The following is a 113,043-nucleotide window of genomic DNA, read 5'->3' on the forward strand; positions in this document are numbered from 1 at the left end:
CGGCCACCCCGAGGTGTACATCATCGCGCTGCCGTTCTTCGGCATCGTCTCCGAGGTCTTCCCGGTGTTCAGCCGCAAGCCGATCTTCGGCTACAAGGGCCTGGTGTACGCCACCATCGCGATCGCCGCGCTGTCCATGACGGTGTGGGCGCACCACATGTACGTCACCGGCGCGGTGTTTCTGCCGTTCTTTGCGTTCATGACCATGCTCATCGCGGTCCCCACGGGGGTGAAGTTCTTCAACTGGATCGGCACCATGTGGGGCGGGTCCCTGACGTTCGAAACCCCGATGCTGTGGAGCATGGGCTTCCTTGCCACGTTCCTCTTTGGCGGCCTGACCGGGATCATCCTGGCCTCGCCGCCCATGGACTTCCACGTCTCGGACTCCTACTTCGTGGTGGCGCACTTCCACTACGTGGTGTTCGGCACGGTGGTGTTCGCCATGTTCGCCGGGTTCTACTTCTGGTGGCCCAAGTTCACGGGCAAGATGCTCAACGAGCGCCTCGGCAAGATCCACTTCTGGATGCTCTTCCTGGGCTTCCATGCCACGTTCCTGATCCAGCACTGGCTCGGTGCCCTGGGCATGCCGCGCCGGTACGCGGACTACATGCCGGAGGACAACTTCACGGGCATGAACCAGTTCTCCACCATTGGGTCCTACCTGCTGGGCGCGTCCCTGATCCCGTTCCTCTGGAACGTCTACATCACCTGGCGCACGGGCCGGAAGGTTACCGTGGACGACCCCTGGGGCTTCGGCGCCTCCCTGGAGTGGGCCACGTCCTGCCCGCCGCCGCGGCACAATTTCACCTCGCTTCCGAGGATCCGGTCCGAACGTCCCGCCCTGGACCTGCACCACCCCGAGTTGAGCATCCGCGAACATCCGCCGGTCCACGGGGCTGCCGCCGGCGTCCTGGGCGCGGCGGACATCGGCGAGAAGGACGTCCGGTCCCCGAACCCCAACGAATAACAACGCAAGGTTCGACGGCGGCACTCACGCGGGTGCCGCCGTCGTCCTGTTCCCGCCGCTGCAAGCGCGGCAATTACGTCACGCAACGTTTTCGTAATTGATGTGAACCTCGTCACTTAAAGCGCTTTCCGGCTTTATGCTTAGGTTTGCCTACCCTACAGTTTCCTGACAGGGGCACCCTTCCGGGATGCCTCCCAGGACCTGTGGTCCACGCAGACTTTTCCCCACGAAAGCAGCCTCAATGAAGATCCGCAACAGCGCGCTGGCCGGCATCGCACTCGCCGCCTCCGCAGCACTCGGCCTGACCGCCTGCGGCGGCGGCACCCCCGGCGGCAGCTCCTCTGCAGCGTCCGGCGGCTCCTCCGCCGGTGAGATCACGGTGTACAACGCCCAGCACGAGAGCCTCACCAAGGAATGGGTAGACGCCTTCACCGCCGAAACCGGCATCAAGGTGACCCTCCGCCAGGGTGACGACACCGAGATGTCCAACCAGATCATCCAGGAAGGCCAGGCGTCCCCCGCCGACGTGTTCCTCACCGAGAACTCCCCCGCCATGACCCAGGTGGAGAACGCCGGCCTGTTCGCCGACGTGGACAAGGACACCCTGGCCCAGGTCCCGTCCGAGTTCTCGCCGTCCACCGGCAAGTGGACGGGCATCGCCGCCCGCTCCACCGTCCTGGTGTACAACAAGACCAAGCTCACCGAGGACCAGCTGCCCAAGTCCATGCTGGACCTGGCCAAGCCGGAGTGGAAGGGCCGCTGGGCCGCTTCCCCCACCGGCGCCGACTTCCAGGCCATCGTCTCCGCGCTGCTGGAACTCAAGGGCGAAGCCGCCACCGAGGAATGGCTCAAGGCCATGAAGGACAACTCCAAGGCGTACAAGGGCAACAGCACCGCCATGAAGGCAGTCAACGCCGGTGAAGTCGACGCCGCGCTGATCTACCACTACTACTACTACGGCGACCAGGCCAAGACCGGCGAGAACTCCAGCAACGTCACGCCGTACTACTTCAAGAACCAGGACCCGGGCGCGTTCCTGTCCGTCTCCGGCGGCGGCGTGCTGAAATCCTCCAAGAACGCAGCGGCCGCGCAGCAGTTCCTGAAGTTCATCACCGGCAAGAAGGGCCAGGAGGTCCTGAAGAACGGAACGTCCTTCGAGTACGCCATCGGCTCGGACGTTCCCGCCAACGACAAGCTGGTCCCCATCAAGGACCTGCAGGCCCCCAAGGTTGACGCCGCCAAGCTCAACTCCCAGAAGGTCAGCGACCTGATGACGCAGGCAGGACTCCTCTAAGTCAGTGACCACCGATCTATCGGCTCCGCCAAGGCAGGGCACGACGACGGCGGGCCGGGGCAAGCGCCCCCGCCCGCCTTTCGGCGTTTCCGCTGTGTCCATCCTGGCGGTGCTGATCGCCCTGTTCTCCCTCGTCCCGCTGGGGTACGTCGCCTACATGACGGCGGCAACCGGGTGGGACACCGCCGTCGCGCTCATCCTCCGGCCGCGCGTGGGCGAACTGCTGCTGAACACCCTGCTGCTGATGGCAGCCACCATCCCGCTGTGCCTGCTGCTTGGCGTGGCCGGGGCGTGGCTGGTGGAACGGACCAAACTGCGCGGCCACCGGATCTGGGCCGTGCTGCTGGCCGCGCCGCTGGCCATCCCGGCGTTCGTCAACAGCTACGCCTGGGTCTCGGCCATCCCGTCGCTGGGCGGCCTGGGCTCCGGCATCCTCATCTCCACGCTGTCCTACTTCCCGCTGGTCTACATCCCGGCGGCGGCCACGCTCAGCCGGCTGGACCCGGCGATCGAGCAGTCCGCCGCGGCCCTGGGCCTGGGCGCCTGGCGGTCGTTCTTCCGGGTGGTGCTCCCCCAGCTGAGGATCGCGATGACAGGCGGGGCGCTGCTGGTGGGGCTGCACCTGCTCGCCGAATACGGCGCCTTCGCGATGATCCGGTTCGATACCTTCACCACCGCGATCATGACCCAGTACCGGTCCACGTTCAACGGCGCGGCGGGCAACATGCTGGCCAGCGTGCTGGTGTTCTTCTGCCTCCTGCTGCTGATGGCCGAGGTGCGCAGCCGCGGCACCGCCCGGTACGCGCGGATCGGTTCCGGCGTCCAGGCCAGGGCGCTGCGGCTGCCGCTGCACGCCTACCAGGTCCCCGCCCAGCTCTTCCTCCTGGCCCTGACCGCCCTCGCGTTCGGGCTTCCCCTGTACTACGTGCTGCGCTGGACCGCGGCCGGCGGCGCGGATGCGTGGACGTCCGCGGAGTTCCTCCCCGCCCTCCTGGCCACGTTCTGGTACGGGCTCGCGGGCGCGGCAGCGACCATCGTGGTGGCCTTCCCGATGGCCTACCTCGCGGTGCGGCGTCCCGGCTGGTTCAGCAAGTCCCTGGAGCTGTCCAACTATGTCACCAGTTCCATGCCCGGCATCGTGGTGGCCCTGGCGTTCGTCACCGTCAGCATCCGCGTGGTTCCCGGGATCTACCAGACGGCGGGGGTCCTCGTGGCCGCGTACGTGCTGTTGTTCCTGCCCCGGGCCCTGGTCAATCTGCGCGCCGGCCTGGCCCAAGCCCCCAAGGAACTCGACGAGGCCGCCCAGGCGCTGGGCAAGCCGCCGCTGCTGGCGTTCATCCGGGTCACCCTGCGGCTCACCGCCCCCGCCGCCGCCGGAGGTGCGGCCCTGGTGTTCCTGGCCATCGCGAACGAGCTCACCGCCACCTTGCTGCTCTCCCCCAACGGCACCAGGACCCTGGCCACCGAATTCTGGATCAAGAGCAGCGAGATTGACTACGTGGGCGCCGCACCCTACGCGCTGCTGATGATCCTGCTCTCGGCCCCCATGACCTACCTCCTCTTCCAACAGTCCAAGAAAGTAGCCGGACAGTGACAGCACCATCCACGCGCAGGCTGCCCGAGCCGCGGGTCTCCCCCTCCGTGGCGGCAACCACCAACAGCCACCTGCAGATCACGGACGTCACCAAGAATTTCGGGCCCCAGGCGGTCCTGAAGGGCGTCAACCTGTCCGTGGCCAAGGGCGGCACTACCGCCATCGTGGGCCCGTCCGGCTCCGGCAAGACCACCCTCCTGCGCCTGATCGCCGGGTTCGAACACCCGGACAGCGGAACCATTTCGCTGAACGGAACCCTCGTGGCCGGTGACGGGGCATGGCTTCCGGCGCACAAGCGCCAGATCGGCTACGTCGCCCAGGATGGCGCCCTCTTCCCGCACCTCACGGTGGGCCAGAACGTTGCCTTCGGCCTGAACCCGGCCAGGCTCGACGGCGGCCGCCGTGCCGTCGCAGCGCGGGTGGCCGAGCTGCTCGAGATGGTCTCGCTGGACGCATCGATGGCCAAGCGCCGCCCGCACCAGCTCTCCGGCGGCCAGCAGCAGCGCGTGGCCCTGGCCCGGGCGCTGGCACGCGAACCGGAACTGATGCTGCTGGACGAACCGTTCTCCGCCCTGGACGCCGGGCTGCGCGTGGCCACCCGCCGGGCGGTGGCGAAGGTCCTGGCCGAGGCGGGCGTCACCACCATCCTGGTCACGCATGACCAGGCGGAGGCCCTCTCCTTCGCCGACCAGGTGGCCGTGATGCGCGGCGGCAGGCTGGCCCAGATCGGGAACCCGTTCGTGGTGTACACCCGCCCCGCGGACCGGGCCACCGCCGAATTCCTGGGCGACGCCGTCATCCTCGACGCCTGGCTTGAAGGCTCCCTGGCCACCTGCTCGCTGGGCGGTATCCCCGTCCGCCGGCCCCCGGCACAGGGCCGGGTACAGCTGATGCTGCGGCCCGAACAGATCCGCATCGCCGAGGAGGGACACATCCGCGGCGTGGTGGTGGACACCGACTACTTCGGCCCCGAAACCACGGTGCGGATCAAGCTGAACGTGCCCAAGGAAGTGGCCGAGCACGCCGACCACCGGTACCCCGGCGGCGGAGAAATCATCACCATCCGGCACTGGAACGCCTCCATCGCCCGGCCCGGAATGGAACTGTGCCTGCGCGTGGTGGGCGAGGGCGTGGCGTTCCCCGTCGAGGGCTGAGCACCCCCGCCGCCGACACAGAAAACTCACCACGCGGAAACACTCCGGCAACCTGTCCACGGCAAGCTGTGCATACGGGGATACAACAGCAGGAGGCAGCCCATTATGGAGGCACAAGGAATACTGACCGCCCAGCTTCGCATCGGGGACCAGATCGAAGCGTGGCACCGGGGCAAGCTCTTCCACCGCGGCCGGGTGACCGACGTCGTGCCGCACCTTGAACTGTTCTGGATCCTGGACGCCCGGACCGGCACGCGGAAGCTGCTGGACCCGGAGGCCCTGGAGATCCGCCACGTGCAGGACGCCGCCACGCCGCCGCTGGCCACCGCCTGACCCGCCGTACGCCGGGGGTTGCCGGGGACGGCTATGCGCGGCCCTGGTAAACGTCCGGGATGCCGTCGTGGTCGGCGTCGACCTTTTCCAGTTCCTCGGCCAGCCGGTACTGCCGGTTCCGGGTCCGCAACACCGTCGTCGCCAGCAGCGCGGCGATCAGCGATGCCGCCAGGATGCCCACCTTCGCGTGGTCGTCGTGCAGGCTGCCGTGGCCGAAGCTGAGCTCGGCCACGAGCAGTGACACCGTGAACCCGATGCCGGCCAGCAGGGCGACGCCAAACACGTCGATCCATTTGAACGAGCTGTCCAGGCTGGCCCTGGTGGCTTTGGTCAGCACCCAGGTGGTGCCCATGATGCCGATCGGCTTGCCCAGCACCAGGCCCAGGATGATGCCCAGCGCCACGGGATCTGCCAGCGCTGAGACCAGGCCGTCCCACCCGCCAACGGCCACGCCGGCTGAGAAGAACGCGAAGATGGGAACCGCCACGCCCGCCGAAATGGGCCGGAACCTGTGCTCGAAGATCTCGGCCAGCCCGGGGCCGGACTCAGGCCCGCCGGATGCCTGCGAACGGATCACGGGAACGGCGAAGCCGAGCAGGACACCGGCCACGGTGGCGTGGATGCCGGATGCATGGACCAGCGCCCAGGCCACGGCGCCGAGCGGGAGCAGGATCAGCCATGCCGCGGCGGCGTGCCGGCCAAAGAAGCGCCGGAACTTCTGCGCCAGGAAGGTGTAGACGGCCAGCGGAACAAGCGCCAGCAGCAGCGGTCCCACCTGGATGTCGGTGGAGTAGAAGAACGCGATGATGGTGATGGCGATCAGGTCGTCCACCACGGCCAGGGTCAGCAGGAAGATCCGCAGCGCGCTGGGCAGGTGCGATCCGATGATGGCCAGGACGGCGACGGCGAACGCAATGTCGGTGGCGGTAGGGATGGCCCAGCCGCGGAGCGTTTCCGGGCTGGTGGCGTTCACTACGGCGTAGATCACCGCCGGGACCGCCACGCCTCCCACGGCTGCCGCAACCGGCACGATCGACTTGCTGATCTGCCGCAGGTCCCCTGCCACGAATTCGCGTTTGAGTTCCAGCCCCACGAGGAAGAAGAAGATCGCCAGCAGCCCGTCCGCTGCCCAGGCGCCCAGGCTGAGTTCCAGGTGCCAGGGCTCATAGCCCACCGTGAAGTCGCGGAGGGCAAAGTAGCTTTCCGACGCCGGGGAATTGGCCCAGATGAGGGCGGCCACCGCTGCGATGACCAGGAGGGCGCCGCCCACGGTTTCCTTGCGGAGGATCTCCCCGATCCGCAGCGCCTCGGCGTAGCTGCCGCGCGAGAAGACGGTGGAGCCCAGGAACGTGCTGCGCTTGGGTGTTGGCGGGGTGGAGTTCATGGTGGCGTCCTTAAATCCGGGTTCGGCAAAGCAATGCCGACCAGACTTCCCGGCGCACCTTCCCCTATCCTACGGTGAAACGCCCCTGGCCCGCCCGGTGCCCGGCCACGCCGGCCGGCTGGCCGTGCTGCTGGATGGCCCGGACGGCCCGGTCCAGGTAGGTGCGCGACCCGGCGGAGTTGGCCAGCTGCACCAGTTCCGCAGCCACCACCACCAGCTTGACGTTCCGGTGGCTGCTGGTGCTGACCAGCATCTGGAAGGCCTCGTCCGAGCCCAGCTTCAGCTGGCCCATGAGGATCCCGCGGGCCTGGTCGATCATGGTCCGGGTGGAGGTGGCACCGGCCACGGCATCCCGCGCGGTCTTTTCGGTCTCGCGCTGCAGGGTGCGGGTCAGGTCCACGGCCACGCCCTCGACGACAACCGTCCCGTCGGGGGCCAGGATGGCTTCGCCTGAGGTGATAACCCGCCGGGTGCGCCCCCTGGCATCGACGATCCGGTGGTACATGCAGAAGAACCCGCCGGTCTGCGCCACCTGGCGCACGATCCCCTCGCAGCGGGCCCGGTCCTCGGGGTGCTTGTGGGCGAAGATGAGGTCCAGGCTGGGCACAACCTCGCCGCGCTGGTACCCGTGCAGGCGGAACATGCCATCGGACCAGTGGACTTTGCCGCCGCCGAGTTCGATACGGAAGGCGCCCGCGTCACACTCATCGCCGTCCAGGGCGCTTGAATACGTGTAGAGATCGCTCAGCTCCGCCACAGGTCCACCTCCCGTGCAAATACCGGCCCCCAGCGGGCCCGCACCGTGCGCGCTCCTTCAAGTATGGGCGCGTCCGGCCGGCGAAGGTAGGGGCGGGAGTCCCGAAAACGCGGTAGCCCCACCCTTGACGCATATACCCCTAGGGGGTATATTGGCGGTGTTGTCAGTGAAGTGGTATGTCCCGGCTGGTGCCCCGCACCGCCTTCACAGCCGTTCAACCCCAGCACCCATTGATCCTCTTCAAGGAATGGAACTGACGATGCAGGACCAGCACGGCATGCACCAGCATGGCATGCCTGACCATGACCACGCCGACAGGCAGACGCTGACCGAACCGCCGGCCTCCGCCGACGCACATGCCATGCATGGCGGAGACCACCGGCACGGCGGCCATCCCGACGATGACCACACCGTCCACACCCATGGCCAGCACGCCGGGCACAGCACCGCCATGTTCAAGAACAGGTTCTGGCTGACGCTGGCGCTGTCCGTACCGGTGGTGTACTTCAGCCCGATGGTGGGCCACCTCCTCGGCTACATGGCGCCGGAATTCCCCGGCGCCGCCTGGATCCCGCCCGTCCTGGGCACCGTGATCTTCCTCTATGGGGGCCAGCCGTTCCTCAAGGGCGGCCTGCAGGAGCTCAGGGACCGCACACCGGGCATGATGCTGCTGATCGGGATGGCCATCACCGTGGCCTTCGCCGCGTCCTGGGTCACCAGCCTGGGCATCGGCGGCTTCGACCTCGACTTCTGGTGGGAGCTCGCGCTGCTGGTGGCCATCATGCTGCTGGGCCACTGGATCGAAATGCGGGCCCTGGGCTCGGCGCAGGGCGCCCTGGACGCCCTGGCCGCCCTGCTTCCTGATGAGGCCGAGCGCATCACGGACAGCGGGACCGAAACCGTGCCCGTCTCCGAACTGAACCCCGGCGACCTGGTCCTGGTCCGTTCCGGAGCCCGGATGCCGGCGGACGGCACCGTGGCCCAGGGCCAGGCCGAGTTCGACGAATCCATGATCACCGGCGAATCCAAGACCGTGCCGCGCGGCCCCGGCGACGCCGTGGTGGCCGGAACCGTCGCCACCGACAGCAGCGTCCGGGTGCGGGTCACCGCCGTGGGCGACGACACCGCGCTGGCCGGCATCCAGCGGCTGGTGGCCGAAGCGCAGGAGTCCTCCTCCCGGGCGCAGGCGCTGGCGGACCGTGCCGCGGCGTTCCTGTTCTACTTCGCCGCCGGCGCCGGTGTCCTGACGTTCATCGCCTGGACGCTGATGGGCAGCATCCCCGAGGCCGTCACCCGCACCGTCACGGTGCTGGTGATCGCCTGCCCGCACGCCCTTGGGCTGGCCATCCCGCTGGTCATCGCCATCTCCACCGAGCAGGCCGCCCGCGCCGGCGTGCTGATCAAGAACCGGATGGCGCTGGAGCGGATGCGCACCATCGACGTTGTCCTGTTCGACAAGACCGGCACGCTGACCACCGGCGCCCCCGAGCTCATGGACGTGGCCGTGGCCGACGGCGGGGACCCGGACCGGCTGCTGGCCCTGGCCGCCGCCGTCGAATCCGACAGCGAGCACCCCGTGGCCCGGGCCATCGTCCGGGCCGCCCGCAGCCGCAACCTGGACATGCCCGCCGCCGCGGACTTCACCTCCCTCACCGGCCGGGGCGTGCAGGCCAGCGTGGACGGACGCACGCTGCACGTGGGCGGGCCGGCGCTCCTTCGCGAGCTGGGCGCCGTCGAGCCCCCCGCCGTTGCCACCGCCACGCGCGGCTGGATGGGCCGCGGGGCGGCAGTGCTGCACGTGCTCGACGGCGGCCGCGTCCTGGGTGCCGTCAGCCTGGAGGATTCGGTGCGGCCGGAGTCCCGGCAGGCCGTCACAGCGCTGCAGAGCCGCGGGGTCAAGGTGGCCATGGTCACCGGCGACGCGCGCCAGGTGGCGCAGGCGGTGGCGGCGGACCTGGGCATGGACGAGGTGTTCGCCGAGGTGCTGCCCGCAGACAAGGACAAGAAGGTGGCGGAACTGCAGGCCCGGGGCCTGAAGGTGGCCATGGTGGGCGACGGCGTCAACGACTCCCCCGCACTCGCCCGCGCCGAGGTGGGCATCGCCATCGGCGCCGGCACGGACGTGGCCATGGAGTCCGCCGGCGTGGTGCTGGCCGGCAACGATCCGCGGGCCGTGCTCTCCATGGTGGACCTCTCCCGTGCCAGCTACCGCAAGATGTGGCAGAACCTGGTCTGGGCCACCGGATACAACATCCTCTCCGTGCCGCTCGCCGCGGGCGTCCTGGCCTTCGCCGGCGTGGTGCTCTCGCCCGCCGCCGGAGCGGTGCTGATGTCCGCGTCCACGATCGTGGTGGCCCTGAACGCCCAGCTCCTGCGGCGCCTGAAACTGAACCCGGCCGAGGTACGTTAGAAACCGTGATGCCCCGCCACCCAGGCCGCGACAAGGACGGAAGGACCGCCATGACCGGGCTTGCCCGCGCCCTGGCGCCCCTGCTCCGTGCAGCCTGGCTGCTGGCGGCCACCCTTGCCCTGACCGCCGGGATCCTGGGCATGCACGTCCTGACGGCCGGCCACGCGTCACATGCTTCGGTTTCAAACGCCACGCACGGGGCCGGGCACACCGCCGTCGCGCATTCTGCCGGTGCTGGCCATGCCGGGCACGCGGCGCCCGCTGCTGACGCTCCGGAACCCGCCGCCGCCACATGCGGCGATACATGCCCCGGCGTGCATGAATCGGGGGCGCCCTGCGTACCCACCGCACCCGGCAACCCCGTCACGCTCTACCCGCCGGAGGCAGGGCCGGCCGCCCTGCCGGCACCGCCCGTCGCCGGCACACGGACGCCCGTCCATGGCTACCGGCCGCCCAGCCCCACGCCCTGCGAGTTGTCCATCAGCCGGACGTAAACCGGACTGCGCCCACACCCAGGCCCAGTTCCGATTAACCTCCCTGAAGGACAACCATGAACACGATTAAGACCCTGTCCATTGCTGCTGCCCTGGCGGCCTCGCTCGGCCTGGCCGGCTGCGCCCCGGGCCCAAGCTCCGGCAACTCCATGCCGATGGACCACGGCAGCTCCGGTCCCATGCCGGGCACGATGCCCAGCCCCGGCGCGTCGCCAGGCTCCAGCATGATGGCCAGCACCGGCGCGGACCACAACCAGGCCGACATCATGTTCGCCCAGATGATGATCCCGCACCACGCCCAGGCCGTGGAGATGAGTGGCATCATCCTGGCCAAGCCGGACATGCCCGCCGAAATCACCGCGCTTGCCACGAAGATCAAGGACGCCCAGGCGCCGGAGATCGAGCAGATGACGGGCTGGCTCCAGGACTGGAACGTGCCCACCATGATGAGCGACCATTCCGGGCACGGCATGTCCGGCATGGTGGACGATGCCGGAATCGACAAGCTCAGGGCAGCCACGGGCACGGACGCCCAGCGCCTGTTCCTGGAGCAGATGATCGGCCACCACGAAGGCGCCATCGACATGGCCCAGCAGGAAATCAGCGCCGGGAAGTTCCCCGGCGCGCTCCAGCTCAGCCACGCGATCGTGGACGCCCAGCAGGCGGAAATCACACAGATGAAGCAGCTGCTGGCAGCCCTCTGACCCGTCCATCACGCGGGCCCTCCCACCTTCCGCCACCAAGGCGGGAGGGCTCCGTGTTAAGTTGAAAGACACGGGCCGGACGGCCCGGGGCACCGGCTGGAAAGAGACAACCTCCCTTGGAAACATCCGCACCAGTAAGAATCCTGACCGTCTGCACCGGCAACATCTGCCGGTCCCCCGTGGCCGAGCGGCTGCTGCAGGCAGGGCTCAACCAGGCGGTGCCCGGCGGCTTCGAGGTGGCCAGCGCCGGCACCCGGGCGCTCGTGGGCGAGCCGATGCAACCCCTCTCGGCGGACATCGTGCGGACCTTCGGCGGGGACCCGGAAGGCTTTGCGGCGCGGCAGCTCACCCCGAAGATCCTGCGGGACGTGGACCTGGTCCTCACCATGACCGCAGGCCACCGCGGCGAGGTGCTGCAGCTCGATGCCTCCCTGCTGAAGCGCACCTTCACCATCCGCGAGTTCGCCCGCATGCTCGACGTCCTGGACGAGCGGGGCCAGGGTGGGCCCGCCACCGCACAGGACGCGTCCGACGACGGCGGCCGGCTGGCTGCCAACGCCGCGTTCTGGCGGGGCTTGCCGGCCCGGGCCGCCGGGGTACGCCACCTGGCGCTGCCCACGGATCCGGCCGACAACGACATCGTGGACCCGTACCGGCGGGCCCCGGAGGTCTACCGGCAGATGGAGGACCAGCTGGCCCCGGCGATCGTGTCCGTCCTCCGGCACGCCCGGCTCAACGCCCCGGGTCGCCGGAACGCGTCCACTTCGCCGTAACCGGCCTGTGCGGTCCGCAGGTTTCCGGCGATACGGGCGGCTAACACTGCGGACCACACTGCGGGTTTTCTGTGGGTTCCCCCGATGTAAGGCTTTTCCGCCGATGCTAATTTTCCGAAATGGGCATCCAGCTGAACCCTCCCCGCACCCACGCCGGCCGCGCACCAGAGCCAACCACGCGCCGTCGGCACCCCCTGCGGACCACCCTGCTGGTGCTCGCCGGCGTCGTGGTCCTGGTGGCCGCCATAGCCGGCTCCTACCTCTATAGCCTGGGGCAGGCCTTCGACTCGCAGGCCAAAATCATCGAAAACCCGTTCCCGCCCGAATCCAGCCGCCCGCAGCCCGGCTCCCAGCCGGCGGCAGGTGACGCGGCGGGAGGAGCGCCGGACGCTCCGGGCAGCGTGCCCGCCGCCGGAACCGCGGCGGAGGAGGCAGCCAAGCCGGCGGCCGGCGCCCTGAACATCCTGGTGATGGGCAGCGACAGCCGCGGTGCAACGGTGGATGAGGCGGTAGCCGGCGGCAGCTCCAACCAGCGCGCCGACACCCTCATGCTGGTGCACATCCCCGCGGACCGCTCCGGGATCTACGCGATCTCCCTCATGCGCGACCTGTGGGTGGACATTCCCGGGAACGGCCGCGCCAAGATCAACGCCGCGCTCGCCTACGGCGGCGTGCCGCTGATGGTGCAGACCGTGGAATCGATGTTCAACCAGCGCATCGACCACGTGGCCATGGTCGACTTCGAAGGCTTCGTTGGCCTCACCGACGCCCTGGGCGGGGTGGAAGTCACCATCAAGCAGCCCTTTGTCTCCGCGCATGACGGGTTCAATTTCAAGCAGGGGCCCAAGGTCCTGGACGGCAGGCACGCCCTCGAGTTCGTCCGCGAGCGTTATGCCTTCGCCGACGGCGACTACCAGCGGGTGCGGAACCAGCAGGCCTTCCTGAAGGCGCTGTTCGCCAAGAACCTCAGCCCGGAAACCCTCCTCAATCCGGTGAAGGTGCACAACGTGGTCAGCGCCATCGCACCGTTCATCAGCGTGGACAGCGGGCTCAACGCGGCGGCCCTGGCGGGACTGGCCGTGGACCTGCGCAACGTGCGGGCCGGGGACATTCAAATGTTCACCCTCCCCACGCTGGGCGTGGGCACGTCCGCCGACGGCCAGTCGATCGTCCTGCCGAACTACGCGGCGATCAGGGACATCGGCCAGGCGCTCGCAGGTGACAGTTTGGAAACGTATGTAGCCAGCAAGGGGTTGCCGGACGGACACTGATCGCACCTAACACGATGAGGTGGAGGCGTCATGAGCATCCCAGGCGGTCCTGATCCATCCGGCCCCGGCGGCCCGGCCAACCCGGGCACGCCCGCAGAGCATCACCGGCCGGCATGGATCGTTGCCCTGGGCCGGCGCCGCTGGATCGCCGCGCTGCTGGCCCTGGCCCTGGTCGCGGCTGCCGGGATCGCCGTCTTCAGCCTGAACCGTGCGGGCCAACAGGCGCAGCCTGCGGCAACGCAGACCCAGACAATGACGCCGTCGCCCACTGAAACAGCCACGCCCACCCCCTCCGAGACCCCGCCGCCGGCACCGGCAGCGCCGCCACCGCCGGCGCCCATCCCCGACCTGCCGGCAGCGCCGATGAACATCCTGATCATCGGCAGCGACATCCGCGGCACACCGGCGCGCGATGCCGCGGCCCACACCGCAGCCACGGGCGAGTCCGCGGACCAGCGCTCGGATGCGTTGATGGTGGTCCACGTTCCCGCCGACCGCCACACCCTCTACATCATCTCGATCATGCGCGACCTCTGGGTGGACGTCCCCGGCGTCGGCGGCTCCAAGATCAACGCGGCGCTCGAGTACGGCGGCATCGACCTGACCACCCAGACGGTGCAGCAGCTGCTGGGCATCACCATCGACCACACGCTGATGCTGGACTTCGGCGGGTTCAAGGCCATGGTGGACGGCCTGGGCGGCATCGACGTGAATGTGCCGTTCGAATTCCAATCCACCATCGAAACCGAACACTACTTCACGCAGGGCGTGAACCATCTGGACGGGCAGGCGGCCCTGGAGTTCAGCCGGGAACGCCACGCCTTCACCGACGGGGACTACCAGCGGGTGGTGAACCAGCGCACCATGGTCCGCGCCGTCCTGGCCCGGTTCACCAGCAGCGGCGCCCTCACCGACGTGAACGCGGTCCGGTCCCTGGTGGACTTCGCGTCCTGCTGCCTCACCGTGGACAAGGGCTTCGACCCCGTCCAGGCCGCCATCCTCGCCTACAGCCTGCGCAACCTGGATGTGAACGCGATCGGCACCATGACACTGCCCACCGCGGGGACGGGCATGGCGGCCGGCCAGTCGGTGGTCTTCCCCGATTACGGCGGCATTGCGGCGGTGGGCGCAGCGCTGCGGGACGGCAGGATCGCGGACTTCGCGGTGCCGTAGCGGCCCCGGCCGTGCCGGCCTGCGCTGGCGAGCCGTGCTCACTGCGCAGGGACTGCCCGTGCGCACTGAGCCTGGGTTTCGGTGCGCAGATCTGCTCATGTTCAATACCGGCTCGCCCCAGGTTCACCTTCCGGACAGAATCCGTGTGCCCGGCCGCGGAAACCTGAGGGCATGACCCTCAACTCCCCCGTTTCCCGCCGCACCCTCGTCAGAGGCTCCGTCCTGGCCGCAGCGCTGGCATCCGTCCCCGCCGCCGCCCAGGCACAGACAGCACCCGTGGCACTGGTCCGCAACCGCCTGACCCTGCCCAGCGGCATCGCCACCGGCGACGTCACCTCCGACTCCGCCGTCCTGTGGTCGCGTGCGTCGGGCGCGGGCAGGATGACGGCGGTGCTGCGGGCCGTGGACGACGGCGGCGGGATCCTGCGTGGGCGCGGCGCCTTCGAGCGGGTGCTCCGCGGGCCCCGGGCCACCCAGGCGTCCGACTTCACCGCCAAGATCCACGCCGGGAACCTGCCGGCCAACACCCGGTTCGCGCTGGAGATCAGCTTCGAGGACGACGGCGGTGCTGCCGGCGAGGTGGTCCGCGGCATCTTCCGCACGGCCCCCGATGCCGGCGCGGTCAACGGCAAGGGCCGCACCGGCGACACCAGCAACGGCGGCGACGTCCCGGCGTCGTACGCGCAAAGCTTCGTGTGGACCGGCGACACCGCCGGCCAGGGCTGGGGCATCAACGAGGACCTCGGCGGCATGCGCGGCTACCGGGCCATGCACCAGACCCGCCCGGACTTCTTCATCCACTCCGGGGACACCATCTACGCCGACGGCCCCATCGCCGAAACCGTCACCGAAAAGGACGGGCAGGTGTGGCGGAACCTGGTCACGGAGGAAGTGTCCAAGGTGGCCGAAACGCTCACCGAGTACCGCGGCCGGCACCGCTACAACTCCCTGGATGCCAACATGCGCGCCATGTTCGCGGACGTGCCCGTGATCGCCCAGTGGGACGACCACGAGACCCACAACAACTGGTACCCGGGCCAGATCCTGGACGATCCCCGGTACAGCGTCCGCGACGTCAACACCCTGGCCGCGCGCGGCCGGCAGGCGTGGCAGGAGAACATGCCCATCGCGGACAGCTCGGCCCTGTGGCGGCCAGGGACATTCGACGACGCAGGCCAGTACCAGCCCGCCCGCATCTACCGGAAGATCCCCCGCGGGCCCCAGCTGGATATCTTCTGCCTCGATATGCGCACCTACAAGTCCCCCAACACGGACGGCAAGGAACCTTACGCCACGAACATCCTGGGCCAGGAGCAGGTGGACTGGCTCATCCGGGAAGTGTCCGCCTCCAAGGCCACGTGGAAGGTGATCGCCGCGGACCTGCCACTGGGCATTGTGGTCCCGGACGGCCCCGTCAACCAGGAGAGCCTGTCCAACCGCGAGGCCGGGGCGCCGCTGGGCCGCGAGCTGGAGATCGCCGGGGTGCTCAGCGCCTTCAAGCGCAACGGCGTGAAGAACACGGTATGGCTCACCGCCGACGTGCACTACTGCGCCGCGCACCACTACTCCCCCGAGCGCGCCGCCTTCACCGACTTCAACCCGTTCTGGGAATTCGTGGCAGGCCCCATCGCCGCCGGGTCCTTCGGCCCCAACGCCATGGACGGCACGTTCGGCCCCGAGGTGGTGTTCTCCAAGGCGGGCCGTTTCGCCGGAGAATCCCCGCGCGACGGCGAGAACCAGTTCTTCGGGCACGTCCAGCTGGGCGAAGACAACAGTTTCACCGTCAGCCTCCGGAACGCGAACGGCGGCACGGTGTTTTCCCAGGTGTTGACCCCGGAACGGTAGCCCGGCCGTTATTTTTGCCGGCCCGCTGGGTACACCGCTGGTAGTGTTCCTGCATTCGGCACGGCAATCGACGGGGTGGTTTTTTGACCGGCAATTCCACGAACAGCAAAGCCTCCAACGAGGACGGCCTGACCGGGGCGGTCCAGGAGGCCGGGGCGGTGGAGCTGCTCCTGGTCCGCCATGGCGAGAGCGAAGGCAACGTGGCTGCCACCGAGGCCCGCGATGCCGGCGTGGAAGTGATCGAGGTTCCCGCCCGCGATGCCGACGTGGACCTGTCCGGCACGGGCAAGGAACAGGCCACGGCGCTGGGCAAGGCGCTGGCCCGCATCGCGGAGGAGTTCCGCCCGGACGCCGTCGTCTCCTCCCCGTACGCCCGCGCCAGGCAGACGGCGGAGATCGCCGTGGACACCGCTGGCTGGCCGCTGAAGGTGCGCACCGACGAGCGGCTCCGGGACCGTGAACTGGGCATCCTGGACCGGCTCACCCGGCTGGGGGTGGAAAACCGGTACCCCGGTGAAGCGGAGCGTCGGGACTGGCTGGGCAAGTTCTACTACCGGCCGCCGGGCGGGGAATCGTGGGCGGATGTGGCCCTGCGGCTGCGGTCCGTGCTGGCCGAGCTGAACAGCCTGGGCATGGGCCACCGGGTCCTGCTGGTGTGCCACGACGCCGTGATCATGCTGTTCCGGTACGTCCTGGAGGGCCTCAGCGAGCAGGAGCTGCTGGACCTGGCGGCCAGGGAGGCCATCCTGAACGCCTCCCTGACCCGGTTTGTCCGCCCGTCCGGCGCCGGCCCCTGGACGCTGGAGAGCTTCAATGTGGCGGACCACCTGACCGAGTTCGGCGTCACCGTGACCGAGCATGCCGGGGATACCCGTGTCCAGCCGCAAGGATGACATGGCCGCCGCCACGCTGGTGACGCCGTCGCTCCTGCGCGAATGGCCGCTTCCGGCGCCCGGCGAGGACAAGTACTCGCGCGGGTCGGTGCTGGTGGTGGGTGGTGCCCGAGCCACGCCCGGCGCTGCCATGCTGGCGGGCGCGGCCGCCCTCCGCGCGGGGGCCGGGAAGCTGACCCTGGCGGTGGCGGAATCGGTCGCCGTCCAGGTGGGTGTGGCGCTGCCCGAGTGCGGGGCGCTGGGCCTGCCGGAAACCGCGGAGGGTTCGGTCAAGCCGGAGCTGGACCGGATCGATTCCTACCTGGACCAGGCGGACACCATCCTGGTGGGGCCCGGGCTGGATGACCTGGACCTGGCCGGCGGGCTGCTGCGGGAACTGCTCACGCGGGAGGAAAGGGAAGGCGCCCGCCCGGGAGGTCCCGCCGTCGTGCTTGATGCCTACGCCCTGGGCGCACTCCCGGGGCTGGAGGACCGGCTGGACCCGTGGCGCGGCCGCCTGATCCTCACCCCCAACCCCACCGAGGCGGGGATCCTGCTGGGCCGTGACCCGGGTGACCTCGAAGCGGATGTGGCAGCCATCGCCCGCCGCTATGACGCGGTGGTCAGCTGCCAGGGGCTGATCGCCCGGCCTCCGGGGGCTGCGCCCGAGGAATCCGACCTGTGGAAGATCACCACCGGCTACGGCGGCCTGGGGACGTCCGGCAGCGGCGACGTCCTGGCGGGCGCCATCGCCGGGATCCGGGCCCGCGGCACATCCAACGCGCAGGCCGCCTGCTGGGGAACCCACCTGCACGCGGCGGCAGCGGACCGCCTGGCCAGCAGGCTGGGACCGCTGGGATTCCTGGCAAGGGAGCTCTCCGACGAACTGCCGGCCCTGATGCTCGAGCTCGGCTCCTGACACAAGGATGGCCTGAGACAGGGATGGCCTGGGACAGGGATGGCCCCCGGCCGAAGCCGGGGGCCACCGGGTCGGGAAGCTCAGGCCCTCGCTGCCGATGCGCTGTCTGGCGCTGTGGCGTGCACAGAATGGCGATCCGCCCCAAAAAGGCAGTCAACAGATCTACCCGCTTCCCGATTCTTTCCAGGAACTATGCGGCGATTTCCTGCTTGGCCCCCTTCGTTTCAATCTCGATCCTGCGCGGCTTCGCCTTTTCGGCGACGGGGATCCGCAACGTCAGGACGCCTGCGTCGTAGCTGGCCTTCACGTGCTCGGTATCCAGTGTGTCGCCGAGGATCAGCTGGCGGCTGAAGACGCCGCGCGGCCGCTCGGAGGCGATGAGTTCGGTGTCCTTGCCGACGGGGTCCGGGCGCTCCGCGCGCACCGTCAGCACGTTCCGTTCGATGTCCAGATCCACCGAGTCCACAGCGACGCCGGGCAAATCGAAGGCGACGACAAAGTCGTGGTCCTCACGCCACGCATCCATCGGCATGGCCGCCGGACGTGCCGCCGTGCCGAGGACCTGCTGGGCCAGCCTGTCCAACTCGCGGAACGGATCGGTTCGCATCAACATGGCTTCCCTCCTCGTAAGAGATGGTCCAACATGGTTTCCCACTCAGCCTGATCTGTATTGGCTGATATAGATTTTTTAGCACCGGAGAAAGAGGTCTTCAAGGGGTTGCGGACCGGATTTTTGGAACTTTTTCAGGGCTGCGCAGGGCACGGAAAAGGGGCTCCCCGCACCGCTGCCGCAGGCGCGGAAAGCCCCTTCTTCCAGTGTTACCGCGGGCCGTACGTCAGTCGCGGGTGGGGTCCGGCCGGAGCGGCGCGGGCCCGGGATCCGGGATGGGCAACGGCCCGGGCGGCTGCGGGGCGGGGAACGGATTCGGCGACGGCGGTCCCGGCTGGGTGGGATCCGGTGATGTGGGTTCGGGGCCGGGTTCGGGCGGGAACGGCTCAGGTTCGTGCACTGGCGGGATGGTCATGCAACTTCCCCTCTCACGCTGGGCGGATGTGCCTTGAAGGAAACAGGATACGCCTGCCGCCGTCCGGCAACTACCCTCCCGTTGCCCTATCAGCTTTGGTCGTTAAGGCGGCGGTTTGGGGGCCAAAAGTGATAGAGCATCACGGCTGTCAGTCCCGGACCGCGCCCACCAGCCGCAGCCAGGCGCGCAGCTGCACCGGATCCGCCTCCGCGCAGCGGAAGCCCACGTACCCGTCCGGCCGGACCGCCACGAGGCCCCGGCCCGGGTGGCTGGTGAGCCGGTGGATGTGGACGAGAGGGCCGCGTCCGGCCGCCACCGGCCCGGCGAGGTCGGGCAGGTCGGCAAGGTCGGCAAGGTCGGCACCCAGGGCGCCAGGGACGGCGTCGCGCTCCAGCAGGACGTGGACCCCGGGCACCGCGGTCAGCTCGTGCAGCTGGACGGAGCGTTCCGCCACACTGGCCGGTGCATCCGGCAGGCGGTCGCCGGGCCGCGGCCACCGGACACTGCGCGGCGTCTCGTCCAGGGACAGGGGGCTGTGCCGGTACCGCACAAACGGCTGCGCCAGCAGCCTGATCCCCAGGGCTGTGAGGCGCCGGCGGCGGAGCAGCACCGGCAGCAGCGGAGCCGAGGACGGCAGCAGGCCACGGACCAGGCGCGCGGCCGGATGCGGCGAGGCCTCGAAGAAGAAGATGAGATGGGTCAGGGCAAGCACCCGCCGCGCCGCCAGCTGCCGCTCCTGCCCGTAGGACCCGAGCAGTTCCGGAACGGCCCTGCCGGCGGTGGAGGCGAACCCGAGTTTCCAGCCGAGGTTCAGGGCATCCAGGATGCCGTTGTTCATTCCCTGGCCCCCGGCGGGTGAGTGGGCGTGCGCCGCATCCCCGGCGAGGAAGATGCGGCCGCCGCCGAAGGTGCCGGCCAGGCGGTGCTGGAGCGGGACCTGCGCCGACCAGCGCACGTCCCGGACAGTGGCTTCCAGGCCGGACCCGGCCAGCAGCCGGGCCACCTCCGCGGCGGGGACGGGCGGGCCCAGCTGGCCGAAGCGTGCGTCCGGCGCCGGTTCGGCGGGGCGGGTGGCCAGCAGGCGCCACGTGGCCCCCTCCCCGAGCGCGAACAGGAACGCCAGTCCGGAACGGCCGACGGCGGCGTGCAGCACGCCGGGGTCCAGGCCGCCGTCGAGCTCCAGGTCCGCCAACACGGCTTGAACCGGGTAGGGCCCGCCCCGCCACGGGGCCCCGAGGACCGTGCGGACGGTGCTGGACTGCCCGTCGCAGCCAGCCAGGAAATGGCAGCGGAACTGCTCCTGCCCGTGCCCATGAAGGGTGGCGGTGAGGCCGCCGGTTTCCGGTCGTTCAAGGCCGCGGAACTCCACACCCCAGTCCACGGGGATCCCCCGGGCCTGCAGTTCCTGCCAGAGAACGTCTTCGACGTCGGCCTGCCGGACCAGGGTCAGGTGCGGAAAGGCGGTGTCCGGCAGGTCGGCGTGGCCCAGCCGGGCCTGGACGACGCGCCGGCCGAGGTGGAGGCGCGCCTCCGGCCCAGTGTCGGCGCGGGCCAGCAGCGCACCGGTGACGCCCAGCGGGCGCAGGCCCTCCAGTGCCCGGGCGTGCAGCATCATGGCCCGGGAGGGGCGGAACCGCTCCGGCCGACGGTCCACCACGCGGACCGAGGCTCCGTGCGCATGGGCCTGCAGCGCTGTGGTGAGTCCCGCCGGCCCGGCGCCGACCACCAGGACGTCCGTGTCTGCCATCGGTTCTTCCCCGGCCGCCATGCCCCGTTGAGCAGCGCCGTTACGCAGGGCTGAGGAGCCGCCACCAGGCGTGGCCGGTTTCCTCCGCACCTTCCATGGTGGCCGGGTTTGCGAGGACCTCGTCGCGGCGCAATCCGGGCAGCACCTTGTAGCTGATGGACCCGGGAACGCTGACCAGTTCAAGGACACGCCACAGTGCGGCGGCGTAATCGCCCGCGCGCTGCGCGCCGTCCCACTCGTAGAGGCCGCGGTACGCGCCGAACGTGTCGTGGGCGCACCACAGCTTGGAGACGAACCCGGGGAAGCCGACGAACAGCGGAGTGTTCAGGATGCTTTCGGCCTCGAACAGCCGGTGGGCCCGGCCGCGCACCAGCCGGAGCCGGAACGACACAACCAGGACACAGGGCTCGCCGGGCGGTTGACGGCGGACGGCGGTCTCCCGGTAGACACGCGACGTGCTCCCGTCCGCGAAGCGCAGCACCATACCCACGCGCCCCTTCGGCAGGTGCACCTGGCCGCGGGCCAGCATGGCAGTGCTGGTTCCCACGCAGCGGGCAACCGCCCGCCATGCCCTGGCCCTGGGCGCCGGACCTGGTTCGGGTGACATGGCATCTCCTTCCTGCCCCCCTGCGACTCTTCTCCAGCCTGCCGCGACCGGCGGCAGGGCCCCAGAGTCTTTGGCCCTTTTTGAGGCCACGTTCTCCCCCGTCAGCGAACGTCCCGCCTGCTTGCCAGGGCCGGTCTATATATTGAATCCATGACCTCCACTCCCCTGCAGGACGCTGCCAACACCGCGATCCCGGCACCTCCGGTTGCCAAGCGGATCCCCACCGAACGCACCCACCACGGGGAGACGTACGTGGACAACTACGAATGGCTCCGGGACAAGGAATCCACCGAGGTCATTGAGCATCTGCGGGCCGAAAATTCCTACCAGGAGGCCGTCACCGCGCACCAGGAACCATTGCGCGAGGCGATCTTCCAGGAGATCAAGGGCCGCACCCAGGAAACCGACCTGTCCGTCCCGCACCGCAAGGACGGGTGGTGGTACTTCAGCCGCTCGGCCGAGGGCAAGGAGTACGGCATCCACTGCCGGGTCAAGGCGGAGGACACGGGCGACAAGGTGGCCGACTGGACCCCGCCCGCGGTGGAGGCCGGCGTCGAAATCCCCGGCGAGGAAGTCCTGCTGGACGGCAACGTCGAAGCCGAGGGCAAGCCCTTCTTTTCGGTGGGCGGCACGGCCGTGACCATCGACGGCCACCTCTACGCCTACGCCGTGGACAACTCCGGCGACGAACGCTTCACCCTCCGGATCAAGGACCTGCGCACCGGGGAACTGCTGCCGGACGTCATCGAGAACATCTTCTACGGGGTTGCGTTCTCGCCCGACGGCAGCCGGATCTTCTACACCGTGGTGGACGACTCCTGGCGGCCGTACCAGGTCAAAGCGCACGTGCTGGGCACGCCCGTGGCCGAGGACGTGGTGATCTACAAGGAAGACGACGCCGCCATGTGGCTGGGCTTCGAACTCTCGGCGGACCGGCGGCACCTGGTGCTGGGCATCGGCTGCTCGGAGTACAGCGAGACCCGTCTGCTGCGCTTCGACGACCCCGCCCAGGCCGTGACCACGGTCATCTCGCGCAACGAGCGGGTGCTCTACGAGGCCGAGCCCTTCCTGCTCGACGGGCAGGAACGCATCCTGCTCACGCACAACCGCGGCGCCATCAACTCCATGGTCTCCCTGGCGGACCCGGCCGAGCTGGAGAAGCCGCTGGCCGCGCAGGCCTGGCAGACCGTCGTCGAACATTCCGACGACGTCCGCGTCAACGGCGCGGGCGTCACCGCCACGCACCTGATTGTCTCCATCCGCAAGGACACGATCGAACGGGTGCAGGTGATGGGCCTGGCCGGGCTGGGCACGCCGGCGCAGGAGGCACCCGTGGAGCCGGCCTTCGACGAAGAGCTTTACACGGCCGGCGTGGGCGGCGCGGACTATGACGCGCCGGTCATCCGGCTCGGCTACACGTCCTACTTCACGCCGTCGCGCATCTACGATTTCGTGCTGCCCACCGCGGAGCACCCGGCCGGCGAACTGCTGCTGCGCAAGGAAAGTCCCGTGCTGGGCGGCTACGACGGCAGCGACTACGTTGCCACCCGCGAATGGGCGACGGCGGGCGACGGCACCCGCATTCCCCTTTCGGTGCTGCGCCACAAGGCCGTGCAACGGGACGCGACGGCGGCCGGGCTGGTCTACGGGTACGGCTCCTACGAGATGAGCATGGATCCCGGGTTCGGCATCGCCAGGCTCTCGCTGCTGGACCGGGGCATCGTGTTCGTGATCGCGCACATCCGCGGCGGCGGCGAACTGGGCCGGCACTGGTACGAGGACGGCAAGAAGCTCACGAAGAAGAACACCTTCACGGATTTCATTGACGCCACCGACTGGCTGGCGGGCTCGGGCTGGGTTGACCCGGCCCGGATCGCCGCCTTGGGCGGCTCCGCGGGCGGCCTGCTGATGGGCGCGGTGGCCAACATGGCGCCGGAGAAGTACGCGGCCATCGTGGCGCAGGTGCCGTTTGTGGACCCCCTGACCAGCATCCTCGATCCGGACCTGCCGCTGTCGGCGCTGGAGTGGGAGGAATGGGGCAACCCGATCACCGACCCGGCGGCCTACGCCTACATGAAGTCCTACTCCCCCTACGAGAACGTGCGGGAGGTCGCCTACCCGAAGATCGCCGCCGTGACGTCCTTCAACGACACCCGCGTCCTGTACGTGGAGCCGGCCAAGTGGGTGCAGGAGCTGCGGAACAAGACCACGGGCACCGAACCGATTGTCATGAAGATCGAGATGGACGGCGGGCACGGCGGCGCGTCCGGCCGGTACGTGCAATGGCGGGAGCGGGCCTGGGATTACGCGTTCATCGCCGATTCGCTGGGCGCCACCGAGCTCCTTCCCGGGGCGGGCCTCAAGGGGGCGGCTGCCGGATAGGGCTGGGTATTTCTCCAGTGTCTTTCCTATGACGCCGCATTTTGTTAGGTAAGGCTTAACTAATAACATCGTCGGATGACCACGCAGCTTGACCATGCGCGGGCCCCGTTCATTACCGGCCTTGCCGGGTATGGGGACAGCCCTGCCATCCACGCCGACGGGCTTACGCTGACCTACCGCGAGCTTGCCGGGCGCGTTGGAGACCTCGCCGGCAGGCTGGGCACCGAACGCCGGCTGGTCGCGCTGGCGGCGTCCAACGACGTCGATTCCCTGGTGGCCTACCTTGCCGCACTGGCCGGCGGACACCCGCTGATCCTGTTGCCGGAGGACAAGCCCGCCGCCTTGGCATCGCTCGTGGCCGCCTACGACCCCGACGTGGTCCTGCAGCCGGCCAACGGGACGCTCCGGCTGGACGAACGCCGCCCCGGGACCCGGCACGACCTGCATCCGGACCTGGCCCTGCTGCTGAGCACGTCCGGTTCCACGGGGTCGCCCAAGCTGGTGCGGCTCTCCCACGGGAACCTGCAGGCCAACGCCGAGTCAATTGCCACCTACCTCGGCATTACCGCCGCAGACCGCGCCGCCACCACCTTGCCCATGTCCTACTGCTACGGCCTCTCGGTGATCAACAGCCACCTGCTGCGCGGCGCCAGCCTGATCCTCACCGGGCTGTCCGTGGTGGACCCGTGCTTCTGGGAGCTGTTCCGGCGCCACGGGGCCACCTCCTTCGCGGCCGTGCCCTACACCTTCGAGCTGCTCGAACGCGTAGGGTTCGCCGGGATGGAACTGCCGGACCTGCGCTACGTCACCCAGGCCGGCGGGCGGCTCGAACCCGGCCGGGTCAGGCATTTCGCGGGCCTGGGGCGCCGAAAGGGCTGGGACCTGGTCGTCATGTACGGGCAGACGGAAGCCACGGCGCGGATGGCGTACCTGCCGCCGGACCTGGCCGCCGCGCACCCCGGCGCCATCGGCGTCCCGGTTCCCGGCGGGGCCTTCCGCATCGACCCCGTGGACGGCCTGGACGACGGCGAGCCGGCGCAGGGCGAACTGGTGTACACCGGGCCGAACGTCATGCTGGGCTACGCCGAGACCCCCGCGGACCTGGCCCTCGGCCGCACCGTGACGGAACTGCGCACCGGCGACCTTGCCCGGGTGAATGGCGCGGGCCTCTACGAACTGCTCGGCCGGCGCAGCCGGTTCGTGAAGATCGTGGGGCTCCGGGTCGACCTCGGCCAGGTGGAGCGCCTCCTGGCGGACATGGGCGTCAGGGCCGCGAGCACCGGCACCGACCGGGGCATCGTCGTCGCCGTGGAAGGCGGCCACGACACCGACCTGCTGGCCAAGGTGCTGGCGCAGGGCCTTGGCGTGCCGCGCGCCGCCGTCGGCCTCCATGCGGTGGACGAGCTGCCGCGCCTGGCGACAGGCAAGATCGACTACCCCGCCGTCGCGGCACTGTCCGACGCCGGCGGTACCCCTTCCGGTACCGGGCCCTCCGCCGTCCCGGCGGGGCCGGATACTGTCCGCCGAGTCTTCGAGGACACCCTGGAGCGGACGGACATCGCCGGCACGGACACCTTCGTGTCGCTCGGCGGCGACTCCCTCTCCTACGTGGCGGCCTCGGTACGGCTCGAGCAGGTGCTGGGCCATCTGCCGCCGGACTGGCACGTCACGGCCGTCCAGGACCTGGAACCGAAGCCGCAGGCCGTTCCGGACCCGATGCCCGGGAAGCGGCCCCTCCTGAACCGGCTCCTCGCGCCCGTGGACACCAGCATCCTCCTGCGCGCGGTGGGCATCGTCTTCATCGTCAGCACCCACATCGGCCTGTTCGAGTGGCAGGGCATGGCGCACGTGCTGATCGCGGCCGCGGGCTTCAACTTCGCCCGGTTCCAGCTGGCCGGCGGGAGGGTCGCGCGCCTGCGCCGCCAGCTCACCAGCGTGGCACGGATCGTGGTGCCCAGCATGGTGTTCATCGCCGCCGCCTACCTGGCCACCGACCGCTACAGCCCGCTGAACATCGTGCTGCTCAACGCCATGCTCGGTTCGGAGCAGGTGACAACCCAGTGGCATTTCTGGTTCATCGAGGTCATCGTCTACATCCTCCTCGCGATGACGGCCCTGCTCGCCATACCGTGGCTGCACCGGGGTGAACGCCGGTTCCCGTTCCTCTACCCCCTGGCACTGTTCGGCGCCGGACTGCTGACACGGTTCGAACTGGTGGATATCGACGTACCGCACACCGTGCCCGCATTCTGGCTGTTCGCACTCGGCTGGGCGGTAGCGCGCGCACGCAACGTCGCACAGCGCTGCCTGGTCTCGACGCTGGCGCTGCTCACCGTCCCGGGTTTCTTCGAGAATCCCCACCGGGACCTGACCGTGATCGCCGGCATCCTGCTGCTCACCTGGCTCCCGGCCCTCCCCGTGCCGCGGGTGCTGAGCCGCCCGACGGTGCTGCTGGCCAGCGCGTCGATGCACATCTACCTGGTGCACTGGCTGGTGTATCCCCCGCTGGCCGATGTAGGCCTGCCCCTGGCGGTGGGCGGGTCGCTGGCGGCAGGGATCGCGTACTGGGCCGCCTGTACCAAAGCCACGGCAGCGGTGCGCCGGTACCGCGCCCGCCTTGGCGTTCGACGGCGTCCTGCCGCCGTCGTGCGTTGAAGTGCCGCCCCATGACTTTGCTGGTTCCCCGTCCATGGGTGCCCACTCCCACGGGTCCGTCGCCGACCCGCTCCGACGAGGTGACCGAGGAATCGTAGACAGCGACATTGTCGAAGTCCGACAGGAAATCGAAGACCTCCTGCGGCGGCCGGGGAAGGACGACGCTTTCTTCTACAACAGGCACAGCGTTCTCCTTCGAAGGGCACCTGATGCCGGCCGGGCGTGGCCGGCTGGGACAGCATGGCCCTGGACACGGACGGTGTCAATGCCCGCCATCCCGCTGCAGGCAGGCCGGCCCTGCTGTCCGATCGGTAGCTGCCAAAACAAGGTCATCATGCTTACTATTGGCTTCCGGACGCCCGCCCGGGCGGTAACCGGGCCGCAGGACAGCTCACCCACCGCATCACCCACCAGAGGAGCCGGCAAGGTCATTGAGCAAGGGAACCCGCGTGGAGTGGAACACTTCCCAGGGCAAGACGCACGGGAAGATCGTGGAGAAGAAGACCAGTGATTTCGAGCTGGACGGCAACGCGCACCGCGCCAGCGAGGACGAACCGCAGTATGTGGTGGAGTCGGAGAAAACCGGCGCCCGGGCGGCGCACAAGGCATCGGCCCTGACCGAGAAAAAGTAGCGCCGTGGCTGCCCGGCATGAGGTCCTCATCATCGGCGGAGGCAACGCCGGCATCTCCCTGGCGGCCCGGCTTCACCGCTACGGGGTTGACGATGTGGCAGTGGTCGAGCCCAGGGACCACCACCTGTACCAGCCGCTGTTTTCGCACATCGCGGGCGGCCGTGCCCAGGCAAAGGAAGCGGTCAGGACCCAGGAATCCGTCACCCCCCAAGGCGTGACCTGGATCCACGAAGCCGCCGCAGGCATCGATCCGGAAGCCAACACCGTCACGCTCGGATCAGGCTCCACCGTCGGCTACGGCCAGCTGGTGGTGTGCCCGGGGCTGCAGTTTGACTGGGCGGCCGTGCCGGGGCTGGCCGAGGCGGTGCACTCGCCGTACGGGGCCTCGCATTACGTGTTCGACCTCGCCCCCAAAGCCTGGACGCTGCTGAGCAGCCTGCGGTCCGGCACCGCCGTTTTCAGCATGCCGGCCGGGCCCATCAAGTGCGGGGGTGCCAGCCAGAAGCCCATGTACCTGGCCTGCGACTACTGGCGGGAGCAGGGGGTCCTGGACAAGATCCGGGTGGTGATGGTCCAGCCCTACCCCACCGTGTTCGGCATCCCGGAAGTGGACCGGGAGCTGGACCGCAAGATCGCCGAGTACGGGATCGAACTGCGCACCAACAGCGAACTGGTAGCGGTGGACCCGGCCGGCCACAAGGCCACCATCCGCGACAACGACGCCAACACCACCGAGGACCTGGAGTATGACGTGCTCAACGCGGTCCCGCCGCAGTCGGCCCCGGACTGGCTGAAGGCCACCGTCCTGCCGGCCGCCGGGGACGCCGGCGGCTTCGTGGAGGTGGACCGGCAGACGCTGCGGCACCTGCGCTACCCCAACGTATGGTCCCTGGGCGATGCCGCCGGCACCACGAATTCCAAGTCGGGCGGCGCGCTGCGCAAGCAGACCAAGGTCCTGGCGAAGAACCTGGTGGCAGCCCGGAAGGGCAGGCCGTTGAAAGCCAAGTACAACGGGTACTCGGTGTGCCCGTTCACGGTTTCGCGGGACACGGTGGTGTTCGCCGAGTTCGACGACCGCTACCGGCCCATGCCCACCATCCCCCGGGTCCCCACCTGGAACGAGAGCAAACTGTCCTGGGTGGTGGACCGGGACCTGTTCCCGAAGCTGTACTGGAACCTGATCCTCAAGGGCCGGCTCTAGGCTGCCGGCGGCTCAACCACTGGGCTCTGGTCAGGTGCCGGCGCTCACGACGGCGGCCGTCGCCTCCGCGATGGCGCGCTCCTCGTCCGTGGGGACCACCAGGACGGGAATCGCGGACGACGCCGTGGAAACCATCCGGGGTTCCTTGGACCGCGCGGTGTTCAGGCCGGCGTCGAGCTCGATGCCCAGCGCGCCCAGCCGCTCGGCGACCAGCGCCCGGAACTGGTGCGAGTTTTCGCCGATGCCCGCGGTGAACACCAGCGCCTTGGCCCCGCCGACGGCCACGTGGTATCCGCCGATGTATTTGGCCAGCCGGTAGGAGGCCACCGCCAGCGCCACGGAAGCCCTGGGATCGCCGCTTTCCGAGGCTTCCACCACGGTGCGCATGTCGTTGTTGCCGGCCAGGCCCTTGAGCCCGGATTCGCGGTTCAGCATCGAATCGATGTCCTCCGGTGTCCAGCCCGCCCGGCCCAGGAACACCAGGATGGAGGGGTCCAGGTCGCCGGACCGCGTGCCCATGACCAGGCCCTCCAGCGGGGTGAAGCCCATGGAAGTGTCCACCGAATGGCCGCCCTTGATGGCCGTGACGGAGGCGCCGTTGCCCAGGTGGGCGATGACGCCGTCGAACTCCTCCACGGGGATGTCCAGCAAAGCCGCGGCCCGGCGCCCCACGTATTCGTGCGAGGTGCCGTGGAAGCCGTACCGGCGGATGCCGTGGTTGGTGTAGAGCTCGTCCGGGACGGCGTAGCGCCAGGCGTGCTCCGGGAGGGTCCGGTGGAAGGCGGTATCGAACACGGCCACCTGCGGCATCTGCGGCCACTTTTTGGTGATGGCCCGGATGCCGAGAACATTGGCGGGGTTGTGGAGCGGTGCCAGCGGGTTGAGCCGCTCGATGGCGCGGGTGATCTCGTTGTCGATCAGCACCGGCTCGGCGAACCGCTCCCCGCCGTGCACCACGCGGTGGCCCACGGCCGCCAGCTCCTGGTTGCCCAGTTCCCGGTGGATGGCGGCGTCCACCAATTCCAGCGCCTCGGCATGGTCCCGCGGGCCCTCGATCTCACCGTCGCCGCCACCGCCGTTGCCCATGCCGATCTTCTCGATCAGCCCCTCGGTCAGCACGGTCTCCTGCGCCACATCACGGACTTGGTACTTGAGCGAGGACGAGCCGGAGTTGATGACGAGCACGAGCATGACGGGCCTCCCGGGGCTGGCTTCTGCAGTTCCATCCAGCCTATAGGCGGCGCCCCGTCCGCGAGATGGCACGTCACGGCAGTGTCGGCCCCCGGGACTGCCGTGAAATGCCATCTCGCGGGGTCCTTGCGGATGAACGCCGCCTGTGCCTATGGTCGGCGGGACACGCTGGACCAGGCCGAGAGGAACATTTCCATGACGAACGAGCCCACTTCCATCGACGAGAACGACCCCAGCAACACGGGATCCAGCAGCACCGCACCGCTCAACGCGCAGCCGGACTCCGGTTCAAAAAAGCAGGACCCCACCGGCGTGGAGGGAGCCAACCCTGCGCTGGACGACACCGGCAACCTCAAGGCCGCCGAGACCGGCGAAGCCCCCGAGCCGCCGGAGAACCCGCAGGACCTTGACCTCACCCCGCAGGGGCTCTCCGACGAGCCCGCCAAGCAGGAAGACAAGGAAAGCCTGGCCAAGCCGGACAACAGCTAAGCCAACGCAGGCAACGGGCGACGGCGGCACCCACCGGGGTGCCGCCGTCGCCCGTTGCCGTTGTGCAGCTAGGCCCGCGCTTCCTGCCGCTGCCCGGCCAGGTAGCTGAACAGCTCCCGCAGGCCGAAGCTCCACGCCGGGAGCTCCTCGCATGGCCCCACCCGGTTGACCAGGGCACCGAGGTGGCGGCTGCGGATGGTCACCACGTCGCCGTGCTTGTGCGTGAAGCCCTGCCCCGGCACGTCCCGGTCCTGGGTGGGGGCGAACAGCGTCCCCGTGTACAGGGCGAACCCGTCCGGGTACTGGTGGTGCTTTCCGTGGGTTGCCGCCACCAGTTCCTCGAACGGCCGGCTGATCCGTGCCATGCTGTTCCGGCCCTCCAGCACGTACCCGTCCGGGCCTTCCACCCGCAGCAGGATCTCCTCGTCCCGCAGGGTGTCCAGGGTGAACGCGCCGTCGAAGAGCCGGATCAGTGGGCCGAGCGCGCTGGAGGCGTTGTTGTCCTTGGCCTTGCCCAGCAGCAGGGCGCTGCGGCCTTCGACATCGCGGAGGTTGACGTCGTTGCCGAGCGTCGCCCCCACCACTGCGCCCCGGGACGTGGCGATCAGCACCAGTTCCGGCTCGGGGTTGTTCCAGGAGGAGAACGCGGGGATGCCGATGTCGGCGCCCAGCCCCACCGAGGACAGGACCGGCGCCTTGGTGAACACCTCCGGGTCCGGGCCGATCCCCACCTCGAGGTACTGCGACCACAGGCCCTCGGCCATCAGGACCCGCTTGGCCTCGGCCGCCTGCGCCGAGCCGGGACGCAGGTCGGCGAGGCTGCCGCCCAGGGCGCGGCCCACGAGTTCGCGCACTTCCGCGGCCCGCGCCGCGTCACCGGCGCAGCGTTCCTCGATGACGCGCTCGATCATGCTGTCCACGAAGGTCACCCCGCAGGCCTTGATGACCTGCAGGTCGACGGGGGCCAGCAGGCGTGCGTTGCCGGCGTGCCCCGCTAAGGAGGCGCTGACGACGTCGGCCGTCGCCCAGCGCGGTTCGGCCAGGGCGGGATCCGCCAGGGCTGAGCGGACGGCGTCGGCCGGGTTGGGCAGTTCCAGCAGGTCCGCGACGGTCCCGGCCAGGCGGTGCAGATCGAAGACGGTGTCCCCGCTGACGGCGACGACGCGCGGGCCGCCGGTCTCCGGGTCCCAGACGCGGCCAATGAGCAGCGCCTGGCCGGCGTCCTGGGGAAGGACGGAGCGGACTGCTTCCGGGAGAGTCACTGCAGTGCCTCCTGTCCGGCCCCCGCAAGGGAGGCAGCCGGGCGCCGCCAGACGCCGTCGACCCGCTGGGGGACACCCCAGGGGTTGTCGTCACGCAGCGGCTCGGGCAGGCGCTGTGCCGGGAACTGCTGGAACGCCACGGGCCGCAGGAAACGGCGGATGGCCGCCGTTCCAACCGAGGTGGTGTTCGAGGTCGTGGCCGGGTACGGCCCGCCGTGGTGCTGCGCATAGCTGACCGTGACGCCCGTGGGCCAGCCGTTCCAGAGGACCCGGCCGCTGATGTCGGTGAGCCGGGCGGCCAGGGCGGCGACGTCGTCGTCCGCTTCCGCCTGCAGCGTGGTGGTGAGCTGCCCTTCCAGGCGTCCAGCCAGCGCCGGCAGCTCAGCCTCGTCCGTGTACTCCACCACCAGGCTGGCCGGGCCGAACATCTCCTGCCGGAGCAGCTCCGGGTTGCGGCGCACTGCTTCCGCCGTGGTGTGCAGGACCGTGGGCGCGGGTTCCTCGGCGAAATCGCCCTTCACCAGGACGCCCACCCCGCCGCTGCCGCGCAGCCTGGCGACGGCGTCCGCGTAGCCGGCGTGCAGGCGCGGGCTCAGCAGCCGGGCGGGCGTGAACCCGGCCAGCGCCTCTGCCAGCTCGCTGCGGATCCCCTCGGTCCCGCCGGCGGGGACGAACAGCAGCCCGGGCTTGGTGCAGAACTGGCCCATGCCCAGGGTGAAGGAGCCCGCGTAGCCGCTGAGGATTTCGGCACGCCGCACGGCCCATGCGCGGGGGGTTACGAAGACGGCGTTGATGCCGCCCAGCTCGCCGAAGAACGGAATCGGTTCGGGCCGCGCGGCGATGCGGTTCAGCAGGGCCCGGCCGCCCGCCGTCGAGCCGGTGAAGCCCACGGCCTTGACCAGCGGGTGGTCCACGAGCGCCTCGCCGGCCTGCCGGCCGGTCACCATCGAGAACAGGCCCGACGGCGCGCCGGCGCCTTCCAGCGCGCCGAGCACGGCACGTGCCGTGCGGGCAGCGAGCTCACGGTGGGCGTCGTGGGCTTTGTGCACCACGGCGCAGCCGGCAGCCAGCGCCGAGGCCGTGTCCCCGCCCATCACGCTGAAGGCGAAGGGGAAGTTGGAGGCGCCGAAGACCCCCACGACGCCCAGCGGCACGTTGCAGCGGCGCAGGTCGGGGCGCGGGCCCATCCCCCATTCCGGGTCCGCGTGGTCGATGGTGGCGTCGAAGTGCTCGCCGCTGCGGATCTCCTGCGCGAAGAGGCGCAGCTGGAAGACGGTACGCTTCAGCTCACCTTCCAGCCTGGCAGCTGCCAGGTGGGTCTCACGGACCGCCGTCTCCACGAGCCCCGGGGCGTCCTGCTCCAGCCCGGCAGCCACGGCCTCAAGCCAGGCGGCGCGGGTTCCAGGGTCCGCCAGGCGGCCCTGCTCAAAGGCAGCCTGGGCGGCTTCGACGGCCTCGTCCAGTTCTTCAGCGCTGGTCAGGTTGACGACGGCGGCCCCGGGCGCTGCGCTCATCGGCTGGCTCCGGCAGCGCTGAGGGACCCGCCGGTGACGGCGGCGCGGTTGCCCACTTCCTGCCAGCCCGCGCCGCCAGGGAACTCCCACCGGCTGCGCGAGGCGCTGAGCATCTCGGCCCCGGTGCCCGGCAGTTCCGGTGCGGCGTAGCGGCCATCGACGATCCGGACCGGTTCGGCGAAGTGCTCGTGCAGGTGGTCCACGAACTCGATCATCCTGTTCTCCTGGCTGCGGCCCACCACGGCGTAGTCGAAGAAGGAGAAGTGCTGGACCAGTTCGCACAGGCCCACGCCGCCGGCGTGCGGGCAGACCGGAACGCCGAACTTGGCGGCCAGGAGCAGGATGGCAATGTTCTCGTTGACCCCGGCCACGCGGGTGGAGTCAAGCTGCAGCACGTCGATGGAGCCGGCCTGGAGCAGCTGCTTGAAGATGATCCGGCTCTGCACGGCTTCGCCGGTGGCCACCCGGACCGGGCTGACGCCCTTGCGGATCTCGGCGTGGCCCAGGACGTCATCGGTGCTGGTGGGTTCTTCGATCCAGTACGGGTTGAACTCCGCCAGCTGGTTGACCCACTCCACGGCCTCGGACACCTCCCAGCGCTGGTTGGCATCAATGGCGATGGGGAGGGTGCCCACCGCTTCGCGGGCCAGGGCCATGCGGCGTCGGTCGTCATTGATGTCCCCGCCCACCTTGAGCTTGATCATGGAAAACCCGTCGGCTGCGGCTTCCTTGCTCAGGCGTACGAGCTTCTCGTCGCTGTACCCGAGCCAGCCCGGGGAGGTGGTGTAGGCGGGGAAGCCGTTGGCCTTGAGCTCGGCGATGCGCTGCTCCTTGCCGTCCTGGCCGGCGCGGAGGATCTCCAGCGCCTCCTCGGGGCTGAGGGCGTCACGGATGTGGGTGAAGTCCACCACGCTGACCAGTTCCTCGGGCGTCATCTCGCTAAGGAGGAGCCATAGGGGCTTGTTCTCCCGCCGGGCGCGGATGTCCCACAGGGCGCTGACCAGGGCACCGCAGGCCATCTGTGTAACGCCCTTTTCGGGTCCGAGCCAGCGGAGCTGGGAATCGTGGATGAGGAGGCGGGAGGCAGCACCGGGGTCGGAGATGAGTTCGTCGATGTCGCGGCCCAGCAGCAGGCGGGCATAAGCATCGATCGCCGCGGTCAGGATCTCGTTGCCGCGGCCGCAGCTGAAGACGAAACCGTGGCCTTCGTCGCCCGCGTCGGTGCGGATCACCACGTAGGCCGCGGAGTAGTCAGGGTCAACGTTGACCGCATCCGAGCCGTCGAGCTCCAGGGACGTGGGAAAGCGTACGTCCTGGGTCTTGATGGAGGTGATGGATGGCATGGGGTTCTTCTTTCCTGAAGGGTTGGACGTGGAAGATTCCTATATGAATTCCAATAATCATATAGGAACTGTGATGCACGTCAATCCGTCCAGGCACCCTGGAGTCGGATTGCACACGAAAAAGCCCCGCCGGCAGTGAACTGGCTGGTTCACTGCCGGCGGGGCCCGTGGCATGCGTGGCCACTTCAGGTGATGATGCGCCTGCGGGGCGGCCCGCTGTCCCCCAGCGGCTCCAGCTCACCCTGGAAGGCCTGGGCAAACCGGTCAAAGGAGTTGCGGATGTGGGTGGTCATGGCGGCTTCGGCACGCTCCGGATCGCAGGCCTCGATGGCTTCCCGGACGGCGGTGTGCTCGGCCACGGTGATGGCACCGTCCACGTCCGCCGGATACAGGCGGAACGTATGCAGGTGGCAGTGCGTCTGGGCGAACGCGTGCCGGACCACCGGGTTGCCGGAGGCGGCAAGGATGGTGTCATGGAAGCGGGTATCGTGCGCCACCAGGTCCTGGCGCAGGTCGCCGGCGGATTTCATGGCGTCCCGGAACCCGGCCAGTTCCTTCTCGAGTGCGGCCGCCGGGTTGGCCAGCCTGTCGACGGCGGCGGCGCGGGCCGCCCACGGTTCGACGAGGAGACGGAATTCGAACAGCGAGCGCAGCTCCGGCAGGTCGAGCAGCGGAGTGGTGCTGTAGCCGCGGCCTGGGTTGTAGACCACCAGGTTGTCGCCCTCGAGCCGCTGCAGCACTTCGCGCACGGGGGTCTGGGAAACCCCCAGGCTGCGCGCCACGCCGTCGATGTTGATGCGCGTTCCCGGCGCGATCTCGCCTTCCAGGATGGCCGCGCGCATGGAGGCGTAGACGTCTGCGGAGGCGGCCTTGCCTCGGGTGGTGTCGGACGATGGACGTGGGGGCACGCGCAGACCTCTGGGTTCTCAAAGTGGAAGGGACTTGCTGTGGGGAATCATAAGCCACCGCCGCGCCCGGGGCTGCCGGCAGCGCGGTTTTGGGCGGGGGCTTGATCCAGATCACAAAATCTATATGATTAACCAGATTCCTATATGATTCTGCGCCGCGTTCTTCGGCGTTCCTCCCCTCCCCGCCGGTGCCCCAGGCACCCAGAGCCATGTTTACGTCGAAGGAGACCGCATGACTGCGCTCGGCAACAACACCAATGCCGCCACCTCCACCGCACCGCCGCGACTGATGACCCGCAAACGCTGGATCATCATCTGGCTTGCCTTCATAGGCCTCAGCATCAATTACCTGGACCGCTCCAGCCTGAGCGTCGCCCTGCCGTTCATGGGCAAGGACTTCGAACTCAGCGCCACCCAGCAGGGCCTGATCTTCGCCGCGTTCTTCTGGGCGTACGATTTCTTCCAGCTCGCCGCCGGATGGTACGTGGACAAGGTCGGCCCGCGCCGGTCCTTCTCGCTGGCCGCTGTATGGTGGTCCGTGTTCACCATGGTGACCGCTGCGGCGTCGAGCTTCTGGACGCTCTTCGCCGCCCGCTTCCTGCTCGGCGTCGGCGAAAGCCCGGCCCCCAGCACCGCCGCCAAGGTGGTGGCCACGTGGTTCCCCGTCCGGGAACGCGCCTTCGCCACCAGCATCTGGGACTCCGGCTCCCGCGTCGGCGCCGTGATCGCCCTGCCCATCGTCACCCTCATCGTGGCGTTCACCTCCTGGCACGCCGTCTTCATCATCATTGGTGTCCTCGGAATCATCTGGGCCGCCGTGTGGTGGAAGTACTACCGCAGCCCGGAAGAGCACGCCGGGGCCAACGAGGCAGAGGTCAGCTACATCCAGGAAGGCGGCGCCCGCGGCGCCGCCAGCGATGACGAAGGCGCCGCCAAGCTCCCCTGGCGCGCACTGTTCAAGTACCGCACCATCCTCAGCATGATGTTCGGCTTCTTCTGCCTGAACAGCGCCATCTACTTCTTCATCACGTTCTTCCCCAGCTACCTGGTCAAGGAACGCGGTTTCGACCTGCTCAAGCTCGGCTTCTTCGGCGCCATCCCCGGCATCTGCGCCGTCCTGTTCGGCTGGCTCGGCGGCTACCTGGCAGACCGCGCCGTCCGCGCCGGCGCCCCGGTCAGCAAGGTCCGCAAGACCGCCATCGCCGGCGGCCTGGCCGGCGGCTCGGTGATCATGTTCGCCGCCCTCGTTCCGGAAGCCTGGATGGCCCTGGCGCTGTTGTCGGTCGCCTACTCCAGCCTGACCGTCGCCGCCACCGGCATCTGGTCGCTGCCGGCCGACGTCGCCCCCAGCTCCCGCCACGTCGGCTCCATCGGCGGCCTGCAGAACTTCGCCTCCAACCTGGCTGGCATCTTCACCCCCATCCTGATCGGCGTCCTAGTCGACCAGACCGGTTCCTTCGTGGCCCCGCTGGCCGTCATCGGCGCCGTCTCGCTCATCGGCGCGGCGAACTACCTGTTCGTCATCGGCAAGATCGAGCCGCTGAAGGTCAAGGCAGCCGCCTGACCCCCAAAGCACCCCCACCAAAAGGACGACGCCGGCACTTGCGAAAGTGCCGGCGTCGTCCTTTTCCGGGTGTACCTCACACGGCTGCCGGGGCCTGCGCCTGGATGGCGGTGATGGCCACCGTGTTCACGATGTCCTCCACCGTGCAGCCGCGCGAGAGGTCGTTCACCGGTTTCCGCAGCCCCTGGAGGACGGGCCCGACGGCCACCGCGCCCGAGCTCTGCTGGACCGCCTTGTAGGTGTTGTTGCCGGTGTTCAGGTCCGGGAAGATGAACACCGTGGCCTGACCGGCCACCGATGAGCCCGGCATCTTGGACGCCGCGATGGAGGCGTCCACGGCGGCGTCGTACTGGATGGGCCCCTCGACGGCGAGGTCCGGGCGGCGCTGGCGCACCAGCTCGGTGGCCTGCCGCACCTCGTCCACCGCCTCCCCCGCGCCGGAACCGCCCGTGGAGTAGGACAGCATGGCCACCCGCGGCTCCACCCCGAACTGCGCGGCGGTCTCGGCCGAGGCCAGCGCAATGTCCGCCAACTGTTCCACGTTCGGGTCCGGGTTCACGGCACAGTCGCCGTACACCAGCACCCGGTCCGGCATGAGCATCAGGAACACCGAGGACACGATCTTCACGCCGGGACGGGTCTTCACGAACTCCAGGGCCGGCCGAATGGTGTGGGCCGTGGTGTGCGCGGCGCCGGAGACCATGCCGTCCACCACGCCCAGCTGCACCATCATGGTGCCGAAGTAGCTCACGTCCTGCATGATCTCCAGCGACTTGGCCAGGTCCACGCCCTTGTGCGCGCGCAACTCGGCGTACTTTTCGGCGAACTTCTGCCGCAGGTCGGAGGTGGCCGGGTCAACGATCGTGATGCCCGTGAGGTCGATGCCGCTGGCCGCAGCGAGCTCGCGGACATCCGACTCGGGGCCCAGCACGGTGAGGTCGCAGACGTCGCGGCGGTGCAGGATTTCGGCCGCGCGCAGGATCCGGACGTCGGTCCCCTCCGGCAGCACCACGTGCCGGCGCTGCGCCCGGGCCCGCTCGATGAGGTCGTGCAGGAAGCGCAGCGGCGTCATCCTCTCGGCCCGGGGCAGGTGCAGGCGCTCCACCAGCTCGGTTTCGTCCACCCGGCGCGACCACAGGCCCAAGGCCGATGCAACCTTGCGCCGGTGCCCTGACCAGATCTCGCTGCGGACCTCGGAAACCCGCTTGGCGGTGGTGTAGGTGTCCTCCGTGGCGGCGAACACGGGGAACGGGGCCTGCGCCAGCAGCGGGTAGATGTTGGCGTCCGGGGCCAGGCCGCCGGTGAGGACCAGGGCGGAGGGAACCGGGAATTCCGGCGAGAACGACGACGCCAGGCAGGCCACCATCACGTCCGCCCGGTCCCCCGGCACGATCACCAGGGCGCCCTCGTCCAGCACGTTGAGGAAGTTGCCCACGTTCATGGCGGCCACCTTAATGTCCTTGACGTCGCGCTCCATGTCGGCCCGGCCCGCGATCTGCCGGACGCCCAGGGCAGCGGCCACTTCGCCGGTGGTGGGCCGGGCGATGTCCTCCAGCTCGGGGAAGATGTACACCGGCCGGTTCGAGGCGCCGGGCTTCAGCGCCGCGGCAATCGCGTCCAGCTCCTTCGGGTCGGCGCGGTTCACCATGATGGCCAGCAGGGCGCAGCGTTCGGCGGCCAGTTCCTTGCGGGCAACCTCGACGGCGGCCGCGGCCTCGGCGACAGTGCGGCCCTTGGCACCCACCACGGCCACCACGGGGGTGGCGAGGTTGTTGGCCAGGCGGGCGTTGAGGTCGAATTCGACGGCGGCGTCCTGCCCGGTCAGGTCCGTCCCCTCCACGATCACCACGTCGCAGCGCCGGGCGATCTCCGCGTAGATCTCCACGCAGCGGGCGTCGATTTCGGCGCGGTTGCCTTCGGCCAGCAAGGTCCGGACCTCCTCGAAGGTCAGGCCGCCGCGGCAGAGCCCGTCCTCGAGCGCGAACCGCGATTTCATCAGCGCCACCATGGGGTCATCGGAGGCGGTGCGGCCCGTGACCACCGGCTTGAAGAAGCCGATCCGGTCCGCGTGCCGGTGCAGGGTGTCCGCCAATCCCAAAGCGACCAGGGATTTGCCCGATCCGGGAGTGGTTGCGCTGACATAGATGCCCTTGGCCATGGTCCGCCCTTTGCGTGTGTGCTGGTGCCGGTTCCGTTCCATCCTTGCACTTCCCCCTGCGCGAGATGGCACTTCGCGGCAATGTCCACGGCCGGGACTGCGGTCAACTGCCACCTCGCGCGGGCCCCGGCCCTTGACACCGGGCCCCCACATGGGATTACCTAATGAACATTCGGTAAATAAAGCTGGAGGCAATGACGCATGGCTGAAGCAACACTTTCCGGGGCCACCCACCCCATCCTGGAAAACGACTACGCCTCCGAATGGATGGGCCTGGAGGTCCTTTCCCTCGGCGACGGGCACGCCACCATCCGCATGACCCTCCGGCAGGAAATGCTCAACGGCTTCGGCATGGCCCACGGCGGAATGATCTTCGCCTTCGCCGACTCGGCCTTCGCCCTGGCGTGCAACCCGGCCACCCCGGCGCCCGGCGAGGAAAACAACATCACCGTCGCCGCCGGCGTTGACATCAACTTCCTCAAGCCCGCCTACCGCGGCCAAATCATCACCGCCGTGGCCAACCGCCGCTCAACGGTGGGCCGCAGCGGCCTGTACGACATCCAGATCTTCGCCGCCGACCCCACCCAGCAGCCTGCCGCAGGTACCCCGGGCGAACTCATCGCCGAGTTCCGCGGACGCAGCCGCACCATCCCCAAGAAGTAGGAAAACCATGACCCTGCATGCCCCTGAAACCCCCGCCACCGCTGCATCCGCGTCCACGGACACCACGGACGCCGGCGCCCTGGACCGCGAGGAAACCATCTCCCGCGACGAACTCGAGGCGCTCCAGCTCAGCCGCCTGCAGCACACGGTCGCCTACGCCTACGAACGCGTCCCGCTGTACAAGCGCAAATTCGACGAAGCGGGCATCCACCCCAGCGACCTGCGCGAACTGGAGGACCTCGGCAACTTCCCCTTCACCACCAAGGACGACCTGCGCGCCGAATACCCGTTCGGCATGTTCGCCGTGCCGCAGAACGAAGTGGCCCGCATCCACGCCAGTTCCGGCACCACCGGCCGGCCTACCGTCGTCGGCTACACCAAGCAGGACCTGGCCGACTGGGCCAAGCTCGTGGCCCGCAGCTTCCGCGCCTCCGGCATCCGCCCCGGCATGAAGGTCCACAACGCCTACGGCTACGGCCTGTTCACCGGCGGCCTGGGCGCGCACGCCGGCGCCGAAGCCCTGGGCTGCACCGTCATCCCGATGTCCGGCGGCCAGACCGAACGCCAGATCCAGCTGATCCAGGACTTCCAGCCGGACGCCATCCTGGCCACGCCGACCTACCTGCTCACCATCGCCGACGCCATGGCGCATATGGGCATCGACCCCGCCTCCACCTCGCTGAAGTTCGCCGTGCTCGGCGCCGAGCCGTGGACCCAGGAGATGCGGCACGAGCTCGAAGTGATGATGAACATCAAAGCCTGCGACATCTACGGCCTGTCCGAGGTCATGGGCCCGGGCGTCGCCGGCGAAGCCGTGGAAACCCAGGACGGCAGCCACATCTGGGAGGACCACTTCCGCCCCGAGATCATCGACCCCTTCAACCCGGTGGCGGGCAAGGAGAACGTCCTGCGCGACGGCGAACACGGCGAACTGGTGTTCACGTCGCTGACCAAGGAGGCGCTGCCGATCATCCGCTACCGCACCAAGGACCTCACCCGGCTCCTGCCCGGCAGCGCCCGCCCGGCGCACCGGCGGATGGGCCGCATCACCGGCCGGAGCGACGACATGATCATCCTGCGCGGCGTGAACCTGTTCCCGTCCCAGATCGAGGAAATCGCGCTCCGCATCCCCGAGCTCAGCCCGCACTTCCAGCTCGAGCTCACCCGGCCCGAGGGCCAGCGGATGGACCAGCTGACCGTCCGGATCGAGCGCCGGGACGCCGTCACCGCCGAGCAGAGCACGACGGCGGGGCGCACCTTGAAGGAGCAGATCAAGATCCACGTGGGTTCTTCATGCACGGTGGACGTGGTGGAGCCGGGCTCGCTTGAGCGGTCCAACGGCAAGCTGCGCCGCATCTACGACCTGCGCCCGAAGGGATAGCCGCCCCGGCGCCGCCCACAGCCGGCGCCGGCGTCCCTGACCTACCGACCGTTCATGAGAAACTAGCCTCTATGCCCAGCCCCACTGAAACCACGAGCATCAACGGCACGGCCGTCAACGGCAGCGCTGCCAATGGCACGGCAAAACGGGGCCGGCCCGGCTACGACCAGCAGTCCGTGCTGCGCATCGCCGTGGACGTCTTCAACCGGCACGGCTACGACGCCACGTCGATGGGCATCCTCGCCGAGAACCTGGGCATCTCCAAGTCCGCCATCTACCACCACGTGCCGTCCAAGGGCGATCTGCTCAAGCTCGCCCTGGACCATGCCCTGGGCGGACTGGAGGCCATCCTGGAGCAGCCCGAGGCTACCTCCGGCGCGGCGGACGCCCGGCTCGAATTCGTCCTCCGGCAAACGGTGGCCGTGCTGGTGGACCGGCTGCCGTTCGTCACCCTGCTGCTGCGGCTGCGCGGGAACACGGAGATCGAGCGGGACGCACTGGAACGGCGGCGCACCTTCGACCACAAGGTGGCAGCCCTCATTTCCGCCGCCCGGGACGAGGGTTCGCTGCGCCAGGACATCGACCCCCGCACCGTCTCCCGGCTCCTGTTCGGCATGATCAACTCCATCGTGGAGTGGTACAAGCCGGGCGGGTCGCTGTCCCCCAAGCGGCTGGCCGACGACGTCATCACCATGGCGTTCGACGGCCTGCACGCCGAAGCCTAGCCTGCCCGCACAGCCCGTCAGGCACCGATACTAAGCGTGCTTGGTATTTGGGCCGCTCCCCGGCTACGGTGGTAGGAAACCACCGTCCGGAGGGAGGCCCTGATGAGCCAGGCCAGCGATCCGCAGCGTTCGCGCCGCCTCCAAACAGCAGTGGGCGCCGGAGTGCTCACGGCCGCCCTGGCACTCAGCGGCTGCACGGGAACGCCAAGTCCCCCCGCGCCCACCGGCACCTCCTCAAGCCAGCCGCCGTCGTCGGCCTCCACCAACTCCGCGACGCCGGGCTCTACCCCGGAGTCTGCGGCGCCCGCCACGGACAGCGGCTCCGGAACCGCGGCCGGCAACCTGCCGCAGCTCGTCGAAAACCTCTCGCCCTCCGTGGTCACCATCTTCACCGAGGGCGGCCTGGGCAGCGGCGTGGTGTACTCGGCGGACGGGCTGATCCTCACCAACGAACACGTCATCCGCGGCGCCACCACGGTGGAAGTCGGGTTCGCCGACGGCCAGCGGGTGGAAGGAACGGTCAAGGCCAGCGACGCTGTGACCGACCTCGCCCTGGTCCAGGCCAAGCGCACCGGGCTGCCGAAGCCCACCTACCAGGCCACGCTGCCCAAAGTGGGTGAAGGCGCCCTGGTCCTGGGCTCGCCGCTCGGTTTCGAAAACACCGCCACGGCCGGCATCATCTCCGGCCTGCACCGGTCCATTCCCGGCTCGGCGTCCAACAGCCTGTCCCTGGTGGACCTGATCCAAACCGACGCGCCGATCAGCCCAGGGAACTCCGGGGGCGCCGTCATCAACATGCGCGGCGAGGTCATAGGCATCAGCGAGGCCTACATCCCGCCGTCGTCCGGCGCGGTCTCCCTGGGCTTCGCCATTCCCGCGGCCACCGCCGTGGACGTTGCGGAGGAACTGCTCGCCACCGGCAGCGCCCGGCACGCCTACCTGGGACTGACCCCGGGCGAGCTCACCGCGCAGATCGCCGACCAGTTGCGCATCGATGCCGGGGCCGGCGTCGTGGTGCTCGCCGCCGGCCCCGACGGACCCGCGGGGCGCGCCGGAATCCGGCCCGGCGACGTCCTGGAGTCCATCGAAGGAGCGAAGCTGACCAGTCCCGAACAACTCCTGGCAGAACTGCGCAAGCGCAACCCCGGCGACGCCGTGGGCTTCAAGGTCAAGCGCGGGGACCAGAGCCTGGACATCAAGGTGGACCTCACCGACCGGCCCGCCAACACCGCCCGCTAAACCAGCCACTACGAGAGGAAGGCAAGACCATGAGCCACAAGGAAGAACCCGAGGCAGGCTTCATCGTCCCGGATCCGTCCAAGATCCGCGAGGACATCCCCGGCGACGCCGGCGACGAAGCAAACGTAATCCGCTTCAGCGAGGAGCAGGCCCTGATCGAGGAACAGTCGCACGGCATCCGCCCCGACACCTACAGCGTGCCGTCCGGCGGGCCCACCATGGAGGAGGCGCGGGGCAACATGGACCTCTCCGACCGCAGCGAGTCCGGCCGGGGCACCGGCCCGGAGGATGACAGCAGCGACGACAGCCTGCACGGCGGCGCCGAAAGCTGAGCCGCCCGCACAGACAGCAGCAGGGGCGCCCCGATCCGACCGGGGCGCCCCTGCTGCTTTTGATGCGGCTGAACCGGCGTGGCTAGAGCTGGTACTCGAGCTTGCCGCCGAGGGTTTCATGGACGCACAGGATGTTGTGCTCGGTGTCCATGAACCAGGCGCATTTCTCGGAGTCGGTGGTGCAGATGTGGTTTTCCGTCCTCAGGGTGGGCAGGTCGTAGTCCTGGAACCTGACGCCGCGGGCTTCCATGTCCCGCACCGTTGCCTCAATGTCCGTGACCTCGAAGCTCAGGGCGGTGTGCTCCGAGTGCTTCCCGTTGGAAACCGGCATCAACTCCAGCAGCGGGCCGCCGTCGATGCCGAGCAATTCGTTGCCATCGTCCGTCGTTCCGCGGTAGGGCAGCCCGAGCTTCTCGGTGTAGAAACTGTGGGCGCGGGCCGCGTCATCGACCGGCAGGATGGTTGTGGCCGAGCTCATTGTCAGATGCATGGGGCACCTCCTTGTGAGCAGAATCTTACGCCCGCGAAACCCAAAAGGAACCGGCAGAATTCCCCGATCATCACCTGCACCCAAACCCCAAACGCCCGCTCATTTTTGACGGCCAAAATCCAAACGCCCGCTCACTTTCTCAAGGAAAGTGAGCGGGCGTTCAGATGAAAGCCGCCAAAGGTGAGCGGGCGTTGGGGCTACTTCTCCACCAGGGTGAGGACGTCGTAGGTGGCCACGATCTCGTCGTCCTGGTTGGTCAGGACAGCGTCCCAGGCCACCTCGCCATACTCGTCGGTTTCGCGCGGGGTGATCTTCTTGGCCGTGAGGGTCACCCGGATGGAGTCGCCGGCGGCCACGGGGGTGATGAAGCGCAGGTTCTCCAGCCCGTAATTGGCCAGCACGGGACCCGGGGCGGGCTCCACGAACAGCCCGGCACCCCAGCTCAGCAGCAGGTAGCCGTGCGCCACGATGCCGGGGAAGAACGGGTTGGCTTCGGCGGCCTCCTGGTTGGTGTGGGCGTAGAACGTGTCCCCGGTGGAGTTGGCGAACGCCGTGATGTCCTCCAGGGTGACCTGCCGCAGGTCCGAGCGGACAGCATCGCCGATCCGGAGGGTGGACAGGTGCTTCCGGAACGGGTGCGTCCCCTCGGTCTCCACGGTGAAGTTGCGGTCGGCGCCGGTGTGCCAGACGCCGGTGACGGCGGTGAGCATGTTCGGGGAGCCCTGGATGGCGGTCCGCTGCATGTGGTGCAGCACGGAGCGGATGCCGCCCAGTTCCTCGCCGCCGCCGGCGCGGCCGGGGCCGCCGTGGACCAGGTGCGGCACGGGCGAGCCGTGGCCGGTGGAGGTGCGCGCGTCCTCCCGGTTGAGCATGAGGACGCGGCCGTGGTGCGCGGCGATGCCGGTGACCAGCTCGCGGGCCACCTCGGGATCATTGGTGCAGACCGATGCCACCAGGGACCCGCCGCCCCGGGCGGCGAGCCGGACGGCGTCGGCCAGGTCCGTGTATCCGATCACGGACGACACCGGCCCGAACGCTTCAAGCGAGTGGATGGCTTCGGCCTCGGGGTTGTCCCAGTTCAGGACGACGGGCGCCATGAACGCTCCGCCGTCCACTACCCCGGTGGTTCCGTCGGCGGAGGTGACCGACGGCGAATCGAGCGTTCCGTACGCAAGCTCACCGCCGGCGTCGAGCATGGACTGCACGGCCGCGCGGACGTCCTCAAGCTGCTCCACCGAGGCCAGAGCGCCCATGGTGACGCCCTCGCCGCGGGGGTCGCCGAGGACGATGCGTTCGGTGATCCGCTTGCCGATGGCGGCGGAGACGGCGGGGACCAGCTCCTGCGGCACGATGGCGCGCCGGATAGCGGTGCACTTCTGGCCGGCCTTGACGGTCATCTCGGTGACCACGGACTTGACGAACGCGTCGAACTCCGGCGTGCCCTCCACGGCGTCGGGCCCCAGGATGGCGGCGTTCAGGGAGTCGGTTTCGGAGGTGAACCGGACGCCGCCCTCCACCACGTTCGGGTGGGCCTTGAGGGACTTGGCGGTGGACGCGGAGCCGGTGAAGGACACCAGGTCGCGGTAGTCCAGGACGTCGAGCAGGCCGCGGACGGAGCCGGAGACCAGCTGCAGCGAGCCCTTGGGCAGGATGTTGGATTCGACGACCGCCTTGACCACGGCTGCGGCCACGTAGCCGGTGGGGGTGGCGGGCTTGACGATGGTGGGGACCCCGGCGATGAAGGCGGGCGCGAACTTCTCCAGCATGCCCCAGACCGGGAAGTTGAAGGCGTTGATCTGCACGGCGACGCCGGGGATGCGGGTGTAGATGTGCTCGCCGGCGAAGGAGCCGTCCTTGGACAGCACCTCCATGGGCCCGTCCACCACCACCTGGGAGTTGGGCAGCTCGCGGCGGCCCTTGGAACCGAACGTGAAGAGGACGCCGATGCCGCCGTCGACGTCCACCATCGAGTCCAGCTTGGTGGCGCCGGTCTGGAACGAGAAGTTGTAGAAGTGTTCGCGGCGGGCGTTCAGGTACTGGGCCAGTTCCTTGAGCTTAAGCGCACGCTGGTGGAAGGTCAGCTTGCCGAGTTCGGCCTGGCCGGTGGTGCGGCCGTAGTCCACGACGGCGGCAAGGTCCAGGCCCTCCGTGCTCACCTTGGCCAGGACCTCCCCGGTGCTGGCATCACGGACCGGGACGGCGGACGCCGACGAGCCGGCGTCCGGCGTCCACCAGGCGTCCATGACGAAGCTGGGCACTGTTTCCACGGTGTCGACCGTGGCCTGGGGAGCTGTGGCGGTGGTGGTCATCGTTGACGGGTCCTTCCAACAAGGGGGCAGGAAACAGGCAGATCATTACTGACCGTCCGTTCGGTAATATATGTACCATACAGGAATGTGCCCCTCTGCACACTAGGAGCCGGTGCACACTGGAAGCCAGCGCCTGTCCAGCCACCCGAAGGAGAGCACATGAGCGCCCCGACCCCCGACCACTCCCCCACCCAGCACGAACTGTGGAAGATCACCCTCGGCGAGCTGGACGAGAAGATGGGCGTGAAGATCCTGGAGGAATCAGTGGAGCGCGTGGTGGCCACCATGCCCGTGGAGGGGAACCGGCAGTCCTTCGGCCTGCTGCATGGCGGCGCCTCCCTGGCCGTGGGCGAGGCCGTGGGATCCTGGGCCGCCGTCATCCACGCCAGCACGATGGGCAAGACGGCGGTGGGCGTGGACGTTTCCGCCACGCACCACCGGTCCGCCCGCGAGGGCCAGGTGACCATCACGGCCACGCCGATCCACCTGGGCGGCACGCTCACCACGCATGAGGTGCTGATCACCGACGACGCCGGCCAGCGGCTGTGCACCCTGCGCATCACCAACCTGCTGATGCGCCGCCACAAGCAGTAGCGGTTACTTGGCCCGGCCCCGGTTCCGGCGCCGGACCACCACGGTCAGCACGGCCCCGACGACGATGGCCGTCACTGCGGCGATGGCTGCGGGGAGCAGCCCCGAAGACCCGGTGCGGGCAAGCCCGGCCGGGTTGGCCGGGTTTCCGCCCGTGCTGGCAAGATGCACCGGCGGGGCGTCCACGGAGAACGTGACGCCCACGGGGGCGGAGGCGACACCGTCCACCGCCTGCGTGACCGACACCGTGTGGCTGCCCACGGCCAGGCCTGAGGGAAACGGCGCAGACCATCCGCCGCCGGTCACCAGGACCAGCGGAGCCAGGGCGTTGCCCGCGGAGCGTGATCCCGCCGCCCCGCCAACCACCGTGCCGGTGACAGGCTGCCCGTCGACGGAAACAGTGACGTCCGCGCCGTCCAGCCCGGTTCCCGCTATGGTCGCCGGCAAAGCGTCCTGCACCAGATGCTGCCCGTCCGAGGGGATGGTCACGGCCGGTGGCGGCGGCATGACGGCAAAGGACGCGGTGTCCGCCGGACTGTCCGCAAGGCCCGGGTAGGACTGGACGGCAGTCACCGCCACCCGTCCGTACGGGGCGGGGGCCGCCAGCGCAACTGACCAGCGGCCGTCCACCCCCACCAGGGCCGCGCCGGAGACGCCACCGGACAGTGTGACGGTGGCGCCGGGCGTTCCAGTGCCCTCCACGGTCTGCAGCCGGGGCAGCGGCTGGCTGGCCGGTGTTGTGATGGTGGGTGCGGGAAGGAATGACGGTGAAATGACGATGTCCAGGGACACAGCACCGGATCTGCTGAATCCGTTGACCGTTTCTGCGGTGAAGCTGAAGGGGCCCGGTGCTTCCGGCGCCGTGAAGGACCAGTTGCCGGCGGCATCCACGGGCACATCGAACGGCTGCCGGCCCGCGTAGGTGATGCGGACCTTGGAGCCCGCGGCGACGGCGGAGGCGGGCGCGGCCGGTACCCGGCCTGTGATGCTGGTACCGGCTTTGACGGTCCTGTCCGCCGGCGCAAGCAGTTCGGGCTTGTTCAGGAAGAGCTCCAGCTGGTAGCCGGGGAGCATCCTGAGCGAGTCCTCAAGGGTGGCTGCAACAGCGAAGTTCTGGGGCCCGCCCCACTCACCGGCGCTGTGGGTGCCCACGCCGAAGTTTCCGCTGATCCAGGGCCCCCCGGAGTCGCCGCCGTTGGACTGCACGTCGTAGGACAGGAAACCGTTGAACGCACGGATGTCGGTTGGATCTGCGGGGTACGTGTGTCCGCCCACCAGGAAAATTCCCACGGCGCTGATGTGTCCGCAGGACCAGCCGGTCCGCCAGCCGGAGCGGCAGACCGGCATGCCGACCACCGGGGCGGAGGTGCCGATGATCTTGACGTCGGGTCCCGGCGTTGCGGGGTCGCCGTAGGTGCTGGCCGCCGGCAGCGGGTCCAGGTCCTGCCGGATGTTCCCCAGGACGGCGATGTCCGTGCCGACGTTGCCGGGTTGGGGGCTGTTGGGATTCAGGACGGTGGTGTTCCCGGGGCCGCCGAACTGGCTGAACACGAAGGAGCCCAGCCGCCCGTTGGGCACGCCCTGGAACAAGAGGTCGGCAGTCTGCGCCGCACCGTCGTCGGTGCAGTGCCCGGCCGTGAGGACTGCGGGCAGGCCTGCAGGATCGAAGGCGGAGAATCCCGTGGAGCAGATGGCCTGCCGGTCCGTCTGGTAGCCCACACCGCCGGGAACGTCCGCTTCCGGCTTGAGGGGGGCGGCGCCGTCGAGCTCCACGTTGGCGTACCGCGAGACAAATTCCGACGGCGAGATCTTGCCGGGAGCCGCGGCATCCGGTGCGCCGGGCGGGTTGGTTGCAGTGCCGGTGCCGCCGGCTTCCGTCGACTGGGCGGACGCAATGCTGCCTGTCCTGATCACGAACTTGCCGCCGGCGGTGACCACCGCCTGCAGCCCCGCGGTTCCCACCTGCCGGACGTACTCCTGGTAAAGCTGTTCCGTGCTCACGGCCAGCTCGGACCGGCTGCCCCCCGCGGCCGCCGCGGCGGAGGGACCGGCTGGGGGTGCTTCGAGTGACAGCCCGTGGATGCTCCCGGCGAGCGCGGCGACGGCAGCCTGAAGTTCGCTCCCGGAGCCTGTCACCACAATGGAGCTGGCCTCGATCCGGATCCCGGCGTAGCCCGGCACGTCGCGGAGCCGCACCGCTGCGGCGGCAGCCTGCGCGCCCAGCTCCCCGGCGGCCTCGAACTGCTGCGGCGTCAGCTTGAGGTCCCGCTGCACCGCGTCCGCCAGGGCTGCTTCGGAGAGGCCGGAGGAGGTGGCTGAACCGGACGGCGGCGCGGCTGTCGGCAGGGTGCTGGTGGGCTCTGCGGCCGCTGCCGTGGCCCCCGCGCCCGCCGAAGGGGCAGGGGTGGGATCTGCCTCCCCGGCGCCGAACGCTGGAAGGGCCGCGTACGCGGAGGATGCGAGCAGGCCCGCGGCAGCGCCGAGGCCGATCATTTTCCGGAGGGTCATCGCGTCACGCCCCGCCATTGCTGCCGCGGGGCGGTCCGGTTCCCCGCTGATGCCGTTCCGGTCATGTTCCGTCTCTCTGCCGATCGACGTGACTGAGGAACATCAGCACCTCATGTCACATAGGTCACATGAGTCCCATTCTATCCGCGCCCGTCCCGCAAAGTGCCAGGACCGCTTCCAGCTCCGCCTCCCCGAGCCCATGGGCCAGCAGGAAGGAGCGCGTGTCCAGTTCGCGGACGAACGCCACCACCGCCAGCCCGCGCTCCTCCAGGAGGGGCGCCAAATCCCGTTCCGGCAGGTACCGCTCCCGGTCGTGCGGCGGCCCGTGCGTGCGGTACCGCTCGTTGATCCCCCGGGCAGCCTGCCGGTAGCTCTCGGCGATGGCTTCATCGGAGTGGCCGGCAAGGTCCTGGACCATGGCCGCGACCAGCCCGCTCCGGTCCCGGCCGGCGGCACAGTGCAGCACCACGCGTCCCTTGGGTGCGGCCACCGCCAGCGCCCGGAAGACGCCCACCAGCTTGTGGGGGAACATCCGGGCGTTCTCGGAGTAGTGTGCGGGGTCATTCAGGTAGGGTCCGGTGACGGCGGCGAACCGGGGGTCGCCGGGCTCCTCGGTGGGCGCGGACACCACGTCGATGCCGGCCCAGGCCGCGGCGGCCACATCCGGGTCCTGGTCCCGGCGCCGCACCTCGGCAGGGTTACGAAGATCTACGACGGTGCGGACGCCGTCATCGAACGCCTGCCGCCAGCCCTCCTCGGTGAGCCATTCGCGCCGTCCCATCCGGTAGATCCCGCCGGCCACGTGCCATGCGTTGACGGCGCCCTCCCAGTCGATGGACCTGCGCCGGTTGCTCATCCGCACAGCTAACCACACCCGGCGCCACCCGTGACAGCCGGGACGGACGGGAGTACCGTGGCAGCCACGTGCCCGGGCCCGGGACAGCCATGAATTGGCAGCCATCTACAGGCAGTCACGTACTGAGGGGGAACTGATGACAACGTCTTTGGCACGACGGCGGAAGCCGGCCCTCGGAGCCGCCGCCGCCCTGGCAATCGCCGTGGGCATCGGCGCCGTTCCGGCCGCCGCGGCACCGCCGGCACCGCACGTCGACCTGGTGGCACTGGGGGATTCGTATACGGCGGGCACGGGCGCGGACGGCTGGGCGTGGACCTTCCCCTGCATCCAGACGGAGGGCGGCTACGTGGATGTGCTGGCCGCCGATCCGCTCGTGGAGTTGACCGGGAACGGCGCCTGCCACGGCGCGCTGCTGGACGCGGCGGCCCAGCCGGGGAATGTGCCGAGTGTCATGGACCAGGTGCGCGCCGCCACGGCTTCCGGCGAGCTGTCCGGGCGGACCGAGCTGGTCACCCTCACGGCCGGCGCCAACGACGTCGGCGTGAACACCACCCTGTTCGCGTGCAGCACCGGCACGTACCAGGCATGCCAGGACGCGGTACGGACCAGCACCGAGGCGCTCTACGCCCTGAAGCCTGCCCTGACCCAGGCCTATGTGGCCATCCACCAGGCGGCTCCCCGTGCGGCCATCGCCGTCCAGGGGTACCCGATGCTCTTCGACCCGGCCGCCGGATATCCCGTGATTCCCGTGGAGAACCAGGAACTGGTCAATCACGGCACAACGGCCCTCAACCAGGCGCTCGCCGAGGCCGCTGCGGACGCCACCAACAAGTTCCGGGCCAACGCGAGGTTCGTGGACGTCACCGCCCGCTTCACCGGGCACGCGGCGAACTCGCTGGACCCGTGGGTCTACTTCAGCCCGCTTCCCATCCCCAGCCTTGACGGCAGCCCGACCCCGGACCCGCGGAACTTCCACCCGAACAGCACCGGGCACCAGCAGTACGCGGCAGCGGTGGAAGCCGTGGTTCCGATTCCGGCGCTGGCCAGAAGGTAGGCCGCCTTAGCCGCGCCGGTCCAGCCGGTATTCGAGCCCGGCGCGGACGGCCGGCCATTCGTGCTCCAGGATGGAGAACACCACGGTGTCGCGCAGGTTCCCGTCACTGGTCCTCGAATGGTTGCGGAGCACCCCGTCCTGCTTGGCGCCCAGCCTGGCGATGGCTTCCCGGGACTGGTGGTTGAGCCAGTGGGTGCGGAATTCCACGGCCGGGCAGCCGATGGTTTCGAAGGCGTGCCGGAGCAGCAGCAGCTTGGAGTCGGGGTTGGTGCCGGTCCCCTGCGCCGACGCCGCGTTCCACGTGGAGCCGATTTCCACCCGGGGCGTGGCGGCGTCGATGTTCATGTAGGTGGTCATGCCGATGATGCGGCCGGGCCCGCCGGTGCCGGCGTCGATCAGCCGGGTGGTGAAAGGCAGCATGGATCCCTGCTCCTGCAGGGCCAGCCGGCGGCGGATTTCCGCCGCCATTCCTTCGGGGGCGGGCACGGGGGTGTACCAGAGTTTCCAGAGCTCACCGTCCCGGGCCGCTTCCACCAGGCCGTCGTGGTGGTCTTCCGCGAGCGGTTCCAGGATTACGTAGCGGCCGGTCAGGGTAAGGGGTTCAAGGAAAGTCACAGCACCAGCCTAGGCCCGCCCACGGGGCGGTTACGCTGGGGAACGCACCAGGACGGCAACCGAGGGAGTTATCGTGTCAGGCACCAACCCGGATCCGCAGGACGACAACATCACTGGCCTGGAACCTGGCGGCGGGGTTCCGCCGGGAGAGACACCACCGGGCGAAGCATCGACGGCAGGCCCGCAGGGGCACGAGGAACACGGAACCCGCAAGGGAACGCAGTTCCTGTGGATCGCCATCATCGGCGTCGTGGTCCTGCTGTGCCTGCTGTACTTCATCGGCTACATCGTGGGTTTCTTCGACTAATACGGGATTCCTAGCTGGGCCAGTCGAAGAAACCTTTGCCGGTCTTGCGGCCCAGCTCGCCCCGGGCCACCTTGTCCTTGAGGATCTGCGGCGGCGCGAAGCGCTCACCCAGGGTTGAGTGGAGGTATTCGGCGATGCCCAGGCGGACGTCGAGGCCCACAATGTCGGTAGTGCGCAGCGGTCCGGTGGGGTGTTTGTAGCCCAATACCATGGCGGCGTCGATGTCCTCCGCGGACGCCACGCCCTCCTCCACCATTCGCATGGCCTCCAGTGCGATGGCCACGCCCAGGCGGGAGGACGCGAAACCAGGGGCATCATTGACGACGACGGCGGTCTTGCCGAGTGCCTCCACCCAGGATTTTGCCGCGGCAGCGAGTCCGGCGGACGTCCGCTCACCCAGCACCACTTCGATGAGCGTCGACGCGGGGACCGGGTTGAAGAAGTGCAGGCCGAGGAAGTTTTCGGGCCGCTTCAGTTCGCGGGCCAGGCCGTTGACGGACAGCGACGAGGTGTTGGACGCGATGCTGTCGTCCTCCCCCAGCCGCTCCTCGATGCCCCGCAGCGCGGTGACCTTGAGGTCCCAGTCCTCGGGAACGGCCTCCACCACGAGCTTCCGTCCGGCGAAGTCGTAGTAGTCGGTGCTGACGGTGAGGCGGGAAACGAGTTCCTCGAAGTTGGCGTCCACGCCGCCGCGTTCAATGCTTTTCAGCGCGGCGGACTCCACCCGTTCGCGGGCCGCCTCGGCGGAGACGTCGTCGCGCTCCACCACCAGGACGTCGGAGCCCTTGATGAGGAAGGCGTGGGCGATGCCGGCGCCCATGCGGCCGCCGCCGAGCACCCCCACCAAGTGGGGAAGGGCAGCGGGAGGGGCGGGGTTCGGCGTTGACTCACTCATGGTTTACTTTCCGTCGGCGGGGTTGGCGGCGGCCTTCTTCGCGGCGTTGCGGTCGAGGAACGCCTGCATGCGGTCGAACTTGGCCTGGGATTCGAAGAGGATGCCCTGGGCGAGCTGGTCAATGAGCGGATGCGCTTCGGCCGGGGCGTGGAACACGGACTTGGTGATCCTGACGGCGAGCGGGTCCTGGCGGCCGATCCGGTTGGCGAGGCTGTGGGCCGCTTCCAGCAGATCGGCGGGGTCGTGGATCTCGGTAATGAGGTTGATGGCCCGGGCTTCCTCGGCGCCGAGCACCAGCCCGGCCAGGAGGATCTTCTTGGCCATCGGTTCGCCCACGAGTTCCTTGAGCCGCCAGCTGGCACCGGCCGCGGCAAGGATTCCGAGCCCTGTTTCCGGGTTGCCGATCCGCACGTTGGGGGTACCGATGCGGAAGTCGGCGGCGTAGGCCAGTTCCGCCCCGCCGCCGAGGCAGTAGCCGTCCAGGGCTGCGATGACGGGCATGGGGAGCTTGGCGATGCGGACGAAGATCGTGGAGTTGATCCCCTGCAGGGCATCGTCCCGGCGCCGTTCCCGCAGCTGCGCGATGTCCGCCCCGGAGGCGAACACCCCGTCCACGCCGGCGATGACCAGGACTTTGGGGTTCTGTTCGAGGGCGGCGCACACGGTGTGCAGCTCGTCGACCATCTGCTGGTCGATGGCGTTCTTCACTTCGGGCCGGTTGAGCAGCACCACCACGCGGTCTTCCCGCTCCTCCACCAAGAGGGCGGAGAAGGTTTCCGAGGCCAGGTCCACGGCGCCGGCCATCAGATCTTCTCCAGGAGCATTGCGGTGCCCTGCCCGACGCCGATGCACATGGTGGCCAGGCCGATCCTGGCGTCCTCGCGTTCCATCCTGCCCAGGAGGGTGATGGCGATCCGTGAGCCGCTGGATCCGAGCGGGTGCCCCAGGGCGATCGCGCCGCCGTCGCGGTTCACGATCTCCGGTTCCAGGCCCAGCCGGCGGATGCAGGCCAGGGACTGGGTGGCGAAGGCCTCGTTGAGTTCGACGGCGGACAGGTCGCCGACGCTGAGGCCGCTGCGCTTGAGCACCTTCTGGGTGGCGGGGACCGGGCCGATGCCCATGATCTCGGGTTCGCAGCCGGCGGAGGCGCCGTCGATGATGCGGGCCCGGGGCGTGAGGCCCAGGCGCTCGATGGCGGCTTCGGAGGCGACGATGATGGCCGAGGCTCCGTCGTTCAGGGATGAGGAGTTCCCGGCCGTGACCACCGAGCCGCCGTGCGTGACGGGCTTCAGGCCGGCCAGGACGTCCAGGCTGGTGCCGGGGCGGGGGCCTTCGTCGGTGTCCACGACGGTCTCGGATTTGCGGGTTTTGACCGTCACCGGGACGATCTCGTCCCTGAACCGGCCGGCCTCGATGGCCTCCAGCGCCAACTGGTGGGAGCGGACGGCGAACGCGTCGGCGTCCTCGCGGGAGATGCCGTCAACCCTTGCCACTTCCTCCGCCGTTTCCGGCATGGAGTACGTCATCTTGCCGTCCCGGGACAGGCCGCCGTGCTGGAAGCGGGGGTTGGTGAAGCGCCAGCCGATCGAGGTATCGAAGATCTGGCCGGGCTTGGCGAACGCGCTGGTGGGCTTTTCCTGGACCCAGGGGGCGCGGCTCATCGATTCCACGCCGCCGGCGATCACGATGTCGGCGGCACCGGCCTTGATCATGTGGCTGGCCTGGATGATGGCGCTCAGGCCGGAGGCGCAGAGCCGGTTGACGGTGATGCCTGGGATGTGGAGCGGCAACCCTGCCAGGAGGGTGGCCATCCGGGCGACGTTCCGGTTCTCCTCCCCCGCCCCGTTGGCGTTGCCCAGGATCACCTCGTCGATGGCCTCCGGGTCCAGGCCTGCGCGTTCCACGGCTTCCCGGACCACGAGGGCGGCGAGGTCATCGGGGCGGATGGAGGACAACGCTCCCCCGTACCTGCCCACCGGCGTTCGGACCCCGCCAACAAGGAAAGCCTGCGGACCTGCAGCTGCAGCCATGGAAACACCCTTCACGCGATAAACAGCACTGTCATCGGCCTCCGGCATCGCAGGCGCCGCCCACTTACCGACCGTTCGTTCTGTAAATAGTACATGGCGGCCAGAGGTTGCGCACCCGGTTAAGCCACAGTGATGCCCAGGTGTGCCGCGAGCAGGGGTGCCAGGAGGCCCAGCTGGTACTCGTCGATCACCAGTCCAGCCAGGCTTCCGAGTCCGCTGATGCGGCGGAAGTCCACGCCCCGGATATCGAAATCCTTCAGCCCGGCGCCGGTGAGGTCCAGCGAACCCACCGTGCAGCCATCCAGCTTCACGCGGGTCACGGCGGCGCCGCCGAGGTCCAGTTCATTGATGATGCAGCCGGTGACCAGCACGTCGGTGAGCCTGGCGCCGCGCAGGTTCAGGAAGTCCAGCTTGCCGCCGTCGATCCGGACGGACTGCCAGCCGGACTCATGCAGCTCGGCGGAGCCCAGGCGGGGGTTGTGGAATTCGACGTCGCGCCAGGTGGAGCGGGCCGCGCGGAAGACGGGCGCATACGTGTCGGACAGGACGCAGTCGCGGAAGGAGGCGCCGCGCAGTTGGGCGTCATTGAAGGACACCCCCTCGAACGCGCACTCGGCAAAGACTGCCTCAGCCAGCTCCAGCCCGTCGGCGGACGCCCGGCTGTACCGGACGCCGTCGTACCTCTCCCCCTGGCGGAAGGCGGGCCCGGACGGGTCCGTCGCCGGATAGTCCCCCAGCCCCTCCAGCACTACGGGCGAAAGCCGCGGCGCGGCTATTTTTGCTGCGGCAGCACGCTCATTCATGCCCCGAGCCTAGCCGCCGGCCGGGAGGCAAGGAAAAAGTAAGCATGCTTCGTGTTATGGTGAAAAAGCACTGTTGATCAACGGAAACGAAAGGAGGCCACCACCATGGGCCTCGGAGACAAGATCAGTAACGCTGCAGAAGACCTGGGCGGCAAGGCCAAGGAAGCCACGGGCAACGCCACGGACAACGACCGCCTGAAGGCGGAAGGCCAGGCGGACCAGGTCAAGGCCGACGCCAAGAAGGTTGGCGAAAGCGTCAAGGACGAGTTCAAGCGCGACTAGGTCCTTGCTGGTGCAGCCGCAGCGAACGGCGTGCTGCAGCAGCCCGAACGGCGGCGGATTCCCACAGGAATCCGCCGCCGTTGCGCCGTCCCCGCACCATCACCACCCGGACCTGGTCGGCGTGTGGCCTTGCCGGGAATCCCCGGGCATCGTCATTTCCGCGCGCAGCCCGAGGAGCCGGATGGCTCGGCCGGGCTCGATCTTCGCCACCAGGTCGAGGGCGCGGGCCAGGACTTCCGCGGGATCGGACGTCTCGGGAATCTTCCGGGCGTAGGTCCTGGTGAGGAACGGCGCGTAGCGCACCTTGAGCGTGAGGCCGATGACCGGCCGGCCTTCGGCGGCAACATCCTGCAGGACGTGCGCTGCCAGCTCCCGCACGGCGTCATCGATCTGCTGCGGCTCGGTCAGGTCCTGCTGGAACGTGGTTTCGCGGCTGTGCCCGCGCGCCACCCAGGGTGTGTCGTCAACGGTCCGCGAGCCGTCGCCGCGGCCGAGCTGCGCGTACCAGGGCCCCATTTTCGGGCCGAACTCGGGGACCAGGCCATCGGGGTCGGATGCGGCGAGGTCGGCAACGGTGGTGATGCCGAGTTTGGCGAGGCGGCCGGACACTTTGGTCCCCACGCCCCAGAGCTCGATCGTCGGCCGGCTGCCCATGACCTCGAGCCAGTTGTCCGCGGTGAGCCGGAAGACGCCGGCCGGCTTGCCGAACGTCGTCGCCACCTTGGCCCGGACCAGGGTGTCGCCGATGCCGACGCTGCAGTGCAGCCGGGTCCCGGCGAGGACGGCGTGCTGGAGCTGCCGGGCGTAGGCCTCGGGATCCGGGGTCTGTACGCCAACGAACGCCTCATCCCAGCCGAGCACCTGCACCGTGGCGCCGGGCTGGGCACGCAGCACAGCCATGACTTTTTCGGACGCTTCCAGGTACGCCTCATGGTCCACGGGGAGGATGACGGCGTCGGGCACCTTCCGCGCGGCGATCCGCAGCGGCATTCCGGAGCCCACGCCATACGCCCTGGCCTCGTAGGACGCCGTCGAGACCACGGCCCGCTCGGTGGGATCGCCGCGGCCGCCCACAATGATTGCCCTGCCCGCGAGTTCGGGCCGGCGGAGCACTTCGACGGCAGCGATGAACTGGTCAAGGTCCACGTGCAGCACCCAGGGTTCGCCCACAGCCCCAGTCTGCCCCGGCCAGGCACGGATGCACCACCTTTCGACGCGGGTCCGCGGCCGGACATGCCCATCGCCCACGCCTGGTTCACGGTTAGCCTTAGCCATGACCTACGTTGACCTCAGCGCCGAAAGTAACGCCGCCGGCGGCTCCCCATCGCTGGGCGGCTACCTTGCCACGCCCGAGGGCCGGGGCCCTTTTCCCGGGGTCGTGATGATCCACGAGGCCTTCGGGCTGACGGACCAGACCCGGAGGCACGCGGACAGGATGGCCAGGGCGGGCTACCTGACGCTGGCCGTGGATCTGTTCAGCGACGGCGGTGCCCGGCGGTGCCTGGTCAGTACCATGCGCAGCATGACCACGGGCACCGGGCGGGCATTCACGGACATCGCCACGGCGCGGACGTGGCTGGCCGGTTCTCCGCAGTCCACCGGAAAGACCGGCGTGATCGGCTTCTGCATGGGCGGCGGATTCGCGCTGCTGGTGGCCCGGGACGGTTTCGACGTGGCCTCGGTCAACTACGGCCGGCTTCCCCGCAACCTGGAAGACGCCCTCCGCGGCGCCTGCCCCATCGTGGCCAGCTACGGCGGCGCGGACAAACCCCTGAAGGGAGCCGCCGACCGGCTTGAGGCGGCGCTCGACCGGCTGGGCATCGAGCACACCGTCAAGGAATACCCTGGCGCAGGCCATGCCTTCCTGAACGACACCGACGAGGGGCCGGCATTGCTGAGGCCGCTCATGCGGGTGATGGGCATCGGGCCGGACCCGGACTCCGCCCCCGGGGCCTGGCAGCGGATCGAGGACTACTTCGCGCGGCACCTGAAGTAATGGGCCGGCCCTGACGCCAAGGAGGAAACGCCGACGGCGGGCGTCCCCAGCCAGGGGCCGCCCGCCGTCGTACGTTTGCTCAGGAGAGCCTGGACATCAGGTGTACAGCGCGCTCTTGGGCTCGTTGTTCTTGACCTTCTGCCAGCCCAGCCACAGGAGCACGGCGAAGAACGGGATGGTGCCCAGTGTCCAGAGGCCCAGGTAGAACACGTCGCCGTCCTTGCCGGTCATGGTGTCGAAGCCGATGAGCACGGTGATGGCCAGCAGGCCCAGCAGCCCGGCCCAGCTGGTCCACGGCGAGCCCGGCATGGGCAGGGTGGAGACGTTGCCGGCCTTCTTCCGCAGCATGATCTGGCTGGCGAAGATGGCGCCCCAGCAGAAGATGACGCCGATGGAGGCCGTGTTCAGGGCCAGGTCGAAGGCGTGCGAGCCGCCCAGCCAGATGTTCAGCAGGATGCCCACCAGGTAGAAGGCGGCGATGGCCAGGATGGCGGCGTACGGGACGTGGCGCCGGGACATCTTGGTCAGCCACTGGGGGGCGTGGCCGTTGTTGGCCATGGTGCGGAACACGCGGCCAATCGAGTACAGGCCCGAGTTGCACGAGGACAGCGCCGCGGTGATGACGATCATGTTCATCACGTCGCCCACCCAGCTGAGGCCCATCTGGCCGAACACGGTAACGAAGGGGGACGTGCCGGCCTTGTACTGGTCGGACGGCAGCAGCATGGCGAGCAGGGTCACGGAACCGACGTAGAACACCACGATGCGCAGGACGACGGCGCGGATCGCCTTGGGCACTTCGCGTTCCGGGCTTTCCATCTCACCGGCGGTGATGCCCACCAGTTCGATGCCGTTGTAGGCGAAGATGACGGCGTTGAGGACCAGGACCATCACCAGGGCGCCCTTGGGGAACATGCCGCCGTCAGCGGCAAACAGGTTGGCAACGGAGGCGTGGCCTGCGCCGACCTGGGCGTTGGTGACCACCATGTAGGTGCCCACGGCGAGGAAGATCAGGATGGCGCCCACCTTCAGGCAGGAGGCCCAGAACTCGAATTCGCCGAAGGCCTTGACGCTGAGCAGGTTGACGGCCACCAGGAGCGCCAGCGCAGCGATGGCCGAGGCTTCGACCGGAACGTTGGGGAAGAAGAACTGGAAGTACAGGCCGATGGCGATGAGTTCGGCGATGCCGGTCATGCCCCAGTTGATGAAGTACATCCAGCCGGAGAGGTAGGCACCCTTCTTCCCGAACATTTCGCCGGCGTAGCTGACGAAGGAGCCGGAGGTCTGGCGGTACATGATGAGTTCACCCAGGGCCCGCATCAGCAGGTAGGCGATGACGCCGGCGATGGCGTAGGAGAAGATCAGGGCCGGGCCGGTGGAGGCGAGGCGGCCGCCGGCTCCCATGAAGAGTCCGACGCCGATGGCGCCGCCCATGGCGATCATGGTGACATGGCGCCGGCCCAGCGTTTTGCTGTAACCCTCGGCGCTGAGGGTGGGGTCGACGGCGGTGGATGGTGCCGTGCTGTTCTGCAGTTCTTGGGGGGTACTTTGAGGCACAACGATTCCTTGTGGGTTGGGGGGTTGGCCGCATCCGGAATACGAATGATTCAGCTCACAAAATTCGGTCTTTCGTGTGTGGAAGCACCGATTGTGAGCGTGAATGTTCGTGCAGCCGAAGCTTCACGCGGCTCGACTATCTTACAAGACAGCCGGGGATGGTAGTGACGTGGGCTACACGCCGCCGCCCGGGCGGGGAGCGGCGATAGGCTGAAGGCATGGCCACCGCGCACCGTCTACCGCCCGCTCCCCAGCCGCAGCTGTACCGGTTTTCGCCGATGGACGGTGCCACGCTGGGCCTCTACGTGGCCATCGCCGCGTTCTTTGCCGTCGCCGGGGACCTGGTGGCGCCGCTGCTGCGGCAGGTCGCGCCCTCCCCCGCCGCGGCATCCTATGCGGTGAATCTGTTGTTCTATGCCTCGGTGGGCATACTCGCGCTCGTGGCGGCACGGAAGGTCGTGGCGCGGGACCTTCGGGTCCTGGCGACGCGGCCGTGGTTCACCTTCTTCATGGTGCCGGCGGCGGTGATCGCGATGATGATCCTCACGGTGGTGGTGGTTGCCCTGAGCGGGCAGGTGCAGACCTCCGCGAACCAGGCAGGGCTGCAGGCCCTGATGCAGCAGGTCCCCGCCTGGCTCATGGTTCCGTTGCTGGTGGTGGTGGGCCCGTTCGTGGAGGAATACATTTTCCGGCACCTGCTGATCGGAAAGATGAGCCGGCGGGTGAACATCTGGATCTGCTGCGTCCTGTCGGCGGTCCTGTTCGCCGGCCTGCACATCGTGGGGCAGGAAGCCATCACCCTGGCGGCGCTGCTGCCGTACCTGGCCATGGGCGCGACGCTCGTGTTCGTCTACGTGTGGACCGGCAGGAACGTCATGTTCTCCTACTTCGTGCACGCGGCGAAGAACCTGCTGGCCGTGGTGCTGATCTATGCCGTCCCGTCGGATCTCTTCGAACAGATCCAGCACGTCCAGGCATAAGCACCGGACCCGCCGGGTCCCTGCATCAGTCCGGCAGCGTTGACCCACGGAAGGTGAACCGATGGGTGCCACTGGTTCGGCCGGTGATGTACACCTTGAGGCCCTCGGCGGCGTTGGTGCCCCCGGGGTACCGGTAGGCTTCGCCCGGGTTGTAGGCGGCCGGGGCATCGGGATCGGCTGGCAGCCCGGGACCAAAAACGATGACATCCTGGCCCAGTCGGTACGTACCTGTCCCCGACACCAGCTGGAAGGTCCCGGGCGCACCTGCCGGTTCCACGCCGTCAAGCACCCCTCCCGGCCGGAAGGTCAGTTCCAGCGCAAAGGCCGTGTCCGTGCCGTCAAAGCGGATATCCAGGCTGGCCTGCCCGTTTCCGGCGTGGACGGCGATCTCGGTGCCGAGCCGGTGCACTGTGGCCGGCCGCGAACTGAAGTCCATGCTGGCACTGAACCTGCCCTCATGCTGCAGCCCGTAGATGCCGTCCGCCCGCAGCTTCCCCGCCGGCAGCGGCTGGTAGAAGCTGGCGGCGAGCTCTTCCGAGAGCACCAGCTTGCGGCCGTCCCGGACGACCCGCTGGCTGCGGAACGGCCCGAGGTCGAAAAAGCTCCGTGACAGCCGGACGTCCGTGAGCAGGGCTGCGCCGTGGCTGAAGCGGAGGAACGTGGGGCTGGTGGCCAGGCCGGAGACAACTCCCGGGACGAGGGGATCGCACCCGCCGAAGATGGTGGTAGCCGATGGGCCTTCCCTGAACCGGTAGGCCCCGCAGCTGCGGAGGCCCGCTTCGGCCGGGGCAAGGGCCCGGGGAAGCTCCGGCAGAACGTCCGACGCCTGCAGATCCGGAAGTGCCCCGGCCAGCCAGGGATCCAGCCTGGCCAGCGCGAGGAGCTTGGCGGGTTCGTGCAGCGGCAGCGTCGCCAGCCAGGCGGCGGCGGCCGCGAACTGCTGGTTGCCGTCCTGGTGTGCCATCCGGAGGTACAGGTGCAGGAACGGGGCGGCACCGAAGCGCATCCACTGGTCCTGCCGCCGGGAAAACACCGATTCCACGGTGCCGTCCGGGTTGAACCAGGGCAGGAAAGCCGTGAGGTTCCGCCGGACGTGGTCAAGCAGGCCAGGGCGGTCCGTGCTGTCCGCGATGGCCAGCAGGGAAGGATTGGTGACCGCGGTCGCATACAGCGGGCTGCGTTCGGAATACATCCCGTCCGGCAGCTGGTCGATCCCCTCGGCCAGCCATTGCCCGATCCGGTCCGCAATGTCCTCCCTAGGCTGCAACTGGTTGATCCGTGCCAGCGCGGCGCAAAGTTCCCACCGGTGGTTGGGGGTGTGGACGCCCCCGGCCACCATGGAGTCGACGGAACGGGCCACGATGGCGCTGAGCCGGCCATCCACATCGGAGAGCACGGATCCGGCAGCACCGAAGGATCGGATGAGCTGCAGGGCCACGCAGACGTCGTTCAGGGTGAATGCAGAATCCGGTGGCGAGCTGAGGTTGGTCCCGTCGAAGAGGCCTCCCGGGCCCTGCAGGGCTTCCAACCGGTCCAGGCACTGAACCATCGGCCGCGCCAGCCGCTCCTGCCGGTGGAAGCCGGAGCCCGGCTCGGTGAACACCGCCACCAGGGCAAGCAGCCTGGCCATGGCGGGCCGGTGCGCCAGTGCCGCGGCGTCGTGCGCTTCCAGGAACGCTTCCACCTCGTGGTCCGCGGCCTGCGCCATGCGCTGGCGGAAGGCGGCGTCAGTTGCTGTTGCGTGCATGGTCCTAGTCCTTCAGCCCGGCGCTGACATCGGCGTTCAGCACATACTTCTGGAAGACGAAGAACACCAGGACCAGCGGAAGCAGGGAAATGACCGAAGCGCCCAGGAGCACCGGCCAGTCGATGTTTTCCGCACCGACGATGCTCCGCAGCGCAACCTGGAGCGTGTACCACTTGGGATCGTTGAGCACGATCAGCGGCCAGATGTAGTCGTTCCAGCGCCACTGGAACGAGAAGATCGCCAGCGTGAACAGGATGGGCTTCGAGAGTGGAAGCATGATCCGGAAGAAGATGGCCAGTTCACTGGCGCCGTCGATCCTTGCGGAATGCAGGAGGTCGTCCGGAACGGTCAGGAAGAACTGCCGGAACATGAACACGCCGGTCGCCGTCAGGACGGACGGGACGATGATGCCCGCCAGCGAGTTGTACAGGCCCAGGTCCCGGATCACGGAGAACGTGGGGTTCAGGATGACCTCGGTGGGCAGCATGGTGGTTGCCAGGATGCACACGAAGAACAGCCTCGTGCCCTTGTTGTTGTACTTGGCCAGCGCGTAGCCGGTGCAGGCGCTGAAGAAGACCGTGAGCACCGTGGTGGCGATGGCCACCGTGGCCGTATTGAGGAAGTACTGGGCGAAGTTCACGCGTTCCCAGGCGTCCACGAAGCCCTGGAAAGTCCATTCCCTGGGAAGCATGGACAAGGGATAGCTGAACAGTTCGCTGCCGGGTTTGAAGGAGCTGAGGACGAACCACAGCAACGGGAACGCGTAAACGGCAGCAATGACCCACATCAGAACGGTGAGCGGGACGGAAACCTTGGCGCGCAGTTCCCGGTTTCCCCGCCCGCCGTGCCTGGCGCGGGACACCTTGCGGCCCGGTACGCTCGCGGCGCCCGGAGCGGGTTCCGCCACGGCGGGAGGAAGGTTGGCAGCTGTCGTCATAGGTCAGCCCTTCTTCCGGTTGAACCGCAGCTGGATGAGCGCGATGGCCAGCAGGACCACCATCAGCACCATGGAGGCCGCGCTGGCGTAGCCCACTTTGGACTGCTCAAAACCGGTTTTGTAGATGTACTGCACGATCAGCGTGTTCTGCGTTCCGGGTCCGCCCCCTGTCAAAGCCTGGATCATGGCGAATTCCTTCATGGCGTGGATGGTGGAGAGCAGGATGACCATGAACGACGTCGGCGCGATGCCTGGGAGCGTGACGTGCCGGAAGCGTTGCCAGGCGTTGGCCCCGTCCAGTTCTGCCGCTTCCAGCAGGGCCTCCGGGATGTTCTTCAAAGCCGCGATGAACAAAAGCATGTTGAAGGCTGTCCCGCCCCACGCCGAGGCAAATATGACAACCGCCAGGGCCAGGTCGCCGTTGCTCGACCACGGCAGGGGGCTGCCGCCGAGGGAGGAGAGCACGAAGTTGACGAAGCCGAAGTCCTGGCCGAACAGCCACTTCCAGATGACGCCGACCACGATCGGGGAGATGAGCCACGGCAGGAAGATTACAATCTTGGCCGCGGTGCGGCCCCGGACCGCCCTGCTGACCAGCAGCGCGGCTACGCCCAGGGAGCAGGCGTACACCAGCGGAACGGAGAGGATGGTGTAGGCGAAGGTCCGGCCCAGCGCCGCATAGAAGCTGCCATCCGCGAAGAGCTTCTGGAAGTTGGCGAGCCCGATGAAATGCAGCTTTCCGACCCCGCGGTAGTCCGTGAAGGAGTACAGCATGCCCAGCGCTCCGGGCCAGACGAAGAAGACCAGGAAGAGCACCACGTTGACGCCGATCAGGATCAGCGGGGCGGTGACGTAACGGTTACGGCGCTTCTGGGCGGATCTGCTGCCAGCTGGCCGCCGTGCCGGTGCTTTCGGCGGCGCGACAGTGCTGATGGTTGGTTGCGCCACGGGATCAGGCCCCGTTGTAGAGCTTCACGATGTTATCCACCGTGGTTTTTGCGTCCTGGCTGCCCGAGAGCATCTTGACGGTTTCCTCGCGGAGCGGGTCGCCGGAGAACGGTGCTTCTGCGTAGGCTTCGGCCACGACGCGCTTGATGGCGTTGTCACCCTTGGCGTCGTTTGTGGCGATCTGCTGCTGGTACAGCTCGAAGGACGGCTGCTGGAACTGGTACTCCACCTTGAGGTCCTTGGCCGGGAGGTAACCGCCCAGCTGGGCGAAAGCGGTGTAGTTGGCGTCGTCGTAGAACCAGTCGATGAACTTCCTGGCTTCCTCGTCCGCACCGGTGTCCTTAAAGGCGACCATGAAGCCGCCGCCGAGGTTGGTGGCGTTGACTTCCTTCTTCGGCAGCGGCACGGACAGCCACTCGAAGTCCTTGATGTTCTTGTTGAAGTCCGCCACCTGCCAGCTGCCGGAGTAGTAGGCGGCAACCTGGCCGCTCTTGAACATGGCGTTGCCGTCCTCGCCGCTGAGCCAGACGGATTTGGGCATGGTTTGGTCGTTGTTGATCTTCTGGAAATACTCCAGTGTTTCCACGGCCTTGCTGTCACCGGCGTACTTGCCGTTCTCCTTGGCGAAGGCGGTGCTGCCGAACTCGTACATCATGGCGCGCAGGCGGTGGCCGGAGCGGTCCATGACGACGCCGTATTTTGCACCGGCCTTTTCGCGGACTTCGTTGACGGCTGCAATGAATTCGTCCCACGTCCAGGTGTTTTCAATGGCTGTGGGGTACTTGACGCCGGCCTTGTCGAAGAGGCTCTTGTTGACGAAGAGGCCTACCGCGGTCAGGTCCGAGGGGATGGCGGGAATGATGCCGTCAGGGGATTCCTGCAGGTACTTCTCATCAATGCCGTGGTTCCTGGCGATGTCTGAGAGGTCCTGGAGCTGGTTGGCCCACAGCGGATCGAGGCCGGTCACACGCGCCAGCGCGGGGAGGTCGTTCGCCGTGGCGGCATTCTTCAGCTTGGTGGTGATGTCGGCGGTGGGAACGTCAACCACTTCGATCGTGATGCCAGTGGCTTCCTTGTATTTCTTGGCGGCCGCCGCGAAAGCGCCCCCCCTGGTTGGTATCCCCGGACAGGATCAGCTGGAGGGTCTTGGTCCCTCCGTCAGAAGAACCTCCGCCCCCGCCGCAGGCTGTGAGGCCCGCGGCCAAAGCCGAAAGGCCCAAGGCAGTTAGTCCGAACTGGCGGCGGGTGATGCTGGAGATTCTTGTCTGCTCTGACAATGCTCTGTCCTGTCTCTCGCTGTGCATTGAGGGAAAACCCTTTCCGCTCCACACTGTGACCTATGTCATGACATAAAGTCAAGAATACTTTTCAACGTTGGAGGCGGCTGAACCTCCAGCACGCACGCCTTCCGCAACCCCCCTCCGGCCGCCTTACCGTGGTGGCATGGGACTGAACATCCAGATCGTCATCGACTCGGCAAAACCGCATGAACTCGCCGACTGGTGGGCCGAAACCCTGCAGTGGAAAGTGGAACCGCAGGACGCGGGCTTCATCCGGTCCATGATCGAGCAGGGCTACGCCACGGAAGGCCAGACGATGACCCACCGCGGAAACCTGGTGTGGAAGGACGGGGCCGCCATCCGGCCGCCCGAAGAAATCGAGGCGAAGGCACCGGAGCGCCGGATGCTGTTCCAGACGGTGCCGGAGGGAAAAACCGTCAAGAACCGGGTGCACTGGGACGTGAGGCTGGACGGCCGGGACAAGGACGAGGTTCGCCGGGAACTGGAGGCCCGCGGAGCCACGTTCCTCTGGACCGCGCAGCAGGGACCGCATTCCTGGCACACGATGGCGGACCCTGAGGGCAACGAGTTCTGCATCAGCTAGGCACGATTACTAGACTTGGACGGTGAGCAACCAGATCCCCGCCCCGGTGTCCGACGTCTTCGATCCCACCCGCTGGCGGGTGGTGTCCGGTTTCGAGGACTTCCAGGACATGACGTACCACCGGCAGGTGGAGCGGAATTCCGGCGGCGGGTGGGTGCGCGACCTGCCCACCGTCAGGATCGCGTTCAACCGGCCCGAGGTCCGCAACGCCTTCCGGCCCGGAACCGTGGATGAGCTCTACCGCGCCATGGACCACGCCCGCATGACGCCGGACGTGGCCACCGTCCTGCTCACCGGCAACGGCCCCTCCCCCAAGGACGGCGGCCACTCGTTCTGCTCCGGCGGCGACCAGCGGATCAGGGGCCGGGATGGCTACCGCTATGCCGACGGCGAGACGCAGGAAACCATCGACCCCGCCCGGGCCGGGCGCCTGCACATCCTGGAAGTCCAGCGGCTGATGCGCACCATGCCCAAGGTGGTCATCGCCGTCGTCAACGGTTGGGCGGCCGGCGGAGGGCACTCACTGCACGTCGTCTCCGACCTCACCATCGCCTCCCGGCAGCACGGCAAGTTCAAGCAGACGGACGCCACGGTGGGCAGTTTCGACGCCGGCTACGGCTCCGCGCTGCTGGCCCGGCAAGTGGGGCAAAAGACAGCCCGCGAGATCTTCTTCCTGGCCCGCGAATATTCCGCTGAGGACATGGTCCGCATGGGCGCCGTAAACGAAGCCGTGGACCACGAACGGCTGGAAGAGGTTGCGCTCGAATATGCCGCGGACATCGCGCGGCAGTCCCCCCAGGCCATCCGCATGCTGAAGTTCGCCTTCAACCTTGCCGACGACGGACTGGCCGGCCAGCAGGTCTTCGCGGGCGAAGCCACCCGGCTGGCCTACATGACGGACGAGGCAGTGGAAGGCAAGGAGGCCTTCCTGCAAAAACGCGACCCCGACTGGTCACGCTTCCCGCACTACTTCTAAGGCAGGACGGCAATGAACAGCGAAACACCCGCGCCCGCCCCGGGCGGTCCCCTCAACATCGAACCGGCACTGAAGGCACTGGCGGCCGCCCTCCACGGCGAGGGTCCCGCCGTCGAACTCTCCGTCGACCCGGACGGGGCCCTGCTCGTGGGGCACGTGGAGACCCCCGGCTGCGACGATGCCGTGGCCGTGGTCCGCACCTCCGGCTCCACCGGCGCACCCAAGGCAACGCTGCTCACCGTGGAGTCCCTGGCGGCGTCCTCGATGGCCACCGCGCTGCGGCTCAAGGGCGAGGGCCAGTGGCTGCTGGCGCTGCCCGTGCAGTTCGTCGCCGGCATCCAGGTGCTGGTCCGGTCCCTGTTCGCCGGGACCCGGCCCTGGGTCATGGACATGTCCGGCGGCTTCACCCCCGAGGCCTTCACCGCGGCAGCGCTCGAACTGACGGACAAGATCCGCTTCACCTCGCTCGTCCCCACCCAGCTGCAGCGGCTCCTGGACAACCCCTCGCCGGACACCCTCGCCGTGCTCCGCAGGTTCAACGCCATCCTGCTGGGCGGCGCCCCTGCCCCGGCGTCCCTGCTGGAGGCTGCCCGCGCGGCCGGCGTGCGGGTGGTCACCACCTACGGTTCCGCGGAGACCTCCGGCGGCTGCGTGTACGACGGCTACCCGCTGGAGGGCGTCTCCGTCCGGGTGGATCCCGACGGCCGGATCCTGCTCGGCGGGGACACGGTCGCCGCCGGCTACATCGAGGCACCGGATGAGGAGACCGGGACGTTCTTCGAGGAGGACGGCGTGCGCTGGTTCCGCACCAGCGACCTCGGCAGCATCGACGACGACGGCCGGCTCACCGTGCTGGGCCGGGCCGACGACGTGATCATCACCGGCGGCGTCAAGGTATCCGCCGCACAGGTGCAGGCTGAGCTGGAAAAGTCCGACGCCGTCAGCGCGGCTTTCGTGGCGGGTGTTCCGTCCGCGGAGTGGGGCCAGGCCGTGGCGGCGTACGTCGCGCTGGCACCGGACAGCAGTGACGGGGACAGTACTGACGGCGGGCACATCGCCGGGGACGCCGCCGTCGTCCTCCAGCAGCAGTGGCGCGGCGCGCTGGGAGTGCTGGCGCCCAAAACGGTCCTCACCGCGCCGGCCCTGAAGATGCTGCCGAACGGCAAACCGGACCGGCTGGCGATGACCGCAGAACTCAGTGCCCGGCACCGGGGAAAGTAAAGTGGACCTGCACCCCCGCGGCGGGTGCGGATGTTCCATCCTGCCGTCCTACCGAAACAACACGAGGTACTAACAGTGGCCACAGCCACCCAATGGATCCAAGGCGCCCGGCTCCGGACGCTGCCCGCAGCCATCGCTCCGGTGCTGATCGGCTCTGCCGCCGCCTACGAGATGGATTCGTTCCTTCTGCCCAACGCCATCCTCGCGGCGCTGGTGGCGCTCCTGCTCCAGGTGGGCGTGAACTTCGCCAACGACTACTCCGACGGCATCCGCGGCACCGATGACGACCGGGTGGGGCCGCTGCGGCTGGTGGGCTCGGGCGCCGCCAAACCCGCGCACGTCAAGTGGGCTGCGTTCGGCACATTCGCCCTGGCCATGGTGTTTGGCCTGGTCCTGGTGGTCCTCACCCAGGCCTGGTGGCTGATCCTGGTGGGACTGGGCTGCGTCATGGCCGCCTGGGGCTACACCGGCGGCAAGAACCCCTACGGCTACATGGGCCTGGGCGACCTTTTCGTGTTCGTGTTCTTCGGCCTGGTGGCCACCCTCGGCACCACGTACACGCAGGCCGGGCACATCAACCTGTCCGCGGTGATTGGCGCCATCGGCACGGGACTGATCGCCACCGCGCTGCTGATGGCCAACAATGTCCGGGACATCCCCACGGACATGCAGGCCGGCAAGAAGACCCTGGCCGTCCGCCTGGGCGACAAGCACGCACGCGAAAGCTACGTCCTGATGCTCGCCGTCGCCATCCTGCTGGTGGTGATCCTGGCGCCCGGGCGGCCGTGGATCCTGATTGTCCTGCTGCTCATCCCGGCGTGCCTGATGCCGGCCTGGCTGATGATCAACGGCCGCAAGCGCAAAAGCCTGATCCCGGTCCTGAAGCAGACCGGCCTGATCAACCTCGGCTACAGCCTGCTGTTCTCACTCGGACTGGTACTCAGCCACGGGTTCTAGTTCTTCTTGCCCTTGGCGTTGTTGATGGTGATGTCCGGGTTGGCGTCCAGCAGCGCGTCCTCCGCGTTGGCATCCCGGACCTCGCCCGCCGACCGCAAGGGCTTGGCCTTACCGGAAAAGCGGTGCTGCAGGGCTGCCGTGGCGGCGTCCCGCTGCTTCTGGAAGAACAGGTAGCTGATGGCGAAGGCAATCAGCGCGGCGCAGATCACGGACATCAGCACCCCAAGCTGCAGGAGTGTGAACAGCACGAAGAGAGGCACGAAAAGCGCCAGCCGGATCAGGGAATATTTCAAAAAGGCCACTATCCAAGTTTAGCGGCCCCGCCAGCGGCCCCTGCCCGTCCTGACGATAGACTTAATGGCATGCTCTTCCGTGTGGCTTTGGCCGTGGCAGTCCTCGTCATCTTCGTGTATGGCCTGGTGGACGTGATCCGCACCGAAGGCCGCCTGACCCGCGGGATTTCGAAACCCGCGTGGATCATCGTGATGATTCTCCTGCCCGTCCTGGGCGCCATTTTGTGGCTGCTGATCGGCCGGCCGCGGGGCACCGGTCCACAGCCGCAGGCCTACCCGCACCCCACCGCCCCGGATGACGACCCGGACTTCCTGCGCAACCTCGAAGCCCGCCGCCGCAACCAGGCCGAGGCCGAGCGCCTGAGGAAACTCAAGGAACAGCTGGAGGCCAAAGGCCGGGAAAACAACGGCAAGGGCCAGCGCGGGACTGACGAGCACGACACCGATGGGTTGAAATAGGCCCCATGGCGTCCCAACCCGGCGGTGAAGAACGGCGCATGTCCGTTCCCCCGCCGCGGCCGGGGCCCTCCTACTCTGCACCGCCGCCCATCCCTCTGGTCCCCAGGCCGCCGCGGGCCGTACGTACCGCCCGGCGGCTGTGGCTGGCCAGCTTCGTGACGGGCCTTGCAGTGCTGGCGGGTTCTTTCCTGACCCGTGACTCGCATCTGCAGAGGCTCAACGTCCTGGTGGCGGACCTCGCCCCGGGCGGCGGCACGGACGCTCTCGGGGCGACTGCGGGCACCATCTTCTGGGGAAGCCTGGCTGCGCTGCTGCTGTTCATCATCCTCGAGGCCGCCGTGCTGGCCGTGGTGATGGGGCGACGAAGGTGGGCCCGCTGGGTCCTGGTCCCCCTGCTCGCCGGCCATGCGGCGGTCCTGCTGGTGGCGTCCGCCTTCCTGGTTCCGCGGGGCGAAGCCGGCAGCCATGTGGTACTGCTCTGGGGCGGTGCGCTGATCATGGCATGCGCCGGCCTGGGGCTGCTGTTCCTGCCTTCCGCCGGCGCGTGGCTGACGCCGCGCGGAACCAAGGACTAGGCCACCTTCGCGCCGGACAGCTCCGCCAGCATGCCCTCACAGCTTCGGACCACCACCCGGCACGCCTCCAGCGCCGAACGTGCGGTCAGCGGATTCCCGGCCACCTCCCGCCAGCGCGCCAGGCAGGCCCGGGCTTCTGCGGCCAGTTCCCCGGCGCCGGCATCCGGGGGCAGGCCCAGCCGGAGGGGCGCTGCCGTGCCCAAGCCGCCGATGAGCCGTTCCGCTTCCGCCGCCAGTTCCGGGGGGACGTCCACTCCCGTGCTCCGGAGGCCGGCCAGCAACCGGAGTTCGCGGAACTCGTGGGCGTTGGCCTGCAGCCGCTCCAGCGCCGCGGCCAGGGCCTGCGTCCCCTCCCTGGGCCTGGTGTGCAGGAGGTTTTCCACCGCGGCCACCGCAGTCCGGGCCTTCAACGCATCAGCCCTTGCCTGGAACTGGCGGTCCAGCAGCGCCAAGAGGGAGTCCAGCCCGCTGCGGCGGGCCAGCTCATGCGCCAGCGGGGTGGGTTCCGGGAAGCCGTTGGGGATCAGCACCGCTGCCAGCCGGATGCCGAAGAGCCCATAGCGTTCCAGCAGCGACGCCCTGGCCTCCTCACTCAACCCTTCCGGTTCCGTCGAGCGGCGGAACCTGTCGGCGGAGAGCAACAGCCGCTCCCGGGCACCGCGGTCCAGGGCGGCCAGCAACCGCAGGGATTCGAAGTCGGACTGGCGAAGGGTCCGCGCGCTTTGCGCCAGGAGCCCGGCCACCGGGACCACCCCCAGCGCCAGCTTCCGCAGGTTGGGGTCCTGGCCGTACCTGCCGGCGATGTCCGCGGCGGAAATCAGGGAATCCAGGCGTCCGGCCCCCACTTCGTCGGCCCGGGACAGCACCGCGATGGCATTCACGGTGCCCGAGCGGCCGGCGGCGTCGTCGCGGAAGGATTCGAGGAACCGCAGATCGGACGCGTGCATGTGGCGCATCAGGTAGATGACGGCGTCTGCTTCGGACGGCGCATCCTCGGGGGCCAGGAAGCCGGTGGACCTTTCGGACACGTCCCGGGACAGCGAGGCGATCCCCGGAGTGTCGATGAGGGTCATGGTGCGCAGGGCCGGGGACGGCCATTCGACGTCGAGCCGGTCCACGTCGTCAGCCCGCCCGTCGAGGACAAAGACCAGCCGGCCGTTGGTCCGCCTGAGCGGCAGGGGCCGCGGCTCCCCTGCCTTGGGGTACAGGGTGATCCGCGGGGTGTGCCCGTGCCGGTACCAGGTGACGATCCGGGTGCACTCTCCGGTATCGGTGGGGGCGATCTCCTCCCCCACGATGGCATTCAGGAGCGTGGACTTGCCTGCCTTGACCATCCCGGCGATCGCCACCCGCAGCGGCTCGGCGAGCCGGCGCTGGTACCGCTGGAGTGCCTCCACCACGTCGGGCTCGTCCCCGTAGGCCTTCAGCGCTTCCCGGAGCAGGTCCGCCGCCCGGGCCGTGGTGGACGCCGTCATGCCACCTCCGTTGCCATGTGCGCCCCCGCCCCGGCGTCGGCCGCCACGGCCTCCGCCGCCCGGTGGAGGGCGTCAACCTTCTGGAGTTCCGCCTTGATCTCCCGGACCCGCCCTTCCTTCTCCCGGGCGTAGGAATTCGCCGCATTCTGCGCCGCGGACACCGAATCAGCGAGCGACCGGTGGTATTCGTCAGCGATCCCGGTGAAATGGTCCCGGATGGTCCGCTGGACGAGCCGCAGCCGGTCCTTCAACTGCTTCCCCACCTGGAACGTGACGTCGTCGAGCTGGCGGCGCACCAGCGCCTTGGCCTCGCCCTGGCGGCGTTTAAGCCGGACTTCTTTGTCCTCCCGGTAGGCCTTGCGGCCCAGCAGGAGCCCGGCGCCCACGGACAAGGGGTTGATCAGGGCCATGCCGAAAATACCGGTCAGCAGCCCGAACATCAGGACGCCGCCATAGGATCCGCGCATGCCGATGAGGACTTTCTGCACGGGGTTCACACGGCCGGGATCCAGCCCCGGCATCTCTTCGACGGGGTCCAGGGCGTCGCCGGAGTCGGCAACATGCAGCACCGGCAGCGACACCTCGTCAGCGGCGAAGTGGTCGGCCACCTGGGCGGCCAGCCATTGGGACCGCTCGCTGGTCCACACGAAGGTATCGGAGATGGCAGCAGCCACGGATTCCTCGAGCCACTGCGAAAACTGGGGCCAGACCGGCCCGGGGTCGCCCTGGTCGATGGCCACTTCGGCGTCCCGCTGGATCCGGCGGAGGCGGTCCCGGAGGTCGTATTCCATGTCGGCGATGAGGTCATTGATGCCGTCGCTGAGGGTCAGCTGCCACCGGGCTGACCGTTTCCGCAACTCATCGGCCTCCACCTTGGCCTGTTCCAGCTCCGCCACCATGTGCGGTGTCCCTTCCGGCTTTTCCAGCGCCCCAAGCTCGGACTGCAGGGAAAGCCGCAGGTTGCCGGTGACGGACAGCAGGTCCTGGCTGACCGACCGGCGCTGGAGGCGCTGGGCGTTCCCCACGATCTCGTTCCGGAGGTGGGCCACCAGTGCCGGGAAGCCGGATTCGGCGTTGAGCTCGCTGTCCTGCAGCCGCGCGGCCTCCAGGCGGAGGTCGGCGGAGAGCGGGAAGAGGGGGATGTCCGGGGCCACCTCTTTCAGGTGTTCCCGGTCCAGCTCCTCAACCCGGCGCCAGTCCGGATACAGGTCCGTCTTCGAGAGCACGGCGCCGACGCTGGGGGTGATCCGCATGGCCTGCCGGAGGAAGCGCAGTTCAGGCTCGGTGTATTCCTGGGAGGCATCCGAGACCAGCAGCATGGCATCGGCAGTGGGCAGGGCGGTGAGTGTGGTCAGCGTATGCGTCGAGCCGAGGCCGCCCACCCCTGGCGTGTCGATAATGGTGAGCCCGCCGGTCAGCATCCTGCGGGGGAGGCACACTTCAGCCGCCGCCAGATTCCTCCGGTTGCCCGGGTTGCCCTGCTCGGAAACGAACGCGGGGAGCTCTGCCAGGTCGATCGGCCGGCGCTCCACGCTGCCGCCGTCCCCGCCTGCTGTATCGGCAACGGGAACCAGGACCGCGGCCGACGCCGGGTCACCGTACCGGACCACCGTGGGGGTGGACGTGGCGATGTCGTCGTCCACGGGGCACACCGGGGCGTTGACCAGTGCGTTGATGAGCTTGCTCTTGCCCTGTTTGAACTCCCCCACCACGATCACCCTGATGCTGGGGTCCTGCAGCCGGGCGAGGGCATGCTCCAGGCGGTTGCGCAGGTCGGCCCGGTCCCCGGTGCCCACGAGCTGGAGGCCCTGCTCCACCAGCCGCACCAGCTGTCCCGCCGGCGCGGGAGCCGGCGGCCTTGCCGGTCCTGCTTCTGCCACAGACTGTCCTCCCGTGCCGGGCGCATTCCTTCCGGAACAAGCGTGTTACAGCGCGGCGGAGTCGTCAATCACCGGGCCGTCAAGCACCGGATCGTCGATGGCGGCCTGCTGGTCCATGTCCGCGCCGGTATGGCTGGAGGTGTCCTCCGGGAAATCGATCGGGTTGCCGGCTGCTGCCGCGTCGTCCTCCACCAGGACGGTGTCCGGGTGGTCCTGGAAGGTGTCTTCCGCGGCGCCATCCGCGGCCGCATCGATGGAGGTGCCGGCGTCGCTGACGGCGTCCTGCGTGGTGGCGGCGTCCGGGGTGTCGAAGGCTTCCGCCTGGTTCACGGCGTCCGGCTCCGGGGCCAGGCTGTCGACGGAGCTGTCCGCGCTGAAGGGCCCGTCCATCTCCGTGCCGGCGAAGTGGTCGGCGCCGTCCCACGCAGCGGAGTGGTCCGCACCGTCCCAGGCAGCCTCCATGTCAAGGGCGACGTCGGTGTTGTACGTGTCCCCGGTGGTGGAGGCGTCCCTGGCGTCAGCATCGCCGCCGGAGACGACCGCCGTGACGGCCTGGTCTCCCGGCGCCACGGCGGCGTCGTTGTCGAACCACTGTTCCACGTCGCCGTGGGCCCAGATGTTCTGCGTCACGGACTGGTCGGTGATGGTGTCCCGGTCGTCCACCATGGTGGTGCCGGCAGTGTAGGAGTAGTGGTTCATCACATGGTGCAGCTGCTGGACCGCGTAGGCATGGTCCTCATGCTCCTGGCTGCCCCCGCCGGGGCCGCCGGCAGCCCCGGCACCGCCGTTTCCCGCCAAGGCAACGGGCCCGGTCCAGCCGGAGTGGCCCGTGCCGGCGCCGTTGCTGCCCGTGTGCTCATCCCGGTCGAAGGCGGCGTTGACGCTGATGGGTGCGTAGTCGAGGACGACCGGCATTGCCGCGTCAACATCAGCAGAGGTGACATGGCCAAGCCCGTGGTCTGACAGGGCCCGTTCCGGGTCTTCGAGGAAGTCCCGCGCCGCCTCCGGGTTGCCAAAGAGGTGCATCAGGAACTGCACAAGGTCGTTTGCGAGTGTTGGCATGTGCGTGGTCCTCACATCTTCTCGGTGGCGACGTCCGTCGCCATTACCCGGTCGGTTCAAACCTAGGTTGGGCTGCGGGCACGGGCATCGGGTCCTTCCCCCTTACCCGCTGGTGCACTTCCGGGGCGCGCGGCCTGCTGCCGGTAGGGGCATTAGGGGTTCATTCCTGTTGGTGATGCTCCGGGCCAAGGGCCAGGCGCAGCCGGGCCAGCAGGTCGGACCGGTTTTCGGCACCGAGGCGGCGGCGGATCCGGGCGATGTGGTGCTCGGCCGTGCGGGGGGAAATGTAGATGGCCTCGCCGATCTCCCGGTAGGTCTTGCCCTCAAGCACGAGCCTGGCCACTTCCTTCTCCCGTTCGCTCAATCCCGAGGCATCCTGCTGCACCGTACTGCCCGGGGCGTCCGCCGCGGAGCTCCCCCGCGCTGCCGACGGGCGCGTCCCGGCAGCTGCCGGGCTGCCCTGCGGGTGGAGCTCCCTGGCGCACGAGAGCAGGCGCATCATGTCCCTGCGTTCATCGGCGCGGGCTGCGGCGTGCCCGGCCAGCCGGGCACCCTCCCAGGGCATTCCCACGGCCGCCAGCCCGCGCGCCGCAGCTTCCACGTCCGCCGGCCGCAGCCGCCCGGCCAGGACCGAGACCCAGGCCTTGCCCGCGGCGGCAAACACCGCGGCCAGATGGCTGTGCCCCGAGGCCCTCGCCAGCGCCGCCGCATGCGGTGCGAGCTCGGCAGGGCTTTCGCCCAGCAACGCCGCCTGCACGGCGGCCCAGTGCAGCGGGACGGACCAGAGCAGTGGATCACCCAGCCGTCCCAGCAGCCGCCAGGCTTCCTCCATGTGGTGCGCCACGCGGCGGGTTTCACGCAACCGGGCAGCGGCGATCATCAGTTCTCCCCAGGGCAGCAGGCCGTACAGGTCAACGGAGCTGTGCAGCATGGCCTCGCGGGCCCGCTCCCAGGACCTGAGGAGCTCGGGGACATCGCCGTTCCTGCGGGCCAGCCCGACTTCCAGGGCCGCGCACAGAATCTCGTCCCTCGGAACCAGGGGCCAGTGGTTTGCCTTCGCGGCCTCGCCGGCCGCGAGCCGGGCGTCCTCGAGTTTGTCCTGCATCATGGCAGCCCAGCCCTGGAGCAGGAGCAGCCTGGGCTGGGCGGCGTTGCCTCCCTGGTTGGCGGCGACGGCGGCCCGGCAGACGGTTTCCGCCAGGTGCGGCTCACCGCTGTGCATGGCGAGCAGTGCTGCCAGGGCGGCCGGAGTTTCGGCCAGGGGCAGCGCCGCCGCCGCGGAGTTCAGCATGTCCGAGGCGTGGATCAAGACCGGGATCCCTTGCTGGGGATGGTCCCCGAGCGAGGCCAGGACGCCTCGGCCGGTCTGCGCCAGGGCAGCGGCCAGGAGCGTGGGCGAGGGGGGCGGCGCATCCGGCCGGAAGAAGGCTGCCGCACCTTCGCGGTCTCCGGAGCCGGCCAGTGCGACGACGGCTAGCGGCGCCGATGCTCCCATCCGTTCGGCGCCCAGCCAGCTGTAGACGTCCGCGGCCCGGGCGAGCATGCCCCGCTGCGCCCAGACGGAGGCGGCGACATCCGCGCCGCGGCGCAGGTCCGGAGGGTCGGTCCGGACCAGGAGGCTGTCGATGATCCGGGCGGCGGCGTCCAGGTCGCCGTCGCCGGCCGCGGCCTGGGCTCGCCGTGCCGCGGTGCGCACCGGATCCGCACCTGCCAGGAGTGCCTCATCATAGAGCTGGACGGCCAGCCCGGGATCGTGCTCCAGCGCTGCGTCCGCGGCTTCCTCAAGTTCGGCTGCTACGCGGGCGTCGGCGAGGCCGCCCCTGGCGAGTTCGCGGGCGAGGCTGCCCAGCGGCTGGCCGGAAGAGGCGAAGACCGTTACGAGCTCACGCTCAAGTGCATGTTTCTTGGCGGCGGGGGTGACGGCGAGCAGGGCATGCTGCACCGTGCCCACCACGGTGCCGTCGGGCCCGAGGAGCCCCGCGGCCTCGGCCCGTTCCACCAGCCCGTCCAAGGTCTCCACCGTGCCATTGCTGATCCTGGCCTGCAGGTCCGCCGGCAACGGCCCGGGCAAGGCAAACCCGACGGAAAGGGCCAGCAGCAACTCCCGCACCGCGGCGTTGGCACCCCTCAGCTGACTGGAGATCAGCTCGGCGGTGTGCGCCGGGGGCTGGTGGCGGTCCAGTTCACCGTAGCCGTCCAGTTCACCGTGCCGGTCCAGTTCTACGTGCTTGTCCAGCTCCCGGTAGCCGTCCAGTTCAGCGTGCCGGCCCAGCTCACTGCGCCTGTCCAGTTCACGGTGCAAAGCCGCCTGGTCCCGCTGCGGGAGATGGTTGTCCATGTCAGGCCGCCGGGGGCGTGGTCAGGGCCGTTTCGCTGGCGGTGACGGTGGATGACCCGGAGTACGGCTCCGGGGTTGGCGTCGCGGTAGGGCCACTCGTCGGGTCCGGTGCCGGATCCGTGGACGTGGCCGGGTCCGTGGCGGCGGGATCGGTTGCCGCCGTATCCGTGGTGGGCGGATCGGTCGTGGCGGCCGGATCGGTCGTGGTGGCGGGCTCGGGAGTTGGCGTGGCCGTCCCGGTCGTGTCGGAGGGGGTTGGTTCGGCCGTCGCGGTGTCAGACGGCGCGGGATCGCTGGTCGCTGGATCGCTGGTCGCTGGATCGCTGGTGGCTGGGTCGCTGGTGCTGGGGTCTGTGGTGCCCGTGGGCGTCCCGGTGTCCGTACCGGCGGCACCTCCCGGGGCGGAGTCCAGGATGATGCCGGTTCCCGTTCCCCCGTCCCCGCCAAGTGCGCCGGAGGCGGCGGTACCGTCTGGTCCGGCGCCGGCGGCCAAGGGGCCCGTGTCCGGGACCGACGCCTCGACACCGGGCCGGGCGTCGGCCCATTTCCTGGTGGCACTGGCCCCGATGCCTGCCAGCGGCTCCGGGGTCCGGCTGGCAGCCGCGTCGCCGGGCCAGGCGCCGTCCGCCAGGCTGCCGGTCCCCGCGGCATCCGGGCTGGCCCCGCCGTCGGACCCGGCCGAGCCGCCGGTGGTGCTGGCACCCGCCTGCGGCACGAACACCGCGGTGAGGCTGCCGAATCCGTCCGGGCTCTGCGCCGCAGTGGCGGTGAGGACTGTCAGGAGGGCAGCGCCGGCGGCCACGGCGGTCAGCCGGACGGTGGGCGTCGGCGCGTGGGCACCGCGCTGCCGGTGACCGCCGCCGGCGGCGGCGAGGCCTGCCGGCAACCCCGCGGGCGCCGTGGTCCCGCGCCAGCCGGGCCGCCGCGGAATCTGCGGGACGGGGGTTCCGCCGGCGTGTTCGACGGCGGACGGGGCGCCGTCCGGGGCGGTGTCCGGCGCGGCGCGGAAGGCCAGGGCGGCTGCTGCCTGGTGCTCAAGCAAGGCGGCCACCGCCGCTCCAAGGCAGATGGAAGACTTAGGGTCCGCGTCCACGGCGATGGGACGGTCCAGTTGTTCCGACACCAGCTGCGCCACCAGCGGGATGCGCGAGGACCCGCCGATCAACAGCACCGCGGAAAGGTCTGCCGGCTCCAGCTGCAGCTGGCACAGCGATTGTTCCAGGGCATCGACTGTCTCGCGGAGCGGTTCCTCGATAAGGGCCTCGAAGTCCGCACGGACCAGCCGGACCTGTTGCTGGAAGCCGGGCAGGAGCACCTGGATATTGGCCTCGCTGTCAGCGGAAAGGGCCTCCTTGGCTTCCACGCACTCACGCCGCAGCCGGGTCAGCGCCGGCAGCACCGCCGGGTCCTTGGAATCCAGGCCGGCAAGGACACCACCCGTGTGGCCGGAAACGTAACGGAACACCTCGGCGTCGAAGTCGGCGCCGCCCAGGTCCTCGATCCCTTCGGGCCGTCCCGCCAGTTCGAAGCGGCTGCTGCCGGTCTTGCGCAGCACGGCGGTGTCGAAGGTGCCCCCGCCAAGGTCGTACACAGCGATGGTGCTGCCTTCCTCGACCCGCACCTGCGAGGCGTAGTGCAGTGCGGCGGCTTCGGGTTCGGAAAGGAATGTGACGTCCGCCAGCCCCTGGGCGGTGAGGGCGCCCCGGATCACCGAGAGCCGGTGGTGGCCCCAGGCTGCGGGGTGGGTCAGGAAAATTGCCGAGGCCGGCTCCCCCTCGCGTTCGGCCGCGCGGTCGGCCACCCAGCGCGCCATGGTGGCGAAAACGTCCTCCGGCTGGACGGACAGGGCGCCTACGGAGAACGGAACGTCGTCGCCGATCCGGCGTTTGAACTCGCGCACCACCTGGCCGGGGGCGTCCAGCCAGCGGCGTTCGGCGGCCTCGCCCACCAGGACGGGGCCGTCCCCGGGGTAGTACACAACCGAGGGCACGGAACTTCCCCGGAGGCCCAGCGGCAGGCACTCCGGAACAGGTGAAGCTCCCGCGTTGAAACGCACTACGGCGGCCGCCGTGAAACTGGTCCCGACGTCAACGGCGAGAACGTAGCTCATGGGTACCTCGGACAAGGCTAGTGATCCGCCTGCAAGCTTCATCACAGGGGAACGTCACCAACGTAGCATTACCGAAGGACCGGGAACACCCCTGTTGCTACATCGAATGGTTTTTTTATTTCGGGGGCCCGGCCCGGAGACCGGAGAAGGAGCCCGTTTAGAGGCCGGAGTAGGAGTGCAGGCCGTTGAAGAACGTGTTCACGATGGTGAAGTTGAAGATCACGCACAGGTAGCCGACGATCGACAGCCAGGCAGCGCGCGTGCCCGTCCAGCCGCGGGTGGCCCGGGCGTGCAGGTATCCGGCGTAGACCACCCAGATGACGAAGGTCCACACTTCCTTGGTGTCCCAGCCCCAGAACCGTCCCCACGCCTTTTCCGCCCAGATCGCGCCGAACATCAAGGTGAAGGTCCACCCGATGAAGGCGATGGCGTTGATGCGGTAGGACAGGTTCTCCAGGCTCAGTGCGGAAGGCACCAGGCGCATGAACCCGAGCTTGTCGGTGCCGCCGGCCGCAACGGTCTTCTGCCGGTGGGACTGCACCAGCTGCAGGGCGGACATGGCGAACGTCAGGGTAAACAGCGCGGAGGACAGCACCGCGATGGAGACGTGGATCACCAGCCAGTAGCTCTGCAGCGCGGGTACCAGGTGTCCCACGGGGGTCCAGAACGCCACGGAGGCAGCCACCAGCATGATGATGACCAGTCCCACGACGAACGTACCGAGGAAGCGCAGGTCGCGCCGGATGAGGGAGAACAGAAAGACGACCGCCACCAGGAAGGCGCCCGTGGTCAGGAATTCGTACATGTTGCCCCACGGCACGCGGCCGGCACCGAAAGCGCGCGTCAGCACGCCGGCGCCGTGGATGGCGGCGGCCAGCACGGTCAGGGCGACGGCAACCCGGGCCGGAACCCGGCGCTCCGCGGCATACTTCATGTCGCCGTCGGCCGTGGCGGCACCACCGTCACCGGCCGCTGACTTGGTGGACGACGACGGGCGCTCGGCACGGTCGGCGGGTCCGTCGAGGCGGGACCCGGCCGGGCCTGCGGCCACTCCGGCGGCCACGGGCACCTTGGTGGCGGAGGCGGCCTGGGCAGCCTTCAGGTCCACGGCGCGCAGGGCCTTGCTGCTCTTGGCCAGGTCCCAGGCGAAGGCGATGAAGGCCACCGTGTAGGTCCCTGCCGCCAGCAGCATGAACAGTTCGCTGTACTGGCCCATGGTTTCGTTGATTCCAAATGGCATTACTGGTCCTTTTCGGGCCCGGCGGGGCCTGCTGGGGTGGTGACGGAGCCGGCGTCATTATCGCGTGCCGGGCTGGGAGTTTGCTGGGACGCGGCACTGTTTCCGCCGCCGGTATCGTCAGCGGGGAGCTGCCACTGTTCGGAGAGCAGCTTCCGCAGGGCCGCGGCCTCGCCGGCGAGGCGGTGGTCCTCACCGCGGGCCAGGAGCCCGTATTCCACCATGGTGCGGCCGTCGGCGGCTGTGCCCGTGCGCACCCAGGCGCGCCGGCGGTTGACGTAGAGCGAGAGGATCAGGCCGGCCACCGCGATGAGGGCGAACACCAGGGCGGACACCTGGCCCGGGTTGTGGTGGATGTCCACGCCGATGTAGCGCTTCACGCCGTCGAAACTGATGGTGCCCTTGCCGTCCGGCAGGGTGTACGTGGAGCCCGGGGTCAGCGTGATGCCCTTGGTGGGGAGGTTCCGGGCGTTCAGCGGGGTGAGTTTCTTGACGTCCAGCTCGAAGACGTTCTGCGGGGAGCCCGCGTCCAGGCCCAGGTCGCCGTAGTACGAGTTCAGCGACAGCTGGGGGTTGAACAGCTCCGGGTCGCCGCTGAAGGAGACCCCCTGGTCGGTGACGAACGCCGTGGGCAGGAAGAACCCGGCGAAACCGAGCTGGTCGGGCTTCGCGTCGGGAGCCTTGATGACCACGGAGGAGTAGTAGTTCTCGCCCTGCAGCTTGGCCACCACCGGGCCCTGCATGGCCACGTTGCCTGCGCCGTCGCGGACGGTCACCACCGGGGCGTAGCCGTTGCCGGTGAGGTAGATGCTGGTACCGCCCAGGGTCACGGGATCGTTGACCTTCAGGATCTCCTGCTTGGCCGGCGCGTCCGGGTTTTCCTTGGTGGTCACGGTGGCGGCGAAGTCGATGGGCTGGCCGAACTTGCCCTTGGATTCGCGGTCGAAGGTGATGTTGAACTTGTCCAGCTGCAGCGAGTACGGCTGCAGCTGGCTGGACTGGAAATTGGTGCCCGGGTTGAACTGGTCGTAGCCCACCAGGGTATTCACGAAGGTGTCGCCTTCCACCAGGATGCGCTGGCCGCTGTACCCGAACAGGCCGCCAGCGGCAACGGACACCAGCACGCCGATGAGGGACGTGTGGAAGACGAGGTTGCCCACTTCCTTGAGGAAGCCGCGTTCGGCGCCCAGGGACGGCAGTGCGCCGCCGGCATCCCTGACCTCCACGCGGTAGCCGCGTTTCCGCAGCACCCCGGCGGCAGTGTTGATGGCCTCCGACGCCGGGATCCCGGCGTCGGACGGAATCACCAGGGTGCCGTATTCCGGGAGCCGGGAGAGGCGCTGGGGTGTGCGCGGCGGCTGGGAACGCATGGCCTTGTAGTGGGCGATGGCGCGCGGCACCACGCAGCCGATCAGCGAAATGAAGAGCAGGAGGTAGATCGCCGAGAACCACGCGGAGGAATAGACATCATAGAGCTGGAGGGAATCCAGCAGCTGGCCGTAGTCCGGGTGGTCCTTGATGTACTGGGTGACCGTGGCGGGATTGGCGGGCCGTTGCGGGAACAGCGAGCCGGGGACCGCCGCGACGGCGAGCAGCAGCAGCAGGAACAGCGCCGTGCGCATGCTGGTCAGCTGGGTCCAGGCCCAGCGAAGCATGCCCTTCACGCCGAGGGCCGGCAGCGCGGCGTTGGCCTTCGCGTCTGCGACGGGGGCGGATTGCTTCTTCTTTACCTTCACACGCTCGCCCATCAGATCGGCAACTTCACGTCGGTTTGGAACCAGTACTGCAGCCCGGTCACCCAGGAACCCCATACTCCGCTGGCCATCAGCAGCCCGAGCACCACCAGGATGCCGCCGCCGGTCCGCTGGATGGCCAGGCGGTGCCTGCGGAAGAACGCCATGACCCCCATTCCGCGGCGCACTGCCAGCGCGATGAGCAGGAAGGGGATCCCCAGGCCCAGGCTGTAGACGAACGCCAGGAAGGCGCCCTTGGCGGCGGAGGAGCCCCCCGAGAGGCTCAGCAGCTGGACAGCGGAGTAGGTGGGTCCGATGCACGGCGCCCAGCCCAGCCCGAAGGTCAGGCCCAGCAGCGGCGCGCCCCACAGCCCGGCCGGAGGCTTCGCATGGATCTTGGCGTCCCGCTGCAGCCAGCTGAAGCCGCCCATGAACACGATGCCCATGATGATCACCAGGACCCCCAGGAGCTGGGTGACCCAGGCGTTCTGGCCCCCGCTGATCAGGCTGCCCAGCTGCCCGAACGCACCGCCGAGCAGGACGAAGATCACCGAGAAACCCAGGACGAACAGGCCGATACCGGCCAGCATGCGGCCGCGCTTTTGCTTTTGCAGGTCCACGCCGCTGAGTCCGGTGACATACCCGAGGTATCCGGGAACCAGCGGCAGGACGCACGGCGAAAGGAAGGAGACCAGTCCCGCCAGCAGTGCCACCGGAATGGCGAGCAGGATCGAGCCGTTCAGGATGGCTTCGGCGAAGGGGCTGTTCACGGTGCGGTCCTGCCTCTACTCGGCAACCGCGGCGGCGATGAGGGCCTTCAGGGTGCCCTTTTCGATTTCGCCGAGGACGCGGGAGGCCACCCGCCCCTGCTTGTCCAGCACCAGGGTGGTGGGCACGGCGCCGGGCGGCACCAGGCCGGAGACGGACAGCAGCACGCCGCCGTCCTTGTCATCAAAGCTGGGGTAGGTCAGGTTGAAGGTCTTCTCGAAGGCTTCGGCGGTGGGCTTCTCGTCCCGGAGGTTCACACCGAAGAACTGGACGCCCTGGTCCTTGAATTCCTGGTGCAGGCCCTCGAGGATGGGCGCTTCCACGCGGCACGGTGCGCAGGCCGCGAACCAGAAGTTCAGCACCGTCACCTTGCCCTGGAACTCCGCGGGCGTTACAGCGGTCCCTGTGAAGAGCGTGCCCTTGACCTGCACGGCTTCCTTGCGGTCGGCGGCCGCGAATTCGGTGACGGAGCCGTCTCCGGCCACGTAGTTCTTGTTGTCTCCGGCCTTGGCCTGCTTGGCCAGGGCATCCTCCTGGGCACAGCCGGACAGGCCCAGGGCCAGTGCGGTGAGCGCCAGGCCGCCGGCGGCGAGCACACTGCGGCGCGGGGTCAGGTTGTTGTAGGTCACAGCTAGGCTCCAGGGGTGCTCGCGGCACCGGGAAGAAGGGACGCCGCGGGTTCGGCATACTCGACGCGCAGCAGGGCGCCGGCGTCGTCGAACACCAGGGACGTGACGGATGTCAGCGTGCACTCACGCTTGCGCGGGTCATGCCAAAGGGGCCTGCCTTCGGCGCTCCGCCGCGCAGCCCAGATCGGCAGTTGGTGGCTGACCAGGATGGCTTCGGGCCCTTCGGCGCCAAAGTCGCCGGCGGCCAGTTCAATCGCCTGCCGGCGGGCATCCTGCACTGCCGCGGCAACGCGCGCCACCTGCTGCTTGTAGGGCTCCCCCCACGACGGCCGCAGCGGGTTGACCAGCCGCGGCCAGTGCCGGGGCCGGCGGAGTTCGGCCTTGGTCACCTTCATGCCCTCGAAGTAGTTTTCGGCCTCGATGATCCGCTCGTCGGTGTGGATCTGCAAGTGCAGCGCTTCCGACGTCGGCCGGGCAGTTTCCTGCGCACGGTCCAGCGGGGAGGCGGCCAGGTAAGTGATCCGGGCACCGCGTTCGGCCCGCTGCCGGAAGTGCTCGGCGAGCGTCCGGGCCATCTCCTGCCCCAGCTCGGAGAGGTGGAATTCGGGAAGCCGGCCATAGAGCACGCCGTCCGGATTATGGACCTCGCCGTGGCGGAGCAGATGGACAGTGGCTTGGGGCATGTTTACCAGTTTCTCAAAGATGGCGTGCGATCCGAAATCTTCCGCACCTGCTTTCTACAAAGAGTAGAACTGAAGTTTTTGAAGAAATGTTCCGAAGGCGGGAACAAAACATGCAAATGCATGTTTATACTGGATGCAGCAGTTAGTTGAGGCTTCAACAGATGAAGCTTCAATGCATTACTCGACCGGCCCCTCACCCGGGGCACAACACAAAGGAGCAGCATCATGGCACTTCCCGCAGACGTCACCACCGGCACCTGGACCCTCGACAACTCGCACAGCGAAATCGGCTTCACCGTCCGCCACGCGGGCATCAGCAAGGTGCGCGGCCAGTTCACCGAGGCCGCCGCCACCCTTGAACTCGCCGAGGACGTGGCAGATTCGAAGATCAACGCCACCATCAACACCGCCAGCTTCGACTCCGGCGACGCCAACCGCGACGGCCACGTCAAGGGCGAGGACTTCTTCGACGTGGAGAAGTTCCCGGAGATCTCCTTCGTCTCCAACGGCCTGGTGGGCAAGGGCAACAGCTACGAACTCACCGGCGACCTGACCATCAAGGGCGTCACCCGCCCCGTCACGCTGGACACCGAGTTCAATGGCCTGGCCGTGGACCCGTTCGGCAACACCCGTGCCGGCGTCTCCGCGGAGACCACCATCAGCCGCAAGGACTTTGGCCTGACCTGGAACGCAATCCTGGAGACCGGCGGCGTCCTGGTCAGCGACAAGGTTGCCATCAACCTCGAACTGGCCTTCATCGCCCCCGCCGCCTGATTCGGCACTCGCCGCCCGATTCGGCCCCGGCCCAACCCCGGCACCCGGCTCTTCCGCCTGGTGCCGGGGTTGCCGCCTTTAATGGCATCGGCGGCCCTGAATAGCCGGTTCGAAACACCCACAACCTGCCCCGGCGGGGGTACGGTGGACTTAAGCCATGCTGGGGGCAGGCACAGGACCGTTTCCCGGCAGCCCGCCTGGAACCCGACCTGCAGAAGGAACGCCCATGAGTACTCCTCCCGTCCCGCCTCCCGTGCCCCATGACCCCAACTCGCCGGACAACCAGCCCGGGAACGGCCAGGCAGGCAGCCACGAGTCCGCCGCCCAGGAACCGCGCTACGGCCAGAACGCGCCCCAGTACGGCCAGAACGCACCGCAATACGGACAGAACGCTCCGCAATACGGACAGCAGTACGGGCAAAACCCACCGCAATATGGCCAGCAGTACGGGCAGGGCGCCCCGCAGTACGGGCAGAACCCACCGCAATACGGGCAGAACGCACCCCAGTACGGGCAGCAGCCCTACGGCCAGTCCCCCTACAACCAGTCTCCCTACGGGCAGTACCCGTCGGAGCAGCCGCAGGCAACAGGCGCCAACGGCGTTCCGCAGCTGGTCAACATCTCGTTCTGGCTGCTGATCGCGTCGGGCATCATTTTTGTCATCTCCGTGCTGACCGGGCTGACCCAGCTGGATGACCCGGCCTTCCGGCAGACGTTCGAGCAGCAGGTGCAGAGCACCGGCGCCGGCGGCGTCACCTACGACGACATCAAGAGCGTCATCGCCGGCACGCTGGTGGTCTTCGCCATCATCGGCGCGGGCCTGTACTTCCTGGTGGCCTTCTTCGTCCGCAAGGGCAGGAACTGGGCGCGCATCCTGGGCACCGTCTTTGCGGCCCTCTCCGTGCTGGGCCTGTTCGGCGTCCCCACGTTCGCCACCCTCGGCACCGTCCTGGGGATCGCGGCCATCGTGCTGCTGTACCTGCCCGCGGCGGCTCCGTACTTCCGGAAGCAGCAGCCTTTCAGCAACCCGTACGCGGGCGGCTTCGGCAACCCTTACGGCCGGTAGGCACCAGCCCCGCAGTTAGAGAGCGGCGGCCCGGGAAGTCCAGCTTCCCGGGCCGCCGCCTTTAATCACACCCCTAGGCTGTCTGCCCCGGGGCCTCTGCGCGCTGGACCGGATCCTGCGCGCGCTGGGCGTGGTAGGCCAGGATCTGCAATTCCGTGGCCATGTCGACTTTGCGGAGATTGACCCCTTCGGGCACCTGGAGCATCACGGGGGCGAAGCTCAGCACGCTGCGCACGCCCGCCGCCACCACCCGGTCGCAGACACCCTGCGCCACGGCCGCGGGGAGGGCCAGGACCACCATGTTGGCGCCGGTGCGGTGGAGGACGGTTTCAAGGTCGGCGACGTCGCTGACCCGCAGCCACCCCACCTCGTTGCCCACCACCATCTGGTCGGCGTCGAAAATCGCGACGACGTCAAAACCCCGGGACTCGAAACCGCCGTACCGGGCCAGCGCCTTGCCCAGGTTTCCGGCGCCCACAATGGCAACCTTCCAGTCGTGCGTCAGCCCCAGGGCGGCGGCGATGTGGCGGCTGAGGTACTGCACCTCATAGCCCACTCCCCTCGTCCCGTAGGAGCCCACGTGGGACAGGTCCTTGCGCAGGGTTGATGAGCTGACGCCGGACGCCTCAGCCAGGGATTCGGAGGACACCCGCTCCACGCCCTCCGCCAGCAGCGTGTTCAGGGCCCGGAGGTAGAGCGTCAGCCTGGCCACCGCAGCAGGCGGAATCTGCTTGGCCGGCGTGCCCGCGGCGCCCGGAAGGCCCGGGACAGGCTGCGGCGTTGAACCCAGGGACGTCACCCGCACCTCCCCCTACTGCGCCATGGCGCGCCGCAGGACGCGCTCCAGACGGGCTTCGTCGATCTTCCAGAAGTCACGCTGCACCCCGTCCACCAGCACCACCGGGATTTCCTCGGCATAGCGTTCCCGCAGCTCAGGCTGGTGGTCCACCAGCTCTTCGCTCCAGGAAAGTCCCAGCGAGGCGGTAACCCGGCCGACGGCGTCGCGCGCTTCCTCGCACAGGTGGCAGTCAGCTTTGGTGACCAGGACGACGCGGGGTGTAGCCATGGCTTAACCGTAGCGCCGTTGGCGGCCCCCGGGCGACGCCGACGGCGGCGGGCCGGGGTATTGACTAGACTCGACTCCATGCCCGAGGAGAAATACGTCGCCGTTGTCACGCGGCCGGAACCTGTGCCGCAGCCCGGCGAGGCGGCGTTTTTCGACGTGGACAACACCCTTATGCGCGGCGCGAGCCTGTTCCACGTGGCCCGGAAGATGCACCAGCGGGGGGCTTTCACCCTGGCGCAGGCCGCGGGCTTTGCATGGAAGCAGTTCAAGTTCGTTACGCGCGGGGAGAACATCGACGATGTCCACGCCGTCCGCGACTCGGCCCTGACGCTGGCCGCCGGCATCACCGTTGACGACATCAAGGCGCTGGGCGAAGAAGTCTATGACGAGATGATCGCCTCACGGATCTGGCCCGGCGCCAAGGCGCTGGCCGAGCAGCACCTGCGTGTGGGCCGGCGCGTGTGGCTGGTCACGGCCACGCCCATCGAGGTTGCCACGGTGATCTCCACCCGGCTGGGACTGACCGGCGCGCTGGGGACGGTGGGGGAAGTTTCGGAAGGCATGTACACGGGCCGGCTGGTGGGGGATATCCTGCACGGCTCGGCCAAGGCCGTGGCCGTCCAGGCCATCGCCGACGAGGAGGGCCTGGACCTCAGGCGCTGCTGGGCCTACAGCGACTCCTACAACGACATCCCGCTGCTTTCGCTGGTGGGGCACCCCGTGGCCATCAACCCGGACGCCCGGCTCCGCCGCCATGCCCGCGACCACAACTGGCCGGTCTATGACTTCCGCGCCGGCCGCCGGGCAGCCACGTTCGGCCTCAAGGCGGCCACGTTCGGCGGCGCCGTGTACGGACTATGGAAGGGCTTCGCCAGGATCCGCGGCCCCCGTATCTAGGTAGCAGCAGCACAAAAATGCCCGCCACCTGAAGAAGGCGGCGGGCATTTTTACGCTGTGCGAAGTAGTGCTACTTCTTGTTGCGGCGCTGGTGACGGGTCTTGCGAAGCAGCTTGCGGTGCTTCTTCTTGGCCATACGCTTGCGACGCTTCTTGATAACTGAACCCACGAAAGTTCCTTACAAACTAGATGCGTACCTGTCTGATGGAAAAGGTCCGTGGACAAAGCTACGAACTGAACAACTGACAGATTCTTACAATGACGTAAAACGTTCCTTAACAGGGTACCGCCTATCGGGGGCGGCTCAGGACAGGCCTCAGGCGGTCTCGCTGTGTCCGTCCACCACGGCGCCCTTGAGGTACTGCTCGACCGCGTTTTCCGGTACCCGGTAGGAGCGGCCGAAACGCACCGCCGGCATTTCCCCGGAGTGGACCAGCCGGTAGACGGTCATCTTGGAGACGCGCATGACCTCGGCCACTTCAGCCACGGTCAGGAACTTCGCGTTGGAGAAGTTCTGTTCTGCCGACATTTCCCTATTTTCCTTTGCTGACGGATGGACAACAGTGACCCCAGGTACGTGCCAATGCGGTGTTCCGATGCTGAGCCATCCACCAACCACCTTCCAGATACTCTAGAGGTTCATGGGGCAGATGTGAAAGTAGTGGGCCCCCTATTTCGGCCCCCTATTTTGCCTGCCGGCGCTTGCGGGCGGAGGCTGCGAGCTGCTCCAGGACGGAGGCGGAAACGTCCCAGTCCATGCACGCGTCGGTGACGCTTTGGCCGTAGACCAGCTCCGACTTCCCGGCGGCGTGCTGTGAGACGTCCAGGTTCTGGGCGCCGCCCACCAGGAAGCTTTCCAGCATGACGCCGGCAATCGCGTGGGCTGACGCCCCGCCGTCCTCGAGCTGGGCGCCGATTTCCAGGGCCACCTCGGCCTGCCGGTGGTGGCTCTTGCCGCTGTTGGCGTGGCTGGCGTCCACGATCAGGCGCGGGTTCAGGCCCTTGCCGGCGAGCTCCGTAGAGGCCTTTTCGACGTCGGCCGCGGAGTAGTTGGGTCCCTTCCGTCCGCCGCGGAGGATGACGTGGGTATCGGGGTTCCCGGCGGTGGAGACCAGCGCAGCCCGGCCCTCGCCGTCAATCCCCAGGAAAGCCTGTGCCGCCGCGGCGGCACCGCAGGCGTCGATGGCCACCTGGAGGCCGCCGTCAGTGCCGTTCTTGAAGCCGATGGGCATGGAGAGCCCGGACGCGAGCTGCCGGTGGATCTGGCTTTCCGTGGTGCGGGCACCGATGGCGCCCCAGGAGATCAAGTCCGCCATGTACTGCGGGCTGATCGGCTCAAGGAATTCGGTGGCGGTTGGCAGCCCCAGCGCCGTGACCTGCTGCAGGAAATGGCGGGCGGTCCGGAGCCCGGTCACCATGTCGTGGCTGCCATCGAGGCGGGGATCGTTGATCAGGCCCTTCCAGCCCACGGTGGTGCGGGGCTTTTCGAAGTAGGTCCGCATGACCACCAGCAGGTCTTCCTTGTGCTTCTCGGCCTGGCTGACCAGCCGCCGGGCGTACTCGAGCCCCGCCTTGGGATCGTGGATGGAGCAGGGACCGACGATCACCAGCAGGCGGTCGTCCACGCCGTCCATGATGGCGCGCACTTCGTCGCGTCCGCGTTCGACGACGGCCGCCGCCCGGGCGTCGAGGGGCAGCTCGGCGAGCAGGTCGGTCGGCGTGGGCAGTGCCGTGAATTCGCTGACGCGCAGGTTCGAGGTGGACTTGGTGTCGCTGGCGGGGGCTGCTGCTGTTGCGGTGCTCATGTTCGGGTCCTGTTCCAGATGGGAAGCGGGCCCGGATTTCAGAACCCGCCGGAGAAACGGCGAAGGGCAGAGAATGATCTCTGCCCTGTTGGCTCTGAAGGAAAGTTGGATGCGTGTCAGTTAGACGCGGGCCCCTCCAGAGCCAACGAAAAATACGCATACCAACGGTTAGTCATGGAAGAGACCATAACCCCGGCCGCCCGCCGCCGCAAAATCAGCGTCCGTCACATTCGTGCGCCGGCTATCCCAGGAGCTTGCGCAGGAACTGCAGCTGCCGGATCCAGTGGTGCTCCTGGCCGCCCTCGTGGTTGTTGAACCGGTAGACCTCGATGTCCTTGGCCGCGCCGGTGGCCGAGGTGTCGGCCGTCCCGGTGCCGTAGGCGTTGAAGCTGGCGAAGACCGTGGAGGCCGGGCAGATGTCGTCCATCAGGGCCGCGGAGTATAGGGCGGGGGCCGTAGCCTGGCGGGCCAGGTTGACGCCGTCGAAATAGTTCAGGACCTCCAGGGCAGGCTGGTAGCGGTCCCGGTGCCGGGCCAGGAACTGGGCGATCTCCGGGTAGGGGCCGCGCGGGGTGATGTCGATGGCGCGGGGGAAGTCCTGCAGGAAGGGGACGTCGGGCAGCGCGGCGACAACGCCGTCGAGCCGTCCTGCGGTGAGGCCCGCCGCGGCCACTGCCAGGCCGCCGCCCTGGCTGACTCCGGCCAGCACCACTTTGGCAGGGTCGACGGCGGGGTGGGCCTGGGCGGCTTCCACGGCCCGGAAGGCGTCAACGTAGACGCGGCGGTAGTAGTAGTCCTCCCGGCTCGAGATGCCCCTGGTCATCAGGCCCGCGTGCGCCACGTCCCCGGCGGAGGGGTGCGGGTCCGGGGTGTCGCCCAGGGTGCCGCCGTACCCCTGGCCGCGGGTGTCCATGATGAAATGCGCGTAGCCGGCCTGCGCCCACCGGGTGTCCTGGTTGACCAGGCCGCGGCCCCCGGAATAGCCGATGTAGTTCACCACCACGGGGAGCCGGGCGCCCTTCCCGCGGATGGCGGGCAGGTGCAGCCACCCTTTGACCGGTGCACCGCCGAAGCCGGCAAAGGTGACGTCGAACGTCTCGATCACCGTGAGGTAGTTCTCCACCGGTTCGAAGGTTGCGTTCAGGGGAAAGGCGCGGGCTTCGCCGATGGTGGCATCCCAGAACGTCCCCAGGTCCTCCGGCGGCGTGACCTCCGAGGAGTAGCTGCGCAGCTGGGCCAGGGGGAGGTCGAAGAGGGGCATCAAAAGTCCGTTCAGTTGGAGGTGGTTGGCCGCTGTGCTGCAGCCTACTGCAGGTTCAGCGCACGATGATGACGTCGAGGCGGCGTGGGCCGTGGACGCCTTCGACGCGTTCGAGTTCGATGTCGGAGGTGGCGCTGGGTCCACTGATCATGGTGAGCGGCCGGGTGCCGTCGAGGCGGCGGAGGGCTTCGGGCAGGATGGCGGTGATGTCCCGGGAGTGGACCACGCAGATGTGGTGGTCCGGGATGAGGGAGATGGCGCGGCGGCCCTGGTCCGGGCTGCCGTCCAGAATGATGGTGCCGGATTCGGCGACGGTCACCGCGCTGGCGGTGACGACGGCGTCTGTTGCGTCGAGTTCGGAGACGGACCGGGCGCCGTGCCCGCCGCCGTCGTACGTTACGCGCGAGGGGTCCGTTTCCCACGCAAGCCACGCCGGGTCCAGCCCGGCGGGGACCACGTAGGTGGCGGCGCCGGCGAGAAGGGCCTGGATGGCGGCCGGGACCTCCGCTTCCCCAACGACGGTGACCCCGGCTTTGTAGTCCTCGAGCCGGTCGACGAGGATGTCGATGCGTTCCTGCGGGTCCTGTGATCCGTCCCGGCGGTAGTTCCGGGGGATGTCCGGGACGGCGGGGGCGTCCTTGAGGGCGGTGCTGACGGCGGCGAGGATGTGGTCGCGGGTGCTCATGATTCCTTGTGTTCCTTGGCCCACCAGTCCCGGAAGGACTGTGCCGGCGGGGCGGGGATGTCGCGGCTTTGGGTCCAGCCGGCGGCGAGGCCGGGCAGTTTCTTGATCTTCTTGTCCTTCCCGGCGGCCGCGCGGCCCAGCGGCAGGAGCTTCTCGACGGCGCCGAGCCGGCGCCCGTCGGAGAGCGCCCAGGACGCGGCCTTGAGCCCGAGATCCATTTGGGAGGGCAGGCCGCCGCGGTGGGCGTCGACGTCCTTGCCGCGGAGGTGGACCAGGATGTCCGGGATGTTGATCTTCACGGGGCAGGCGTCGTAGCAGGCCCCGCACAGCGAGGACGCGTACGGCAGGGAGCCGTTTTCTTCGGCTTCGACGCCGGTCAGCAGCGGGGAGAGGATGGCGCCGATCGGGCCCGGGTAGGTGGAGCCGTAGGCGTGCCCGCCGGTGCGTTCGTAGACCGGGCAGACGTTGATGCAGGCGCTGCAGCGGATGCAGTGCAGGGCCGCCCGGCCCATCTCGTCGGCCAGGGCGTTGGTCCGGCCGTTGTCCAGCAGGACCACGTGGAACGTGGTGGGCCCGTCGCCTTCGGTGACGCCGGTCCAGAGCGAGGTGTAAGGGTTCATCCGCTCGCCCGTGGAGGAGCGGGGCAGCAACTGGAGGAAGACTTCCAGGTCGGAGAACGTGGGCAGCAGCTTCTCGATGCCCATCACGGTGATGAGGGTTTCGGGCAGCGTCAGGCACATGCGGCCATTGCCTTCGGATTCCACCACGCCCAGGGTTCCGGAGTCGGCGATGCCGAAGTTCGCCCCGGAGATGGCCACCTTGGCGGTGAGGAACTTGGCGCGCAGGTGGGCCCGGGCTGCCATGGCAAGCCGGCGGGGCTCGTCGGTGAGGTCCGGGTCGACGCCGGGCATCTCTTTCAGGAAGATGTCGCGGACCTCGGTGCGGTTCTTGTGGATCGCCGGGACCAGGATGTGGCTGGGCTTGTCGTGGCCGAGCTGGACGATCAGCTCGGCCAGGTCGGTCTCATAGGCGGCGATGCCGCGGTCTTCCAGGTATTCGTTCATGCCGATTTCCTGGGTGGCCATGGACTTGACCTTGACTACCTCGTCGACGCCCTCCGCCTTCACGAGTTCGTGGATGATCCGGTTGGCCTCATCGGCATCGCGGGCCCAGTGCACCGTCCCGCCGCGGGCGGTGACGTTGGCTTCGAAGGCCTCGAGGAGTTCGGGCAGCCGGGCCATGACCGAGGTTTTCAGGGCGCTGCCTGCCTCCCGGAGGTCCTCCCAGTCCGGCAGTTCACCGGTGACGTTGAGCCGTTTGGTGCGGATGGTGGAGGTGGCGTGCTTGAGGTTGCGGCGGAGCTGGGCGTTGCCGAGCTCGCGGCGGGCCGCGGAGGGGAACTTTTCCTCGGCGAAGAGGTTCCCGGAGCCGGGGCGGAGGCCGGGCATGCCCAGCGGGGTGCGGGACATTATTTGACCACCACTTTCACGGTTTGTCCGGCGGGTCCGGGAACGGTGACGGGTTCGGCTTCGGTGCTGGCGAGGATTTCCGCCAGGTGGAGCGTGGCCACGCCTGGGTCCTGGCGGGACAGGCCGCCGCCGATGTGCATGAGGCAGGAATAGTCGCCGCCGGCGCACACGGACGCGCCGGTGGCACGGATGTTCGCCGTTTTGTCCGCCAGCATCGCGGAGGAGACGTCGGCGTTCTTGACGGAGAACGTGCCGCCGAAGCCGCAGCACTGGTCCGCTTCCGGCAGGTCCACCAGCTCCAGGCCCTTCACCCCGCGCAGCAGCCCGGCCTGCCGGTCACCGAGCTTGAGCAACCGCATCCCGTGGCAGGACGGGTGATAGGTCACCGCGTGCGGGAAGTAGGAGCCGAGCTGTTCGGCCGGGTTGGTGACGCCCAGGACGTCCACCAGGAGTTCGGACAGCTCATACGTTTTCTTCCCGACGGCGACGGCCCGCTCCTCGAGCCCGGCATCCCCCGCGTAGCGGGCCACCATGGGGTGCTGGTGCTTCACCGACGCCACGCAGGAACCGGACGGCGCGACGGCGACGTCGTAGTCCTCCGACTGGAACGCGCGGACATGGTTGGCCACCACGGGCACGGCTTCCCTGAAGTAGCCGCTGTTGACGTGCATCTGTCCGCAGCAGGCCTGCCCGGCCGGGAAGACCACCTGGTGGCCCAGCCGTTCCAGGACCGCCACCGTGGCCTGCGCCGCGCGCGGATACATGGCGTCCACGATGCACGTGGCGAAGAGTGCGATTTTCATGGGTTCAATTCTTGGAGGCGTTCAGGGTCAGGTCCAGGGGTTCGTAGCGGAGCAGGCTGGTTCCTGCGGCAATGATGTCCCGCAGCTGCGCCAGCCCGCCGGTGGCCGCCCCCGCGGCGCGGGCCTGGACCAGGACGTTGCCCAGGGCGGTGGCTTCGACGGGTCCGGCGACGACGGGACGTCCCGTGGCGTTGGCGGTGAGCTGGCAGAGGAGCCCGTTTTGCGAGCCGCCGCCCACCACGTGCACCACGTCCACCGGACGGCCGGCGAGGCGTTCGGCCGCGGTGATGGTGCGGGCGTACGCGGCGGCGAGGCTGTCCATGATGCAGCGGGTGATGGCCGCCGGATCGCCGGGCAGGACCTCGCCGGTCCGGCGGACCGCGGCGCGGATGCGTTCGGGCATCTCATCCGGGGCGATGAAGTACGGATCGTCCGGGTTGATCTGCGGCCCGCCCGGCGGCAGCGCCGCCGCGGCGGTGAGCAGGGCGGCCAGGTCCGGCTGGAAGCCCTCGGCAGCCCAGGAGCGCTGGCATTCGCTCAGCAGCCAGAGGCCGCCCACGTTGCGCAGGTAGCGGATGGTACCGTCGACGCCGCGTTCGTTGGTGAAGTTGGCGTCGCGGCTGGCCTCCGTGAGGACCGGGTGCTTGAGTTCCAGCCCCACCAGGGACCAGGTGCCGGAGGAGATGTAGGCGAAGCTGTCATCCATCGCGGGAACGGCTGCGACGGCCGAGGCGGTGTCATGCGAACCGACGGCCACCACCTTGGTGTCGCGGGCCAGGCCCACGGCGGCGGCAACGTCAGGGAGGAGTTCCCCGTACGTTTCTCCGGGCTGGATCAGCGGCGGGAACAGGTCCTTCCGCAGCCCCAGCGCGGTGAAGAATTCGGTGGCCCACTCCCCCGCCACGGCATCGAAGAGGCCGGTGGTGGAGGCGTTGGTGGCCTCCGTCCGTCGGGCCCCGGTGAGCCGGAAAGCGATCAGGTCCGGGATCAGCAGCGCCTGCCGGCCGGCCAGGTCGCGTTCGGTGGCGAGCTGGTAGATGGTGTTGAACTGCAGGAACTGCAGGCCCGTGGTGGCGTACAGCCGCCCGGGGTCGAGGATGCGGTGCACGGGTGCGACGGCGGCGCCGCTGCGGTCGTCGCGGTAGCTGAACGGCTGCGCCACCAGTGCCCCGGCCTTGTTGACCAGGCCGTAGTCCACGGCCCAGGTGTCGATGCCGATGCTGGCGATCGTCTCGCCCTGAACGGCCGCCACCGTGGCCGCCGCCCGGAGGCCCTCAAGCACCTCCGCGTAGAGGGCGTCGAAGTCCCAGCGGAGGCCGCCGTCGTGCTCCACCACACCGTTGGGGAACCGGTGGACGGTCTCCAGCGACACCCCGGTTCCGGGGGCAACGCGGCCCAGCATCACGCGCCCGGAGGAGGCGCCGATGTCGACGGCGGCGAAGACGCCGCCGTCGGCACCTGCCTGTGCCCGGGAAGCAGCCGTGCTCATCGCAGGAACGCTGCGGCCACTCCGGCGTCCACGGGGATGTGCAGGCCGGTGGTGTGGGACAGTTCGTTGCTGGTGAGCACGGCGGCGGCGTTGGCCACGTGTTCGGGCAGGACTTCGCGCTTGAGCAGGGTGCGCTGGGCGTAGTACTCGCCCAGTTTTTCCTCGTCCACGCCGTAGACCGCGGCGCGCTTGGCGCCCCAGCCGCCGGCGAAGATCCCGGAACCGCGGACCACGCCGTCGGGGTTGATGCCGTTGACCCGGATGCCGTGCTCGCCCAGTTCCGCGGCCAGGAGCCGCACCTGGTGGGCCTGGTCTGCCTTGGTGGCGGAGTAGGCGATGTTGTTCGGGCCGGCGAACACCGAGTTCTTGGAGGAGATGTAAATGATGTCCCCGCCCAGGCCCTGCGCGATCATGACCTTCGCCGCGGCCTTGGCCACCAGGAACGATCCCTTGGCCATGACGTTGTGCTGCAGGTCCCAGTCCTTCTCCGTGGTTTCCAGCAGCGGCTTGGAGATGGACAGGCCGGCGTTGTTGACCACCAGGTCCACGCCGCCGAACGCCAGGACCGCGGCGTCGATGGCCGCAGCCACCTGGGCTTCGTCCGTGACGTCGGCCTGGACGCCGACAGCGACGTCGGCGCCGCCGAGCTCCTCGGCGACCTTCTGCGCGTTCTCAAGGTTCAGGTCCGCGATGACCACGCAGGCGCCTTCCGCGGCGAGGCGGGTGGCGATGGCCTTGCCGATGCCCGACGCGGCACCGGTCACCAGCGCGATGCGGGTGGCGTGCGACTTCGGCTTGGGCATCCGGGCCAGCTTGGCTTCCTCCAGCGCCCAGTACTCGATCCGGAACTTCTCGGATTCCTCGATCGGGGCGTAGGTGGAGATGGCTTCGGCGCCGCGCATCACGTTGATGGCGTTGAGGTAAAACTCGCCGGCCACCCGGGCGGTCTGCTTGTTCGCGCCGAAGGAGAACATCCCCACACCCGGGACCAGGACGATCGCCGGGTCCGCGCCGCGCAGCGCCGGGCTGTTTTCGTCCGCGTGGCGGTCGTAGTAGGCCTGGTAGTCCTCGCGGTAGGCGGTGTGCAGCTCGTGCAGCCGGGCGATGGAGTCCTCGATGGAGGCGTCGGCGGGCAGGTCCAGGATCAGCGGCTTGACCTTGGTGCGCAGGAAGTGGTCCGGGCAGGAGGTGCCCAGGGCGCCCAGGCGCGGGTGTTCGGCGGCTTCGAGGAAGTCCAGCACGACGGCGTTATCACTGAAGTGCCCGAGCTGCGGTTTGTCGGTGGAGGCCAGGCCGCGGATCACGGGTGCCAGGGCTGCGGCCTTGGCACGCCGCTCGGCCTCGGGCAGGGCGGCGTAGCCGGGCAGCGTGGGCCCGAAGGGCTCGGCCTTCCCGTTGTCCTTGATGTATTTTTCGGCCTGCTCGATGATCCACAGCGAGTTGGCTTCGGCTTCGTCGCTGGTGGCGCCCCAGGCGGTGATGCCGTGGCCGCCCAGGATGGTGCCGATGGCCTGCGGGTTGGCGTCCTTGATCGCGGCGATGTCCAGGCCCAGCTGGAACCCGGGACGGCGCCAGGGAACCCAGACCACCTTGTTGCCGAAGATCTTGGTGGTCAGCGCCTCGCCGTCCACCGCCGTCGCGATCGCGATGCCCGAGTCCGGGTGCAGGTGGTCCACGTGCGCCGCGTCCACCAGGCCGTGCATGGCGGTGTCGATCGAGGGTGCGGCGCCGCCCTTGCCGTGGAGGCAGTAATCAAACGCGGCCACCATCTCGTCCTCGCGCTCCACACCCGGGTAGACGTTCTTCAGCGCGTTCAGCCGGTCCAGCCGCAGCACCGCAAGGTTCTGCTCCTTCAGCGTGCCCAGGTCCCCGCCGGAGCCCTTCACCCAGAGCAGCTGCACGTCCTCGCCCGTGACCGGGTCCTTCTCGGTGCCCTTGGCGGAGGTGTTGCCGCCGGCGTAATTGGTGTTCCGCTTGTCCGCGCCCAGGCGGTTGGAACGGGAAATCAGGTCTTCAACAGTCTTATTGCTCATGGCTGGTTATGCGCCCCATCCGGCTTGCTGGCCGCCCACGCGGTCCTCGTTGATCTGCTTCTGGTAACCGCTGGCCTTATAGGCAGCGATCGGGTCCGCGGGCAGGCCGCGGGATTCACGCCATTCGGCCAGGACCGGCCGGACGTCCGTGTAGAACGCGTCGTTGAAGATGGCGTTGGCGGCCAGGACATCCCCGGCGCGCTGCGCCTCGTCCAGCGCGGCGGTGTCCACGAGCAGGGCACGCAGCGTCATTTCCTGGACGTTCAGCACCGAGCGGATCTGGCCCGGGATCTTCTCTTCAAGGTTGTGGCACTGGTCCAGCATGAGCGCCACGCCGGAATCCTTCCCGAATCCGCCGCCGCGGATCACCTCGTGCATGATGCGGAAGAGCTGGAACGGGTCCGCGGCACCCACGATCAGGTCGTCGTCGGCGTAAAAGCGCGAGTTGAAGTCGAAGGACCCCAGCTTGCCCAGGCGCAGCAGCTGCATCACGATGAACTCGATGTTCGTGCCCGGCGCATGGTGGCCGGTGTCCAGGCAGACAAATGCCTTCTCGCCCAGGGCGAGGGTCTGGGCGTAGGAGGTGCCCCAGTCCGGAACATCCGTGTGGTAGAAAGCCGGCTCGAAGAACTTGTACTCCAGCACGAGCCGCTGCCCGTCACCCAGGGCTGCGTAGATTTCCTGCAGCGACTCGGACAGACGGTCCTGGCGGCCGCGCAGATCATCCTGGCCGGGGTAGTTCGTGCCGTCCGCCAGCCAGATCTTCAGATCCCGCGAACCCGTGGCATGCATGATCTGGATGCAGTCCAGGTGGTGGTCGATGGCCCGGCGCCGGACGGCCTCGTTCGAGGAGGTCAGGGACCCGAACTTGTACTCGTCATCCTGGAAAGTGTTGGAGTTGATCGTGCCCAGCCCCACACCCAGGGCCGCCGCGTACTCCTTCAAAGCGGAGTAGTCCTCCACCTTGTCCCACGGGATGTGCAGGGCCACGGTAGGCGCCAGGCCGGTCAGCTCATGGACCTTCGCGGCGTCCGCCAGCTTCTCCTGCACAGTGCGCGGAGTGCCGGGCGTGCCGAACACCTTGAACCGCGTGCCTGAATTTCCATAGGCCCACGAAGGGACCTCGATGGCGAGCTCTTCGAGCCTGCCCAGCGCCGTTGCTACGTCGTTCATGATGGTTCTTTCCGGTGTTGGAGCGTCTGTCTCATGGTCTGGTTGGTGCCCCGCTGCTGGAGCCGTACTGCTGTGGTTACTGCTGACCCGCCGCAGCCAGCTGGTGGTCGAGGTTGAAGACTTCTTCGAGGACCTGGAATCCTTCGTCGGGAGCCTGGCCGGAGTCTTCGAAAAGTGCTGCCATGTCCGCCTGCCAGCGGGCGTTGACCTCCGTCAGCGCCATGCGGGCGCGGGCGGCGTCGAAGTCGTCGCACTCCACGTAGCCGACGAGGAGGCCGTCTTCCGCGAGGAACAGCGAGTAGTTGTTCCAGCCGGCATCCTTCAGGGCCTGCAGCATCTCCGGCCAGACGGCGGCGTGCCGGCGGCGGTACTCGTCGATCAGCGCGGGCTGGACCGAGGATCGGAAACACACCCTCATCAGGATCCCCCTTTCAAACTCGCGAATTTTTGAATCGTTTCATTGGTACGATTCAAAGTACTCTTGGATTTGAGCAGGTGTCAAGCAATGGCAGAAACTTTTAGTACCCCGCCCGGGGAACTACTGCAGCAGGCAAAGCAGCGCGGAGAATCATGAATCGGACAGCGAGCATCAAGGACGTCGCCAACCACGCGAGCGTCGCCGTGGGAACGGTGTCGAACGTCCTGAACTACCCGGACCGGGTGTCCCAGCGGACCAGGGAGCGGGTCCTGCGCGCCATTGATGAGCTGGGCTTCATCCGCAATGATGCCGCACGGCAACTCCGCGTGGGCCACAGCCGCACCATCGGCCTGATCGTTTTGGACGTGGGAAACCCGTTCTTCACCTCCGTGGTCCGCGCCGCCGAGGACGCCGCCGCCCTGCAGGGCAGCGCGGTCCTGCTGGGCGACAGCGGACTTGATGCGGGCCGGGAAGCCAACTACATCGACCTTTTCCAGGAACAGCGCGTCCAGGGCCTCCTGATCTCCCCGGTGGGTGACGTCACCGAGCGGCTGGACCTGCTGCGCGAACGCGGCGTTCCCACCGTGCTGGTGGACCGGCTGGCCGATGAATCGAAGTTCAGTTCCGTCGCGGTGGACGACGACGCCGGCGGGTACCTCGCTGCCCGGCACCTGCTGGACACCGGCCGCCGCCGGCTTGCCTTCGTGGGCGGCCCGGCCTCCATCCGGCAGGTGGCGGACCGCCTCCAGGGTGCCCGGCGGGCAGTCAAGGAGGAGCCGGAGGCCTCGCTGGAGGTGCTCGACGCGGAGGCGATGACCGTGCTGGCCGGCCGCAGCGTGGGCAACATGCTGGTGGAACGGGGCCAGGCGGACCTGCCGGACGGGATCTTCTGCGCCAACGACCTCCTGGCGCTGGGCGTCATGCAGTCCCTGACCATGACCCACACGTTCCGCATCCCCGAGGACGTGGCGCTGATCGGATACGACGACATCGACTTCGCCGTTTCCGCCGTCGTGCCGCTGTCCTCGATCCGCCAGCCGACGGAACTGCTGGGCCGCACTGCCATCGAACTGCTCTCCGAGGAGGTCGAATCCCGGAATCCCGTTCACCGGGCGGTCGTGTTCACGCCGGAACTCGTGGTCCGGCAGAGTACGGCCACACCGGCCGGCGACGGGCGCGGCTAGCGCGTCAGCTGCCCGCCTGCCGGAGCCACTTCATGGACTCCTCACGCGAGGTGAAGAAACGCGTCGGGCACGGCGGAACGTGGACGCCCAGGAAGAAGTTCGCGAGGATCCGGTCCACCGGGCTCGCCCCCAGCAGGGCGATGCGGTTGGCCGCGCACGGGATGGAAAACACCGACCGGGCCTGGATGCTGACATTCTCGGTGGTGGCCATGTCCACCAGCATGGGATAGCTGCCATCCCCGGCTATCCGGTTGACGGCCGCCATCGCCGCCTGCGCGTCCTCGACTTCTATCCGGACCCGGGGTTCCCACACCAGGTGTATGACGCCGTCAGGACCCAACTCCACAGTGCTCTTGCCGCCGTCGACAATTACGGGTTCCATACCCTGCCTCCCTCCAGTAAGCAGCCTCCCGGCTCCTATCTTGCCCCAGGCGGGGAGGTTCGGCACGTCACCTAAAGCGCCTCCACCGCCAGGTTCCGGTACGCCGCGCGCAGCGGGGCCATCTGCCGGAACCCGATCCGGCCACCGCCCAGGACCTTGCCGGAGGGATCATCCCAGCTGAACAGCTGCAGCCCGTTGATGGCAAAGGCAACCCGGGAACCGTCCTTCACCACCTCCAGCCGGTAGAAGCCCGCGGCGTCCTCGGCGGGCGGCAGCGGGTCCGCGCCCTGGGCCACCAGTTCGAATCCCGCGCTCTTGCGCAGGTTGCAGGTCCGGAAGGCGCGTTCGGACTGGTACTTGTGCCGGAAATAGGACACGTGCAGGGCATCGATGTCGCCGGAGTGGTACTGCGGGTAGTAGCCGGTGCGGGCCGCCAGTCCAGGGCTGAAGAGGTCGACGCCGCCCTGCCCGGTGGCAGCGAAAAACAGCATGGCCAGGCCCGGCTCGGCCAGGGGCAGGAACTCCCAGCTGATGCGGATGTGGTCCGGGAACTCCTCCGGGCACCAGAAGGTCCAGTGCGCATGGTCACCGAATTCGGCGTCATCCAGGGTGCCGGACAGTTCGAGGGCGTCCGCGTGGCTGCCCAGGCCGAGCGGCCCCTCGGCAACCCACCCGGCAACGTCCGCCGGGCCTGCCAGCGCATTGCGGTAGAGGATGCTGCCCACTTAGCCGTGCCCCGCCGTCGTGCTTGCTGCCAGCTGCTGGGCGCCGTAGCCCAGCTGCCCCAGTTGCCGGGCCACCTCCGCGGCCACCAGCGCGGCACCGTCCTGCGAAAAGTGCGTATTGTCGGCCAGTCCCGCGGGCCAGTGCGCGTGCTCCCCCGGCGCGAAGTGGCAAAACAGCGCCGTGGAGTCCTCCCGGCCCAGCCTGGCATAGAGGTCACGGGTCCAGGCATTCAGGTCGATCACCGGGACCGCCAGCTCCAGACCGAGTTCCCGGACCACGTCCGGATAGTCCTCCAGGCTCTGCTCCAGGACAGCGCCCGACGACGGCCCGGCCCGGAAGTGCCGGCGCTCCACGGAGGTGCACAGCACCACCGCCGCGCCCGCCGACCGGACCTCGCCGACCATCCTGCGCAGGTTGGCCGCGTAGCCGGTCCGTGCGGCGAGGTGCTGCTTCTTCTGGTCGTTGTGGCCGAACTGGACCAGCACGACGTCGCCAGGGCCGGCAGTGCCGAGCAGGGCTGCCCACAGCCCTTCGTCGCGGAAGGATTCCGTGCTCGCTCCGCCTTTGGCGAAGTTGTGCACGGCGCCCCAGCGGTAGGTGTGGGCCGCCAGCTGCGCTCCCCACCCGCTCATCGGGTACTCGGAAGCGGGGCAGTCCGCCACGGTGGAATCTCCGGCCAGGAGGATCTTCATGGTGTTCTTTCTTTCGGAGGGGTCAGCCCTTGACGGAGCCGATGAGCATGCCCTTGGCGAAATGTTTCTGCAGGAAGGGATAGAAGATGAGGATGGGCAGGGTGGCCACCACGATCACGGCGAACTTGATGCCTTGTTCCGGCGGGATGTAGTTCGGGTCCACGTTTCCGGTTCCGAGCAGGTCGGACGCCGCGGTGACCTGGCGCAGGTACATCTGCAGGGTCCACTTCGAGTTATCGGACAGGTAAAGCAGCGGGGACATGAAGTCGTTCCAGATGCCCACGGCGTAGAACAGCGCGAACGTGGCCAGCACGGGTTTGGACAGCGGCAGCAGGATCCGCCACAGGATGCCGATCTCGGTGGCGCCGTCCATCTTGGCCGATTCCTCCAGTTCGGCCGGGAGCTCCTGGAAGAAGTTCTTAATGATGATCAGGCTGAACGGGTTGATCGCGGCCGGCAGGATCAGGGCCCAGTAGGAATTGAGCAGGCCCAGGTCCTTGACCAGCAGGAACGTGGGGATCATGCCGCCGGAGAACACCATGGCGAACACCACCAGGGACAGGATGACCTGGCGCCCGCGGAGGGTCTTCTTGGCCAGCGGATAGGCCATGGTGACGGTGAACGCCAGCTGCACCAGGGTTCCCACCACGGTGACCAGGACCGTGGTGACCAGGGCCCTGATGAACGCCGGGGTGGAGAAGATGTACTCATAGGCGCCCAGCGTGAACTGTTCGGGCCAGACGAAGAACGCGCGGCTGGTGATTTCGGCTTCGGTGGCGAAGGAGCCGGCGAAGACATAGACGAACGGCAGCAGGGTGACGATGCCCAGCAGCGAGAGGAAGGCGTAGTTGGCGGCATCGAAGATCCGGCCGCCGGTGGTGTTATGGATCTTCATTAGAACAGTCCGCTCTGGTTGAATCGCTTGGCCAGCCAGTTCGTGCCGAAGATCAGGACGATGCCCACCACGGACTTGAACAGGCCCACCGCGGTGGAGTAGCTGTAGGCGCCCTGGGTGATGCCCACGAAGTAGACGTAGGTGTCGAAGACGTCGGCCACATCCCGGTTCAGGGCGTTGGTCATCAGGTAGATCTGCTCGAAGCCCGTGTTGAGCATCTGCCCGATGGCCAGGATCAGCATCACGATGATGGTGGACCGGATCCCGGGGAGCGTGATGTGCCAGACCCGCCGGAACCTGCCGGCGCCGTCGATGATGGCGGCCTCGTACTGGTCCTGGTCCACGGTGGCCAGGGCGGCGAGGAAGATGATGGTCCCCCAGCCGGTGTTCTTCCAGATTTCCTGGAGCACGATCAGCGGCCGGAACCAGGCCGGGTCGGACAGGAAGTCGATGTGGGTCCCCATCAGGCCGTTGAGGAACTGGAAGAGCGGGCCGATGTCCAGGGCGAACATCAGGAAGCTCAGCGACGCCACGATGGTCCAGGACAAGAAGTGGGGGATGTACACCAGCGTCTGGACGGTGCGCTTGAGGATGGACAGCCGGACCTCGTTCAGCAAGAGCGCCAGGATGATGGTCAGCGGAAAGGCTAGCCCTAAGTTCAGGAACGCAAGGATCAGGGTGTTGCCCAGCAGCCGCGGGAAGTCCGGGTTGGAGAAGAAGTCCTGGAAGTTCTGGAACCCCACCCAGGGGCTGCCGTTCACTCCGAGGAACGGGACGTAGTCCTTGAACGCGATGGTGACGCCATACATCGGGGCGTAGCGGAACACCGCGAAGTACACCACGCCGGGCAGGAGCAGCAGGTAGAGCCACTTGTAGTGCGCAAAGTGGACGGAGAACTTGCCCCGGTTCCGGGGAGCGGGTGCGGTGTTGCGCACCCGCTCCCCGGAACGGGCCTCAATGACAGGGGCTGCCATTTACTTGTTGTCCTGCCAGAGCTTGTTGATCTCGTCCTTGACCTTCTCGCCGCCGCTGGTGTTCCAGAGCTTGATGGCGTCCTTGAGGCCCTGCTCGTCGATCTGGCCGGCGAGGTATTTGATCCGGGCGTCGGCCACGATGTTGTCCAGCTGCGCACCCTTGGCCACGTAGGTTTCGGAAACGTAGGGCGCGGCCGGGTTGTAGACCGCGCTCTTGAGGTCCTCAGCCATCACGGCGGTGCGCTTGTCGAAGACCTGCTGCTCGTAGTCGGTGGGCTGCTTGACCGGATAGAACTGGTTCCCGGCAACGTTCATGCCCAGCTGGGCGTAGCTCTTGATGTCGGTGGTGACGGCCTTGCCCTCGTCGGTTTCGGGCTTGATGGTGGCGGCCTTGCCGTCCTGGACGGTGAAGTTGACGCCCTCGATGCCGTTGTTCAGCAGGACAGCCACGTCCTTGCCGTTCATGGTGTCCAGGAATTGCAGGACCTTGTCCAGCTCAGCCTCGGTTCGGACGCTGGACTTGGGAACAGCCAGGAAGCCGGAGTAGCCGTCAGTGGGGTGGGCGTGCAGTTCGCCGTCGGGGCCCTCGAGGTTGCCCACGAAACCCACCTTGTTCTGGAAGTTGTTCGGGTCCGCCTGCTTGAACAGGTTGATCAGGACGCTCACCCGGGAGTCGACGTCGACGATAATGCCGCCCTTGCCGTTGAGGAACGGCTCGTTCCATTTGGTGGGGTCGAACGTGGCGAAGTCGGGGTTGATGAGCTTCTCGTCCACCATCTTCTTGACGAAGCGGTTGGCTTCCAGGAACTCGTCGGTCTCGAAGCTCGGGATCAGCTTGCCGTCCTTCTCGGTCCACCGGTTGCCCGTGCCGTACCACTCCTCGATGAGGTCGTACGGGCTGTTGGTGCCCAGGGCTCCCCACTTGGGGATGGTGATGCCCCAGGTGTCGTTCTGGCCGTTGCCGTCCGGATCCTGCTCGGTGAAGGCCTTGGCCACCTTGTATAGGTCCTCGGTGGTCTTGGGCGGCTGGAGGCCCAGCTTGTCCAGCCAGTCCTGCCGGAACATGACGGCCGCACGCATCGGTGAGCGTCCGCGGAACACGCCGTAGACCTTGCCGTTGACGCTGGCGTTCTGCTGGATGTCCGGGAAGGTGGTTTTCAGGTTGGGGTATTTGTCCAGCTTGTCGGTGAGGTCCCAGAAGGCGCCGGCCTTGGCGTTCTTGACGAAGCCGGGGCTCTTGCCCTGGATGACCATGATCTGCGGGATATCGGAGGAGGCCAGCGTGATGTTGGTCTTGTCCTCGTAGGAGGCGTTGGGCGCCCAGGTGATGTTGACGTCCTTGCCGGTGAGCTCCTCCAGCTTCTTCTGGACGGCGCCATCGGCGCTGGGCGGCTGCGCCTCCAGGAACGGCGCCATGATGGACACCGTTTTGAGGTCGGCGGCGGGCGCTTCCCCGCTGCTGCAGGCAGTGAGGGACAGGGCTGCGGCGGTGACGACGGCGGCAGCCAGCGTGAGGTTCCTGCGGGTCATGGTTGATCCTTTTCCACTTCGTTGGGGTTCCGGGAGGGCCCCAGCCCTCCTTTTGATACGTTTCAGAAAGTTTTGGGCAGCACGGTTCCGTGACGGGGCGGGTGGTGCCGCGGCGGTCAGGTGGAGGCGCCCTGCAGCGTTCGGTCAGGCGCCGGCTCCGCGGCCCCGGCCACGGCGTCGTCATTCGCCGTGAAGAAGCGGTCGCACAGCCAGCCGGTCAGGAAAAGCCACAGGCCAACGCTGAAGAACGGAATAAGTCCGGGCAGGACGATGCCGGCGTAGGCCACCGCAGCGGAGATGAACAGCAGGATGACAGTCCCGGCCAGGTGCCGCACGGCAAAGCGCGGGGACATCAGCAGGTAGCGGGCCAACGGCAGCTCGTACCGCGCATACATCGGAAACAGGTAGCAGGCAGCCCCGGCAAGGAAGACGCCCGAGACGAAGATCCCCACGGCCATCAGCGGCGCCAGGACCCCCTCGGCCCGCGAGAAGTAATTCCAGTTCAGGACCAGCGCCCCGGCCGCCGCCATGACGGGCAGCGCAAGGACATTGGCCCGGCCGAAGTTCCGGACGTATTCGGCGGCAAAACCGCGCACCAGCGGTGCAGCCTCTCCCCGCACCCTCTTCCGCACCAGGATCTGCGCCGCGGCGGTGGCCGGCCCCGCACCGAGCACGCCGAGGCCCAGCAGGGCGGAGGCGATCCACAGCAGGTTCAGGAGGGCGATCCATGCCAGGGTGTCAAAAAACGAGTAGGCGCGGGCGTTCAATGTTCCGGACAGCATGGCACGGCTCCCTTCCCTTCTCCATCGTTGCAGGGGCGAACCGGAAAGTGGTCCGCATCACGCTGGTAATCGCTTTCCCAGCAATCTAGACCCAAGGCAACGGCGGGGTCAAGCCAATTTTTGAATCGTTACACAGCTGGACTTCAGTGCGGGCCATGCCGCACACTGAACTTTGGAAAGCGTTTGCCGCAGCGGTGCGGACGCAGGGCCGCCGGCGGCTGCCGGCCAGAACGGAGAACCATGGATACGGCAACAGCGGCCGCCGGCAGCGGCGCCGGGGCGTCCGCCCGCACGGCAGCACGGGTGGCCCTGGTGGGGGTGCACGGCTTCGGCGCCCACCACCTGCGGAACCTTGAGCGCCTCCAGGCAGCCGCCGTCGTCGAACTCGTTGCGGTGGCGGACCCCAACGCTCCGGCACCCGGCTCGCTCCCGGCGTCGGCCGCTGTCTTTCCCGGGATTGCCGAACTGCTGGCCGGTACGGACAACCTGGACCTGGTCATCGTGGCCACGCCCATCCAGACACACGCGCCCCTGGCGCTAGCGGCACTCGCCACCGAGGCCGACCTCTACCTGGAAAAGCCTCCCGTGGCATCACTGGGTGACTTCCACCGGCTGTGCGATGCTGCGGCAGCCTCCGGCCGGAGTGTCCAGATCGGCTTCCAAAGCCTGGGGTCGCACGCGCTGAGGGCCATCGAGGACCTCCTCGCGGCGGGCACCATCGGAACCCTGCAGGGCATCTCCGCCACCGGCCGGTGGGTCAGGGACAAGGCCTACTACAAGCGCTCACGCTGGGCCGGGAAGCGCAGCATCGACGGCGTGGACGTGGTGGACGGGGTTGCCACCAACCCGCTGGCGCATGCCGTGGCCACCGCACTGCGCATCGCCGGCGCCCGCACCACGGCGGACCTGGCATCCGTGGAGACCGAGCTGTACCGGGCCAACGACATCGAATCGGACGATACCTCAGTGATCCGCATCCGGACCGCCGCAGGCCTGCCCATCACCTGCGCCCTGACCATCTGCGCCGCCGAATCGGTGGAACCGTACATCACGCTGCAGGGCTCCGCCGGGACCGCCGTCTTCCATTACACGGAGGACCGGCTCACCATCGAGACGCCGTCCGGCCGGTCCGAGCAGACGTACGGCCGCGAGGACCTCACCGAAAACCTGCTGGCCCACCGGAACAGCGGCGCGCCGCTGATCAGCCCCCTCGTAGACAGCGGAGCGTTCATGCTGGTGCTTGAAGCGATCCGCACGGCGCCGCCGCCCACGCCCATCGACCCCGCCGCCGTCAGGTGGGAAGGTGAAGGTGAGGCCGCCCATGCCGTTGTCACGGGGATCGAAGCGGCCCTGGAGCGCGCGGGCCGGGAGCACGCCACGTTCAGCGAGCTCGGCCTGCCCTGGGCCGTGGCCGCGCCGGAACCCTTCGGGATGCCTGCTCCCTGATGGACGCGGAGGCCGGACCCGGTTACCTGCACGCCGTCAACCTCCTGACGGACGGAATCGCGGGCTGCATGACAGCCGCTGCCCGGCCGTGCTTCAGCTGGCAGTTGGCCCTGGCCGGCGCCGCGGATCCTTCCGTTGCCCGGCAAAGCGGCTATGAGATTGAGGTTGCTGACGCGCAGGGAATACTGCTGTGGGCTTCGGGTCCCGTGGGCTCAAGCGCGCAGAGCGGAATCCCCTTCGGCGGTCCAGCGCTCGACGACGATGCGGACTTCACGTGGCGGGTCCGGGTCCGCGATGCCTCAGGACAGGTGGGCCCATGGTGCGTGCCGGAGGGGTTCAGCACCGGCCTGTCCGACCACGGCTGGGAGGCCGAGTGGATTTCGCGCAGCCCGGGCGGCCGGGCACCACTGGAAATCCTCAACGGAGCGCTTCGCGTGGCAGCCTCGCCGTTCCTGCCGCTCCCGTGCCCGCCCCTGAAGAGCTTCCGGCTCGAAGCCCGGGTCCGCCCCACCATGGGACCCGCCGGCGTCATCCTGCGCAGCACCGGCGCTGGCACCGGCCTGCTGCTGGAACTGGACGCTTCGGGCTCGGTGGTGCTGCGCGCAGCCCCGGCGTGGGAGATCCCCTCCCCCGCCACACCCGGGACGCCGGTCCTGGCGCGCGCCCACGCCGGCGGGGGCCAAGGCGGGACGTGGCGGGAACTCGGCGTCCATGACGACGGGAACACCATCCGTGTGTCGGTGGACGGCGTGGAGCTGCTAGTGGTGGAGGAGCCGGCCGCCCCCGGTTCCGGCGGCTTGCCCGGGCTGCACCAGGGCCCGCGAAGCCAGGCCGAGTACGCCGCACTGCGCCTCACGGACACGGCTGCAACCACCACGATCCTGGACCACTGCTTCGATGGAAGCGAAGACCACGCCCGCGCCTGCCTCTCCAAGTGGCCCACCACCACACCACACCGCCAACCTGATGAATGGACCCTGTTCCGCACGTCGATCCGGCTGACGGGAACGGTCAGGCGTGCCCGGCTCTATGTCGCGGCCAACCATCACGCCCAGCTTTCCCTCGCAAACACCTCCTGCCTGGCCGCCGCCTCGTTCGGGTACCCGGGCGAGGGCTACTATGACGCCGCCGACGTCACCGGCATCCTCGGGTCGCACCCCCGGGACAGCGCCGTACCGCTGACGGCCCTGCTGCACTGGTACGGCCCCGGACAGGGACGCGCCGCCGGCCAGCCCGGCCTGCTGGCCAGGCTCAGCGTGGACTACGACGACGGCCGCCGGGAAGTCTTCGGCTCCGGGCCCCACTGGTCCGCGTCTGAGGCACCGTACCGCCAGTCCGGCTACCGCAACGACGAAGGCGACCCCGTGGAGCACCTCGACGGGCAGGCCGCGGCGTCCCTGGACAGTGCCGCCGCCCTGCCCGCCGCCATCAGCTCCGGCCCCCACCCGTCGCCGGACGTCCCCCGCGTGCATCCGCGGCGGACGTTCCTGACCGCGGATTTCGTGGCGCCGCGGCGGTTCCTCACCGCGGATGACGGCACGCTTGTGGCCGACTTCGGCAAGGTCCTGCCGGGCAGGCCGGAGGTGGACTTCCGAACCGGCGTTCCGGGCCGCACCGTGCTGATCCGTGCTGGCTATGAACTGCGCCGGGGTGGGCGGGTGGACGCCGGCAAAACGGCCAGCCAAAACACCGACATGTCCTTTCCCTACACGCAGGCAGACGGTCCCCAGCAGTTCCGGGCAAGCGTCCATCTGGGCTTCCGCTACCTGGAACTGCCGGGGGTGGCGCCTGCGGAAGTATCACGGCTGGGCGCCGTCGTGGTCCATGGCCGGCACCCTGCCGAGGGCAGCTTCAACAGCTCGGACCCCACCCTCGATGCGGTGTTCGGGCTGCTGCGGGACTCCGCCCTGCACGGTGTCCAGGAGCAGTTCGTGGACACACCCACTCGCGAGAAAGGCCAGTTCCTGGCCGATGCGGTCAACATCTCCTACGCCACCATGGCCTTGTTCGGCGAGCACGCCTTCACGGCGCAGGCGCTGCGCGAGTTCGGCTGGTCCGCCGGCCGCTACTGGGACTCCGCGGCCGACAGGGGCCGGTACAACGCCGTGTACCCCAACGGGGACGGCAAGCGGGACATCCCCGATTTTTCCCTGATGCTCCCGGAGTGGGCCGAGGAGTACCACCGGCGCACAGGGGACCTAGCGCTGGTCCGGGAGCTGCTGCCGCACCTGTGCGAAACGGCTGACTACGCGCTGCGGTACATCCCGGCAAAGGGTCCGACGGCGGGACTGGTCACCAGGCTGGGGGGCGGCTCCGGTCCGTACCTCCACGGCATCGTGGACTGGCCCGAACCCGGCCGCTTCGGCTACGACATGGACTGCGCGGCCAGGACCACCGTCAACGCCCAGGCCTACTCGGCCCTGGTGGCCACGGCCAGGCTTTGCGGCCTCGCCGGGGACGGGGACCCCGCGGTGCGGTACGCCACTTCAGCCCGCGCGCTGGCCGAAGCCATCCGTAACCGGCTTCGGGTGGACGGTGTCATGGTGGACGGCCTGCACGCGGACGGCTCCCCCAGCTCCCATGCGTCCCAGCACGCCACGTCCTTCCCGCTGTCCCTGGGCATCACAGAGCCCGCGTATGCGGCTGCGGACGCTGCCCGGCTCGCCGGAATGGGAATGCGCCAAGGTCCCATGACGGTGCACCGCCTGGTTCGTGCGTTGCTGGGCCAGGGCCGGACGGACGCCGTGCTGGACCTGCTGACCGCCACGGACCAGCCCGGCTGGGCGCGCCTCCTGGAGCGCGGCGCCACCTTCACCTGGGAAGCCTGGGACCTGGTGGACGGTACCGACTACAGCCAGTCCCACGCCTGGTCCGCCTCGGTGGTGAAGGACATCCTGGAGCACCTGCTCGGCATCCGGTACGCCGCGCCGGGCGGAAACGAACTGCTGATCGAGCCGCCGCTGTGCCGGCTTGAGCACGCGAGCGGCAGCGTCCCGGCGGCCAACGGGATTGTGGCAGCCGACTGGCGGCGTGACGGGGACCGGATCCGCCTGGACTGCACCATCCCGCCCGGGACCACAGCTACCGTCCGGCTGCCCGCCGGCACTTACGGAGTCCGGGGCCCGGCGCCGGATGCCGCCGTCGTGCTTTCTTCCCGGGATGAAGCGCACTCCCCCACCCGGGACTTCCGGGTGCACACCGGGACCTGGGCATTCATTCCGGCTTAGCTGTCGCCCGGTGCCGGCCGTGCCACCACAGCAGAAGTCCGATGACAGCGGCGGAGAGCATGCCCAGGCTGCCCGTCACCACCAGCCCGGTCCGCACGCCGAACTGCTCCGTGAGCCAGCCCGCCAGCAGCCCGCCAAGTGCATGGCCGCCCAGCAGGAGCGGCAGGTACAGCGCCATGACCCGGCCGCGGATGGCCGGGCCGGCCTCCAACTGCACCGCGGTGCCCGCGCTGGTCAGGAACAGCAGGGTCATGATGCCCACCACCACCAGCATGGCCACGAACAGCACCAGGGTGGGCATGACGGCGGCCACCAGTTGGGACAGCCCAAAGAGCCCTGCGGCCGCGACGATGCCCTTGCGGCCCATCCTTCCCAGACGTGCCGCCAAGAGCGCCCCGGCCAGCGCACCCAGGGCGCTGACCGTGTTGAACAGGCCGAAGCCTTCCACCCCGTTGTGCCACACGCGCTCCGCGAAGGCGGCGAGGACCACCGGGCCGTTCATGCCAAAGGCGCCCAGGAGTCCGGCCAGGAGGATGAGCAGCAGCAGGCGGGGCCTTTCCCGGACGTACCGGAATCCGGCGAGCACCTGCCCGCGTCCCCGCTCAGCCGGCGTGCTTGGATGCAGCTCCTGGGCGCGGACCGCCCCAATGAGCCCCAGCACGAGCACGCCGATCAGCGCGTTGGCGGCGAACGCCGCTGCGGGTCCGGCCTGGGCGATCACCACGCCGCCGAGCGCCGGCCCGGCCATGGCCCCCAGCTGGGACAGGGCGTTGTTGAGTCCGATGGCGGGCCGGAGTCCGGCGTCGCCCACCACTTCGTTGACGAAGACCTGCCGGGTGGGCTGGTCCACGGCGGCCGTGACGCCCAGCGCGATGCAGCTTGCGTAGACCACCGCCACGGTGATGGTGCCGCTGGCCGCCCAGGCCGCCAGTCCCAGGCCGAGAAGCACGATCACGGACTGGCACAGCATCATGATCCGGCGCTTGGGGAACACGTCCACCACCAGCCCGGCGAGCGGGCCCACCACAAGCATGGGCAGGAACTGCAGGGCGACGGCGACCCCCACGGCAGCGGGACTTCCGGACAGTTGCAGCACCAGCCAGTCCTGTGCCAGCCGCTGCATCCAGACGCCCAGGCTTCCGGCCAGCTGCAGGCCGAGGAAGAGCCGGTAGTTGTGTTGTTTGAGGGGGTGGTACCAGCGGGGCGGGGTTTCGGGAGGGAGGAGCGACTTCTCGGAGCTTGGATGGTCGGCCGGCACGGTCAGCTTTGGCGGAGGGAGCGTATTTTGACCGCGGCAGCAGCGAGGATCAGGGTCCCCGGAACCACCACGAAGAGGGCGGCTAGCATCCAGACAAACACCACGGCGCAGAAGAGTGCCGCCGCGAGCAGGAGTGAGCCGGTCCAGTCGCGCAGGGAGATGGCCTTGCCGGCGTCGAGGGCGGCACGCCAGGCGCCCCCGGGGGTGCTGGCGGCGGCGTCGGACCAGGCGCCCGCAGTGCGCAGCAGGAGGATGGCCCCGGCTGCCGCGAGGATCAGGGTGGCGGGCAGGACAACCTCGCGGCCGGGAAGCTGCCCCACCCACGCGAGCAAAAGGTTGAGGACAATCACGACGGCGGCACCCGCCGTCGTGATCCCCAGTTTCCAGCTGCCGGGCAGGGCCGCCTTGAACAGGCCCCAGAGGCCGCGGACGGAGTCGTCCCGGCCGGCGAGGTGCCGCCCCAGGTGCATGGTCCCGGCCGCATAGGCGGCGGGGATGGTCACCAGCGGGAGGGACAGCACCAGCACCAGCAGGCCTGCCAGGAGGGTTTCGGAGAACAGGGCGAACCGGTTCACGGGGACCGGCGCGTCGCTTCGGGCCGGTGTGGTGCCGTCCATGCTGGTCATGCTCTTCCTTTGTTCCTTCTAGCCTTTGAGGCCCTGGGTGGAAACGCCTTCGACGATGTAGCGCTGGAAGACCAGGAAGAACACCAGCACGGGGAGCAGGGCCAGGACGGACATGGCGATCATGGCGCCGTAGTCAGAGGACTGGGTCTGGTCCACGAAGAGCCGCAGGGCGAGCGGGAGGGGGTATTTGTCAGGGGTGTTCAGGTAGAGCAGCGGGCCGAGGAAGTCGTTCCAG

Annotated in this window: 104 protein-coding genes and 1 pseudogene (1 of these 105 only partly in view); 43 read left to right on the top strand and 62 right to left on the bottom strand. The window is 68.6% G+C overall.

Features of this window, described 5'->3' with window-relative positions; translation table 11 throughout:
- The 5 genes from ACYSM9_RS10530 to ACYSM9_RS10550 form a co-directional block, all read left to right on the top strand.
- Positions 1-967 (top strand): cytochrome c oxidase subunit I (locus tag ACYSM9_RS10530; RefSeq protein ID WP_461856904.1); only part of this gene is annotated, 967 nt, incomplete at its 5' end.
- A 241-nt stretch (positions 968-1,208) separates the two neighbouring features.
- Positions 1,209-2,261, top strand: a complete 1,053-nt coding sequence (locus ACYSM9_RS10535) for an iron ABC transporter substrate-binding protein (protein ID WP_461856905.1) — start codon at positions 1,209-1,211, stop codon at positions 2,259-2,261.
- A 4-nt stretch (positions 2,262-2,265) separates the two neighbouring features.
- Positions 2,266-3,855: an ABC transporter permease gene (locus tag ACYSM9_RS10540; protein ID WP_461856906.1), complete on the top strand. Its 1,590-nt coding sequence runs from the start codon at positions 2,266-2,268 to the stop codon at positions 3,853-3,855.
- Complete coding sequence (locus ACYSM9_RS10545) at positions 3,852-5,009, top strand: ABC transporter ATP-binding protein (RefSeq protein WP_461856907.1); 1,158 nt, start codon at positions 3,852-3,854, stop codon at positions 5,007-5,009. Before ACYSM9_RS10540 ends, ACYSM9_RS10545 begins: the two co-directional genes overlap by 4 nt.
- A gap of 105 nt (positions 5,010-5,114) precedes the next feature.
- Positions 5,115-5,342, top strand: coding sequence for a hypothetical protein (locus ACYSM9_RS10550; RefSeq protein ID WP_461856908.1), 228 nt, complete (start codon positions 5,115-5,117; stop codon positions 5,340-5,342).
- Positions 5,343-5,373: 31 nt separating this feature from the next.
- Here the strand turns inward: ACYSM9_RS10550 and nhaA are convergent, their stop codons facing one another.
- Together nhaA and ACYSM9_RS10560 are read right to left on the bottom strand one after the other, a co-directional pair.
- Positions 5,374-6,726, bottom strand: a complete 1,353-nt coding sequence (gene nhaA, locus ACYSM9_RS10555) for a Na+/H+ antiporter NhaA (RefSeq protein ID WP_461856909.1) — start codon at positions 6,724-6,726, stop codon at positions 5,374-5,376.
- 64 nt (positions 6,727-6,790) lie between these two features.
- A complete protein-coding gene (locus tag ACYSM9_RS10560; RefSeq protein ID WP_461856910.1) occupies positions 6,791-7,483 on the bottom strand; it encodes a PAS and ANTAR domain-containing protein in 693 nt (230 codons plus the stop codon).
- 259 nt (positions 7,484-7,742) lie between these two features.
- Here ACYSM9_RS10560 and ACYSM9_RS10565 point away from each other — a divergent pair, with 259 nt between their 5' ends.
- The 9 genes from ACYSM9_RS10565 to ACYSM9_RS10605 all read left to right on the top strand — a co-directional run bounded on the left by ACYSM9_RS10565 (position 7,743) and on the right by ACYSM9_RS10605 (position 17,944).
- Positions 7,743-9,893, top strand: a complete 2,151-nt coding sequence (locus tag ACYSM9_RS10565; RefSeq protein WP_461856911.1) for a heavy metal translocating P-type ATPase — start codon at positions 7,743-7,745, stop codon at positions 9,891-9,893.
- A 50-nt stretch (positions 9,894-9,943) separates the two neighbouring features.
- Positions 9,944-10,387 carry a hypothetical protein gene (locus tag ACYSM9_RS10570; protein WP_461856912.1) on the top strand — a complete coding sequence of 148 codons (444 nt, stop codon included), beginning with the start codon at positions 9,944-9,946 and terminating at the stop codon, positions 10,385-10,387.
- Between the two features lie 56 nt (positions 10,388-10,443).
- A complete protein-coding gene (locus tag ACYSM9_RS10575; protein WP_461856913.1) occupies positions 10,444-11,091 on the top strand; it encodes a DUF305 domain-containing protein in 648 nt (215 codons plus the stop codon).
- 116 nt (positions 11,092-11,207) lie between these two features.
- The gene (locus ACYSM9_RS10580; RefSeq protein ID WP_461856914.1) at positions 11,208-11,864 is read left to right on the top strand and encodes an arsenate reductase/protein-tyrosine-phosphatase family protein; all 657 of its coding nucleotides are present in this window, start codon (positions 11,208-11,210) and stop codon (positions 11,862-11,864) included.
- A 119-nt stretch (positions 11,865-11,983) separates the two neighbouring features.
- Positions 11,984-13,135: an LCP family protein gene (locus ACYSM9_RS10585; RefSeq protein ID WP_461856915.1), complete on the top strand. Its 1,152-nt coding sequence runs from the start codon at positions 11,984-11,986 to the stop codon at positions 13,133-13,135.
- 30 nt (positions 13,136-13,165) lie between these two features.
- Positions 13,166-14,308, top strand: coding sequence for an LCP family protein (locus ACYSM9_RS10590; protein WP_461856916.1), 1,143 nt, complete (start codon positions 13,166-13,168; stop codon positions 14,306-14,308).
- A 171-nt stretch (positions 14,309-14,479) separates the two neighbouring features.
- A complete protein-coding gene (locus ACYSM9_RS10595; RefSeq protein WP_461856917.1) occupies positions 14,480-16,153 on the top strand; it encodes an alkaline phosphatase D family protein in 1,674 nt (557 codons plus the stop codon).
- 83 nt (positions 16,154-16,236) lie between these two features.
- Positions 16,237-17,046, top strand: coding sequence for a histidine phosphatase family protein (locus ACYSM9_RS10600; protein WP_461856918.1), 810 nt, complete (start codon positions 16,237-16,239; stop codon positions 17,044-17,046).
- A gap of 1 nt (position 17,047) precedes the next feature.
- The gene (locus tag ACYSM9_RS10605) at positions 17,048-17,944 is read left to right on the top strand and encodes an NAD(P)H-hydrate dehydratase (protein ID WP_461856919.1); all 897 of its coding nucleotides are present in this window, start codon (positions 17,048-17,050) and stop codon (positions 17,942-17,944) included.
- A gap of 190 nt (positions 17,945-18,134) precedes the next feature.
- Here ACYSM9_RS10605 and ACYSM9_RS10610 read toward each other — a convergent pair whose 3' ends face one another.
- The 4 genes from ACYSM9_RS10610 to ACYSM9_RS10625 form a co-directional block, all read right to left on the bottom strand.
- Complete coding sequence (locus tag ACYSM9_RS10610; RefSeq protein WP_461856920.1) at positions 18,135-18,557, bottom strand: Hsp20/alpha crystallin family protein; 423 nt, start codon at positions 18,555-18,557, stop codon at positions 18,135-18,137.
- 223 nt (positions 18,558-18,780) lie between these two features.
- Positions 18,781-18,969, bottom strand: coding sequence for a hypothetical protein (locus ACYSM9_RS10615; protein ID WP_221386165.1), 189 nt, complete (start codon positions 18,967-18,969; stop codon positions 18,781-18,783).
- 148 nt (positions 18,970-19,117) lie between these two features.
- Positions 19,118-20,716 carry an FAD-dependent monooxygenase gene (locus ACYSM9_RS10620; protein WP_461856921.1) on the bottom strand — a complete coding sequence of 533 codons (1,599 nt, stop codon included), beginning with the start codon at positions 20,714-20,716 and terminating at the stop codon, positions 19,118-19,120.
- Positions 20,717-20,756: 40 nt separating this feature from the next.
- Entirely contained in the window at positions 20,757-21,323 is a 567-nt protein-coding gene (locus tag ACYSM9_RS10625) for a hypothetical protein (RefSeq protein ID WP_461856922.1), read from the bottom strand.
- 150 nt (positions 21,324-21,473) lie between these two features.
- Between ACYSM9_RS10625 and ACYSM9_RS10630 the strand changes: the two genes are divergently transcribed.
- The gene (locus ACYSM9_RS10630; protein ID WP_461856923.1) at positions 21,474-23,705 is read left to right on the top strand and encodes a S9 family peptidase; all 2,232 of its coding nucleotides are present in this window, start codon (positions 21,474-21,476) and stop codon (positions 23,703-23,705) included.
- A gap of 75 nt (positions 23,706-23,780) precedes the next feature.
- Positions 23,781-26,360: an AMP-binding protein gene (locus ACYSM9_RS10635; RefSeq protein WP_461856924.1), complete on the top strand. Its 2,580-nt coding sequence runs from the start codon at positions 23,781-23,783 to the stop codon at positions 26,358-26,360.
- A 25-nt stretch (positions 26,361-26,385) separates the two neighbouring features.
- Here the strand turns inward: ACYSM9_RS10635 and ACYSM9_RS10640 are convergent.
- A pseudogene (locus tag ACYSM9_RS10640) lies at positions 26,386-26,544 on the bottom strand (SRPBCC family protein); the annotation flags it as partial.
- Positions 26,545-26,809: 265 nt separating this feature from the next.
- Here ACYSM9_RS10640 and ACYSM9_RS10645 point away from each other — a divergent pair.
- Entirely contained in the window at positions 26,810-26,992 is a 183-nt protein-coding gene (locus ACYSM9_RS10645) for a hypervirulence associated TUDOR domain-containing protein (protein WP_461856925.1), read from the top strand.
- Positions 26,993-26,996: 4 nt separating this feature from the next.
- The gene (locus ACYSM9_RS10650) at positions 26,997-28,193 is read left to right on the top strand and encodes an NAD(P)/FAD-dependent oxidoreductase (protein WP_461856926.1); all 1,197 of its coding nucleotides are present in this window, start codon (positions 26,997-26,999) and stop codon (positions 28,191-28,193) included.
- Between the two features lie 30 nt (positions 28,194-28,223).
- On the opposite strand, the gene ACYSM9_RS10655 is transcribed toward ACYSM9_RS10650, so the two are convergent.
- Entirely contained in the window at positions 28,224-29,384 is a 1,161-nt protein-coding gene (locus ACYSM9_RS10655; protein WP_461856927.1) for an acetate kinase, read from the bottom strand.
- Positions 29,385-29,579: 195 nt separating this feature from the next.
- On the opposite strand from ACYSM9_RS10655, the gene ACYSM9_RS10660 reads away from it, so the two are divergent.
- Complete coding sequence (locus tag ACYSM9_RS10660) at positions 29,580-29,873, top strand: hypothetical protein (protein ID WP_461856928.1); 294 nt, start codon at positions 29,580-29,582, stop codon at positions 29,871-29,873.
- A 68-nt stretch (positions 29,874-29,941) separates the two neighbouring features.
- On the opposite strand, the gene ACYSM9_RS10665 is transcribed toward ACYSM9_RS10660, so the two are convergent.
- From ACYSM9_RS10665 to ACYSM9_RS10680, 4 genes are all read right to left on the bottom strand, one after another.
- Entirely contained in the window at positions 29,942-31,135 is a 1,194-nt protein-coding gene (locus ACYSM9_RS10665; RefSeq protein ID WP_461856929.1) for a fumarylacetoacetate hydrolase family protein, read from the bottom strand.
- The gene (locus ACYSM9_RS10670; RefSeq protein WP_461856930.1) at positions 31,132-32,649 is read right to left on the bottom strand and encodes an aldehyde dehydrogenase (NADP(+)); all 1,518 of its coding nucleotides are present in this window, start codon (positions 32,647-32,649) and stop codon (positions 31,132-31,134) included. The genes ACYSM9_RS10665 and ACYSM9_RS10670 overlap by 4 nt, the downstream gene beginning before the upstream one ends.
- The gene (locus ACYSM9_RS10675; RefSeq protein WP_461856931.1) at positions 32,646-33,992 is read right to left on the bottom strand and encodes an L-fuconate dehydratase; all 1,347 of its coding nucleotides are present in this window, start codon (positions 33,990-33,992) and stop codon (positions 32,646-32,648) included. Before ACYSM9_RS10675 ends, ACYSM9_RS10670 begins: the two co-directional genes overlap by 4 nt.
- 185 nt (positions 33,993-34,177) lie before the next feature.
- Complete coding sequence (locus tag ACYSM9_RS10680) at positions 34,178-34,900, bottom strand: GntR family transcriptional regulator (RefSeq protein WP_461856932.1); 723 nt, start codon at positions 34,898-34,900, stop codon at positions 34,178-34,180.
- Between the two features lie 232 nt (positions 34,901-35,132).
- Here ACYSM9_RS10680 and ACYSM9_RS10685 point away from each other — a divergent pair, with 232 nt between their 5' ends.
- Positions 35,133-36,464 (top strand): MFS transporter, encoded by a 1,332-nt coding sequence (locus ACYSM9_RS10685; protein WP_461856933.1) that lies wholly within the window; start codon positions 35,133-35,135, stop codon positions 36,462-36,464.
- 76 nt (positions 36,465-36,540) lie between these two features.
- Here the strand turns inward: ACYSM9_RS10685 and pta are convergent, their stop codons facing one another.
- Positions 36,541-38,622, bottom strand: a complete 2,082-nt coding sequence (pta, locus tag ACYSM9_RS10690; protein WP_461856934.1) for a phosphate acetyltransferase — start codon at positions 38,620-38,622, stop codon at positions 36,541-36,543.
- 201 nt (positions 38,623-38,823) lie between these two features.
- Here pta and ACYSM9_RS10695 point away from each other — a divergent pair, with 201 nt between their 5' ends.
- The 5 genes from ACYSM9_RS10695 (at position 38,824) to ACYSM9_RS10715 (ending at position 42,962) form a co-directional block, all read left to right on the top strand.
- On the top strand, positions 38,824-39,285 hold the full coding sequence (locus tag ACYSM9_RS10695) for a hotdog fold thioesterase (RefSeq protein ID WP_461856935.1): 462 nt from the start codon (positions 38,824-38,826) through the stop codon (positions 39,283-39,285).
- 7 nt (positions 39,286-39,292) lie between these two features.
- Positions 39,293-40,666 carry a phenylacetate--CoA ligase PaaK gene (gene paaK / locus ACYSM9_RS10700; protein ID WP_461856936.1) on the top strand — a complete coding sequence of 458 codons (1,374 nt, stop codon included), beginning with the start codon at positions 39,293-39,295 and terminating at the stop codon, positions 40,664-40,666.
- Positions 40,667-40,737: 71 nt separating this feature from the next.
- Complete coding sequence (locus tag ACYSM9_RS10705; RefSeq protein ID WP_461856937.1) at positions 40,738-41,391, top strand: TetR/AcrR family transcriptional regulator; 654 nt, start codon at positions 40,738-40,740, stop codon at positions 41,389-41,391.
- 102 nt (positions 41,392-41,493) lie between these two features.
- Positions 41,494-42,630, top strand: coding sequence for a S1C family serine protease (locus ACYSM9_RS10710; RefSeq protein ID WP_461856938.1), 1,137 nt, complete (start codon positions 41,494-41,496; stop codon positions 42,628-42,630).
- A 29-nt stretch (positions 42,631-42,659) separates the two neighbouring features.
- Positions 42,660-42,962, top strand: coding sequence for a hypothetical protein (locus tag ACYSM9_RS10715; RefSeq protein ID WP_461856939.1), 303 nt, complete (start codon positions 42,660-42,662; stop codon positions 42,960-42,962).
- Between the two features lie 82 nt (positions 42,963-43,044).
- On the opposite strand, the gene ACYSM9_RS10720 is transcribed toward ACYSM9_RS10715, so the two are convergent.
- Complete coding sequence (locus tag ACYSM9_RS10720; RefSeq protein ID WP_461856940.1) at positions 43,045-43,452, bottom strand: VOC family protein; 408 nt, start codon at positions 43,450-43,452, stop codon at positions 43,045-43,047.
- A gap of 197 nt (positions 43,453-43,649) precedes the next feature.
- Complete coding sequence (paaZ, locus tag ACYSM9_RS10725; RefSeq protein WP_461856941.1) at positions 43,650-45,761, bottom strand: phenylacetic acid degradation bifunctional protein PaaZ; 2,112 nt, start codon at positions 45,759-45,761, stop codon at positions 43,650-43,652.
- Between the two features lie 159 nt (positions 45,762-45,920).
- Here paaZ and ACYSM9_RS10730 point away from each other — a divergent pair, with 159 nt between their 5' ends.
- On the top strand, positions 45,921-46,355 hold the full coding sequence (locus ACYSM9_RS10730) for a PaaI family thioesterase (protein WP_461856942.1): 435 nt from the start codon (positions 45,921-45,923) through the stop codon (positions 46,353-46,355).
- Between the two features lie 3 nt (positions 46,356-46,358).
- Here the strand turns inward: ACYSM9_RS10730 and ACYSM9_RS10735 are convergent, their stop codons facing one another.
- Together ACYSM9_RS10735 and ACYSM9_RS10740 are read right to left on the bottom strand one after the other, a co-directional pair.
- Positions 46,359-48,860, bottom strand: a complete 2,502-nt coding sequence (locus ACYSM9_RS10735) for a S1 family peptidase (protein ID WP_461856943.1) — start codon at positions 48,858-48,860, stop codon at positions 46,359-46,361.
- Between the two features lie 124 nt (positions 48,861-48,984).
- Complete coding sequence (locus ACYSM9_RS10740) at positions 48,985-49,716, bottom strand: tyrosine-protein phosphatase (protein WP_461856944.1); 732 nt, start codon at positions 49,714-49,716, stop codon at positions 48,985-48,987.
- 136 nt (positions 49,717-49,852) lie between these two features.
- Between ACYSM9_RS10740 and ACYSM9_RS10745 the strand changes: the two genes are divergently transcribed.
- Entirely contained in the window at positions 49,853-50,770 is a 918-nt protein-coding gene (locus tag ACYSM9_RS10745; RefSeq protein ID WP_461856945.1) for an SGNH/GDSL hydrolase family protein, read from the top strand.
- 6 nt (positions 50,771-50,776) lie between these two features.
- On the opposite strand, the gene ACYSM9_RS10750 is transcribed toward ACYSM9_RS10745, so the two are convergent.
- The gene (locus ACYSM9_RS10750) at positions 50,777-51,385 is read right to left on the bottom strand and encodes a GNAT family N-acetyltransferase (protein WP_461856946.1); all 609 of its coding nucleotides are present in this window, start codon (positions 51,383-51,385) and stop codon (positions 50,777-50,779) included.
- A 73-nt stretch (positions 51,386-51,458) separates the two neighbouring features.
- Between ACYSM9_RS10750 and ACYSM9_RS10755 the strand changes: the two genes are divergently transcribed.
- Positions 51,459-51,692: a DUF6480 family protein gene (locus tag ACYSM9_RS10755; RefSeq protein ID WP_461856947.1), complete on the top strand. Its 234-nt coding sequence runs from the start codon at positions 51,459-51,461 to the stop codon at positions 51,690-51,692.
- A gap of 10 nt (positions 51,693-51,702) precedes the next feature.
- Here the strand turns inward: ACYSM9_RS10755 and ACYSM9_RS10760 are convergent, their stop codons facing one another.
- From ACYSM9_RS10760 to ACYSM9_RS10775, 4 genes are all read right to left on the bottom strand, one after another.
- Positions 51,703-52,587, bottom strand: a complete 885-nt coding sequence (locus ACYSM9_RS10760; RefSeq protein WP_461856948.1) for a 3-hydroxyacyl-CoA dehydrogenase family protein — start codon at positions 52,585-52,587, stop codon at positions 51,703-51,705.
- Positions 52,588-52,590: 3 nt separating this feature from the next.
- Positions 52,591-53,391, bottom strand: a complete 801-nt coding sequence (locus ACYSM9_RS10765; protein ID WP_461856949.1) for an enoyl-CoA hydratase/isomerase family protein — start codon at positions 53,389-53,391, stop codon at positions 52,591-52,593.
- Positions 53,391-54,617, bottom strand: a complete 1,227-nt coding sequence (locus ACYSM9_RS10770) for a thiolase family protein (protein WP_461856950.1) — start codon at positions 54,615-54,617, stop codon at positions 53,391-53,393. Before ACYSM9_RS10770 ends, ACYSM9_RS10765 begins: the two co-directional genes overlap by 1 nt.
- A gap of 119 nt (positions 54,618-54,736) precedes the next feature.
- The gene (locus ACYSM9_RS10775; protein WP_461856951.1) at positions 54,737-55,420 is read right to left on the bottom strand and encodes a pentapeptide repeat-containing protein; all 684 of its coding nucleotides are present in this window, start codon (positions 55,418-55,420) and stop codon (positions 54,737-54,739) included.
- A gap of 105 nt (positions 55,421-55,525) precedes the next feature.
- Here ACYSM9_RS10775 and ACYSM9_RS10780 point away from each other — a divergent pair, with 105 nt between their 5' ends.
- Positions 55,526-55,702 carry a CsbD family protein gene (locus ACYSM9_RS10780; RefSeq protein ID WP_221386135.1) on the top strand — a complete coding sequence of 59 codons (177 nt, stop codon included), beginning with the start codon at positions 55,526-55,528 and terminating at the stop codon, positions 55,700-55,702.
- A gap of 99 nt (positions 55,703-55,801) precedes the next feature.
- Here the strand turns inward: ACYSM9_RS10780 and ACYSM9_RS10785 are convergent, their stop codons facing one another.
- A complete protein-coding gene (locus ACYSM9_RS10785; protein WP_461856952.1) occupies positions 55,802-56,872 on the bottom strand; it encodes a DNA polymerase IV in 1,071 nt (356 codons plus the stop codon).
- A gap of 103 nt (positions 56,873-56,975) precedes the next feature.
- On the opposite strand from ACYSM9_RS10785, the gene ACYSM9_RS10790 reads away from it, so the two are divergent.
- Positions 56,976-57,698: a dienelactone hydrolase family protein gene (locus ACYSM9_RS10790; protein ID WP_461856953.1), complete on the top strand. Its 723-nt coding sequence runs from the start codon at positions 56,976-56,978 to the stop codon at positions 57,696-57,698.
- 96 nt (positions 57,699-57,794) lie between these two features.
- Here ACYSM9_RS10790 and ACYSM9_RS10795 read toward each other — a convergent pair whose 3' ends face one another.
- The gene (locus tag ACYSM9_RS10795; protein ID WP_461856954.1) at positions 57,795-59,255 is read right to left on the bottom strand and encodes an amino acid permease; all 1,461 of its coding nucleotides are present in this window, start codon (positions 59,253-59,255) and stop codon (positions 57,795-57,797) included.
- A gap of 218 nt (positions 59,256-59,473) precedes the next feature.
- On the opposite strand from ACYSM9_RS10795, the gene ACYSM9_RS10800 reads away from it, so the two are divergent.
- Entirely contained in the window at positions 59,474-60,235 is a 762-nt protein-coding gene (locus ACYSM9_RS10800) for a lysostaphin resistance A-like protein (protein WP_461856955.1), read from the top strand.
- 25 nt (positions 60,236-60,260) lie between these two features.
- On the opposite strand, the gene ACYSM9_RS10805 is transcribed toward ACYSM9_RS10800, so the two are convergent.
- From ACYSM9_RS10805 to ACYSM9_RS10820, 4 genes are read right to left on the bottom strand one after another with little or no spacing between them, the layout of a single operon-like run.
- On the bottom strand, positions 60,261-61,982 hold the full coding sequence (locus ACYSM9_RS10805; protein WP_461856956.1) for a hypothetical protein: 1,722 nt from the start codon (positions 61,980-61,982) through the stop codon (positions 60,261-60,263).
- Between the two features lie 4 nt (positions 61,983-61,986).
- Positions 61,987-62,919 (bottom strand): carbohydrate ABC transporter permease, encoded by a 933-nt coding sequence (locus tag ACYSM9_RS10810; RefSeq protein ID WP_461856957.1) that lies wholly within the window; start codon positions 62,917-62,919, stop codon positions 61,987-61,989.
- 3 nt (positions 62,920-62,922) lie between these two features.
- A complete protein-coding gene (locus ACYSM9_RS10815; protein ID WP_461856958.1) occupies positions 62,923-63,867 on the bottom strand; it encodes a carbohydrate ABC transporter permease in 945 nt (314 codons plus the stop codon).
- Between the two features lie 4 nt (positions 63,868-63,871).
- Complete coding sequence (locus tag ACYSM9_RS10820) at positions 63,872-64,987, bottom strand: extracellular solute-binding protein (protein WP_461857006.1); 1,116 nt, start codon at positions 64,985-64,987, stop codon at positions 63,872-63,874.
- A 323-nt stretch (positions 64,988-65,310) separates the two neighbouring features.
- On the opposite strand from ACYSM9_RS10820, the gene ACYSM9_RS10825 reads away from it, so the two are divergent.
- The 4 genes from ACYSM9_RS10825 to ACYSM9_RS10840 all read left to right on the top strand — a co-directional run bounded on the left by ACYSM9_RS10825 (position 65,311) and on the right by ACYSM9_RS10840 (position 68,905).
- Positions 65,311-65,751, top strand: a complete 441-nt coding sequence (locus ACYSM9_RS10825) for a VOC family protein (protein ID WP_461856959.1) — start codon at positions 65,311-65,313, stop codon at positions 65,749-65,751.
- A gap of 22 nt (positions 65,752-65,773) precedes the next feature.
- On the top strand, positions 65,774-66,727 hold the full coding sequence (locus ACYSM9_RS10830; protein WP_461856960.1) for a 1,4-dihydroxy-2-naphthoyl-CoA synthase: 954 nt from the start codon (positions 65,774-65,776) through the stop codon (positions 66,725-66,727).
- A gap of 12 nt (positions 66,728-66,739) precedes the next feature.
- A complete protein-coding gene (locus ACYSM9_RS10835) occupies positions 66,740-67,948 on the top strand; it encodes an AMP-binding protein (RefSeq protein ID WP_461856961.1) in 1,209 nt (402 codons plus the stop codon).
- Positions 67,949-68,023: 75 nt separating this feature from the next.
- On the top strand, positions 68,024-68,905 hold the full coding sequence (locus ACYSM9_RS10840) for a 1,4-dihydroxy-2-naphthoate polyprenyltransferase (protein ID WP_461856962.1): 882 nt from the start codon (positions 68,024-68,026) through the stop codon (positions 68,903-68,905).
- Here the strand turns inward: ACYSM9_RS10840 and ACYSM9_RS10845 are convergent.
- Complete coding sequence (locus ACYSM9_RS10845) at positions 68,902-69,207, bottom strand: DUF4229 domain-containing protein (protein ID WP_461856963.1); 306 nt, start codon at positions 69,205-69,207, stop codon at positions 68,902-68,904. The genes ACYSM9_RS10840 and ACYSM9_RS10845 overlap by 4 nt on opposite strands.
- A gap of 60 nt (positions 69,208-69,267) precedes the next feature.
- Between ACYSM9_RS10845 and ACYSM9_RS10850 the strand changes: the two genes are divergently transcribed.
- Positions 69,268-69,657 (top strand): PLD nuclease N-terminal domain-containing protein, encoded by a 390-nt coding sequence (locus tag ACYSM9_RS10850; RefSeq protein ID WP_461856964.1) that lies wholly within the window; start codon positions 69,268-69,270, stop codon positions 69,655-69,657.
- A 38-nt stretch (positions 69,658-69,695) separates the two neighbouring features.
- Positions 69,696-70,232, top strand: coding sequence for a hypothetical protein (locus ACYSM9_RS10855; protein WP_461856965.1), 537 nt, complete (start codon positions 69,696-69,698; stop codon positions 70,230-70,232).
- On the opposite strand, the gene ACYSM9_RS10860 is transcribed toward ACYSM9_RS10855, so the two are convergent.
- The 10 genes from ACYSM9_RS10860 to ACYSM9_RS10905 form a co-directional block, all read right to left on the bottom strand.
- Entirely contained in the window at positions 70,229-71,707 is a 1,479-nt protein-coding gene (locus ACYSM9_RS10860) for a dynamin family protein (protein ID WP_461856966.1), read from the bottom strand. The genes ACYSM9_RS10855 and ACYSM9_RS10860 overlap by 4 nt on opposite strands.
- Entirely contained in the window at positions 71,704-73,587 is a 1,884-nt protein-coding gene (locus ACYSM9_RS10865) for a dynamin family protein (RefSeq protein WP_461856967.1), read from the bottom strand. The genes ACYSM9_RS10860 and ACYSM9_RS10865 overlap by 4 nt, the downstream gene beginning before the upstream one ends.
- A gap of 45 nt (positions 73,588-73,632) precedes the next feature.
- A complete protein-coding gene (locus ACYSM9_RS10870) occupies positions 73,633-74,649 on the bottom strand; it encodes an IniB N-terminal domain-containing protein (RefSeq protein WP_461856968.1) in 1,017 nt (338 codons plus the stop codon).
- A 160-nt stretch (positions 74,650-74,809) separates the two neighbouring features.
- Positions 74,810-76,987 (bottom strand): LuxR C-terminal-related transcriptional regulator, encoded by a 2,178-nt coding sequence (locus ACYSM9_RS10875; RefSeq protein WP_461856969.1) that lies wholly within the window; start codon positions 76,985-76,987, stop codon positions 74,810-74,812.
- 1 nt (position 76,988) lies between these two features.
- On the bottom strand, positions 76,989-79,097 hold the full coding sequence (locus ACYSM9_RS10880) for an Hsp70 family protein (RefSeq protein WP_461856970.1): 2,109 nt from the start codon (positions 79,095-79,097) through the stop codon (positions 76,989-76,991).
- A gap of 157 nt (positions 79,098-79,254) precedes the next feature.
- Positions 79,255-80,337, bottom strand: a complete 1,083-nt coding sequence (gene ccsB, locus ACYSM9_RS10885; RefSeq protein ID WP_461856971.1) for a c-type cytochrome biogenesis protein CcsB — start codon at positions 80,335-80,337, stop codon at positions 79,255-79,257.
- Positions 80,337-82,082: a cytochrome c biogenesis protein ResB gene (resB, locus tag ACYSM9_RS10890; protein ID WP_461856972.1), complete on the bottom strand. Its 1,746-nt coding sequence runs from the start codon at positions 82,080-82,082 to the stop codon at positions 80,337-80,339. The genes ccsB and resB overlap by 1 nt, the downstream gene beginning before the upstream one ends.
- Positions 82,082-82,837, bottom strand: a complete 756-nt coding sequence (locus tag ACYSM9_RS10895) for a cytochrome c biogenesis CcdA family protein (RefSeq protein ID WP_461856973.1) — start codon at positions 82,835-82,837, stop codon at positions 82,082-82,084. The genes resB and ACYSM9_RS10895 overlap by 1 nt, the downstream gene beginning before the upstream one ends.
- A 15-nt stretch (positions 82,838-82,852) precedes the next feature.
- Positions 82,853-83,464 (bottom strand): TlpA family protein disulfide reductase, encoded by a 612-nt coding sequence (locus tag ACYSM9_RS10900; RefSeq protein ID WP_461856974.1) that lies wholly within the window; start codon positions 83,462-83,464, stop codon positions 82,853-82,855.
- 2 nt (positions 83,465-83,466) lie between these two features.
- Entirely contained in the window at positions 83,467-84,147 is a 681-nt protein-coding gene (locus ACYSM9_RS10905; protein ID WP_461856975.1) for a histidine phosphatase family protein, read from the bottom strand.
- A gap of 225 nt (positions 84,148-84,372) precedes the next feature.
- Between ACYSM9_RS10905 and ACYSM9_RS10910 the strand changes: the two genes are divergently transcribed.
- Together ACYSM9_RS10910 and ACYSM9_RS10915 are read left to right on the top strand one after the other, a co-directional pair.
- Entirely contained in the window at positions 84,373-84,921 is a 549-nt protein-coding gene (locus ACYSM9_RS10910; RefSeq protein WP_461856976.1) for a YceI family protein, read from the top strand.
- A 226-nt stretch (positions 84,922-85,147) separates the two neighbouring features.
- On the top strand, positions 85,148-85,987 hold the full coding sequence (locus ACYSM9_RS10915; RefSeq protein ID WP_461856977.1) for a hypothetical protein: 840 nt from the start codon (positions 85,148-85,150) through the stop codon (positions 85,985-85,987).
- A gap of 73 nt (positions 85,988-86,060) precedes the next feature.
- Here ACYSM9_RS10915 and ACYSM9_RS10920 read toward each other — a convergent pair whose 3' ends face one another.
- Positions 86,061-86,786 carry a redox-sensing transcriptional repressor Rex gene (locus ACYSM9_RS10920; protein ID WP_461856978.1) on the bottom strand — a complete coding sequence of 242 codons (726 nt, stop codon included), beginning with the start codon at positions 86,784-86,786 and terminating at the stop codon, positions 86,061-86,063.
- A 12-nt stretch (positions 86,787-86,798) separates the two neighbouring features.
- Positions 86,799-87,053 carry a glutaredoxin family protein gene (locus ACYSM9_RS10925; RefSeq protein ID WP_461856979.1) on the bottom strand — a complete coding sequence of 85 codons (255 nt, stop codon included), beginning with the start codon at positions 87,051-87,053 and terminating at the stop codon, positions 86,799-86,801.
- Positions 87,054-87,131: 78 nt separating this feature from the next.
- On the opposite strand from ACYSM9_RS10925, the gene ACYSM9_RS10930 reads away from it, so the two are divergent.
- Positions 87,132-87,950 carry an HAD family hydrolase gene (locus tag ACYSM9_RS10930; RefSeq protein ID WP_461857007.1) on the top strand — a complete coding sequence of 273 codons (819 nt, stop codon included), beginning with the start codon at positions 87,132-87,134 and terminating at the stop codon, positions 87,948-87,950.
- A 70-nt stretch (positions 87,951-88,020) separates the two neighbouring features.
- On the opposite strand, the gene ACYSM9_RS10935 is transcribed toward ACYSM9_RS10930, so the two are convergent.
- The 11 genes from ACYSM9_RS10935 to ACYSM9_RS10985 form a co-directional block, all read right to left on the bottom strand.
- A complete protein-coding gene (locus tag ACYSM9_RS10935) occupies positions 88,021-88,119 on the bottom strand; it encodes a 30S ribosomal protein bS22 (RefSeq protein ID WP_003792170.1) in 99 nt (32 codons plus the stop codon).
- 147 nt (positions 88,120-88,266) lie between these two features.
- Positions 88,267-88,479 (bottom strand): helix-turn-helix domain-containing protein, encoded by a 213-nt coding sequence (locus ACYSM9_RS10940; protein WP_018761777.1) that lies wholly within the window; start codon positions 88,477-88,479, stop codon positions 88,267-88,269.
- Positions 88,480-88,633: 154 nt separating this feature from the next.
- The gene (locus tag ACYSM9_RS10945) at positions 88,634-89,755 is read right to left on the bottom strand and encodes a 3-deoxy-7-phosphoheptulonate synthase (protein WP_461856980.1); all 1,122 of its coding nucleotides are present in this window, start codon (positions 89,753-89,755) and stop codon (positions 88,634-88,636) included.
- 241 nt (positions 89,756-89,996) lie between these two features.
- Entirely contained in the window at positions 89,997-91,016 is a 1,020-nt protein-coding gene (locus ACYSM9_RS10950; protein WP_461856981.1) for an acetylxylan esterase, read from the bottom strand.
- Between the two features lie 55 nt (positions 91,017-91,071).
- Positions 91,072-91,701: a LutC/YkgG family protein gene (locus ACYSM9_RS10955; protein WP_461856982.1), complete on the bottom strand. Its 630-nt coding sequence runs from the start codon at positions 91,699-91,701 to the stop codon at positions 91,072-91,074.
- Entirely contained in the window at positions 91,698-93,170 is a 1,473-nt protein-coding gene (locus ACYSM9_RS10960; RefSeq protein ID WP_461856983.1) for a LutB/LldF family L-lactate oxidation iron-sulfur protein, read from the bottom strand. Before ACYSM9_RS10960 ends, ACYSM9_RS10955 begins: the two co-directional genes overlap by 4 nt.
- The gene (locus tag ACYSM9_RS10965) at positions 93,170-93,973 is read right to left on the bottom strand and encodes a (Fe-S)-binding protein (RefSeq protein ID WP_461856984.1); all 804 of its coding nucleotides are present in this window, start codon (positions 93,971-93,973) and stop codon (positions 93,170-93,172) included. The genes ACYSM9_RS10960 and ACYSM9_RS10965 overlap by 1 nt, the downstream gene beginning before the upstream one ends.
- Positions 93,974-93,977: 4 nt before the next feature.
- Entirely contained in the window at positions 93,978-95,462 is a 1,485-nt protein-coding gene (locus tag ACYSM9_RS10970) for a rhamnulokinase (RefSeq protein ID WP_461856985.1), read from the bottom strand.
- Positions 95,459-97,495 carry a bifunctional aldolase/short-chain dehydrogenase gene (locus tag ACYSM9_RS10975; RefSeq protein ID WP_461856986.1) on the bottom strand — a complete coding sequence of 679 codons (2,037 nt, stop codon included), beginning with the start codon at positions 97,493-97,495 and terminating at the stop codon, positions 95,459-95,461. Before ACYSM9_RS10975 ends, ACYSM9_RS10970 begins: the two co-directional genes overlap by 4 nt.
- A gap of 6 nt (positions 97,496-97,501) precedes the next feature.
- Positions 97,502-98,668, bottom strand: a complete 1,167-nt coding sequence (gene rhaI / locus ACYSM9_RS10980; protein ID WP_461856987.1) for an L-rhamnose isomerase — start codon at positions 98,666-98,668, stop codon at positions 97,502-97,504.
- A gap of 76 nt (positions 98,669-98,744) precedes the next feature.
- Entirely contained in the window at positions 98,745-99,086 is a 342-nt protein-coding gene (locus ACYSM9_RS10985) for an L-rhamnose mutarotase (protein ID WP_461856988.1), read from the bottom strand.
- A gap of 152 nt (positions 99,087-99,238) precedes the next feature.
- On the opposite strand from ACYSM9_RS10985, the gene ACYSM9_RS10990 reads away from it, so the two are divergent.
- Positions 99,239-100,270: a LacI family DNA-binding transcriptional regulator gene (locus ACYSM9_RS10990; protein ID WP_461856989.1), complete on the top strand. Its 1,032-nt coding sequence runs from the start codon at positions 99,239-99,241 to the stop codon at positions 100,268-100,270.
- Positions 100,271-100,274: 4 nt separating this feature from the next.
- Here the strand turns inward: ACYSM9_RS10990 and ACYSM9_RS10995 are convergent, their stop codons facing one another.
- The 7 genes from ACYSM9_RS10995 to ACYSM9_RS11025 form a co-directional block, all read right to left on the bottom strand.
- Complete coding sequence (locus tag ACYSM9_RS10995) at positions 100,275-100,652, bottom strand: DUF7793 family protein (protein ID WP_461856990.1); 378 nt, start codon at positions 100,650-100,652, stop codon at positions 100,275-100,277.
- Between the two features lie 71 nt (positions 100,653-100,723).
- Positions 100,724-101,377: a DUF1961 family protein gene (locus tag ACYSM9_RS11000; protein WP_461856991.1), complete on the bottom strand. Its 654-nt coding sequence runs from the start codon at positions 101,375-101,377 to the stop codon at positions 100,724-100,726.
- Entirely contained in the window at positions 101,378-102,070 is a 693-nt protein-coding gene (locus ACYSM9_RS11005) for a rhamnogalacturonan acetylesterase (protein ID WP_461856992.1), read from the bottom strand.
- A 22-nt stretch (positions 102,071-102,092) separates the two neighbouring features.
- Entirely contained in the window at positions 102,093-102,965 is an 873-nt protein-coding gene (locus ACYSM9_RS11010) for a carbohydrate ABC transporter permease (protein WP_461856993.1), read from the bottom strand.
- Positions 102,965-103,939, bottom strand: coding sequence for an ABC transporter permease (locus ACYSM9_RS11015; RefSeq protein ID WP_461856994.1), 975 nt, complete (start codon positions 103,937-103,939; stop codon positions 102,965-102,967). The genes ACYSM9_RS11010 and ACYSM9_RS11015 overlap by 1 nt, the downstream gene beginning before the upstream one ends.
- The gene (locus ACYSM9_RS11020; RefSeq protein ID WP_461856995.1) at positions 103,940-105,469 is read right to left on the bottom strand and encodes an extracellular solute-binding protein; all 1,530 of its coding nucleotides are present in this window, start codon (positions 105,467-105,469) and stop codon (positions 103,940-103,942) included.
- A 116-nt stretch (positions 105,470-105,585) separates the two neighbouring features.
- The gene (locus ACYSM9_RS11025) at positions 105,586-106,251 is read right to left on the bottom strand and encodes a YesL family protein (protein ID WP_461856996.1); all 666 of its coding nucleotides are present in this window, start codon (positions 106,249-106,251) and stop codon (positions 105,586-105,588) included.
- Positions 106,252-106,491: 240 nt separating this feature from the next.
- Between ACYSM9_RS11025 and ACYSM9_RS11030 the strand changes: the two genes are divergently transcribed.
- Together ACYSM9_RS11030 and ACYSM9_RS11035 are read left to right on the top strand one after the other, a co-directional pair.
- On the top strand, positions 106,492-107,697 hold the full coding sequence (locus ACYSM9_RS11030; RefSeq protein ID WP_461856997.1) for a Gfo/Idh/MocA family protein: 1,206 nt from the start codon (positions 106,492-106,494) through the stop codon (positions 107,695-107,697).
- On the top strand, positions 107,697-110,924 hold the full coding sequence (locus ACYSM9_RS11035) for a family 78 glycoside hydrolase catalytic domain (protein WP_461856998.1): 3,228 nt from the start codon (positions 107,697-107,699) through the stop codon (positions 110,922-110,924). The genes ACYSM9_RS11030 and ACYSM9_RS11035 overlap by 1 nt, the downstream gene beginning before the upstream one ends.
- On the opposite strand, the gene ACYSM9_RS11040 is transcribed toward ACYSM9_RS11035, so the two are convergent.
- The 3 genes in view from ACYSM9_RS11040 to ACYSM9_RS11050 are tightly spaced (at most 18 nt apart) and all read right to left on the bottom strand, a layout consistent with a single transcriptional unit that may run on beyond the window.
- Positions 110,911-112,182: an MFS transporter gene (locus ACYSM9_RS11040; protein WP_461856999.1), complete on the bottom strand. Its 1,272-nt coding sequence runs from the start codon at positions 112,180-112,182 to the stop codon at positions 110,911-110,913. The genes ACYSM9_RS11035 and ACYSM9_RS11040 overlap by 14 nt on opposite strands.
- Before the next feature lie 2 nt (positions 112,183-112,184).
- Positions 112,185-112,808 carry a Poxvirus protein I5 gene (locus ACYSM9_RS11045; RefSeq protein ID WP_461857000.1) on the bottom strand — a complete coding sequence of 208 codons (624 nt, stop codon included), beginning with the start codon at positions 112,806-112,808 and terminating at the stop codon, positions 112,185-112,187.
- An 18-nt stretch (positions 112,809-112,826) separates the two neighbouring features.
- Positions 112,827-113,043: the final stretch of a carbohydrate ABC transporter permease gene (locus ACYSM9_RS11050; RefSeq protein ID WP_461857001.1), read on the bottom strand. Its footprint extends 698 nt past the window's final position; 217 of the gene's 915 nt are visible here — the last part of the coding sequence; its start codon lies beyond the right edge, outside the window; its stop codon occupies positions 112,827-112,829.

It is taken from the genome of Arthrobacter sp. C152, assembly GCF_054890965.1.

What these genes read in the sequence shown, in the direction of transcription:
- ACYSM9_RS10760 (WP_461856948.1), bottom strand. Translation starts at nt 52,587, where the DNA reads ATGAGTGAGTCAACGCCGAACCCCGCCCCTCCCGCTGCCCTTCCCCAC.
- ACYSM9_RS10730 (WP_461856942.1), top strand. Translation starts at nt 45,921, where the DNA reads ATGAGCGCCCCGACCCCCGACCACTCCCCCACCCAGCACGAACTGTGG.
- ACYSM9_RS10635 (WP_461856924.1), top strand. Translation starts at nt 23,781, where the DNA reads ATGACCACGCAGCTTGACCATGCGCGGGCCCCGTTCATTACCGGCCTT.
- ACYSM9_RS11020 (WP_461856995.1), bottom strand. Translation starts at nt 105,469, where the DNA reads ATGACCCGCAGGAACCTCACGCTGGCTGCCGCCGTCGTCACCGCCGCA.
- ACYSM9_RS10605 (WP_461856919.1), top strand. Translation starts at nt 17,048, where the DNA reads ATGGCCGCCGCCACGCTGGTGACGCCGTCGCTCCTGCGCGAATGGCCG.
- ACYSM9_RS10660 (WP_461856928.1), top strand. Translation starts at nt 29,580, where the DNA reads ATGACGAACGAGCCCACTTCCATCGACGAGAACGACCCCAGCAACACG.
- ACYSM9_RS10915 (WP_461856977.1), top strand. Translation starts at nt 85,148, where the DNA reads ATGAGTACTCCTCCCGTCCCGCCTCCCGTGCCCCATGACCCCAACTCG.
- ACYSM9_RS10770 (WP_461856950.1), bottom strand. Translation starts at nt 54,617, where the DNA reads ATGGCTGCAGCTGCAGGTCCGCAGGCTTTCCTTGTTGGCGGGGTCCGA.
- nhaA (WP_461856909.1), bottom strand. Translation starts at nt 6,726, where the DNA reads ATGAACTCCACCCCGCCAACACCCAAGCGCAGCACGTTCCTGGGCTCC.
- ACYSM9_RS10670 (WP_461856930.1), bottom strand. Translation starts at nt 32,649, where the DNA reads ATGAGCGCAGCGCCCGGGGCCGCCGTCGTCAACCTGACCAGCGCTGAA.
- ACYSM9_RS10595 (WP_461856917.1), top strand. Translation starts at nt 14,480, where the DNA reads ATGACCCTCAACTCCCCCGTTTCCCGCCGCACCCTCGTCAGAGGCTCC.
- rhaI (WP_461856987.1), bottom strand. Translation starts at nt 98,668, where the DNA reads ATGAACGACGTAGCAACGGCGCTGGGCAGGCTCGAAGAGCTCGCCATC.
- ACYSM9_RS10825 (WP_461856959.1), top strand. Translation starts at nt 65,311, where the DNA reads ATGGGACTGAACATCCAGATCGTCATCGACTCGGCAAAACCGCATGAA.
- ACYSM9_RS10985 (WP_461856988.1), bottom strand. Translation starts at nt 99,086, where the DNA reads ATGAGGGTGTGTTTCCGATCCTCGGTCCAGCCCGCGCTGATCGACGAG.
- ACYSM9_RS10735 (WP_461856943.1), bottom strand. Translation starts at nt 48,860, where the DNA reads ATGACCCTCCGGAAAATGATCGGCCTCGGCGCTGCCGCGGGCCTGCTC.
- ACYSM9_RS10685 (WP_461856933.1), top strand. Translation starts at nt 35,133, where the DNA reads ATGACTGCGCTCGGCAACAACACCAATGCCGCCACCTCCACCGCACCG.
- ACYSM9_RS10905 (WP_461856975.1), bottom strand. Translation starts at nt 84,147, where the DNA reads ATGCCCCAAGCCACTGTCCATCTGCTCCGCCACGGCGAGGTCCATAAT.
- ACYSM9_RS10850 (WP_461856964.1), top strand. Translation starts at nt 69,268, where the DNA reads ATGCTCTTCCGTGTGGCTTTGGCCGTGGCAGTCCTCGTCATCTTCGTG.
- ACYSM9_RS10880 (WP_461856970.1), bottom strand. Translation starts at nt 79,097, where the DNA reads ATGAGCTACGTTCTCGCCGTTGACGTCGGGACCAGTTTCACGGCGGCC.
- paaK (WP_461856936.1), top strand. Translation starts at nt 39,293, where the DNA reads ATGACCCTGCATGCCCCTGAAACCCCCGCCACCGCTGCATCCGCGTCC.
- ACYSM9_RS10620 (WP_461856921.1), bottom strand. Translation starts at nt 20,716, where the DNA reads ATGGCAGACACGGACGTCCTGGTGGTCGGCGCCGGGCCGGCGGGACTC.
- paaZ (WP_461856941.1), bottom strand. Translation starts at nt 45,761, where the DNA reads ATGACCACCACCGCCACAGCTCCCCAGGCCACGGTCGACACCGTGGAA.
- ACYSM9_RS10950 (WP_461856981.1), bottom strand. Translation starts at nt 91,016, where the DNA reads ATGCCCCTCTTCGACCTCCCCCTGGCCCAGCTGCGCAGCTACTCCTCG.
- ACYSM9_RS10810 (WP_461856957.1), bottom strand. Translation starts at nt 62,919, where the DNA reads ATGACGACAGCTGCCAACCTTCCTCCCGCCGTGGCGGAACCCGCTCCG.
- ACYSM9_RS11035 (WP_461856998.1), top strand. Translation starts at nt 107,697, where the DNA reads ATGGACGCGGAGGCCGGACCCGGTTACCTGCACGCCGTCAACCTCCTG.
- ACYSM9_RS10585 (WP_461856915.1), top strand. Translation starts at nt 11,984, where the DNA reads ATGGGCATCCAGCTGAACCCTCCCCGCACCCACGCCGGCCGCGCACCA.
- ACYSM9_RS10910 (WP_461856976.1), top strand. Translation starts at nt 84,373, where the DNA reads ATGGCACTTCCCGCAGACGTCACCACCGGCACCTGGACCCTCGACAAC.
- pta (WP_461856934.1), bottom strand. Translation starts at nt 38,622, where the DNA reads ATGGCCAAGGGCATCTATGTCAGCGCAACCACTCCCGGATCGGGCAAA.
- ACYSM9_RS10800 (WP_461856955.1), top strand. Translation starts at nt 59,474, where the DNA reads ATGGCCACCGCGCACCGTCTACCGCCCGCTCCCCAGCCGCAGCTGTAC.
- ACYSM9_RS10930 (WP_461857007.1), top strand. Translation starts at nt 87,132, where the DNA reads ATGCCCGAGGAGAAATACGTCGCCGTTGTCACGCGGCCGGAACCTGTG.
- ACYSM9_RS10705 (WP_461856937.1), top strand. Translation starts at nt 40,738, where the DNA reads ATGCCCAGCCCCACTGAAACCACGAGCATCAACGGCACGGCCGTCAAC.
- ACYSM9_RS11025 (WP_461856996.1), bottom strand. Translation starts at nt 106,251, where the DNA reads ATGCTGTCCGGAACATTGAACGCCCGCGCCTACTCGTTTTTTGACACC.
- ACYSM9_RS10710 (WP_461856938.1), top strand. Translation starts at nt 41,494, where the DNA reads ATGAGCCAGGCCAGCGATCCGCAGCGTTCGCGCCGCCTCCAAACAGCA.
- ACYSM9_RS10615 (WP_221386165.1), bottom strand. Translation starts at nt 18,969, where the DNA reads ATGACCATCCCGCCAGTGCACGAACCTGAGCCGTTCCCGCCCGAACCC.
- ACYSM9_RS10775 (WP_461856951.1), bottom strand. Translation starts at nt 55,420, where the DNA reads ATGAATGAGCGTGCTGCCGCAGCAAAAATAGCCGCGCCGCGGCTTTCG.
- resB (WP_461856972.1), bottom strand. Translation starts at nt 82,082, where the DNA reads ATGGGCGAGCGTGTGAAGGTAAAGAAGAAGCAATCCGCCCCCGTCGCA.
- ACYSM9_RS10565 (WP_461856911.1), top strand. Translation starts at nt 7,743, where the DNA reads ATGCAGGACCAGCACGGCATGCACCAGCATGGCATGCCTGACCATGAC.
- ACYSM9_RS10970 (WP_461856985.1), bottom strand. Translation starts at nt 95,462, where the DNA reads ATGAGCACGGCTGCTTCCCGGGCACAGGCAGGTGCCGACGGCGGCGTC.
- ACYSM9_RS10870 (WP_461856968.1), bottom strand. Translation starts at nt 74,649, where the DNA reads ATGCCAACACTCGCAAACGACCTTGTGCAGTTCCTGATGCACCTCTTT.
- ACYSM9_RS10675 (WP_461856931.1), bottom strand. Translation starts at nt 33,992, where the DNA reads ATGCCATCCATCACCTCCATCAAGACCCAGGACGTACGCTTTCCCACG.
- ACYSM9_RS10945 (WP_461856980.1), bottom strand. Translation starts at nt 89,755, where the DNA reads ATGAGCACCGCAACAGCAGCAGCCCCCGCCAGCGACACCAAGTCCACC.
- ACYSM9_RS10940 (WP_018761777.1), bottom strand. Translation starts at nt 88,479, where the DNA reads ATGTCGGCAGAACAGAACTTCTCCAACGCGAAGTTCCTGACCGTGGCT.
- ACYSM9_RS11030 (WP_461856997.1), top strand. Translation starts at nt 106,492, where the DNA reads ATGGATACGGCAACAGCGGCCGCCGGCAGCGGCGCCGGGGCGTCCGCC.
- ACYSM9_RS10535 (WP_461856905.1), top strand. Translation starts at nt 1,209, where the DNA reads ATGAAGATCCGCAACAGCGCGCTGGCCGGCATCGCACTCGCCGCCTCC.
- ACYSM9_RS10780 (WP_221386135.1), top strand. Translation starts at nt 55,526, where the DNA reads ATGGGCCTCGGAGACAAGATCAGTAACGCTGCAGAAGACCTGGGCGGC.
- ACYSM9_RS10630 (WP_461856923.1), top strand. Translation starts at nt 21,474, where the DNA reads ATGACCTCCACTCCCCTGCAGGACGCTGCCAACACCGCGATCCCGGCA.
- ACYSM9_RS10745 (WP_461856945.1), top strand. Translation starts at nt 49,853, where the DNA reads ATGACAACGTCTTTGGCACGACGGCGGAAGCCGGCCCTCGGAGCCGCC.
- ACYSM9_RS10965 (WP_461856984.1), bottom strand. Translation starts at nt 93,973, where the DNA reads ATGAAAATCGCACTCTTCGCCACGTGCATCGTGGACGCCATGTATCCG.
- ACYSM9_RS10995 (WP_461856990.1), bottom strand. Translation starts at nt 100,652, where the DNA reads ATGGAACCCGTAATTGTCGACGGCGGCAAGAGCACTGTGGAGTTGGGT.
- ACYSM9_RS10655 (WP_461856927.1), bottom strand. Translation starts at nt 29,384, where the DNA reads ATGCTCGTGCTCGTCATCAACTCCGGCTCGTCCTCGCTCAAGTACCAA.
- ACYSM9_RS10790 (WP_461856953.1), top strand. Translation starts at nt 56,976, where the DNA reads ATGACCTACGTTGACCTCAGCGCCGAAAGTAACGCCGCCGGCGGCTCC.
- ACYSM9_RS10550 (WP_461856908.1), top strand. Translation starts at nt 5,115, where the DNA reads ATGGAGGCACAAGGAATACTGACCGCCCAGCTTCGCATCGGGGACCAG.
- ACYSM9_RS10610 (WP_461856920.1), bottom strand. Translation starts at nt 18,557, where the DNA reads ATGTTGATGCGAACCGATCCGTTCCGCGAGTTGGACAGGCTGGCCCAG.
- ACYSM9_RS10715 (WP_461856939.1), top strand. Translation starts at nt 42,660, where the DNA reads ATGAGCCACAAGGAAGAACCCGAGGCAGGCTTCATCGTCCCGGATCCG.
- ACYSM9_RS11010 (WP_461856993.1), bottom strand. Translation starts at nt 102,965, where the DNA reads ATGAAGATCCATAACACCACCGGCGGCCGGATCTTCGATGCCGCCAAC.
- ACYSM9_RS10765 (WP_461856949.1), bottom strand. Translation starts at nt 53,391, where the DNA reads ATGGCCGGCGCCGTGGACCTGGCCTCGGAAACCTTCTCCGCCCTCTTG.
- ACYSM9_RS10625 (WP_461856922.1), bottom strand. Translation starts at nt 21,323, where the DNA reads ATGTCACCCGAACCAGGTCCGGCGCCCAGGGCCAGGGCATGGCGGGCG.
- ACYSM9_RS10835 (WP_461856961.1), top strand. Translation starts at nt 66,740, where the DNA reads ATGAACAGCGAAACACCCGCGCCCGCCCCGGGCGGTCCCCTCAACATC.
- ACYSM9_RS10875 (WP_461856969.1), bottom strand. Translation starts at nt 76,987, where the DNA reads ATGGACAACCATCTCCCGCAGCGGGACCAGGCGGCTTTGCACCGTGAA.
- ACYSM9_RS11015 (WP_461856994.1), bottom strand. Translation starts at nt 103,939, where the DNA reads ATGGCAGCCCCTGTCATTGAGGCCCGTTCCGGGGAGCGGGTGCGCAAC.
- ACYSM9_RS10990 (WP_461856989.1), top strand. Translation starts at nt 99,239, where the DNA reads ATGAATCGGACAGCGAGCATCAAGGACGTCGCCAACCACGCGAGCGTC.
- ACYSM9_RS10575 (WP_461856913.1), top strand. Translation starts at nt 10,444, where the DNA reads ATGAACACGATTAAGACCCTGTCCATTGCTGCTGCCCTGGCGGCCTCG.
- ACYSM9_RS10695 (WP_461856935.1), top strand. Translation starts at nt 38,824, where the DNA reads ATGGCTGAAGCAACACTTTCCGGGGCCACCCACCCCATCCTGGAAAAC.
- ACYSM9_RS10570 (WP_461856912.1), top strand. Translation starts at nt 9,944, where the DNA reads ATGACCGGGCTTGCCCGCGCCCTGGCGCCCCTGCTCCGTGCAGCCTGG.
- ccsB (WP_461856971.1), bottom strand. Translation starts at nt 80,337, where the DNA reads ATGCCATTTGGAATCAACGAAACCATGGGCCAGTACAGCGAACTGTTC.
- ACYSM9_RS11045 (WP_461857000.1), bottom strand. Translation starts at nt 112,808, where the DNA reads ATGACCAGCATGGACGGCACCACACCGGCCCGAAGCGACGCGCCGGTC.
- ACYSM9_RS10720 (WP_461856940.1), bottom strand. Translation starts at nt 43,452, where the DNA reads ATGCATCTGACAATGAGCTCGGCCACAACCATCCTGCCGGTCGATGAC.
- ACYSM9_RS10925 (WP_461856979.1), bottom strand. Translation starts at nt 87,053, where the DNA reads ATGGCTACACCCCGCGTCGTCCTGGTCACCAAAGCTGACTGCCACCTG.
- ACYSM9_RS10955 (WP_461856982.1), bottom strand. Translation starts at nt 91,701, where the DNA reads ATGAGCACCCGCGACCACATCCTCGCCGCCGTCAGCACCGCCCTCAAG.
- ACYSM9_RS10590 (WP_461856916.1), top strand. Translation starts at nt 13,166, where the DNA reads ATGAGCATCCCAGGCGGTCCTGATCCATCCGGCCCCGGCGGCCCGGCC.
- ACYSM9_RS10960 (WP_461856983.1), bottom strand. Translation starts at nt 93,170, where the DNA reads ATGTCCCGCACCCCGCTGGGCATGCCCGGCCTCCGCCCCGGCTCCGGG.
- ACYSM9_RS11005 (WP_461856992.1), bottom strand. Translation starts at nt 102,070, where the DNA reads ATGAAGATCCTCCTGGCCGGAGATTCCACCGTGGCGGACTGCCCCGCT.
- ACYSM9_RS10740 (WP_461856944.1), bottom strand. Translation starts at nt 49,716, where the DNA reads ATGAGCAACCGGCGCAGGTCCATCGACTGGGAGGGCGCCGTCAACGCA.
- ACYSM9_RS10855 (WP_461856965.1), top strand. Translation starts at nt 69,696, where the DNA reads ATGTCCGTTCCCCCGCCGCGGCCGGGGCCCTCCTACTCTGCACCGCCG.
- ACYSM9_RS10805 (WP_461856956.1), bottom strand. Translation starts at nt 61,982, where the DNA reads ATGCACGCAACAGCAACTGACGCCGCCTTCCGCCAGCGCATGGCGCAG.
- ACYSM9_RS10860 (WP_461856966.1), bottom strand. Translation starts at nt 71,707, where the DNA reads ATGACGGCGTCCACCACGGCCCGGGCGGCGGACCTGCTCCGGGAAGCG.
- ACYSM9_RS10975 (WP_461856986.1), bottom strand. Translation starts at nt 97,495, where the DNA reads ATGAGCAATAAGACTGTTGAAGACCTGATTTCCCGTTCCAACCGCCTG.